Genomic DNA, 113970 nt, shown 5'->3' on the forward strand with positions numbered 1-113970 from the left:
TTCTCGGCGGCGAGCAGGGGCTTGGTCATGAGGCCGAACACGGCGCTCTTGCGATTGCCGGGCGGCAGTGCCACGGCGGTGTAGAGGTTGACCGGCTCGCTCCACTGGCCGCGCACGGTCACGGTGAGGCGGCCGCCGGCGGCGGTGCCGATGACGGCGAGCGCCAGACAGCCAGCGAGGTCGACGGGGGTCTGGGTCTCCTCGGCGACCCCGGCCGCCATCGCGCCGAGCCAGTCGGGCAGCGTCTCCACGGGGAAGACGGGAAGCTGTCCGCGCGGGTTGAGCGGGACCGGCTCGTCCCACACCGGTCCGGCGACGTCCTCGGCGGTCATCTCCTCGAACCCGGCCCACAGGTCCGGCTCGTGCGCGCTCATGCGACGTCCTTCCGATCGGTCAGGGCCCACGGGCCGGTCAGGGAGGTCGGGTGCGGGTCAGAACCGGAAAGGACGCCTTCGGCGACGACCTTTCGCGCGCTCCTGCCCGGGGCGGCCGGGGCCGGTTCGGCGGGGCGGGGGTGGTGGGTCATCGGGCACCGGCCAGGGCGTTGCGGGTGCTGCGGCGGATGCCGTCACGGATGCTGGACGCGGTGCGGGAGGGGGCCAGGCCCTTGGCGAGCGCGGCCTCGGTGAGCCGGTCGGTGACCTCCTGCTCGGCGAGGGTTCCGGCGGCGACGAGGCGTCCGAGCGCGTAGGCGGCCCGGTAGAGGGTGAGGTTGTGCTCGCCGTCCGGGGCGGCGGCCAGCTTGGCCAGCTCCCCGTCCAGCGCGGCGGCGGCGTAGCGGTCCGCGCGTCCGATCCGGGCCCGCACCGCGGCCACCGACATGGGGGCGGGTGCGGGCGGCGGGGTCAGCAGGTCACCGAGCCACGTGGGGAGGGGGATCGGGTCCACCGCGTTGAGGACCTCGTACGGTCGACGGTGGACCACGCTGCCGGCGGCCACCACGTACCCGCCCCAGGCGCGCGTGTCGACCTTCCACCCCAGACGCCCTGCGCTCCCACGGAGCCGCTTTCCCTCAGGCGCGGTGAAGTACAGGTGCAGCCCGCCGCGCCCGGTGCGCACGGTGTACGTGTCGGCCGGGACCGGATGTCCCGCGCGCTCGCAGACGGCCGCGAACACCTCGATCCCGTCTCGGAATCCCGCCCACTCCGACGGTGCCGGCTTGTCGGTGGCCTTCGGCAGGTCCAGGTCGACCACGACCAGCCCGGCCGGGCCGGTGGCCAGGCCCACGTTGTACGGCTTGTGGGCCCAGGCGGCCTGGATCCGGTCCCGGTCGGTGGTGGCCCGCTCCTCCGGGGTGCGGTGCCCGGCCGCGCACCGGCCGGTGCCGGGGCAGCGCTCCTCGGCGTGCCCGGCGGGCCGCTTGTCCCCGGGCCGGAGCGGGAAGACGGGCCAGCCGCGTTCGGCAGCGCTGGCCGCGTGGGCGAGCAGGTCCGCAGGCGACGGCCGGGCGCCGTCTCGCCGGATGGGGGTCGGTTGGGTCATGCTGGATGTCTCCAGTTCGTGAGTGGGCTGGATGTGAGGGCGGCCCCGGACTTTGGCGAGACGGGGGCCGCCCTTGTTGCTGTCACGCGGCGAACAGGCCGCGCTGCCCCGACTCGACGTCGATGTTGCGGACGGCGGGCGGCGGGGAGTCGGTGGGGACCGGGGTCAGGACGGGGGCGCGCTGGCCGGTGACGGGGCCGTCGTTGTGGAAGCGCCAGGTGCCGACGTCGTGCTGCGGCCGGTCCTTGGACGGCGGGGTGTAGCGGCGGGCCTCGGCCGGGTGGGCCGCGTTCCAGTCCTCCGCGCACACCTTGTGGACCGCCTCACCCGCGTGGGACCGCAGCGGGGTCGGCCTGCCGCACAGACAGCAGGGCAGGTCCCGCGCAGGGTCGAAGTGGCGGGCGTCGCCCCAGTCGAGAAGGGGGACCATGGCCGGTCAGAACGGCGGTTCGTCGCTGTACGCGCGGCAGTGGGGCAGGCGCGGGAGGGGGATCAGGGCCCAGCGGGTGTCCTCGTCCCAGCAGGGGCAGGGGGCCCACTCGGTGCCGGCGTACTCGCCGGACGAGTCCCCGTAGTCGTAGGCGTGGCCGCCCTCTCCCTCGCATTCGAGGCAGTCGGGGCGGGGGGTGTCGGCCAGGATCAGGGCCCGGCGGGGCCAGGTGGCCACGGTGAGGCGCAGTCGGGGCACGTGGGGGCTCCTCAGGGGTGGTTGATGGTGCCGTGGGCGCGGCCGAACAGTCCGGTCGCGGTGATGTTCTGCGTGATGTGCGTCGTCGACCCGCCCCCGCCCCCACCGCCACTGGCGCCGGTCGCTGCTCGGCGGGCGGTGCGGAGGAGGAGGGGGACGGCGGTGACGGCGGCGACGACGAGGGCGGCGGCGGACCACAGGGCGTGGCTCATGGCGATGAGTCCCGGGGCGGCGTAGGAGAGTCCGATGCCGGCGGCGGCGATCCCGCCGCCGACGGTGGGGGCGAGCAGGGCGGTGGTCTTGGCCCACGCGGGGATCGGCTGCGCGGCCGGGGCCGGCGCGGGTACCGGGGTGGTGGGGTGGGTGTAGGCGAGGGTACGGAGCCCGTTGGGGAGGGTGACCCAGTCGACGCCGGGCGGGATCTCGGCCGGGAGGATCACCGGCCGCCGCACCGTCGCGGGGCGGTCGTGCGGGGTGCTGTAGGGGGTGGTGGGGGTGATCTCGTACGGGGTGTCGGCGTGCACAATGCGGTCCCTTCAACGACGGCGGCCGGCCCCCTCGTGCGGGGGTCCGGCCGGTGCCTTGCTTGTCGTGTCGCTTGTCGTCTGTCTTGTTGTGTGGCTTGTCGCTTGTCTTGTCTTGTCGCTTGTCGCCTTGCAGGTCACAAGCCGTTTTGGGCCCTCAGCAAGCCGCCTGGGGCCCTTCCCGGCGGGGGTAGGCGACAGGCGACAAGCCGTCCTGTCCCGGGGGTGTTGTCAGTGGTCTCCGGTAGCGTCCAGGGCTTTGAGCCGGACGGAGATCGTGAGGGACTCGCGGCTATGGGGGGTGGGTATGGAAGGGCCCCGGCAGCCAACTCGGGACTGGAATGAAGACTCCGTGACCCCACCCCCCACCTCACTCCTTACGCCCCTTCGGGCGGGGCGTGACGGTGGTGGACGTAGCGGGCCTTGGTGCCCGTCCCGACGCGGACGGCGGTGCCGTCGTCGGTCCAGGTCTTAAGCCAGCCGACCACCGTCTGCCGGGACGTGCCGTGCTTCTCGGCCAGCGCCCGGGCGATCGCGGACGCCCCGGTGCCTTCCGGCCCGGCGGCCAGGAGCAGGGCGAGGGCGGCGGTGCGGGCGGCGTTGTCCTCGTCGCGCAGCGCGGACAGGTTCAGCCCGCCGCCCGTGGGCGTCTGCTCGGCCGACGGCTCGGTCGGGTCCGGTTCGGGGGCGGTGGCGAACTGGGCGTCGATCTGCTCGCGGAACTCCCGGGCCAACCGGTCCGCCTCCGACTCGGCCACTGGTTCCGTGGCACGCAGCGCGGACAGGTTCAGCCCGCCCCCGGCCGGGGACGTCTCGGCCGGGGCCGACGCGGTGGGGGTGTGGTCGTGGATCCAGGCGGTGCGGGCCGCGTCCCAGCGGCGGGCGTAGTCCGGCCCGGCCGCCTTGGCGGAGATGGCGTCCAGGGCGGGGTGGCGGTCGGAGGTGGCGGCGACGATGTCGCGGATCTGGTTGGGCAGGATCCGCCACGACTTGAACAGACCCGCCGGTGATTCGGGGGTGCCGATGAACCCGGAGCCCTTGTAGGGGGCCTGGTCCACGCGCAGCCCGCGAGAGCCGGGGAACTGCTTGCCCAGGTCCATGCCCTCGGTCTCCCCGCCGGTCAGCGCGACGCGGACCTTGGCCTCCCGGCGGATCATCAGGTTGCCCAGCACCGCGCCGGTGGCGCCGAGCGCGGTCAGGACGGTGCGGATGCCCATGGCGCGGGCGATCCGGATCACCTCCAGAATCTTCCCGGCCAGGACCTTGGAGGGGCGGTCCATGCCCGCGAGGATCTCCGCGCCCTCGTCGATGACGATCTCGATCTGCGGGATCTGCGCCGAGATGGGCAGCAGGTCGGTGTTCGCCTTCGCCATCAGGTCCTGGTAGGCCATCTTGCGGTGCTTGGCGATCCGCACCGCCGCGTCCAGCATGAGGGCGGCCTCCTCGTGGGTGGAGGCCAGCCAGTCCACCCCCGGGCGCATGCCCTGGCCGGTGCCGGTGAGGGCGGGGCGGACCCAGGGCAGGCCGGCGGACCCGGCGTTCAGGTCGATCACCCAGGTCAGCACGTCGGTGGTCCGGGCGAACCCGGCCAGGATCGTGTGGACCATGTTCGTCTTGCCCGACCCGGTCGGCCCGACCACCAGCGCGCACTGCTCGCGCAGGTAGACCGGCACCGGCCGGCCGTCGGTCCGCAGCCCCCACGGGATCCCGGTGAGCAGGGACAGCGGGCCGTAGTCGGTGGGGTAGGTGACCTCCTCGGCCAGCACGTTGACGGTGGTCACGTCGATCAGGACGCGGCCCTGGTCGATGCCCTGCGAGGCGGTCGCGGTGCAGCCGTGCGGCAGGCGGGCGTCGGCCGACAGCCGGGCGGACTCCCGGGCGATGCGGTCGTAGGTGGTGCCGCCCGGGGGGAGTTCGGCGTCGATGGTGAACCCGGTGCCGGTCGGCCACATCTCCACCGCCAGGACCCGGATGGTCAGGCCGCACACCCGCTGGATGCGGTCGACCCACTCGGCGGCGATCGCCCGCCGCTCGGCGGACAGTTCGCGGGCGACCTGCCGTTCGGCCGCCGCGAGGGCCTCCAGTTCGCGGGCCTCTTCGTGCAGGAGGGTGGAGCGGGCGGCGGCCCCGATGCCGACCCCGAGGGTGGCCAGCGAGCCGATCGCGGTCCAGGTGAGGGGGCCCGTGGTGATGGCCCAGGTGGTCCATCCGGCGCCGAGGAGCCAGGAGGCGGCGCGCATGGCGATGGTGCGGGCGGCCAGGCGTTCGCGGAGGCTGGTGACGGTGTGGCCGATGGCGCCGGCGGCGCCGGCGGCCAGGGCCCACCCGGCGGGCATGCCAATGGCGGCGCCGGTGGTGGCCAGGGCGAGGGCTCCGGTGGTGGCGGACAGGGCGCCGGTCACGGGTCCGTGACCGGCCGCCCAGTCCCACACCGGCCCCGTGCTGTGGGCGGTGGTGGGTGTCATGGTCAGACGTTCCATCCCTTCTCGGCCTCGGGCCCGTTGCGCGGGTCCTCGTGGCGGGCGATGTCCTGCTCGTGGGCCTGGCGGAACAGCGGGCCCATGTCCTCGGCGACCGCGACCGCGGACATGAGGGCGCCGAAGATGTCGTTGAAGCCGTCGGCGACCTCCTTCTCCAGCGGGAACTCGGAGTCGGCGCGCTCGGCCAGGATCTTCATCACGTTCGCCACCGACGTCAGGGCGGCCGGGAGCCCTTCGACCATGGCGAGGATCTCCATGGCGTTCTCGGGGTCGTAGCTGTTGGCGGCGGCTTCCATCTCCGCCGCGTACTCCTCGAACCGGAAACCCGACACGATCTCTCCCTCGGTGTTCTCGCTGGTGGGTGTGCTGGGGACGTGGCCGGCCGGACGCTGGGCCGTGTCCCCGATGTGCTCGCCGTCCTGCTCGGCCGCCTGGTCGGCGGCGGCCTCCTCGTTCTCGCGCTGCTCGCGGATGGCCTCGTCCCGGTCCTCGCGTTCGGCGAGGGCCGTCTTGAGCAGGCGGGCGTAGAGGCGGCGGCCGGGGTGCTGCAGCCACGCCCACCCGAGCTTGCGGCCGAGCGGGGTGGTGACCATCCCGAGGAGGCCGAGCGCTCCGGCGAGCAGGGCGGCGAGCAGGCGGCGGCCCTGGAACCGGGCGGCCGACTTCCACAGCGCCTTGCGGGCCTTCGCCCGGGCGGGGGCCTTGCGGACCTCGGAGCGCTGCTCGGCGACCTTCCCGGCCGCCGAGGTGTCCCGGGCCTTCCGCAGCCGCTCGACGGCGGCGCCTCGGGCGGCTCCGGCCCGGCCGGCAGCCTTCCCGGCCGACCGGCCCAGCGGCCCCTTCTTCGCCGCGGCCGTGGTGCGGGCGTCGGTCTTGGCGGCCCGGCGGGCGTCGGCGAGCTGACGGCGGGCCGCCGTCGTCTCCGCCCGCCGCCCCGCCTTCGACGGCGACGCCGTCCGGGCCTGCTCCCGCAGTGCCCTGACCTGCCCGACCCGTCCCCGCGGCTTCACCGGAGACGAGGAACCGGACGGCGACGCGCCGGCCCCGGCCGCACGCGTCCCGGCACTCTTCGCCAGGCCCGGCTTCCGGCCGGTGGTGCCCGACGGTGTGCTCGCGGACCGCAGCGCACCGGACTGGGGGCGGGCCGAGTACCTGCCGGGTGCGGGGGACTTGGCCCCGGTCGCCTTTCCCTTTGCGCTCTTTCCGCCGGCGGTCGTGCCGCGCCGGGGCTGGGCCGGGACACCGCCCAGCCCGCGACGCGAGCCTCCGGCCGACCTGCCCGCCAAGGTGGTGCTGTTCGTGCCCGCCTTGGCCTGCCGGGCCTGCTTCGCGGTGGCCTTGCCGGTGCGGGCGGTGGTGGCGCCCAGGACGACGGCGCCGGTCACGGCGACCGCCGCCGCGATGGGTCCGCCGACCAGCGCGGCCCCGGCCAGCAGCGTCACCGTGGCGTTCGCGCCGGTCAGAGCGAGGGGGACGACCGGCCAGCCGCCCGCCGTGTGCTCCACGCCCTTCTCGGGGCTGGGGATTTCCGGTACGGGGCCGGGGGACGGCTCGGCCGGGGGAACCGCTTCAGGGGTGGTGAGGATCGGTTCGGTGCTGAGGTCCGTCACCGGTCCACCCCCGTCCCGGTCAGCTCGTTGGGCTCCAGGGCGAAGTACACGACGATGGAGCCCTCCATCGACGGGTACTGGCGGACCGCGTCGAGCCGGAGCCGGTTGAGGATGTCGAACCGGGTGTCCCACGGGGCCGGGGTGTAGGTGCCGGAGATCGTGCAGGCGCTCATCTGACGGTTCTGCAGGGACAGCACGTACATGTGCGTGCCCTGCGCGGTGTTGCTCTCCACGAGGAAACCTCCAGGTCAAGCAGCGAGTTGAGGGGCGTCCGCGCACGGGACGCACATGCCGAGCGACGGCGGGATGCGGTATCCGGCGTCCCGCCCGCAGGCGGGGCAGATCCGGCGGGCGGCGTTCGCCTTGGCCAGGGCCGCCCGCTTGGCGGGGGTCATCGGACGGACCGGGCGGGCCCGGTCGATGCGGTAGAGGAACGCGACCAGCGGTTCACGCCGGCGGCGGGGGCGTTCGAGCTGGGCCACCACCGGCTGACCGGCCGGCCGCAGCCCCATCGCCCGCAGCTGCCGGAACGTCGCCAGCCCCTCCGGTGCCAGCCGCCAGCGGTAGACGGGCAGGCTTCCCATCAGCCGAGCCGGTGATAGGAGGCCCGGCAGGTGGTGGCGTGCTCGTTCGCCGCGCGGCGGGTGAAGGGCAGGCTGTCCGCCAGGTCGGTGTGGTCGCCGCAGCCGTGGCAGTGCCAGTGCGAGCCGTGGTAGGCCCGGGTGCCGGTGACCTCGACGGCGGCGCCGGTCTGGTTGTGGAACCGGATCAGCAGGTTGGCGGGCTCGGGCGGGTTGGTGTTCGGTGAGAGCTTCACTGGGACGCTCCTTCCAGAGCCGGGGTGGTGTCGCGGAGTTCCTGGTAGCGGGTGGAGACCCAGCCGACCGACCAGCCGCACAGCTCGGCGGCCTGCCGCACCGGCACCCCGGCGGCGAACGCCGCGGCTACCGTCCGGCGGGCCTGGTCCTCGCCCTGCTTCTCCTGGGCGGGGCCGGCGGCGAGGAGCGCGGCGCGTTCCCGCTCGGCCCGCTCCTCCCGCTCGCGCTGTTCACGCAGCCGAGCCGCCTCGCGCTCCTGACGCTCCCGCTGGGCGCGTGCGGCGACCTCGCGTTCAAGGCGTTCACGCTCCAGGCGCTGCTGTTCACGCTCGCGCTCACGGCGTTCACGAGCCTCCCGCTCCGCCCGCTCGGCGGCCTGGGCCCGCTCCCGCTCCTCCCGTCGGACGCGCTCCTCCCGCTCGGCCTGTTCACGGACCAGCGCGGCCTCGTGCTCGCGCTGTTCACGCGCCATCCGGGCCTCGAACTCCCGCGCCTCCCGCTCCCGCTTGGCGGCCGCCTCGGCGCGCTCGGCGGCGGCCTGCTCCCGCGCCACCCGCTCGGCCCGTTCACGGTCCTGGATGGCCGTGAGCGCGCGGGTGATGGCCGCACGGTAGGCCAGACCGGTCTCGGCCGTGACGATCAGCAGCAGCGGCGCCACCGCGTGCACCGCCACGCCGACCAGGTCTTTCCTCAGGGCGGAGTCGGCGACGTTCAGGGCCAGGGTCATGCCGCCGGTCATCCAGCGCAGCACCACCGGCCACCGCCCGCCATGCCCACCCAAACGGGCCAGAACCGAGTCCAGCCGGACCACGATGACGACCGCGGCGTCCACGACGAGGGGCAGGATCGGGGCGGTCCAGCGCCAGTCGGCGGGGGTGTGGGCCCGCATCAGTGGGGTGACGGTGAGGACGGAGAAGAGCATCGCCCCGGCCACGATCAGCCAGGTGCCGACCGACAGGGCGCGCTCGGCTGAACGGATCTGAACGCCGTTCACGACACCGCCCCCGAACCCGCCAGTACCGGCTCGGCGGCCGGGAGTTTCGCGTAGCCGGTCAGCTCCAGGTCGGCTCCGGCGAAGGCGGCGTGAACGTTCAGGACGCCGGTCCGGCCGGCGCCCTGAACGTGGTGAACGACCGAGGAGGGGGCGATGTTCAGGGCCTCGCGCCACGCCTCGAACCCGGCGAGGTCGTCGTGGAACGTCAGCTCCAGCCGCTCCGGGTAGAGCGTCGAGACCCCCACGCGCGGCGCCGGCAGGTGCGCGAACTCCGCCGCGAGCAGCCGCAGCGCCAGCAGCGGGCCGGACAGGTCCGCCAGCGTCCGGGCCCTCACGCGGCACCGCCCGCCCGCAGCGCGACGGCGCGGTTGGTCAGGTCCCGGCGCTCGGCCAGGACCCGGTTGCGGGCCCGGCGGATCCGCCGCTCGTCCAGCCCCGTGGCCAGCCGGTCCAGCGTCTTGATCTCCGCGTCGAGCAGGTCGACCTCCGCCAGGATCAGCGGCATCTCCAGCTCGACCGCGTCCAGCTCCGCCGCCGACGGCTCACCGTCGAACGCCAGCGCCCCGCTGGTGGCGGGGAGTGTGATGATGGACTTCATTGGGTGTGTTCCTTCCAGTCAGGAACGGCCCGAACCGAGGCCCCGGTGTTCCAGCACCGGGGCCTCTCGCCGTTTGGAACCATCCGGCTCCCCCCGACCCCGCCCGTACGGCACCCCGCGAACGGGGCCCGGACGGGCGGAGGAGGCAACCGGCCGCAACCGTCGGGCGGCTGCGGTAGTCAGGTGACGCGGTGGGCATGGCCTGCCCCGCCGGTCCAGCGGGGCGGCGCCCAGGGTCTTAATTGCTTCACGTCGGCCTCCAGAGGCGGACATGGTGCGTGGCATAGGTCGCGATCTCTGCCCTTGTCTCACCGCACGTACGGATCACTTGTCCGCCCCGCAAGGGCGGCCTGGGAGAAGGTGCTTGCTGCTCGTGCGGCAGGGCCTACGGCTTGTCGCAGGTGCCTGGATTGATTCGTCCTCTGTTCAGTTCTCAAGGCGCAGCCGCTTCCTTCAAAGCCGTTTCACGGGCCTCTCCGGGCTGTGGTGCTCAGGCAGCACGGCTCACCGGGCCGAAGCCCACTGAGGTACATGTATTACCTGTTCCTCATCATGAAGATCAGGATTCGCACCGTCAAGTCCCTTGGGGTTTTGGCGTTCGCGAGTCCGTCCCGCCCGATGTGCCAAGCGTGGCTTGATCAGGGCAGACGCTGGACTTCGGAGATGTACGGCTCCGAGACGACTCGCTACGGTGAAAGTCGTCCCAAGTCGTCCCAGCGGGGGAGAGCACGACATGGCTAATGAGCGGCTGCGCGGTGCGATCATCGAGAGCGGCCTGACGCTCGAACAAGTCGCCGAGCGGCTTGGGGTGTCGGCGAAGACGGTGGAGCGCTGGATCAACGAGCCCAAGCGGCAGCCTTACCGCCGGTTCAAGTACGCCGCGGCCTCGCTCCTGCAATGCGAGATGTCCTACCTATGGCCGGAGGAGCGGACGTCCGCCGAGGTCACAGAGGCGGGAAACGCAGAGTTGGTGAAGCTGTACCCTCATCGCTCCGTCGTGCCTAACCGGCTCTGGCCGCAGCTCTACGCCGGGGCCACTCGGCACTTCGACGTGCTGGTCTACTCGGGCTTCTGGCTCACCGAGGACGCCGCCTTCCATCAAGTAGTCAAAGAGAAGTCGGCCGCCGGCGTCCCGGTCCGGTTCATGCTCGGCGACCCCGAGTCTGCCGCAGTCGCCACGCGCGGGGCGGACGAAGGGATCGGCGGCGCCATGGCGAGCAAGATCCGAAACGCACTGGTCAACTACGCGCCGTTGTTCGGGCTCCCCGGGGTGGAGTTCCGACTCCACGCCACGACGCTCTACAACTCGATCTACCGGGCCGACGACGGGATGCTCGCGAACGGGCACCTGTACGGTGTGGGCGCGTACATGGCCCCGGTCCTGCACATCCAGCGCATCCCTGGTGGTGAACTGTTCGACGCCTACGCTGAGAGCGTCGAACGGGTCTGGGAGACGGCACGGCCGATCTCCTCGCCTACTGATCTGGGAGGTTCCAGCGCATGAGCCGGATCGACTACTTCCGCGACCCTGGGGCCCCGAAGGCCAACTCGGTGGTGCCCTCGGTCACGGCCGTCGTCTGTGACGATGCCGGGAGGCTCCTGGTCATCCACAAGACCGATAACGACCTGTGGGCGCTTCCCGGCGGCGGCCACGACATCGGCGAGCGGATTGCCGACACCGTCGTGCGTGAGGTGGAGGAGGAGACCGGGATCAAGGTGGTGGTGGACGGGATCGTCGGGCTCTACACCGACCCCGAGCACGTGCTCGCGTACGACGACGGCGAGGTGCGGCAGCAGTTCTCGATCTGCTTCCGGGCCCACTCGGTCGGTGGATCACTTCGCACGAGCAGCGAATCGAAAGAGGTCCGCTGGATGGCTCCGGCGGACCTCGACGACTTGGACATTCACCCGTCCATGAGGCTGAGGATCCAGCACGGCCTGGACGAGTCGCGGCGCGAGCCCTACATCGGCTGAGCGCCGGCAGCGGCGGCGGCCATGCGCCCCTCCACGCGCTCGTTGGCGGCGTGGATCTCTGGTGCCGCCCGCTGGATGAACCGGCCCACGATCGTGTCCGGGCCGTACCGCTGCACGATCTCGTCCAGGCGGGCCGTCGGCGTCGTGTGCTCGCCGGTCGGGGTCGTCGTCATGTCGGACACGATGAGCGCGTCCACCAGCTCGGGCTGCTCCAACTCGAACTCCGTCTCCAGCTCGTGCCGGAGCCCCCGCTCCTCAGCCTCCAGGAGCGCGCAGGAGTGATGGGCGACGAGCCGGACAACCCGTTCGTCGGCGCCCTCTTGGTCGCGGAGGAACCGGGCCCCGTCGAGCGGGTGGAAACCGGTGGTGGCGATGGAGGGGGAGTAGCCGATGTCGTGCAGGACAGCCGCGGCCTCCAGCAACTCGGCATCCCGCCCCAGGATCGGGCTCAAGGAACGTGCCCGCTTGGCGACCCCAAGGGAGTGCGCCCAGCGACGCGGCAACGGCTCGGACAGCAGCGATTCGGAGAGCGAGTATGCCCAGTCGGTAAGCCCCATGGTCGCCAAGGCTACGACTCCTCCAGCTTCGCTGGGAGGGCGCGCACAGTACGGCCTTTGCCATGGACAGTGGTAAGCAGGCCAGCACCCTCCATCTGCGCGAGTGCGCGACGTACCGCCGTACGTGAGGCACCGAAGCGCTTGCACAACTTCGCTTCGGAGAGGTAGGCATCACCCACGTTCAGCTCGGCCTCCGTGATGAGGTCCGTTAGGCGATCGACCAGCGGCCTGTGGGGCACGTGCGTCACCTGCCAACCGGCGCCGGGGACAGACGTGATGAGCTTCTCGGCCTCCAGGGCCTTGAGTGCGCGTCGGATGGTGTTGCGCGAGACGCTGTACGTTTGCATGAGAGTGGCTTCGGACGGGAGGGAGTCCCCATCCATGCCTTTCTCTACCCCCTTCCGCAGCGCCTCAGCGATGAGCAGATAGGTTCCGCGCGGGCTGGCCTCCGGCACGGCACCTCCTTCCGGGAACGTCGACTGGAGCCAGGGTCGCACGCGATGTACTGGCAGAGGGTGATAGATCCCTCCCTAGACCTCTGATGCGCCCCCAGGCGACAGCTGACGCTGCACTGGTGCGGGTCAGCCGCCTCGTGCCTCTCTTCTGCACGGTGGTTCGGCGCATGATTGCGAGCGGCCCCAACAGCGCCTCGAAGGAGCCCCAGTCCTACTAGGGTTGTCCGCGTATGAAGCACAGAAGTGACCGTGCGCTATATCGGCAGGACGCGATCGGACGGGGTGGGCGCCTTCTATGACTACGCTACTGGAGTTGCACCAGATGCGGTCAGCTCTGACACAGGCGTACCAAGGGCTGATCGACGAAAGCGACCTAAAGCGCAACTCTGAGAAGGAGCGCGAACGCGCCTTCTTGTCACGGGCGGTGGCGGCCACAGCAATTCGGCGGGCGACCGGATGGGATCTGGCGCAGTGTGCAGCGGCAGTGATCGATGGAAGCGACGACAATGGGATTGACGCAGTAGCAGTTGCAGACGGTTCCCAGGTTTGGTTGGTCCAAGCGAAGTGGAGCGAAAAAGGTACGGCAGGGTTCCACACTGACGCTGCCCGAGCTTTGATCGATGGCCTCCGGTTGCTAGAAAATAGACGTTTCGGTGCATTCAATAAAAAGTTGCAGCCGTTCGCAGCCCTCCTCGACTCAGCCCTAGGTGACCCTAACCTCAAAATTAATCTTGTCATTGCGCTTACAGGGAAAGACCCGCTCCACTCTCACACAACAGCGATTCTTGACCGTGCCAGGGAAGATCATTACGGCCATGGGCCGATGTTGAGTTATGAACTCCTAACAACTACTGAGCTTCTGCAGCAGCTACGCGATGACCGCCTGCCCGACCCAGTGGATATCACGCTGCGAATGACGAAATGGCTTAGGCGGGATCTGCCGTTCCCGTCATACCAGGGGAGTCTATGGGCCAGAGACGTCGGCGAGATGTACCAAAGTCACGGCACTCGGCTCTTCTCAAAGAATATTCGGCAGTCGCTAGGGCTCACTCGGATTAACGTTGGCATTGAGAAGACACTGATGGAAGAGCCAGATAACTTCTGGTACTTCAATAATGGAATCACCATTTTGTGTGACCAGGTTGAGCCCTTCTATCCAGGGCGCCGTCATCCGGACCACCCCGTAGACCTGAAACTGACTCACGCCACTGTGGTAAATGGTGCACAAACCGTTACATCCATTCACCGGGCCATGCGGGAGATGCCGGAAACGGTAGCAGATGCCGATGTTGCCGTGCGAGTTATCGCACTAGGTGACGACTATGCCGAATACGCCTCTCGGATCGCCGAAACCACAAATACTCAGAATGCTGTATACCGTCGAGACTTCATCTCGCTGGATGAAAAGCAGGCCTGGATTCGCCAGGACTTCGACCTGACTCTAGGTAAAGCCTATGTGTATAAGCGTGGCGAAATAGATCCTGCTCCAGACTCGGGATGCTCGGTCGTGCAGGCAGCCCTGGCCCTCGCGTGCGCCTGCAGGACACCGGCCCTTGCCGCGCGAGCTAAGCGTGACACCGAACTGCTCTGGGAACCGGGCCCCCAGGGGGCGTATCAACAGCTTTTCGGGGAAGTTCCGAGCGCACTCCGCATCTGGCGGAGTGTGAGAATTCTGTTCGAAACTGGGAGTTTCCTCCACGCGTTGCGTGATCGCCTGGAGGGGCGAACGCAGAACGTGGTTCGACATGGCGACATGTTGATCACTCATCTAGTCTTTCAGCTTCTCGACCTCTCGGAAATTGAGGAGCTTTCATTCCCTATCGACTCCACCCTGGCGGCCATACCGGAGTTGGTTGAAGCCATCTTGCCTTCGCTGGTGTATCAAGTTGATATCACCTTTGGTCGAAACGCATTCCTGATGAGTACTTTTACCGACGAGGGACGGTGTGGACTGCTCGCCAAACTGGTGGCGAAAGATGTGTGTGGTGGAGCTGCTATGCCGCAACTTCAATACCGTGAAGAACCGGAGTGGCCAAAGCGGCATCGGAGGCCGAACAGTGTTCACACTCTTGTAAATGCTCGCGTGATTAAAGATGGAACACCCCTCACGTATGTTCCGAGAGGCACCCTGGAGAAGCTAGCAACAGATCGATGGCTTACCGGTGATAAGCGCAGGGCTGAGGCACGTTGGCAGAACCATCGCACGAGACCAATTATCTGGTCGTACGACGGTCTCGCCTATTCACCCAGTGGTCTCGTCATCCGCATATGGGAACTCGCTGGCTGGGGAGAAGCGCCGGTTGCCGTTCAAGGAACAGTGCGCTGGCAAGTAGACGGCACACGAACGCTCGACGAACTCGCGAAGGAGTGGCTCATACTGCAGGAGGAGGAAGCTTGATTAATGACTCTGTCTCGCAGTTGCGCCGGCATGCCCACGTCGCCCCCCTCTGGATAAGTGGTGACGCCTGAAGAAAGCCGAAGGATAGGTCAGTGCCCTGCCCTACGGCAGTCGAGACGACCAAGTGTCTTCTAAATTCTTGACTGGCAGGTCTGAGGCCTGCCGAGGGATGGAGACCTATCCAAATGGCCATATTCAACCAGAATCGTGCTGTCAGGCGCCGGTGTGACGGGTAGCGTCGCACCGGCGGGCGGCTTGGTAGCTGGATGCAGGCGCCCGGCGGATGGGCTCTGCGGGCTGTCAGTGTGCTGTCGTAGCCTCGTGTGGTTGATCTCCTCGACCCAACGGGGGTGGGTATGGCGACGTGGCTTCTGGCGTGCAACCAGGAGATGTTCGAGCTCGACAGGTACCGGCAGGATGGGCACAGCCTCAGGTCCTGGAGTGTCGGAAGGTACCTGAAGGAGCTGGCCGCCGGCGACCAGTTCGTTATGTGGGTCACGGGCCCTCGCGGGGGGCTTGTTGGCCGCGGGCGCATCACCGGGGTGCCGACGCAGCAGCCGAGCGCCCCGGATGAGTACTGGCAGCAGGACCCTGGAACGCGCTGGTACGCGCCGCTGGTCATGGATGAGTGGCTTGCGCAGCCGATACCGCGGCAGCGATTTAAGGAGGACGCGCGCTTCGGGGAGCGGTCGCCTCTGAGCACCCTGTTTGTCTCGAACCCGCACCGGGTGACGGAGGAGCAGTGGAGCGCCTTCGAGGAGGCCTTCAGTGACGGACAGGCCGTGGACGCCACCCCCGCCTGGCACCTCCTGCCCGGCCAGACCATCAAGCGCAAGGAGCTGCACGACCGCTACGGCGGCAGCCGCCAGGGCGGCATGAGTAAGTGCGCCAAGTCGAACAACGTGCTGCTGTTCAGCGACCCCAAGACGGGGCACCAGCACGGCTACTTCGACAAGTGGGCTGAGGACGGCACGTTCCACTACACGGGCGATGGACAGACCGGGCCGCAGACCTTCGACAGCTTGGGCAACGCGTCCACTCGCGACCACGTGAAGCTCGGGCTCGCCTTGCGGCTCTTCGAGGGGTCGCGCGGCATCGTTCGGTATGTCGGCGAGTTCGCTGTGGACCCGGAGCAGCCGTACTCCTGGGGCGAGGCACCGGAGACAGGTGGCGGCCCGCTCAGGCCTGTCATCCAGTTCCATCTGGCGCCGGTCGGTCGCTCTACTCAGCCGGCGAGCGTTCCGGTCGGTTGTGGATATCGCGAGGCAGACGAGTTGGTCGCGCCGTCGCCTGCTCAGCTCAGCCCTTCTGACTCGGATCTCGTCGGGAGGAACCTCAAGGCGCACCGCAAGCTGCAGAACGACTTGGCCAAGGCTGCTGCCGCGCGTGGACTGGATGTGTTCTCGCCAGGTGTCGCGGACCCCGACTTCGACCTCGGATGGCGTCTAACTGCTGACGAGCTGACGGTGTGCGAGGTGAAGTCGCTGACGCCAGCTAACGAAACACGTCAACTGCGGGCGGGGATCGGGCAACTGCTCGACTACCACGACAGGCTCAGGAACAGGGCTGCTTCCGTAAGAGCCGTTCTGTGGGTGGAGCGGGAGCCGTCGGACTCTCGATGGGTCGCCCTGTGCGAGCGAGTCGGGATCACCCTTGCTTGGCCCGGTCGTGAGGACGACGTGCTCGTGTGAACCCCTGCCAGCACGAGAATCACCAGTTGCGTGTCCTATTTGAACCGGACAAGGCTGGGCCGTCTGTGGGCCGTCCTGGGGCCGCCGTCAGTAGCCACGGACACCCAACAACAACCATATGGGAGACGATCTCAAGTGCTCGTTTCAGCTGTAGCTGAGGTGCCCTCGGTGTCTCGCCACTTCCTGCGCAACAAGAAGCAGGAGTGGGAGGAGTACCGCTCCGAGGTCACCGCCTTCGAGCTCCGCAAGAACCTGCCGGTGCTGTAGGGGCGGGAGCCCCGCGGGAAACCCGTTGCCCGGGGCCCGGCGGGCGGTCCAGACTGCCGCGGTGAAGATCCAATCCGTCGCCACCGCGCGGCTCGTGCTGCATCCGTTGGGCGAGGCCGAGGCCGGGCGCATCGTCGCCCGGCAGTCCGGGGACGGGGACCGCTGGGGGGAGGGGTACCCCGGGGACGGGGACGTCCGGGCCGCCACCGGCTTCCTGCGCGGCCTCGCCGAGCGGGGGGACCCGGGGGCGTTCCGGCTCTACGAGATACGGCTCGACGGCCTCGCCGTCGGCGGCATCGGCTTCCACGGGCCGCCGGACGAGCTCGGCGTGGCGACCGTCGGGTACGGGCTGACGCCCGGGGCGCGGGGGAACGGATACGCCTCCGAGGCGCTGCGGGCGCTCCTCGAAGTGGCCCGGACGGCCGGCGTCGCCGGGGTGAAGGGCGACGCCGACCTGGACAACCCGGCCTCGCACCGGGTGATGGAGGCGGCCGGGATGCGGTGCGTGGCGGAGGACGAGCAGCTCCGCCACTTCTACCTGGGGTTCTGACCGGATCCGCTCCGGTACCGGCCCGTCCCCGGCGGACGGCACCGCGGGGCGTTGCCCCCCTGCTGACGGGCGGACAGTTCTCGGACGTCACCGCGCAGGAGACGTACCGCGGGTCCGGCGCCGACCCCGCTCCGGCCGAGGCCCTCGCCACCGGGCGCCTCGCGCTCGGCCCGGCCGGTAGCGGTACGAGACCCTCGTGTGCCCCGGACTCCTCGACGGCGTCCCGGTGCTGACGTTCACCGGCCCCCGGCCGATGCCCGGCGACGGGCGGGCTGCGGGCGCCCTCCGTCTCCTACCTGCGACACCTGGCGGCCGGGCCGGGCCGGACCGGGGCCCGGCCGCACGTCGGGGTCGCCGCCTGTCCGGCGGCGTGCCCCGGAGCCGCCGGGCGCGGACGGTCCGGGCCGGGGCCCGGCTCAACGCTCCGACAGCTCCGACGGGGCCTCCTGGACGACCCAGCCGTTGCCGTCCGGATCCTCGAAGGTCATGAACGAGTTCCAGCTGTCGCCCTTGCCGTCCTCCCAGCCCGTCGCGCCGACGTGCATCACCGGCGAGACCTCGACGCCCCGGCCCGTGAGCTCCGCCCGCGCCGCCTCGATGTCCGTGACGCAGAGCTGGAGGCCGTGCAGGCTGCCCGGGCCCATCTGCCGGGCACCGGGCATCGGCGGCATGCCGCTCAGCATCGCGATCGAGCAGCGCGAGCCGGGCGGCGTCGCCTGGATGATGCGCGTGCCGGGCGCCACCTCGTCGTCCAGGTCGATCGTGAAGCCGCACTTCGCGCCGTAGAACTCCTTCGCCCGGTCCATGTCGGTGACGGGGACGGGGACGACTTCCAGGGTCAGGTTCATGGGACCACGGTCCCGTACGGTCCCGCCCCGTGCACCCGGAACCGCCGGAAGCGCCGGGGCCGGGTTCCGGGCCCCGGCGGCGCCGGTGCGGCCGGTCGGGTCAGGGCCCCGCCGGGGTCCAGTGGAGGCGGCCGTCCAGGCCGATGGCCGCCACCCCGTCCGTCCCCGCGTCCGGCGCGCCGGAGAAGAGGAACTTCTCCAGCGTCCACACCGGACGCACTCCGGCCCGGCCGTGCGGCGCCGTCGCCAGGAAGCCGGTGCGGGACCGGACCGCGAGCAGGCCGTCGCCGCCGCTCACCGGGCCGAAGCCCGCGACGCCGGTGCCGGGCAGTTCGGTGACCGGGGAGACCGGACCCGTACCGGAGAAGTCGGCGCTCCGCAGGTCCCCGGAGGAGGGCTTGCGGAACCAGAGCCGTACGCCGTCGCCGCCCGGCGCCGCGCTCGCGCTCAGCGCCAGGGTCGTCGGCGGCAGCCCGGTCGGCGCGGGCCCGGTCAGCGGCCCGCCGGGGCTCCGCCCGGCCCAGGCGAGGACGGTGCGCGGGGTGCTGGCGAAGACGTGGCCCCGGCCGTCCGCGCCCGTCGCCGCCACCGGATCGCCGTACACCTCCGTGCCGCCCAGGGACCGCCACGGGCCCCAACCGCCGTCGGGCCGCTGCTCACGGACCGTCAGCCGGTGGCGACTGTCGCGCAGGACCAGGGTGGCCCGGCCGTCGGGGGCCACGGTCACGGCGGGCGCGCTGATGTCCGAGGTGCCCTCGGCGTCGCTCCGCTCGGGCGTGCCGAGCGAGAGCCAGGGGCCGAAGCCGGCGCCCGGCGCGACCTGGACGGTGGTGACCACCTCGCGCCGGTAGGCGGCCGGGTCGTCGCCGAGCGTCGTGCGGGTGCCGAAGACGGCGATGCGGCCGTCGGGCAGGGTCACGGAGGTGATCCCGCTGTCGAGGCCGGCGCCGGGCAGCAGTTCCGGGCCCTGCCAGGCCACGGCGTCCGCCGGCTTCCGCCAGGCCGCGAGGCGCCCGTCGAGGACGGAGAAGGCGTGCAGCCCGCCGTTCGGGTCGCGCTGGACCCAGGAGGTGGAGGTGCCCCGGGCGTACCGGACGGTCTGGGTCCAGCCGCGCCCGGCGGGTCGCGCGGCCACCTTCAGGTCGCCGCAGCCGGCGTCGGGGCCGCAGTCGTGGATCCCGTCCAGCCAGGCGTACGTCTTCAGGGTCCGCAGCTTCGCGTCGGCGGTCTCGGGGTCGAGGGTGTGCGGCAGGACGGTGGTCGGGTAGCCGAGGTAGTTCTGCACGCCGACGTGGGGGTGGCCGGGCACTTCCGCGTACCGGGCGAGCGCGGTCTGCACGAACCGCGCCCCGTACAGGTGGTCCTGGTGGTCCCGGAACTTCCCGCTCTTCGGGTACGTGCCGGGGCTCGGGTCCTGCATCCGGACGAAGGTCGGCCGGAACCGCTCCAGGAGCCCGGTCACCGTGGCCACGACCTGCTCCTTCGTGTAGGCGAAGTCGGAGGTGACGGGGGTGCCGGCGGAGCGCTGTGACTCGAGGGTGGTGATGCGGCCGTTCCAGAGGCCGTGGAGGCTGTGCGGCCGGTCGCCGTTGGTGGCGCCGGCCTCGCGTATCTGGAGCCACACCAGCTTGATCTGCGGCTGGGCGCGCAGGGTGTCCAGCTCGGCCAGTCCGCCGCCGGCCGTGGGTATCGCGGTCCGGTCCCAGGGGCTGGTCCGGCTGCCCGTCGCCATCTCGGCGTAGGCGGCGCGTATGCCGTTCTGCCGGGCCTCGGCGTAGCCCGCCTTGTCGGGGGCGGCGGCCTTGGCGTCGCGGGGACGGGCGTTGACCCCGTCGGACTCGCCGGCGGTGAGGTAGACGGCGGTGAGGGGGCTGCCGGAGCGGAGGGACTGGGAGACGTCCGGGTTCATGAAGAACAGGTCGTCGTCCGGGTGGGCCACGATCTGCATCACGGAGACCTGCGCACGGGCGTCCCGGACGGGCTTCACGGGCTGCCCTGGCGTGTCGTTCCTCCGGGGCCCCGCGGTCCTCGCCCCCTTCCCGGCCTTCCCGCGCGCCTTCGCCGGCAGGACCTTCAGGGGCGCGTGCGCCGTCGGGTCCTCCGCCGCCTGTGGCGCCCCCGACACCGTGAGGAGCCCGACGAAGGCGCCGCCCACCAGGGCGGCCGTCACCACCGTCGCGGCGGTCCTGCGACGGGACGGGAGGGGGAGGGAGCGGCGGCGGGGGCGGCTGACGGACATGTCTCGGTGGCGTGCTTTCCCATGAGGTCGGACGAGCGGGGCGGTCCTGCGGAAGGCAAGACGAACTTTCAAGGAATACGGTTCATCGAGTCCGAAAAGCCACCGATGTGCGAGACATCACGTGTGACCCACTGTGAACCGCGGGCCCGGACGCCCGTGCCCCCCGCTCCGGATAGGCTCGATGTCCCGGGTTCGTCCCCGGGGTCGGACCTGCTCGGAGGGAGCGGCGGTATGACGGTGCCGGGACGCAGGAGCAGCACGTTCTCACGTCTGCTGCGGCACGGGTTCACCGACCCCTCGGGAGCCGAACGGCTCCTCGACGTGCCCGAGCTGTCCGCGCTGCGCGGCGACCCCGTCCTCCTCGACGCCCTCGGCGCGACCGCCGACCCCGACCTCGCCCTGCGCGGCCTGGTCCGCCTCGTCGAGGCGCAGGCCGAGACGGAGCGGCAGACCCTCACCACCACGCTGCTCTCCGCCAAGCCGTTCCGGGACCGGCTCCTCGGAGTGCTCGGCGCCTCCGAGGCGCTCGCCGACCACCTGGCCCGGCACCCCCGCGACTGGGAGACCCTCGTCACGTACGAGGCGGCCGACCTGCACCCGGGGGTCGCCGAGTTCGAGCAGGGGCTCGCCGAGGCCACCGACCCGGTGTCGCTGCGGGTCGCCTACCGCCGCTGCCTGCTCGCCATAGCGGCCCGTGACGTGTGCGGCACCACCGACGTCGCCCAGACCGCCGCCGAGCTCGCGGACCTGGCGACGGCGACCCTGCGCGCCGCGCTCGCCGTCGCCCGTACGGCCGCACCCGCCGACGCCGCCCTGTGCCGGCTCGCGGTGATCGCGATGGGCAAGTGCGGCGGCCACGAGCTGAACTACGTCTCCGACGTGGACGTGATCTTCGTCGGGGAGCCCGCCGAGGGCGCCGACGAGGGGAAGGCGATCCAGGCCGCGACCCGACTCGCCTCCCATCTGATGCGGATCTGCTCGGAGACCACCGTCGAGGGCACCATCTGGCCGGTCGACGCCAATCTGCGCCCCGAGGGCCGCAACGGCCCCCTCGTGCGCACCCTCTCCTCCCACCTCGCCTACTACCAGCGGTGGGCGAAGACCTGGGAGTTCCAGGCACTGCTCAAGGCGCGCGCGGTGGCCGGCGACCCCGAGCTGGGCGCCCAGTACATCGACGCCGTCTCGCCGCTGGTCTGGCAGGCCGCCGAGCGCGAGAACTTCGTCCCCGACGTGCAGAAGATGCGCCGCCGCGTCGTCGACAACATCCCGGTCGCACAGGTCGAGCGCGAGCTCAAGCTCGGCCCCGGCGGCCTCAGGGACGTCGAGTTCGCCGTCCAGCTCCTCCAGTTGGTGCACGGCCGCAGCGACGCCACCCTGCACAGCGGCACCACCCTCGACGCGCTCGCCGCGCTGGCCGCCGGCGGCTACGTCGGCCGCGCCGACGCCTCCCAGCTCGACGAGGCGTACCGCTTCCTGCGGGCGATGGAGCACCGCATCCAGCTCCACCGGCTGCGCCGCACCCACCTCGTCCCCGAGGACGAGGCCGACCTGCGCCGCCTCGGCCGCTCCCTCGGGCTGCGCACCGACCCGGTCGCCGCGCTCAACAAGGAGTGGAAGCGGCACGCGGCCGTCGTCCGGCGCCTGCACGAGAAGCTCTTCTACCGGCCGTTGCTCGACGCGGTCGCGCAGCTCGCCCCCGGCGAGATCCGGCTCAGTCCGAAGGCGGCCGGGCAGCGGCTCGAAGCGCTCGGGTACGCGGACCCCGCCGCCGCCCTGCGCCACCTGGAGGCGCTGGCCTCCGGGGTGACCCGGAAGGCGGCGATCCAGCGGACGCTGCTCCCGGTGCTGCTCGGCTGGTTCGCGGACTCCGCCGACCCGGACGCCGGGCTCCTCGGCTTCCGCAAGGTCTCCGACGCCCTTGGCAAGACCCCCTGGTACCTGCGGCTGCTCCGCGACGAGGGCGCCGCCGCCGAGAACCTCGCCCGGGTCCTTTCCGCCGGGCGCCTCGCCCCTGACCTGCTGCTCCGCGCCCCCGAGGCCGTCGCGCTCCTCGGCGACCCGGAGGGCCTGAAGCCGCGCGACCGGGACCACCTGGAGCAGGAGGTCCTGGCGGCGGTGCGCCGCGCGGACGGCGCCGAGCAGGCGGTCGCGGTGGCCCGCGGGGTGCGCCGAAGGGAGCTGTTCCGCACCGCGGCGGCCGATCTCATCGGCTCGTACGGCACGGAGGACAGCCCCCGCGAACCCGACCCGGGCGCGCTCGTCGACCGGGTGGGGGAGGCCGTCACCGACCTCAACGCGGCGACGATCGCGGGCGCCCTGCGGGCCGCCGTGCGCGCCGAGTGGGGCGAGGAGCTGCCGACCCGGTTCGCGGTGATCGGCATGGGCCGCTTCGGCGGCCACGAGCTCGGGTACGGCTCCGACGCCGACGTGCTGTTCGTGCACGAGCCGCGTGAGGGCGTCGACGAGCAGGAGGCGGCCCGGGCCGCGAACCGGGTGGTCACCGAGATGCGCCGACTGCTCCAACTGCCCACGTCCGACCCGCCGTTGCTGATCGACGCGGATCTGCGCCCGGAGGGCAAGAGCGGCCCCCTGGTGCGCAGTCTGAAGTCGTACGAGGCCTACTACCGCCGCTGGTCGCTCGTCTGGGAGAGCCAGGCGCTGCTGCGCGCCGCGCCGATGGCGGGAGACCTGGACCTGGCGGACCGCTTCATCGAGCTCGTCGACCCGCTGCGCTATCCGGCGGAGGGCCTCGGCGAGGACGCGGTCCGCGAGATCCGCCGCCTCAAGGCCCGGATGGAGTCCGAGCGGCTGCCGCGCGGCGCCGACCCGACGCTCCACGCCAAGCTCGGGCGCGGCGGCCTCAGCGACGTCGAGTGGACGGTCCAGCTGCTCCAGATGCGGCACGGCTGGGCCGAACCGGGCCTGCGGACGACCCGTACCCGCGAGGCCCTGGCCGCCGCCCACGCGGCGGGCCTGATCCCGACGGAGGAGGCGCAGACCCTCGACGAGGCTTGGGTCCTCGCCACCCGCGTGCGCAACGCGGTGATGCTGGTCCGCGGCCGTCCCGGCGACACCTTCCCGTCGGAGCCGCGCGAACTCGCTGCGGTGGGGCGGTACCTGGGGTACGAGTCGGGCCACGTCGGCGAGATGGTCGACGACTACCGCCGGATCACCCGCCGCGCCAGGGCCGTCGTCGAGGAGCTGTTCTACGGAGCGTAGGGGGTGTCCTGCCGGTCAGGCCGGGCTCGCGGCGACCGGCAGGACACCCCCTGGAGCCCTTCGTGCACCCGGAGCAACAGGCCCTGGAGCAGGGCCCGTTCCTCCGGGGCCAGTGGTGCGAGCACCTCGTCCTGCACGGCGCGCGCCTCGGCGTCGAGCTCCGCGAGGAGCGTCCGCCCGGCGGGGGTGAGCGACACGGAGACGCGCCTGCGGTCCTCGGGGTCGCGCGCCCGCTCGACGTATCCGCCGGCGGACAGCTGCTCGATCACCTTCGCCATGTCGCTCGGGTCCACGCCGAGCCGCGAGGCGAGGTCGCGCTGGGCGTGCGGGCCGAAGTCGGAGAGGGCGGCGAGGACCGCCATGTCCCAGAGGCGCAGGCCGCGTTCGGACAGGCGCCGCGCGAGGCGGCCCCGGGCGGTCCTGCCGATCCTGGAGAGCAGATAGGTGCTCAGGTCGAGCAGGGCGGGCGGGGTGGAGCGCGCGGAGGACATGACCGAAGTCTAAGGTTCGCTCCTATAGTGGGTGCGGACCCACCATTCTTCGAGGAGCCCGCCGTGCACGCCCCGTACCCCCGCCTGCTCGTCACCCGCTTCGCCGAATGCTTCCGCTTCTACGCGGCCGTCCTGCCCCCGCTGACCGGCGCGGTCCTCGACAAGGGCGGCCCGGACGGGCCGTACGCCGGCTGGGAGGTGGACGGCCGGGGCGTCCTGGTGCTGTTCGACCGCGCCGCGATGGCCTCCGTCCTCGGCACCGAAGACCTGCCGGCCCGTCCGGAGCCGGCCCAGGACGCCGAGATGCTCGTGCTGCGGGTGGACGACGTCGACGGGGCCCTCGCCCTCTGCCTGGGGTCCGGCGGCGTCCCCGCCCTCGGCGCGGCCGACCGCCCGGAGTGGGGCCCCGGTCTGCGCACCGCCCATCTCCGGGACCCGGAGGGGCGGTTGATCGAGCTCCAGTCCTACAGCTGATCTGTGTCGAGCAGCGTCCGGATGTGGGCCAGATAGCCGGCGAGGGCCAGTTCGAAGGCCTGGTCGGCGCGGCCCTCGGAGACCGCGTCGAGGGCGCGGGCCAGCTGGGGGGTGGCCGTCTCGTCGGCCAGCTCCCACATCATCCCGGGCGCCGCCATGTCGAGCGCCGAGCCGAGCACCAGGTTCTCCAGGCCGATGATCACCGGCATCACGCCCGTCAGCGGGAAGCCCGCGTCCAGGAGGTGGGCGACGGCCTTCTCGTACTGCTGGAGCACCTTGGGCGCGCGCACCGGCGAGGCGGTGAGCAGCGGGATCGTGCGCGGATGGGCGGCGAAGGCGGCGCGGTACGAGCGGGCCCACGCGGCCATGGCCGCGTCCCAGGGCGTCAGTTCGAAGGCGGCGTCGTCGATGGCGTCGCAGACCCGCTCGCGCAGCAGCTCCACGATGCCGTCCCGGCCGTCCACATGGTGGTACACCGAGGCCGTCTGCGCCCCGAGCCGGCGGGCGATCTGCGGCACGCTGAACTCGCCCTGCTCATCCACGAGTTCGAGCGCGGTGGTGGTGATGCGCTCCCGGTCGAGGAGGGGTGTGCGCGGCCGGCCCATGAAGGTCTTCCCCCAGTTCAGGTCTTCCCGAATCGTCGGGGACGAGGCTACATTGCGCCAACCGAAAGGCTTTAGGTTTCCTGCTCCCGTCGCAGAAGGGCCTCCCCACCCCATGTCGTCCAGCGCCTCCGACAAGCCGCCCGGGCTCCGCACCGGCACGCTCACCACCGCCGACATCTCCTTCTTCGTCGTGTCCGCCGCCGCCCCGCTCACCGTCATGGCAGGCGTCGCCCCCGTCGCCCTCGTCCTCGGCGGCATCGGCGCCCCGGCCGGATACCTCCTCGCCGGCCTCACCCTCGCCGTCTTCGCCGTCGGCTTCACCGCGATGAGCCGCCACGTCCGCAGCGCCGGCGCCTTCTACGCGTACGTCGCCCAGGGCCTCGGCACACCCCTCGGCATCGCCGCCGCCCTCGTCGCCATGGTCGGCTACAACGGCATGGAGATCGGCGTCTACGGACTCCTCGGCTCGGCCACCGCCGACACCGCCCACGCCCTGTGGGGCGTCGACCCGCCCTGGCTGCCGATCGCCCTCGCCGGACTGCTGCTCATCTGGTACGGCGGCTACCGCTCCATCGACTTCGGTGCCAAGGTCCTCGGCGTGCTGCTCGTCGCCGAGACCGGCATCCTCGTGCTCCTCGCCGCCGGAGTCCTGATCAAGGGCGGCGCCGACGGGATCTCGCTCGGCTCCTTCGCCCCCGGCAACGTGCTCGTTCCCGGCACCGCCGCCGTGCTCGCCTTCGCCTTCTCCGCCTTCACCGGCTTCGAGTCGACCGTCATCTACCGCCGCGAGGCCCGCGACCCGGCCCGCACCGTCCCCCGCGCCACCTACATCGCGGTCGGCTTCCTCGGGCTCTTCTACGCCTTCGTCGTCTGGACCGTCATCCAGGCCTTCGGCGACGACCAGGTCGTCGAGGCCGCCGCGGGCGACACCGGCGGACTCTTCTTCACCGCCATCACCACCTACGTCGGCGGCTGGGCCGCCGACCTGATGCACGTCTTCATCGTGACCAGCATCCTCGCCTCCCTCCTCGCCTTCCACAACGCGATCAACCGCTACGGCCTCGCGCTCGCCGAAGAAGGCGTCCTGCCCGCCGCGCTCGGCCGCGTCCACCCGCGCCACCGCTCCCCGTACCTCGCCGGCGTCGCCCAGACCGTGCTCGGCGCCGTCATCGTGCTCGGCTTCGCCGCCGCCGGCGCCGACCCGTACACCCAGCTGCTGCTCTGGGTGAACACCCCCGGCATGCTCGGCCTCATGGCGCTGATGCTGCTCGCCGCCCTCGCCGTCGTCCGCTACTTCCGGCGCGTCCCGCACCAGGAGGGCGCCCTGCGCACCCTCGTCGCCCCGACCGCCGCCGCCGTGCTGCTGGCCGTCGCCCTCTGGCTCGTCGCCTCCAAGGTCGCCCTGTTCACCGGCGCCTCCACCGCCGTCAACGCCGTCCTCGTCGCCGTCGTCCCCGCCGTCCTCGTCCTCGGGCTCCTCCTCGCGCACCGACTGCGCCGCAGCCGCCCCGAGGTCTACGCCCGCTTCGCCGCAGAGCCGCCCACCGAAGGAGCCGACCCCCAGTGCCCGCACCCGACCTCCTCCTCGTCAACGCCCGCGTCCGCACCCCCGAGCCCTCCCGGCACACCGCTGTCGCCGTCCACGACGGACTGATCACCGCCCTCGGCTCCGACGCCGAGGCCCGCACCTGGGCCGGACCCGGCACCGAGACGGTCGACCTCGCCGGCGCCACCCTCACCCCCGGCCTCACCGACGCCCACAGCCACCCCGTCTGGGGCCTGGAGATGGCCGCCGGCACCGACCTCTCGGCCGTCACCGACCTCGAAGGACTGCGCGCCGCCCTCCGCCGCGCCGAACGCCGCGACGGCTGGGTGCTCGGCTTCGGCCTCGACCACAACGTCTTCGGCGGCCGCCCCGTCCACCACGACCTCGTCGCGGACGCCCTCGACGGCGCCCCCGCCCACCTGCGCCTCTACGACGGACACTCCGTCCTCGTCAGCGCGGCCGCCCTCGGGGCCGCCGGCATCCGGGGCCCCCGCTCCTTCGCCCAGCACTCCGAGATCGTCTGCGACGCCGACGGCCGCCCCACCGGGCACCTCGTCGAGCACGCCGCCATGGACCTGATGACCCCGGTCCTGCCCGCCCAGCCGTACGCCGAGCGCCGCGACCGGCTCGTCGAGCTGCTCGGCGCCATGGCCGCCACCGGCCTCACCGCCGCCCACGTCATGGACCTCGGCGGACACGACGTCCCCGGACTCCTCGCCGGCATCGAGGAGGACGGCGACCTGCCGGTCCGCCTCCGCCTCGCCCCCTGGTGCATGCCCGGCGCCGGCCCCGAGGAGCTCGACGGACTCGTACGCCTCCAGGAGCGGGCCGGACGCCTGTGGGCGATCGGCGGCGTGAAGTTCTTCATGGACGGCACCGTCGAGGGCGGCACCGCCTGGCTGGAGCACGCCGACTGCCACGGCCGGGGCACCGACGCCTTCTGGCCCGACCCGGCCGCCTACTCCGCCGCCGTGCGCCACCTCCACCGGGCCGGCGTCGGCACCGCCACCCACGCCATCGGCGACGCCGCCGTCCGGCACGTCCTCGACACCGTCGAAGGCCTCGGCACGGGAGGGCCCCGCCACCGGATCGAGCACATCGAGACCGTCCCCGACGACCAGCTCGGCCGCTTCGCCGCACTCGGCGTCGTCGCCTCGATGCAGCCCCCGCACACCGCGTACACCCGCGCCGACCACACCGACGAATGGTCGAAGCGGCTCGGCGGGGAGCGGGCCGCCCGCGCCTGGCGCTTCCGGGACCTGCGGGACGCCGGGGCGCACCTCGCGCTCGGCTCCGACTGGCCCATCGCCCACTACGACGCCCGTCAGGTCCTCGCCACCGCCCGCGCCCCGCGCGGCGCGGCCGCCGCCCGGCACGGGCTCACCGGTCCGATGGCCCTGGAGGGGATGACCACGCACGCGGCGTTCGCGGCGGGGGAGGAGGCGGTCGCGGGCCGGATCGCCCCGGGCCGCCGGGCCGACCTCACCGCCTTCGCCGTGGACCCGGTGGAGGCGCCGGCGGACGAGCTCGCCGAGGCCCCGGTCCGGCTGACGGTCGTCGGGGGAGGGATCACGTACAGGAACTGAGCGGGGACCGGGTCACTTGGCGGAGCTGACCGGCTCCGCGCCGTCCTTCTCGCGGTCCGTCCCCGTCACCGGGGGCGGACCGCCCCGCCGCGGGGTCGACGCCGCCGGCTCCACCAGCTTCGGCAGGCGGTGGGGGCGGGAGCCGTACCAGAAGTAGGAGACGGCGAAGCCGAAGGACAGGCAGATCATGCCGCCGACCGCGTCCAGCCAGAAGTGGTTGGCGGTGGCGACGATGACGACGAGGGTCGCCGCCGGGTAGAGCAGGCCGAGGATCCTCGCCCAGGGCGCCCGGGCGAGCAGGAAGACGGTCAGACCGCACCAGAGCGACCAGCCGATGTGCATCGACGGCATCGCCGCGTACTGGTTCGACACGTGCTTGAGGTTGCCCGAGGCCATCGAGCCCCAGGTGTGGTGGACGAGCACCGTGTCGACGAAGTCCTGGCCGTTCATGAGCCGGGGCGGTGCGAGCGGATACAGGTAGTAACCGACCAGGGCCACACCGGTGGTCGCGAACAGGACCGTGCGGAACGCCGCGTAACGGCCCGGATGCCCTCGGTACAGCCACACCAGCACACCGATGGTCACGACGAAGTGCAGCGTGGCGTAGTAGTAGTTCATCGAGACGATCAGCCACGTCACCGAGTTCACGGCGTGGTTGACGGCGTGCTCGAAGGCGAGGCCGAGGGAGCCCTCGGTCCGCCAGATCCAGTCGGCGTTCCGGAGCGCCTCGGCCTTCTGCTCCGGCACCGCGTTGCGGATGAGCGAGTACGTCCAGTAGCTCACCGCGATGAGCAGGATCTCGAACCAGATGCTGGGGCGCCGGGGCGAGCGCGCGCGCAGCCGCGCGAGCCTTCCCTCGTCGGCCACGATGGGTGACGACGGGGTCGTCCGGCTGTCCAAGCTCTTCACGGTCGTTTCACCCATAGCGAGAGAGTCTGCCAGATCCCGCCCCCCGACCGATCATCCCTCGGTCGGGTTCCGGGTGCACCCGCTCCCCCTCAGGAAGGAGTGCGCGCGGACGCCGGAGCCGACGCGGTGGAGCCGCGAACCACCAGCTCGGGCATGAAGACGAACTCGGAGTGCGGGGCCGGGGTGCCCCCCACCTCCTCCAGGAGCGCGCGGACCGCGGCCTGCCCCATCGCCTGTACCGGCTGCCGGATCGTGGTGAGCGGCGGGTCGGTGAACGCTATGAGCGGAGAGTCGTCGAAACCGACGACCGAGACGTCCCGGGGGACGTCCAGACCCTGCTGCCGGGCGGCCCGGATCGCGCCGAGCGCCATCATGTCGCTCGCGCAGACGATCGCCGTGCAGCCGCGGGAGACCAGCGCCCCGGCCGCGGCCTGGCCGCCCTCCAGGGTGTAGAGGGAGTGCTGGATCAGCTCCTCGGACTCCTCGGGGGAGAGGCCGAACCGCTCCGCCATGCCCTGCTGGAAGCCCTCTATCTTGCGCAGCACCGGCACGAACCGCTTCGGCCCGACGGCGAGGCCGATGCGGGTGTGCCCGAGGGAGGCCAGGTGCGTCACGGCCAGTCGCATCGCCGCCCGGTCGTCGGGGGAGACGAAGGGGGCCTGCACCTTCGGGGAGAAGCCGTTGAGGAGGACGTAGGGGACGCCCTTGCCGCGCAGCTGGTCGTAGCGCGTCATGTCGGCGGTGGTGTCGGCGTGCAGGCCGGAGACGAAGATGATGCCGGCGACGCCGCGCTCCACCAGCATGTCGGTGAGCTCGTCCTCGGTGGACCCGCCGGGGGTCTGGGTGGCGAGGACCGGGGTGTACCCCTGCCGGGTCAGGGCCTGCCCGATGACCTGGGCCAGGGCGGGGAAGATCGGATTGTCCAGCTCGGGGGTGATGAGACCGACGAGTCCCGCGCTGCGCCGGCGCAGACGCACGGGCCGCTCGTAGCCGAGCACGTCGAGCGCGGCAAGGACGGACTCGCGGGTGGCGTTGGCCACCCCCGCCTTGCCGTTGAGCACGCGGCTGACTGTGGCCTCACTGACCCCCGCCTGGGCTGCGATGTCGGAGAGCCGCGCGGTCATGAGAACGGACTGTACCGGTCACGGGGCGTGTTGCCCACCGTCGCTCCGCAGTCGGCCCGAACGCCGTCCTGCTGCAAGGCCTTGCAGTCCCCGCCGGCGCCTTGCGGGGGCTTTCGGGCGGAAAGGGGGCCCGTTCTCCCCTGTCAAGCGATCCTTCGGCAACCTTCGGGACACGTGAATGTAACGATCGCCGGACCTTGCAGAAAGTTCTCGCAAGGTCTTTCGGCTCGTTTTCATCCCTGTTACGTTCCTGGCAACCCGGAGCGCCGCGAGGGAGCGGTCGCATGAGGAAGGTTCCAGCCCCTCGTCACCCCCGGGATCATCGAAGGAGTTCACATGCGGCGTGGCATAGCGGCTACCGCGCTGGTCGCGGCCCTGGGCGTGACCCTGGCGGCGTGCGGCGGCAGCGACAGCGGTTCCAACGGCGGCTCGAAGGGCTCGGGCGAGCTCTCCGGCACCGTGACCTGGTGGGACACCTCCACGGTCGGCTCCGAGGACAAGGTCTTCAAGAAGGTCGCCGAGGACTTCACCAAGGCGCACCCCAAGGTCACCGTCAAGTACGTGAACGTGCCCTTCGGCGAGGCCCAGAACAAGTTCAAGAACGCCGCGCAGTCCGGCTCCGGCGCGCCCGACGTCATCCGCTCCGAGGTCGCCTGGACCCCCGAGTTCGCCGACCTCGGCTACCTCGCCCCGCTGGACGGCACCCCGGCCCTCAAGGACCAGGACGACTTCCTCAAGCAGGCCGCCGCCTCCACCAAGTACAACGGCAAGACCTACGCCGTCCCGCAGGTCATCGACTCCATGGGCATCTTCTACAACAAGAAGATCTTCAAGGACGCCGGCGTCACGGTTCCCAAGACCATCGACGAGCTCAAGTCCGTCTCCGCCAAGATCAAGCAGAAGACCGGCAAGACCGGCCTGTACCTGCGCGGCGACGACGCCTACTGGTTCCTCTCCTTCCTGTACGGCGAGGGCGGCGACCTGGTCGACGCCGACAACAAGAAGATCACCGTCGACAACCCGGCCGGCGTGAAGGCCTTCAAGGTCGTCAAGGACCTGGTCGACTCCGGCGCGGCCAAGACGGACGCGACCGACGGCTGGAACAACATGCAGACCGCCTTCAAGGAAGGCAAGGTCGCCATGATGATCAACGGCCCCTGGGCCGTCGCCGACACCTACGCGGGCAAGGAGTTCGCCGACAAGGCCAACCTGGGCATCGCCCCGGTCCCGGCCGGCTCGGGCGGCCAGGGCGCCCCGCAGGGCGGCCACAACCTCGCCGTCTACGCCGGTTCCAAGAACCTCGACGCCTCCTACGCCTTCGCCGAGTACATGACCTCGGCCGAGACCCAGGCGAAGGTCTCGAAGGAGCTCAGCCTGCTCCCCACGCGCGAGTCGGTCTACATCAAGCCGGACGTCGCGACCAACGAGATGATCTCCTTCTTCAAGCCGGTCGTCGACAAGGCCGTCGAGCGCCCCTGGATCCCGGAGACCGGCAGCCTCTTCGCGCCGCTCGTCACCGAGTACACCAAGGTCCTGACCGGCCAGACCACTCCGGAGACGGGAGCCAAGACGGTGGGCGACGGCTACCGCAAGCTCCTGAAGGACTGGAAGTAACAGGAAGGCAGGCCGGCTGATGGCCGTGGACACCACCGGCCAGTCGGTGGCGAAGGCCGCGGGCGACGTCGTCGCCCGCGGCCGGAGCCGCGGAACTGGCAGTCACCGGGGCGCGGCGAAGCGCTCCCTCTCCACCCACTGGTACGCCTGGGCGATGGTCGCCCCGGTGACGATCGTGATCGCCGTGATCATCGGCTACCCGCTGGTCCGCGGCGTCTACCTGTCGCTGACCGACGCCAACGAGCGGAACGTCGCGCGGTCGATCGGTGTCAACGAGATCCCGGCCACCTACGAGTTCGTCGGTCTGGACAACTACACCGACGCGATCACGGGGGGCCAGTTCCTCGGGACGCTCGGCTGGACGGTCGTCTGGACCGTGTCCTGCGTGGCGCTGACCTTCGCCCTCGGCCTCGGCCTCGCCAACATCCTCAACCGCAGGATCGTCGGCCGCTCCGCCTACCGGCTGATGCTGATCCTGCCCTGGGCCGTGCCCGGCTTCGTCTCCGTCTTCGCCTGGCGCTTCCTCTACAACCAGGACAACGGCCTGCTCAACAAGGTCCTCGCGGGCGGCGGCATCGACGCCGTCCCGTGGCTCAACGACCCGACCTGGGCCAAGCTCTCGGTCATCGCGACCAACGTCTGGCTCGGCGTCCCGTTCATGATGGTCGCCCTCCTCGGCGGACTCCAGTCCATCCCCGGCGAGCTGTACGAGGCCGCCGAGATGGACGGCGCGAGCGCCTGGCAGCGCTTCCGGCACATCACCATGCCGGGGCTCCGGTCCGTCAGCACCACCGTGATCCTGCTGAGCACCATCTGGACCTTCAACATGTTCCCGGTGATCTTCCTGCTCACCCGCGGCGGGCCCGGCGAGGCCACCCAGATCCTCGTCACCCAGGCCTACAAGTTCTCCTTCGAGGTCAGCCCGCGCGACTTCGCCCAGTCGTCCACGTGGGGCGTGCTCATCCTGGTCCTCCTGATGGTCTTCGCCGCGTTCTACCAGCGCGTCCTCCGCAAGCAGGGAGAAGTCTGGTGACCACCACGACCCCCGCCCCCCAGACCCCGAACGCCCCGATCCGGGGCCGCCGCTCCCCGCTCGCCTCGGTCGGTCTGCACGTCACGCTGATCGTCGCCTCCGTGATCGCCGTCTTCCCGGTGCTGTGGGTCCTGCTGACCTCGCTGAAGCCGGCGAAGTTCGCGACCACCACGGACTTCTTCAGGGAGACGACGCTCGAGAACTACACGAACCTGCTGGACGACACCCCGTTCCTCACCTGGTTCGGCAACTCGCTGCTCGTCGCCGGTCTCACCACCGTCCTCGGCGTCTTCGTCTCCGCCACCACGGGCTACGCCGTCAGCCGCTTCCGGTTCCCCGGCAAGCGCGGCCTGATGTGGACGCTGCTCATCACCCAGATGTTCCCGGTCGCCGTCCTGATCGTGCCGATCTACAACATCATGGCGACGATGGGCCTGCTCAACCAGCCGGTCGGCCTGGTCATCACGTACCTGACCATCGCCGTCCCGTTCTGCGCGTGGATGATGAAGGGCTTCTTCGACACCATCCCGCGCGAGATCGACGAGTCCGGCTACGTCGACGGCCTCACCCCGTTCGGCACCTTCTGGCGGCTCATCCTGCCGCTCGCCAAGCCGGGCATCGCGGTCACCGCCTTCTACTCCTTCATCACCGCCTGGGGCGAGGTCGCCTACGCCTCCGCCTTCATGGTCGGCGACGAGAACCTCACGCTCGCCGGCGGACTCCAGAAGTTCGTCAACCAGTACGGCGCCCAGTGGGGCCCGATGTCCGCGGCCTCCGTGCTCATCGCCGTCCCCGCCGCCCTGGTGTTCCTCTTCGCCCAGCGGCACCTGGTCACCGGCATGTCCGCCGGCGCCGTCAAGGGCTGACGGTTGAACGCCCCACCTGTACGCCCCTCCTTACCTCCCAGGGAAGACATGACCCAGCATCTCGCCACCCCGGCCGACGCCCCCACCACCGGCACGCACACGGGCTGGTGGAGAGACGCCGTGATCTACCAGGTCTACCCGCGCAGCTTCGCCGACGGGAACGGCGACGGCATGGGGGACCTGGAGGGCGTCCGCAGCCGGCTGCCGTACCTCAGGGAACTCGGCGTCGACGCCGTCTGGCTCTCCCCGTTCTACGCCTCGCCGCAGGCCGACGCAGGCTACGACGTCGCCGACTACCGGGCCATCGACCCCATGTTCGGTTCGCTCCTCGACGCCGACGCGATGATCCGCGAGGCCCACGAACTGGGCCTGCGCATCATCGTCGACCTGGTCCCCAACCACTCCTCCGACCAGCACGAGTGGTTCCAGCGCGCCCTGCGCGAGGGCCCCGGCTCGGTGCTCCGCGAGCGCTACCACTTCCGCCCCGGCAAGGGGAGGAACGGCGAACTCCCGCCCAACGACTGGGAGTCCATCTTCGGCGGCCCCGCCTGGACCCGTACGGAGAACCCGGACGGCACCCCCGGAGACTGGTACCTCCACCTCTTCGCCCCGGAGCAGCCCGACTTCAACTGGGAGCACCCGGCCGTCCGCGACGAGTTCCGCTCCATCCTGCGCTTCTGGCTCGACATGGGCGTCGACGGCTTCCGCGTCGACGTCGCCCACGGCCTGGTCAAGGCCGCGGGCCTGCCCGACATCGGCGCCCACGACCAGCTGAAGCTGCTCGGCAACGACGTCATGCCCTTCTTCGACCAGGACGGCGTCCACGAGATCTACCGCTCCTGGCGGCAGATCCTCGCCGAGTACGACGGGGAGCGCATCCTCGTCGCCGAGGCCTGGACCCCGACCGTCGACCGCACCGCGAACTACGTGCGCCCCGACGAGATGCACCAGGCCTTCAACTTCCAGTACCTGGGCACCCACTGGGACGCCGCCGAGCTCCGCGCCGTCATCGACGCCTCGCTCGACGCGATGCGCCCGGTCGGCGCCCCCACCACCTGGGTGCTGTCCAACCACGACGTCACCCGGCACACCACCCGCTTCGCCAACCCGGCGGGCCTCGGCACCCAGCTCCGCGAGGCCGGCGACCGCGGGCTCGGCCTGCGCCGCGCCCGCGCCGCGACCCTGCTCATGCTGGCCCTGCCCGGATCCGCCTACGTCTACCAGGGCGAGGAGCTCGGCCTGCCGGACGTCACCGACCTGCCCGACGAGGTCCGGCAGGACCCGTCGTTCTGGCGGGCCAGCGGCCAGGACGGCTTCCGCGACGGCTGCCGGGTGCCGATCCCGTGGACCGTCGAGGGCTCCTCGTACGGCTTCGGCGACGGCGGCTCCTGGCTGCCGCAGCCCGCGACCTGGAGCGCACTGAGCGTCGAGGCGCAGACCGGCGACCCCGGCTCCACCCTGGAGCTGTACCGCAGCGCGCTCGCCGTCCGGCGCGAGCGCCCCGAACTCGGTGCGGGCGAGTCCGTCGAGTGGCTGGAGGCGCCCGAGGGCGTGCTCTCCTTCCGCCGCGACGGGTTCGTCTGCACCGCCAACACCACCGGCCGGGCCATCACCGTCCCGCTGCCCGGCCGGTATCTCCTCTCCAGCGGGGAGGTGGGCGGCCCCGCCGCGGAGGGGACGGTGGAACTGCCCGCCGACACCACCGTCTGGTGGGCGGCGTGACGATCCCCCTGCCGCGGGGCGCCGGGAACGGCGCCCCGCGGCTCGCGGACATCGCCGCCCAGTCCGGGGTCAGCGAGGCCACCGTCAGCCGGGTCCTCAACGGCAAGGCGGGGGTGGCCGGCGCGACCCGGCACAAGGTCCTCGCGGCGCTCGACGTGCTCGGCTACGAGCGTCCCGTACGGCTCAAACGCCGCAGCGCGGGCCTCGTCGGGCTCGTCGTGCCCGAGCTGACCAACCCGATCTTCCCGGCCTTCGCGCAGGTCGTCGAGCAGGTCCTCGCCGGGCACGGCTACACCCCGGTCCTCTGCACCCAGATGCCCGGCGGTGCCACCGAGGACGAGCTCGTCGACCAGCTCGTCGAGCGCGGGGTGGCCGGCATCGTGTTCCTCTCCGGGCTGCACGCGGACGCCACCGCCGACCCCGCGCGCTACGCCCGGCTGACCGAGCGCGGCGTCCCGTACGTCCTCATCAACGGCTACAACGAGCACGTCGACGCCAACTTCGTCTCCCCGGACGACCGGGCCGCGGCCAGGATGGCCGTCCGGCACCTGGTCGAGCTGGGCCACGAGCGGATCGGCCTCGCCATCGGCCCCACCCGGTACGTGCCCTCGCGCCGCAAGGCCGAGGGCTTCACCGCCGAGCTGTACGAACTCCTCGGCGTCGACCGGGCCGAGGCCGAACGGTTCATCAGACCCACGCTCTTCGGCGTCGAGGGCGGGCACGCCGCCGCCGACATCCTGCTGGGCGAGGGCTGCACCGGCATCGTCTGCGGCTCCGACCTGATGGCACTCGGCGTGATCCGCGCGGTCCGCGCCCGGGGCCTGGACGTGCCCCGGGACGTCTCCGTCGTCGGCTTCGACGACTCGCCGCTCATCGCCTTCACCAGTCCGCCGCTCTCCACCGTGCGCCAGCCCGTGCAGGCCATGGCGACGGCGGCCGTCGGCGCGCTCCTGGAGGAGATCGAGGGGAACCCGGTGCAGCGCACGGAGTTCGTCTTCCAGCCGGAGCTGGTGGTGCGCGGTTCCACGGCGCAGCCGCCCGGCCGGCTCCCGCACGTCCTTTCGTAACAAGTCATGCCGGGGCGTCCGGAGGGTTGACCGGGCGCCGGGGCACTCATACGGTCACGGCTGAAAACGGTTGCTGAACTTTTCGGCAACTTCTTGCGACAGTGAAGTCAGCAGGAGGAGACATGGCCAGAAAGACCGTGGCAGCTGCACTCGCCCTCGTGGCGGGAGCCGCTGCGGCCGTCACGGGCAACGCCCCGGCGCAGGCCGCCCCGCCCGGCGAGAAGGACGTCACCGCGGTGATGTTCGAGTGGAACTTCGCCTCGGTCGCCCGCGAGTGCACCGACCGCCTCGGCCCCGCCGGATACGGATACGTCCAGGTGTCCCCGCCCCAGGAACACCTCCAGGGCGGCCAGTGGTGGACCTCGTACCAGCCGGTCAGCTACAAGATCGCCGGACGTCTCGGCGACCGCACCGCCTTCAAGAACATGGTCGACACCTGCCACGCCGCGGGCGTGAAGGTCGTCGCCGACTCCGTCGTCAACCACATGGCGAACGGATCGGGCACGGGAACGGGCGGGACCCCGTTCTCCAAGTACGACTACCCCGGCCTCTACTCGGGCGCCGACATGGACGACTGCCGGGCCACGATCTCCAACTACCAGGACCGGGCGAACGTCCAGAACTGCGAACTGGTCCAGCTCCCCGACCTCGACACCGGCGAGGACCACGTCCGCGGCACGATAGCCGGCTACCTCAACGACCTCCTGTCGCTCGGTGTCGACGGCTTCCGCATCGACGCCGCCAAGCACATGCCGGCCGCCGACCTCGCGAACATCAAGTCCCGGCTGACGAATCCTTCCGTCTACTGGAAGCAGGAGGCCATCCACGGCGCCGGCGAGGCCGTCTCCCCGAGCGAGTACCTCGGCAACGGCGACGTCCAGGAGTTCCGCTACGCCCGCGACCTCAAGCGGGTCCTGCAGAACGAGAAGCTCGCCTACCTCAAGAACTTCGGCGAGGCCTGGGGCTACATGCCCTCCGGCCAGTCCGGCGTCTTCGTCGACAACCACGACACCGAGCGCCAGGGCGACACCCTCACCTACAAGGACGGCGCGAACTACACCCTCGCCTCCGTCTTCATGCTCGCCTGGCCCTACGGCTCCCCGGACGTCCACTCCGGCTACGAGTGGACCGACAAGGACGCGGGCCCGCCGAACAACGGCCGGGTGAACGCCTGCTACAGCGACGGCTGGAAGTGCCAGCACGCCTGGCGCGAGATCTCCTCCATGGTGGCCTTCCGCAACACCGCCCGCGGGCAGGCCGTCACCAACTGGTGGGACAACGGCGGCAACGCGATCGCGTTCGGCCGCGGCTCCAAGGCCTACGTGGCGATCAACCACGAGACCTCGGCCCTGACCCGCACCTTCCAGACCTCCCTGCCCGCCGGCGGCTACTGCGACGTCCAGTCGAACACCGCCGTCACGGTGAACGCCTCCGGCCAGTTCACGGCCACCCTCGCCGCGAACACCGCGCTCGCCCTGCACACCGGGGCCGTGAACTGCGGCACCCAGCCGGCCACCGCCGGCGCCTCCTTCAACGTGAACGCCACCACGGTCACCGGCCAGAACGTCTACGTCACCGGCAACCGCGCCGAGCTCGGCAACTGGGCCCCCGCCTCCGCCCTCAAGCTCGACCCGGCCGCGTACCCCGTCTGGACGCTGACGGTGAACCTGCCCGCCGGAACGGCCTTCGAGTACAAGTACGTCCGCAAGGACGCGGCCGGGAACGTCACCTGGGAGTCCGGCGCCAACCGCACCGCGACCGTCCCCGCCTCGGGCCGGATCGTCCTGAACGACACCTTCCGCAACTGAGCCTCCCCCTCGCAAAGGGCCGTCCCGCCGGGGCGGCCCTCTCTTCCCGTACCTCCAGGGAGCACCCCCGTGATACGCAAGAGAACGGCGGTCGCGCTGGCCGCCGCGCTGTGCGCCGCCCTCGTGCCCGCCGTCCCCGCGACGGCCACCGCCGCCGGCAGGACGCCCGCCCCGCCCTCCGACCGGTCCCTCGCGGCCCAGCCGGCCCGCCAGGACCTCACCCGCGAGCAGTTCTACTTCGTCCTGCCCGACCGGTTCGCCAACGGCGACGCCTCCAACGACCGGGGCGGGCTCACCGGCAGCCGCCTGGAGACCGGCTTCGACCCCACCGACAAGGGCTTCTACCAGGGCGGCGACCTCAAGGGCCTGACCGCGCGGCTCGACTACGTCAAGGGCCTCGGCACCACCGCGATCTGGATGGCGCCGATCTTCAAGAACCGGCCCGTCCAGGGCACCGGCAAGGACGCGTCCGCCGGCTACCACGGCTACTGGATCACCGACTTCACCCAGGTCGACCCGCACTTCGGGACCAACGAGGACCTGGAGAGGCTGATCGCCGCCGCCCACGCCAAGGGCATGAAGGTCTTCTTCGACGTCATCACCAACCACACCGCCGACACCGTCGACTACGCCGAGAAGAAGTACGGCTACCGCCCCAAGGGCGCCTACCCCTACCTCGACGCCTCCGGCCGCCCCTTCGACGACCGGACCGCGATCGGGAAGGTGGACGCGGACTCCTTCCCGTACGCGCCGACGACGACCGGCGGCAAGGTCCCGTCCTGGCTCGACGACCCCACGATGTACCACAACCGGGGCGACTCCACCTGGGTGGGGGAGTCCGCCGAGTACGGCGACTTCGTCGGCCTCGACGACCTGTGGACCGAGCGCCCCGAGGTCGTCGACGGCATGAAGAGGATCTACGAGAAGTGGGTCCGCGACTTCGACATCGACGGGTTCCGCATCGACACCGTCAAGCACGTGGACCTCGACTTCTGGACGCAGTGGGCCACCGCCCTCGACGCGTACGCGAAGAAGCGGGGCCGCGAGGACTTCTTCATGTTCGGAGAGGTGTACTCCGCCGACACCGCCGTCACCTCCCCGTACGTCACCCGGGGCCGGCTCGACGCCACCCTCGACTTCCCCTTCCAGGACGCCGCCCGCGCCTTCGCCTCCCAGGGCGCCGGCGCCGACCGCCTCGCCCGGGTCTTCGCCGAGGACTACCGCTACACCACCGACAAGGCCAACGCCTACGAGCAGGTGACCTTCCTCGGCAACCACGACATGGGCCGCATCGGCACCTTCCTCCAGCAGGACAACCCGAACGCCTCCGACGAGGAACTCGTCCGCCGCGACCGCCTCGCCAACGAGCTGATGTTCCTCTCCCGGGGCAACCCGGTGGTCTACTACGGCGACGAGCAGGGCTTCACCGGCCCCGGCGGCGACAAGGACGCCCGCCAGACCCTCTTCGCCTCGAAGACCGCCGACTACCTCGACGACGACCAGCTCGGCACCGACCGCACCCACGCCTCCGACGCGTACGACACCACGCACCCGCTCTACCGCTCGATCGCCGCCCTGTCGAAGCTCACCCGGGAGAACCCGGCCCTCCGCGACGGCGTCCAGCGCGAACGGTACGCCGAGGGCTCCGTCTACGCCTTCACCCGCACCGACCCGAAGACGCGGACCGAGTACCTGGTCGCCGTCAACGGCGCCACCACCCCGAAGACCGTGACCGTCCCCGTCGACTTCACCGGCCTGCGCACCCTGTACGGCGGCCGGGGCGCCGTCGCCGCGAAGGACGGCAAGGTCACCGTCACCGTCCCGGCCCTCTCCTCCCTCGTCCTCAAGGCCGACGCGCCGCTCCCGGCTCCCGCCGCGAAGCCCACCGTGACGCTGAAGGCCCCGGCCGCCGGCTCCACCGGCACCGTCGAGCTCTCAGCCGACGTCACCGGCGACGTACTCGACCGGGTCGTCTTCGCCGCCCAGGTCGGCGACGGCCGCTGGGAGACCCTCGGCACCGCCGACCACGCCCCCTACAAGGTCACCCAGCACGTCACCGCCCCCGCCGGCACCGCCCTGCGCTACAAGGCCGTCGTCGTGGACGGCGCGGGCCGCACCGCGAGCGCCCTCGCCGCCACCACCGCCGGCGCGCCCCCGGCCCCCGAGAAGCCGGTCGCCGTCGAGCGCCCCTACGCCGTCGTGCACTACCGGCGCGAGGACGGGGACTACGACGGCTGGAAGCTGAGGGCCGCCGACCAGGAGACCGCCTTCACCGGCCGCGACGCCTTCGGCGCCTTCGCCTGGGTCAAGGTCCCCGAGGGCGCCTCCACCGTCCCGTACACCGTCGAGAAGGACGGCACGGCCGACGGCCCGCAGCGCAGCATCAACCTCGGCCGCACCGGCGAGGTCTGGATCACGCGGGGCGCCGACGGCCAGTCCGACACGAACCCGGCCCCCGCCACCCCGGAGAGGTCCAAGGCCGTCATCCACTACCAGCGGGCCGACGGGAACCACGACGGCTGGGGCCTCCACACCTGGACCGGCGCCGCCCAGCCCACCGACTGGTCCAAGCCCCTCATGCCGGCCCGCTTCGACGCCTACGGCGCCGTCTACGAGGTCCCGCTCACCGAGGGCGCGAGCTCCCTCTCGTACATCCTCCACAAGGGCGACCAGAAGGACCTGCCCACCGACCAGTCCCTCGACCTCGCCACCTACGGCCACGAGGTCTGGCTGCTCGGCGGACAGCCGAAGTACCTCCTCCCGACCGTCGGCGGCACCCCGAACCTCGACCTCGGCAAGGCCGAGGCCCAGTGGATCGACCGGAACACCGTCGTCTGGAAGGTGAAGGCCACCGACGCCACCAGCCAGCAGCTGGTGTACGCGAAGGACGGCGGGATCACCGTCACCGACGGCGCCCTGAACGCCGAGGGCCAGTGGCTCCGCCTCACCCCGTCCGCGCTGACCGACGCCCAGAAGACCGCGCACCCCCACCTCGAGGACTACCCGGCCTTCACCGTCGACCCGCGCGACGCCGACCGCGTACGGGACTCCCTGCGCGGCCAGCTCGTCGCCACCCAGCGCGCCGCCAACGGCGCCCTGCTCGCCGCCACCGGCGTCCAGACCGCCGGCGTCCTCGACGACCTGTACGCGGCGAAGGCCACGAAGGCCGCCCTCGGCCCCGTCTTCCGCGGCGGACGCCCCACCCTCTCCCTGTGGGCCCCCACCGCCCGGACCGTCTCCCTCGAACTCGACGGGAGGACCGTGCCCATGCGGCGCGACCCCGCCTCCGGCGTCTGGTCCGTCACCGGCCCCCGGACCTGGACGGGCAAGCCGTACCGGTACGTCGTGAAGGTCTGGGCCCCGAGCGCGCGGAAGGTCGTCGAGAACCGGGTCACCGACCCCTACTCCACCGCCCTCACCACCGACTCCGCCCGCAGCCTCGTCGTCGACCTCGCCGACCCGAAGCTCGCCCCCACCGGCTGGAGGACCCTGAGGAAGCCCGCCGCCGTGCCGCTGCGGGACGCCCAGATCCAGGAGTTCCACATCCGGGACTTCTCGATCGCCGACCCCACGGCGAAGGCCGACCACCGGGGCACCTACCTCGCCTTCACCGACCGGGACAGCAAGGGAGCGCGGCACCTCCGCGACCTCGCCGCCTCCGGCACCTCCTACGTCCACCTGCTCCCGGCCTTCGACCTCGGCACCGTCCCCGAGAAGAAGTCCGACCAGGCCGCCCCCGCCTGCGACCTGAAGGTCTACGCCCCCGACTCCGAGGAGCAGCAGGCCTGCGTCACCGCCGCAGCGGCCAAGGACGCCTACAACTGGGGCTACGACCCCCTGCACTACACCGTCCCCGAGGGCTCCTACGCCACCGACCCCGAAGGCACCCGCCGCACGGTCGAGTTCCGGCAGATGGTCCAGGCCCTCAACGGCGACGGACTGCGCACCGTCATGGACGTCGTCTACAACCACACCGTCGCCGCCGGACAGTCCGACAAGTCCGTCCTCGACCGGATCGTCCCCGGGTACTACCAGCGCCTCCAGGCCGACGGCTCCGTCGCCACCTCCACCTGCTGCGCCAACACCGCGCCCGAGAACGCCATGATGGGCAAGCTCGTCGTCGACTCGGTCGTCACCTGGGCCAGGGAGTACAAGGTCGACGGTTTCCGCTTCGACCTCATGGGCCACCACCCGAAGGCCAACATCCTCGCCGTCCGCAAGGCGCTGGACGGGCTGACCGCGGAGAAGGACGGCGTCGACGGGAAGGCGATCGTCCTCTACGGCGAGGGCTGGAACTTCGGCGAGGTCGCCGACGACGCCCGCTTCGTCCAGGCCACCCAGAAGAACATGGCCGGCACCGGCGTCGCCACCTTCTCCGACCGGGCCCGCGACGCCGTGCGCGGCGGCGGCCCCTTCGACGAGGACCCCGGCGTCCAGGGCTTCGCCTCCGGCCTCTACACCGACCCCAACGCGTCGAAGGCCAACGGCACCCCGGCCGAGCAGAAGGCCCGCCTCCTGCACTACCAGGACCTCATCAAGGTCGGCCTGAGCGGCAACCTCGCCGAGTTCGCCTTCACCGACACCTCCGGGCGCGCGGTCAAGGGCTCCGAGGTGGACTACAACGGCGCCCCCGCCGGATACGCCGCCGCCCCCGGCGACGCCCTCGCCTACACCGACGCCCACGACAACGAGTCCCTGTACGACGCGCTCGCCTTCAAGCTGCCGGCGGACACCTCCCCGGCCGACCGCGCCCGCATGCAGGTCCTCGCCATGGCGACGGCCACCCTCTCCCAGGGCCCGGCCCTCTCCCAGGCCGGCTCGGACCTGCTGCGCTCCAAGTCCCTGGACCGCAACTCCTTCGACAGCGGCGACTGGTTCAACGCCATCCACTGGGACTGCCGCGACGGCAACGGCTTCGGCCGGGGCCTGCCGCCGGCCGCCGACAACAAGGCCAAGTGGTCCCACGCCAAGCCGCTGCTCGTCGACCCGGCCCTGACCGTCGGCTGCGAGCAGATCGACGGAGCCTCCGCCGCCTACCGGGACCTGCAGAGGATCCGCACCACCGAGCCGGTGTTCTCCCTGGCCACGGCGGACCGCGTCCAGCAGGCCCTGTCCTTCCCGCTCTCCGGCCGCGACGAGACCCCGGGCGTCATCACCATGCGCCTCGGCGACCTGGTGGTCGTCCTCAACGCGACCCCGAGCGGCACCTCGCAGAAGGTCGCCGACCTGGCCGGGAAGGGCTACCGCCTGCACCCGGTCCAGGCCGGCGGCTCCGACGCCGTGGTGAGGACGGCCGCGTACGAGTCGGCCACGGGCACCTTCACGGTCCCGGCGCGGACGGTCGCGGTCTTCAAGGCGAGCTGATCACGGGCCCGGTCCTGGAGGCGGGCCGACCACGACCCCCGCCTCCAGGACCGGCCGATCGCAGGGCCGATCCTCAGGACCGGCCGAACGCGGGCCCTGGCGCGGCCGCCGTCACGCCAGGGCCTTCTCCATCAGCCGCACCGCGTACCGGCGGCCGTCCGCCCCGACCTTCTCCAGGCGCGGGGCGGCGTCCGTGTACCCGGCCTCCTCGTAGTACGGCCCCAGGGCCGGGTTCCGCGCCTCGCAGTCCAGCCGGGCCAGCGTCCGGCCCGAGGCCGCGATCCGCTCCTCCGCGTGCGCGAGGAGCGTCCGCCCCGCGCCGGCGGGCGCCGTCTCCCGGTCGGTCATCAGCCGGTGCACGTACCCGGCCACCGGCGGCTGCGGCCCCCAGACCTCCCGGTCCTCCCACCACAGCTCGTACGCCCCCACGGCCCGCCCCGCCCGCTCGGCGATCCAGACCTCGCCCTCGGCGATCCGCGCGCGGAAGTGCTCGGGGCCCCGCGCCCCCGGCTTCCACTGCTCGATCCCGCTGCGCACCATCCAGTGCGCCACCCCGTCGAACAACCCCGCCAGAAGGTCGAGATCGCGCTCGTCCGCCTGCCGGAAGGTCACTTGTGTATCCACGGCCCCCACCGTAAAGGTGTGGCCGGACATCCGACATCCCCGCTCTTCCGGCCAGGAGTGACCCCATGCCGCAGATCACCGTCGACTACTCCGCGCCCCTCGACCGGCGCGGCTTCGCGCTCGCCCTGCACCCGCTCGTCGTGGCGACGGTCGACGCGGAGACCGACGCCTGCAAGACCCGGTTCCGGGAGGTCGAGGAGCTGGTCGTCGGCGACGGCGCGACCGACGACGTCCTCGTGCACGTCGAGATCGCCCTGCTGCCCGGCCGCACGGACGAGGCCAAGGCGCGGCTCTCGGAGGCCGTCCTCGCCCTGCTGCCCGCACACCTCAAGGCCGGCGAGGGCGTCAGACTCTCCGTCGAGGTCCGCGACCTCGACGCGTCCTACCGCAAGGGCTGATCGGGCACGACGAGCGTGGCCCGCGGCACCAGCGCGACGAGGCGGCCCACCAGGTCCCCGAAGGGCCCGTCGGCCGGCTCGTCGGCGAGGATCCGGACCAGGACCTCCGCCATCTCCGCGTCGTGCGCGGCGCTCACCGCGGCCAGCGCGGCGAAGTCGTGCACGAGCTGGAGCTCCAGCTCCGCGCGCGGGATCCGTCGGCCGTCCAGCCACAGCAGCGCCGTCGACTCGGCGAGCGACACCCAGGAGCGGACGACCAGTTCGAGCCGGGCGGTGGGCTCCTCGACCGCCAGATGGGCCAGGATCTGCTCGTACGCGGCCTGCCGGACCTCGTCGATCATCGCGTTCGTCGTGGACGAGCCCACCGCGGGCCCGCCGCGCATCAGCGCCGCGAAGCCCGGCCCGTGCTCGTCCACGAAGTCGAAGAACCGGCCCATCACCCGCAGCAGCCGCGCCCCGAGCGGCCCGTGCGGCGGCTCCACGAAACGGGCCGCCAGCTCGTCCGCCGCCCGCCGCAGCGCCGCCTCGTAGAGGCTCTGCTTGCCGGGGAAGTAGTGGTAGACCAGCGGTCGCGAGATGCCCGCGGCCGCGGCGATCTCGTCGATGGACACGTCGTCGGGAGAGCGGTGGCCGAAGAGTTCGAGGGCCACCCCGATCAACTGCTGCTTGCGCTCCTCGACGCCCATCCTGCGGCGCACCCCGGTCGTCATACGAACAGCCTAACCGCGTCCGTTACGCTCCTGCCCCATGAGCGCTTCCGACCAGGACACCCCGACTGCCGAGGCCCCGGAGGCCGACGAGCCCAGGAAGGCCGAGCCCGGGAAGGGCGAGCCCAACGAGGTCGACGGGCCGGGGAAGGCCGAAGAGGCCCAGGAGGGCCCGGAGTCCCCCGAAGTCCGTGAGGAGTCCTCGGAGTCGGAGGAACCGGAGGAGCCCGGGGGGGCCGGGGAGCCGGACCGGTCCTCGGAGGCCGTCGGAGACGCCGCGCACGGTGGGGGACTCACCCCGAAGCAGGCGCGGCGGTTGCGCGTCGCCGCCGCGTCCGTGCTCCTGGTCGCCCTGGCCGTGGTGCTCGTCATCCGGCTCGCGAGCCGCACGTCCGTCCTGGTCGTCGGCGTGTACGGGCTCGCCATGATCCTCTGCGGGATCGTGATCGAACTCTCCCGCAACGGCCGCACCCGCCTCGGCACCTGGCTCCTGGCGGCCGGCCTCCTCACCGCCCTGGCCCTGGACTGGCTGGTCCTGCCGTAAGGGACTAGAGGTCCAGGACGAGCCGCTTCCCCGCGCAGCGCGAGACGCAGATCAGCATCGAGTCGCCCCGCTCGTCGTCGGTGAGCAGCTCGTCGCGGTGGTCGATCTCGCCCTCGATCACCCGCTGCCGGCAGGTCCCGCAGAAGCCCTGCCGGCAGGAGTACGTGAGACCGGGCAGCTCCTCGCGGACCGCCGACAGGAGCGACTGGTCGGCGGCGACCGTCAACGTGCGCCCGGAGCGCCGCAGTTCGACCTCGAAGGCGGTGCCGCCGACCGTCTCCGCGGCCGTGAAGCGCTCCAGGCGCGGCGTCCTGCCCTCCGGCATCGCCGCGCCCACCGCGTCCATCAGACCGTCGGGCCCGCAGCAGTAGACGGCCGTCCCCTCGGCCAGGTCCGCGAGGAACTCCAGCGCGGGGAAGCCGGATTCGTCCTCGGCGACGACGGTCACCCGGTCGCCGCCCAGCGCCTCGACCTCCGTCAGGTACGGCATGGTGGCCCGGCTCCGCCCGCAGTACACGAGCCGCCAGTCCGCCCCGGCCGTCTCGGCGGCCCGGAGCATCGGCAGGACCGGGGTGATGCCGATGCCGCCGGCGACGAAGACGTACGCGGGGGAGTCGACCAGTGGGAAGCGGTTGCGGGGGCCCCGGATCTCGATCTCCACGCCCTCGTGGAGCCGCTCGTGCACCTCGTGCGAACCGCCCCGGCCGTCCTCGACGAGGCGGGTGGCCACCGTGTACGTCGACGGGTCGCCGGGGTCTCCGCAGAGTGAGTACTGCCGGACGAGCCCGGAGGGCAGGACGAGGTCGATGTGGGCACCGGGCTGCCAGGCGGGCAGGCCGTCCCCCCGCAGGCGGAGTTCGACGACTCCCTCGGCGGGCGTGGTGCGTCCGGTGACGAGGACCTTGCGCGGGACGGTGCTGCCCCGGCCGTGGCCGGAGACGGGCACGTCGAGGGCGGGCATCGGCCAGAGCGGAGCGGTGCTCATCCGGCTGCGGACGGCGCGGCGGACGAGCAGCGCGGCCCCGGCGGCCAGGGCGACGGTGGTGAACCGGGGCATCAACGGCCTCCGTTGGCGCCGGGGGAGGAGGCCAGGTAGGCCATGGCCTGCGCGGTGTCGCCCTCCTGGGAGGGGTGGTAGGCGCGGCTGAGGTAGCGCGGTACGGAGCGCAGCATGGCCGGGGTGGAGGGCAGCACGCCCTGCCGTCCCTTGCGGACGAAGTCCGTGAGGGAGACCTTCGGGTCGAGCAGGCCGGGGTCGTTCTCCATGAAGAAGCGGATCCCCCGCTGCCAGAGGAAGGCCAGCGCGGAGAAGGCGAGCGCCCAGGTGCGGGCGCGGCGCCGGTAGCCGCCGTCGAGGTGCGTGAAGAGGTCGAAGGCGACCGCGCGGTGCTCGACCTCCTCCGCCCCGTGCCAGCGCAGCAGGTCCAGCATGGTCGGGTCGGCGCCGACCCGGTCGAGCGCGTCGGCGTTGAGGACCCAGTCGCCGAGGAAGGCGGTGTAGTGCTCGATGGCGGCGATCAGCGCGACCCGCTCCATCAGCCACCAGCGGCGCGGCCGGCCGGGCGGCAGGGTGCGGTCGCCGAGGAGCTTCTCGAAGAACCAGTCGACCTGCGCGGTGTACGGGGTGGGGTCGAGGCCCAGCTTCCGCAGGTGGGGGAGGACGTCGTCGTGGGCCTGGGAGTGGACGGCCTCCTGGCCGATGAAGCCGATGACGTCCTCGCGCAGCCGGTCGTCGGTGACGTACGGCAGCGCCTGCTTGTAGACGTGGACGAACCAGCGCTCGCCGGCCGGCAGCAGCAGGTGCAGCACGTTGATCGTGTGGGTGGTGAAGGGGTCGCCCGGTACCCAGTGGAGCGGTGTCTGCTCCCAGTCGAAGGAGACCTTGCGGGCCTTGAGCTCGACGTGCTCCGACGCCACCGGTGCAGGCTGCGTATTAGACATGATGTCAATGTACTGAGGGGTAGGGCGTGGCAACAGGCCCGTGCGCCGTCTTTTCGCTCCCGTCGCCCCGGGTCACCGCAGGGCCGGCCGCCGCGTGCCGTCCCCCAGGGTGCCGTCCAGGTCCGCCCGCGCGCCCGCCGTCGCCCGGACCGCCAGGAGCGGTCCGGCCGAGCGGCCCTTCACCCCGCCCGAGACCTCCAGGGACGTGAAGTCCGGGCTGCCCGCCGCCAGGACGAACCAGCCGCCGCCCGGCGCCTTCCACAGCACGCCCGCGAGGACCCGGGGATCCCGCACCCCGCAGGCCGGCGAGCCCTCGGAGCGGGCCGCGAGCGCGGCCGGGACCTCGGGCGAGGGCACCAGGAACTGGGCGAGGACCCGACTGCCCGTGCCCCGCCAGGTCTCCGCGCGCGTGCACACCCAGGTGCCGTGTCCGGCACCCCCCGGCAGCGACTGCCGTGCGAAGCGCCAGGCGTTCACCGACCGCACCCCGTGTGCCCGCACCGCCGCCAACTGGCACGCCGTCCGCGCCCAGGTCTCCCGCGCCTCCGCCCCCGTCGCGTCCACGGGCGCGGCGGGCGGCCCCCACAGCAGCCGGGCCGGGACCGGTTCGCCCAGGTCGGCGAGGAGCCGCGTCCCCGAACCGTCCCGCACCTGGAGGGCGTTCCAGCGGGTGCAGCCGCCGGTTCCCGCGCGGCTCGGCACGGGATCGGTCACCCCGTCGGCGTCCCGCACCAGCGGCCGGGGCTCCTTCGTGGGCGCGAGGAGGTCCCGCACGGCCGTCCCGCGCACCCACGGGGCCGTCAGATAGCGGACGTTGCCCGCCGCGCGGGAGACGACCAGCGCCGCCGGACCGACCGGCTCGGCCGCGTCCGTCCGCGCGAAGTCCAGCGCGGCCCCCGCCGCCCCTTCGACCGGCTCCGCGTACCGCACGGCCCGCAGCCCGTCGTGGAAGAACACCACCCGCAGGGCGTCGACCCGCCCCGCGAACAGCAGCTGCGGCGGCCCCATCGGCGGCCCGACGGGCGTCCCGGGCGTCGCGGAGGACCGCACGGAGCGGCCGGGCCGGGCCCACACGGCGAGCGCCCGCCGCAGCAGCGCGCTGTCGCCGGTCAGACCGCCGCGCGCGGGCCACACCGAGAGGTCCTGCCGCGTCGACCCCGGCCAGACCGCCGGATCCACCCGCTTGACCGCACCGGGGTCGAGGGCGGCCTCGGCGGCGGGGTTGCGGGCGTACGAGGGCGCGGCAGCACCGTTTCTGCCCCAGCCGTCCCCGGGCAGCCCGAGCAGCGTCCCGCACACCGTGAGCGCCACGACGGCGACGAACGCGGCCCGGGCGTGCTGCCGCCGCCGCACCAGATCGGTCGGCCGCGCCTGCAGGGCGCACGGATCGAACTCGTCGGACTCCAGCAGGGCGGCACCACCGGAACGCCGGGGGAGGCCGGCCGCACCCGGGGCACGGGGCGGCCCGGAGGCGGGGTCCCCCGTCACGTCCCGGGCGTCCGCGGCCCGGGCGTCGGCGTCCAGCGCGTCGGCCTCCGCCAGGGCCGCCGCCGGGTCCTCGACGCCCGCCGCCGCCAGGACGCGCAGGACCTCCGGGTCGCCCTGGCGCTCCAGGCCGCGGAGCACGTACGCCGCCCGGCCGGGACCGGAGAGCCGGGACAGCCGCTGGTCCAGGGCGAGCTCGTCGGCGCCGCCCACCCGGGGGAAGAGCCGGAGCCCCCACACGTGCGGGAGCAGCGGCGGGAACTGCGCCCGGCGCGGCAGCGCGAGGCGCCGGAGCGGCAGCCCGGCGATCAGCGCCTGCCGCAGCACCTCGCCCCGCACGTACGCGTACCCCGGATCCACCGCGTCCTCGTCCCGCCGCGGACCGGGCACCGCCGGGCCCGGGACCCGGCGGCGGGGCAGCGACCGCTGGACGAGGGCGTGCGCGGTCAGCACCCGGCGGTTGCGGCCGAGCGCCGGCGGCAGGACCAGATAGGCGATGCGGACGAGCCGCGGATACCGCTCGACGAGCGCGGCCTCGGCCTGTGCGACGTCGACGGGGCCCACGGGCGAAGGAACGAGATCCTGGGTGCTCACGTTCAGCAGAACGAGCGATTCTTCCGATGGTCACCCCGGGCCCGCAGGGGGGGCGGTTCAGGCCGCCGGGACCGTCAGGCGCTCGCGGATCAGCTCCGTCACCGCGTCCGGGACGCCGAGGCCCTCCCGTACGTACTTCTCCATCGAACCGTGCCGGACCGCCACTTCTTCGAGCCCCGCGTCCAGGTACTCCGGCAGGACCCCGATCAGTTCGAGCGCGAGCTCCGGGTCGCCGCCCTGGGCCGTGAAGCCCTCGATCATGGGCGCGAACGCCAGCCGCACCGCCGGGTTGACCGCCAGGTACTCGGCCCGCACGGTCTGCTCGTCCGCACCGAGCAGGGACAGGACGACCGTCGCCGCCCAGCCCGTGCGGTCCTTGCCCGCCGAGCAGTGGAACAGCAGCGGCCCCGCGCCCGGCGCGCCCAGCTCGTCGAGCAGGGCGCGGTAGGAGGCGCGGGCGGAGTCGCTGGAGACGAAGGTCCGGTAGGTCCGGGCGAAGGCCGCCCGCACCCGGCCGCCGCCGAGGTGCTCCTCGGCGAGCGCCGGATCGGCGAGCAGGTCCTTCAGGCGCGCGGCGGGCGGCAGTCCGCTGCCGGCCAGGTAGTCGGCGAGGACGTCCGCGACCAGCAGCCGGGCGCCGGGCGGCAGCCGGTCGGGCCGGTCGCGGCGCTCGGTCTCCGTCCGGAAGTCGACGACGGTACGGATGCCGAGCCCGGCCACGGCGGGCTCGGCGGGGTCGAGCCGGTCGAGCAGCGCGGAGCGCAGGACGAGGCCGGGCCGGACCGAACGCCCGTCCCCCAGCGGCAGGCCGCCGAGATCACGGAGGTTGGCGACGGAGGCGGCGGGGATGGCGGGCATGGCGTCGACTCCTCCGATTCGTGCGCTTTCCTGTCGAACGGTAATGGATCGCCCCGAACGAGGCAGTCCCACACGAACGCGCCACGTCCCGCGTGCTGAGCGGCCGCTCCACCGGGACGGCGCCCACCGGGCCCCTGTGGCGGGCGGCCGTTCCGCCAGGGCGTTGCCCCCGTCCACCCCGCTGCGGGCTGCGCCCCCCTGTTGCGGGCAATCGTCCCGCCCAGCGGGACGATTGCCCACACGGCGGGTGGCGGGGGGGCACCGTCCGGCGGGCGCGCGGCCCGCGCCGGTGTGCCGTCTACCCCTTCGGGAGCGCCGCCAGGACCTCCGCCTCCCGTTCCGGGGAGAGGCCGGAGCCCTGTCGGTCCGGGCGTCGGGGCGCGACGCCGCCGAGGGACTCCAGCCACGCCCAGGTGTCCGCGACCGTCTCCTCCACGGGACGGCAGCGCAGCCCGGCCGCGAGCGCCCGGGAGACGTCGGCGGTGTGCATCGCGTCGTACGTCTCGCCCGGCGGCAGCCACACCGGGAGCTCCGTCCAGGGCGCCGCCCCGGCCGCGAGGAGCGCCTCCGGCTCCGTCCAGCGCAGCTCGGCGTCGGACCCGGTCACCCGGACGCAGGCGTCGAGCAGCCCGCCCATGGTGGTGTGCCCGGACGGCGAGACGAGGTTGTACGGCCCCGAGAGCCCGGCGGCCACCGCGTCCAGCGTCCATGCGGCGAGGTCGCGGACGTCGACGTACTGGACCGGCAGCGCCCGCGGCCCGGGGGCGATGACGGAGCCGCCGCGCGCGATCCGGCCCAGCCACCAGGGGAGCCGGCCCACGTTCTCGTACGGGCCGAGGATCAGGCCCGCCCGGACGAGCAGCGTCCGGTCGGGCCCGAAGGCGGCGGTGGCGGCGAGCTCGCCGCCCCGCTTGGACTCCGGGTAGGGCACGTCCCCGTCGTCCGGGGAGCCCTCCACCAGCGGGCCGTCCTCCGCGAGCCCGGCGGCGGGCGGCCAGGCGTGCACGGAACGGCTCGACACGTACGCGTACCGCCCCACCCGGTCCGCGAGCAGCCGGGCCGCGTCCCGGACCGCCGAGGGCGCGGCCGACCAGGTGTCCACGACGGCGTCCCAGGAACCGGTGGCGAGCGCGGCGAGGCCGTCGGGGGCCGTGCGGTCCCCGATCAGCGACACGGCCCCCGCCGGGGCCGGGTGCCGGCCCCGGTGGAAGACCGTCACCTCCCAGCCCCGTGCGAGCGCGTCCTCGACGACCGCGCGGCCGACGAACTCCGTACCTCCGAGCATCAGCAGTCTCATGGTCCGAGCCTGCCCGGCGGGCCCGGCCGGGACCGGGGAGTTCCGCTCCCGGAGGATTCCGCCAGCGGAGGAACAGGGGTCCCGGCGGTCGGGTCGGACGGTCCGGTCAGGGGGTGTACTTGTAGCCGACCCGCCGCACCGTCTGGATCGTGTGGCGGTGCTCGGCGCCCAGCTTGCGGCGCAGCCGGGCCACGTGCACGTCGACCGTCCGGCCGTCGCCCACGTGCCCGTACCCCCACACCGTCGTGACCAACTGGTCGCGCGTGTGCACCCGGTGAGGATGTGCCACCAGGTGGGCGAGCAGCTCGAATTCGAGGTACGTCAGGTCGAGCGCCTCCCCGTCGACGAGGGCGATCCGCTGGACGCCGTCGATGGTCACCGGCCCCTGCTCCTCCGCGGTGACGGGAGCCGGGACCGGAGCGGGGGCGGCGGGCAGGTGCGGCTGCTGGTCGGCCGGGACGAGGACGAGGTACCCGACCATCGGCGGTCGCCCCGGCAGCGTCGGCAGCGCGTGCTGGGGCGCGGGCAGCAGGGTGGCGCCGGGCGGCAGGAAGTCCGCCACCTGGGAGAGGTCGACGACCTCGTTGGGGTCGACGGCGCGCAGTCGGTGCCGGCCGGGACGGACGGCGGCGAGGGGAGCGGCCTGGAGGGGGGCGGTCTGGGTGTGGGCCATGGCAAGTCAGCTCTTTCGCGCGGGGAACGGACGGAGGGGTCTCGTACGTCGTGCGCGTGGGCCGAAGGCCGGGATCGGACCGTACCGATCGGGGCGTTAGAGGGCCGACGCGTTCCTCACGCGTCGACAGCACCGGTCGAAGTCGTGGTGCTGACGGGAAGGCCAGAACGGCTCGAGGTCGTGGCGACCCGTCGCGGTGTCGTTCTGCATGATGGCCATATCCCTATTAAACCAGGAGGGAAACGAGCTGAGCACCCCCTGTCACGTCACACCCCTCGACCGGCCGGAAACCGACGGCGGCCCGTCGACCGCCCGCACCCTCAACCCGTCAGCCGTCTGCGCCAGTCCAGCCCCGTGACCAGGACCGTCTGCTCCGGGTCCCCGTCCCACCGCACGCTCAGCCCCTGCCCGCGCAGAGCCCCGGCCACCTCCTCGCCGACCGCCGCGGCCGTCTCCGCCGAGCCGTCGAACCCGCCGTACAGCAGGCGCAGCGGCCCGCCGTTCGCCGCGCCCTCGGTGCACCAGGTGGGAAAGAACACGAACCCGCGCGCCCGGTCCGCGCCCTCCTCCGCGCCGATCTCCGCCGTGCCGCAGGACCGGCAGCACGTGAAGTGCTCGCGGGCGACGATTCCGGCCGCGTCCAGCTCGGCGAAGGCGGCGGTGACGCGCTCCGGGTCGGTCGTGCCCTCCCAGCCGGCCGTCTCCCCGACCCGTTCCAGCCACAGCCGGTCGACCAGCGCCTCGGCCTGCTCCAGGGACACCGGGTGCACCGTCGGGTCGAACACGTCCTCCTGGGCGGTCCGGGTCAGCCGCTCCCGGTCGTCGTAGCCGCAGACGAGCAGCGAACGCACCCGTTGCTCGAGTCCCTTCCGTATCTCCTCGGGGAGTTCGGGGACGGCCGGGCCGGGTGGGAAGCCCGTGTTCTTCCAGGGCGCCCCGGCGTCCCGGCCGGCCTCGCCGCGCGCCCAGGCCGTCAGGACCTCCGCGACCCGCTCCGGAGCGTCGAGCCGTGTCTCGAAGTGCCGTTCGGGCGCGCCGGCCCGGTGCTCCAGCCGGAAGTCCCCGCCGGCGGCGTGCCACACCTGGGCGTAGACGGACGGCAGGTCCGGTATCCGCTGCAGGACCAGGAAGCGGTCCCGCTTGGCGCCGATGCGCCGTACGAGCCCGGACAGGTCCTCCTCGGACGGCCGGACGTGCTTCTCCCCGTTCTCGGTCTCCACCGTGATGTCGAGCACGGCCCCACTGTCGCAGGCGGCACCGACAACGCGGCAGGGGCGCCCGCCGTGCGAAACGGCGGGCGCCCCTGTCCGGACGTGCGCAGGATCAGACCTGGCCGGCCTTCTCCAGGGCCTCGCAGCAGGTGTCCACGATGAGGCGGGTCACCACGTACGGGTCCACGTTCGCGTTCGGGCGGCGGTCCTCGATGTAGCCCTTCCGGTCCTGCTCGACCTGCCACGGGATGCGGACCGAGGCGCCGCGGTCCGAGACGCCGTAGGAGTACTCGTCCCACGGGGCGGTCTCGTGCAGGCCCGTCAGGCGCTCGTCGATGCCGGCGCCGTAGTTCTTGACGTGGTCGAGCGGCTTCGAGCCCTCGCCGAGCGCCTCGCACGCGGTGATGATCGCGTCGTAGCCCTCGCGCATCGCCTTGGTGGAGAAGTTGGTGTGCGCGCCCGCGCCGTTCCAGTCGCCCTTCACCGGCTTCGGGTCGAGCGTCGCGGAGACGTTGAAGTCCTCGGCCGTGCGGTAGAGCAGCCAGCGGGCGACCCACAGCTGGTCCGAGACCTCGAGCGGGGACAGCGGGCCGACCTGGAACTCCCACTGGCCGGGCATGACCTCGGCGTTGATGCCGGAGATGCCGAGACCGGCCTTGAGGCAGTTCTCCAGGTGCGCCTCGACGATCGGGCGGCCGTGGATCTCGTCCACGCCGACGCCGCAGTAGTAGCCGCCCTGCGGGGCCGGGAAGCCGTTCACCGGGAAGCCGAGCGGGCGGGTGCCCTCGAAGAAGGTGTACTCCTGCTCGATGCCGAAGATCGACTCCTGAGCGGCGTAGCGCCCGGCCACCTCGGCCAGCGCGGCGCGGGTGTTGGACTCGTGCGGCGTCATGTCCGTGTTGAGGACCTCGCACAGCACCAGGACGTCGTTGCCGCCGCGGATCGGGTCCGGGCAGGAGAAGACCGGCTTGAGGACGCGGTCCGAGGCGTGGCCCTTGGCCTGGTTCGTGCTGGAGCCGTCGAAGCCCCAGATCGGCAGCTCCTCCAGGGCGAGGCCCTCACCCGCGATGATCTTCGTCTTGGAGCGGAGCTTCGCGGTCGGCTCGGTGCCGTCGATCCAGATGTACTCAGCCTTGAAGGTCACGGGTCTCATCCTTTGGCGTGCTGCTGCGGGAGGCCGCCGCGGCTCGCGGCACTGCGAGAAGCTGCGGTCACCGCGCCGGCTGCGCGGTGTGTGTTCGACCGCAGCTTGGCAACACGGGATTTCCCGGCGGTTGCCCGTTTGTGAACCCCGTGTTACTCAGCTTTCCCGATCCTCGCGCAGCCGCCGTGCCACGACGTGGGCGTCGAGGAGCCCGCCGAGGCCCGCACCCCGCACCCGCCGGACCAGCTCGGTGTACGAGGTCCCGAGCGCCTCCGCGGTCCGGCCGAGGTGCCAGTCGCAGTCCGCGAGCCGGTTCAGGAGGTACCCCTTCCGGATCTGGTTCTCGGAGAGCCGGAAGGTCTTCAGATAGGCCGCCCGCCCCTTCCGGTCGGTGATCACCTCGCCGATGTGCTGCTCCCGCCCGCCCCGTTCGAACGGCGGAAGGAACCGGTACAGGCCGAACCGGTCCATCCGGTGGACCCGCTCGAAGGAGTACGGCGTCTCCAGCAGGTCGCGCGCCATCAGCCCGTCGTGCGCCGCCGCCCAGGACCGCTCCTGCTCCCGCGCCGCCGCCCGCAGGTCGGCGAGGCCGCGGATGCCGCCGGCGGCGTCCCGGATCCGCGCCGTGAACTCGGGCACCGGGGCGCCGTAGTGGGCGTACTGGTGGACCGGCTCCCCGTACAGGTCCTCGACCAGCGTCGGGTGCAGCAGCCGGTAGTCGTCCGGATGCGGCACCACGAACGCCGCCGCCAGCGCGTCCGCCACGTACAGGAGCAGCCCGCACTGGCCCGGATGCAGTTCGAAGACCCGCAGCGCCTCCGCGAGCCCCGGCACCGCCCACCCCGCGTACGCCGCCTCCGCGCGCGGCGGGAGACCGCGCCGCAGAGCCTCCCGGGACCAGTCGTCCCAGACCGTGGACGGCCCCCCGAAGTGCAGCGCGAGGTACCCCTCCAGGGCCAGGTGCAGCGGCAGGAACCGCAGCCGCCGCTCGGCGCGCCCGTCCTTGCCGCGCCGGCGCTTGGCCATCCGGTGGATCCGCCGCACGGGCACGCACCCCGGCACCGCCTCGCCGCCGAGCCGCGACCCGTACACGGCGGACTCCGCCCCCGCGCCCGTCCAGTCGGCGACGAAACCGTGCGGGACGTACGAGGTGTACGAGGTGCGGTCGCCGAGCTCGACGGAGGCCCCGCCCCACCCCGCGTACACCTCCCGGCGCAGCCGCAGCCCCGGCACCGGCTCGTCCCGCACGAGCGGCACGAGCCGCACCCCGCCCCACACCTGCGCGGGCCGCGCGTCGAGCCCGGTCAGATCGATCCGGGTCACCCCTCCGCCCCCTTCAGGAACAGCTCCACCCTCCGGTCCAGATAGGCCCGCAGCTCCGCGAAGCCCGTCCGCCCCTCCGCGAACTGCGCGACCTCCACCAGGGCCGCCAGGTCCTCCGCGTCCCGGATCCCGGCCGTCGGCACGCTCGGGGCGAGCCGGCGCACGTCGAAGTCCTCGGCGTCGTATACGGGGTTGAGGTGCACCACACTCGTCCGCCGCTCCGGATCGAGCCGTGCGCGCCACACCCGCAGCACCTCGCCCGCGAGCCCCGGCGGGGCGTTGTCCCAGCCGTCCGAGACGATCACCAGACGCCCGGGGCGGGTCTCCAGGGCGTCCAGGATCCGCAGGCCCAGCGGGGTCGGCCCGTGGGGACGGACGAGCAGGGGATCGTCCCGGCCCGACGTCCACAGCGGGGCGTACGCCCCCGGGGACGCCAGGGCCTCCAGGAGGAAGTGGCAGCCGAGGGCCACGGCGAGCGGGCGGCGCCGCTTCACCGCCGAACCGGAGGAGGAGAAACTGTCGTCGAGGACGGCCGCCACCCGCCCCCAGCTCCCGGCGTACGGCCCCGCCGCGCGCCGGGCGGCCGCGCGCAGCGCGTCCGTCAGCTCGGCCCGGCGCGCCACCCGCTCGCCGAACGGCAGCGCGAGGACGTACAGGGCGAGCCGGGTGAGCGGCATGACGGACAGATCGGCCGCCCGGTCCGCGCGCAGCCGTTCGAGACGGGTCATCCGGGGCGCGATCCGTTCCAGGAACACCGCGCGGGGCACCCCGTGCTTCGCGGCGAAGCCCTCGGCGACCGTGAACGGCAGCTCGTACAGCGCGTTCTGCTCGTAGTGCGCCCGGCGGTGCGCGTCGAGCGTGGCGTTCTCGTACCGGGTGCGGCGGCCCGGCGCGAAGAGGAAGTCGCCCGTCTCGGCGTCGGCCGGCCGCCCGTGGACGTGCCGGAGGGCGGCCTTCAGGCCGGTCCGGTACTTCACCGCGTCCAGCGCGGGATCGGGGCGGGCCGCGAGCCACGCGCGCACGATCGCGCGCGTGCGGCGGTTGTTGACCCCGGCGGCGCGGAGCGCGCCGAACAGGCGGTAGACCCGCTGCGGCGGCAGCAGGGCGAGACGGGCGGCGATCAGTCGGCCCTCGTTCTCCTCCGCCTCCCTCGGGGTGCGGAGCAGGTGCTCGACGACGAGCGCGGCGTTGTGGTCGTTGATGTCGAGTGCCAGGGCGGCGGCGTACACGGGCCGGTAGTTGACGCGCACGTACGCGTGGAGGAACGCGAGCGAGAGGCGCTGCTCGGCGGCGGAGGAGCGGAACTCGCGCTGCCCGGTGGCGGTCACGGCGGCGTTGACGAAGAGGAGCACGTCCTCGGCCGCGACGAGCTCGGACACGGGGCTCTCCTTCCGACGCACGGGCGCCGGCCGGGGAATGAGGGCGCGAACAGCGAAGACGTTGCTTCATAGGCAGGTTCCGGAAGTCGCACCGGAGTCCCGCGGCCGGCGCGGGAACGCTAGCACCGGGTGGGGGGAGGTCCGCCAGCGGATTAGGAGGCGGGGCGGGTGCGCGGGCGGGCCGCGGGGCCGCCGTCGGACGACGGCCGACGGGACCCCGGCCGCGCCACGGGCCACGGGCCACGGGCCACCGCCCGCCCGCCGGGGGCGCTGTCGGTGCCGCCCGGCAGACTGGGGGGCATGGCGAAGCACCCGGGCGCGAAGCCCCGCATCGGACTCCTCGGCACCGGCCCGTGGGCCGCGCACACGCACGCGCCCGCGCTCGCCGGGCATCCGGGCGTCGAGTTCAGCGGGGTGTGGGGCAGACGCCCGGACGCGGCCGCCGCGCTCGCCGCCGCGTCCGGCACCCGGGCGTACGAGGACGTGGACGCCCTCCTCGCCGCGAGCGACGCCGTCGCCCTGGCCCTCCCGCCCGACGTCCAGGCGCCCCTCGCGGCGCGGGCGGCGGCGGCCGGCTGCCACGTCCTGCTCGACAAGCCGGTCGCGACGACGCCGGCGCTCGCCCGCGAGGTGTCCGGGGCCGTGGAGGCGGCCGGGGTCGCCTCGGTGGTCTTCTGCACCCTGCGGTTCGCGGAGCCGACGGCCCGCTGGATCGACGAGCAGGCGGCGGCGGGCGGCTGGTTCCTGGGCGAGGCCCACTGGCTGGGCTCGCTCTACGGCCCCGGCTCCGTCAGCGCGTACGCGGCCTCGCCGTGGCGGCGGGAGAAGGGCGGCCTCTGGGACGTCGGCCCGCACGTCCTCTCCGTCTACCTGCCGGTCCTCGGCGACGTCACCGGCGTCACCGCCGTCCCGGGCCCCGACGACACCCACCACCTGGTGCTGCGGCACGGCTCGGGGGCGAGCAGCACGGCCACGCTCACCCTGAGCGCGCCGCCGGAGGCGGCGGGGGCGGCCCTCACCCTGCACGGCACCCGGGGCCGGGCCGACATGCCCCGCTGGGGCGGCGCGGTGGAGGCCTTCGCCGCGGCCGTGGACGCCCTCGTCACCGCGGCCCGCACCGGCACCCCCCACCCCTGCGACGCCCGCTTCGGCCTGCGCGTCACGGAGATCCTGGCGGAGGCGGAGCGCCGGGCCGCCCGGGACTGACGGCGGCGCCGGGGTCCGGACGCGGTCCGTTCCCGGGCGCCACGGGCCTCTCGGTCAGCGGGAGAGCGCGTCCCGTACGGCCTCCTCGGTGCGGCCGACGACGGCCGTGCCGTCCTCCGCCGTGATGATGGGCCGCTGGATCAGCTCGGGATGGGCGGAGAGCGCCTCGATCCACCGGTCCCGGGCGGCCTCGTCCCGGGGCCACTCCTTCACGCCGAGTTCCGCGGCGACGTCCTCGCCGGTCCGCGTGATGTCCCAGGGTTCGAGCCCGAGCCGGTCGAGCACCGCCCGGATCTCCTCGGGCGAGGGGACGTCCTCAAGGTAGCGGCGGACGGTGTAGTCGGCGCCCTCCGCGTCGAGGAGGGTGAGGGCGCTGCGGCACTTGGAACAGGCGGGATTGATCCAGATCTCCATGGCCCGTACGGTACCCCCCACGCTCCCCTGGAACACCCCCTAAACCCCACCTGGCCAGGGGCGATTGTCAGTGGGGGTCTCTAAAATGGGGGGTGAAGGTGAGGGTCCCGAGGAGGGCCCGCACCCACCGTTCGCCAGGAGGTAGCCCATGGCTCTCGCCGTGATCCGGACGCCGTCCACCGAACCCTGGAAGCCGCTCGAGAAGAAGCCGCTTCCCGCGGGCCGCCCCCGCGAGTGGTACGTGTCCCACAACCGCCGTCTGAAGGCCATGCGCCTCGCGATCGCCCTGCTCGACGCCGGCGTCTACATCCCGTCGAAGGCGACGAACGCGACGATAAGCGCGACGGCCGCCGACATCGGCATCCGCCCGCCCTCCGACACCACCTGCCGCATGGTCCGCACCCTGATCCGCTACGGCCGCTGACACCGAAGACACCACCGACACCGAAGACGTCGAAGGCACCGACACCGAGGACGGTGCCGCCCGGACCGGCCGGGCGGCGCCGTCCTCGGGTCCCGCCCGCTACCAGGCCACCGGCAGCCTTTCGGGGAGCCGCTTCATGAAGTTGGTGCGCCACACCAGCTGCTCGACCGGCACCGCGAGCCGCAGCCCCGGCAGCCGGTCGAGGAGCGTTTCCAGGGCGATCTCGGCGTGCCGCTTGCCGAGCGCCGTCGCCGGGCAGTAGTGCCGCCCGCCGCCGAAGGAGAGGTGATCGGCGGCGTTCTCCCGGTCCGGTCGGAAGACCAGCGGGTCCGGGAAGCGCTCGGGATCGTGGTTCGCGGCCTCCACGAGCACCAGGACCAGGTCACCGGCCCGCACCTCGACCCCGCCGAGCCGCACGTCCTCCAGGGCGAGGCGCGGCAGCCCGTCGCCGATCGACAGGTTCACCCGCAGCAGCTCGTCCATGGCCCCGGCGACGCCCCGCGTGCCGTCGGCGGTCAGCGCCTCCCGGACGTCCGGCCGGGTCAGCACCGACACCAGCGCCATCGTCAGGAACCCGGCGGTGGAGATCACCCCGGCCCCGAACAGCGTCACGCCCACCGTCGCCAGCATCTCGTCCGTCAGATGCGCGTAGTCGGGGTCCTCGCGCAGCGCCGCGAGCTCCGCCATCAGCCCGCCCGTCGCCGGATCGTCCAGGCGCTCGGTCATGTAGGCGATGTCCCGGTCCCAGTTGAGCCGGGCCGCCTCGATCTCGCGCGGCGCGTTCATGAAGGCCACGTCCAGACTGCGCAGCAGCCGCGGCCCGTCCTCCTCCGGGATGCCCAGCATCCGGCAGTGCAGCCCCGCCGAGTACGGATCGGCGTAGCCGCCCCGCAGCTCTCCGGGCGCCCCTTCGGCGACCAGTGCGTCCACCAGGGCCCCGGCCCGCGCCCGCAGCCACTCCTCCAGGCCGGGCGCCTTCGGGTTGATCGCCTTCATGACGGCCTTGCGCAGCCCGGCCCCGGTGATGTTGCCCATGTTGTTCACCACGTGCGGCGGGATCGTCAGCGCGTACTGCCTCGGTGCCCCCGGCGCCGAGGTGTCCTTCAGGCTGAACCGCGGGTCCTCCAGGACGTGCCGGCACAGCTCGTACGAGGAGACCAGCCAGGCCTCGGCCCCGGCGATCGTGCGGACCTTCCGGACCGGCTCGGCGCGCAGCGCGTCGATCTCGGCGGGCAGCCGGGTCCCGTCCCAGTCGAAGGGGAAGGCGGGCAGGGTCTCGACGGCGACGCTCATCGCGTGCCTCCTTCGACAGTGGTCCCGGTGGTCGTTCCGGCGGGCGTGAGGATGCCGTGGCCCTGGTTGCGCGAGGCCCGGAGCCCGGACCCCCGCCCGTACAGCAGATCGGCCAGGGGCAGTGCCTGGTGGTAGCAGTTGAGCGAGGACGGCACCCCGAGGATCGCGGGCGTGTCCAGGAAGAGCGGTACCTCGGCGCAGATGTACGCCCGGCACACCTCCCGCTGCCGCTCGTCGATCACCTGCCCCGGCGCCAGCTTCCCGGCCAGGAAGATCCCGGTCAGCGCGTCGCAGGTCTCCCTCACCACCGGGTCGGCCGCCACGGTGTCGAGCACCGTGCGGTGCAGCTCGCGGTAGGCCGGGACGTCCCGGAACTCCGACATCCCGCGGGCCCGTACCCGTACCCCCGTGGGATCGGCCTCCGCCACGGCCGCCCCGACTTTCGCCCGCACCCCCCGCAGGTTCTTGACGGCCTTCCGCCGCGCCTCGTCGGCCCCGTACCCCAGAGCCTCGTACATGTCGGCGACGTGCAGATCGGTGTAGACGAGATCGACCTGATCGAAGTGGTCCAAGCCCCAGCGCGTCAGCTCGCGCAGCCGCTGGGCGGTGAAATAACTGTTTCCCGGGGAGACGCCGATGACCACGTGCGCGCCCTCGTCGGCGATGACGCGGCAGTGATCGGTGTACGGCTGGAGTCGGAGCGTCTCGGCAGGGGCGAAAGCCGCCTGAGTCACGTAGGCAGTCCTCATCGCGCCAGCTAGTCCCAGCGGAGCCCTGTGCTCCGGGTGTGGCGGCGGCGACGACGACAAGCTATCGACCCGTCGCGGAGAGTGAACCCCCTACCCGTAGGTACGGGGGAGAGTTCGTCAGTTGTTCACGTATCCGTGATCTTGGCCGGAAAGCGGCGAGGCCCGCCGCCCCCTCGAAGGGGACGACGGGCCTCGCCGGACAGCGGTTCCGGCTCAGAGGTCGAAGTAGAGCTCGAACTCGTGCGGGTGCGGGCGCAGCTGGATCGGGGCGATCTCGTTGGTGCGCTTGTAGTCGATCCAGGTCTCGATCAGGTCCGAGGTGAAGACGCCGCCGGCCTGGAGGTACTCGTTGTCCTCCTCCAGGGCGGTGAGGACGGCCTCGAGGTTGGTCGGGACCTGCGGGACGTTGGCGTGCTCCTCGGGAGCCAGCTCGTACAGGTCCTTGTCGATCGGCTCCATCGGCTCGATCTTGTTCTTGACGCCGTCGAGGCCCGCGAGGAGCAGCGCCGAGAAGGCGAGGTACGGGTTCGAGGACGGGTCCGGCGCGCGGAACTCGACGCGCTTGGCCTTCGGGTTCGAGCCCGTGATCGGGATGCGCATGGCGGCGGAGCGGTTGCGCTGCGAGTACACCATGTTGACCGGGGCCTCGAAGCCCGGCACCAGGCGGTGGTACGAGTTCACCGTCGGGTTGGTGAAGGCGAGCAGCGACGGGGCGTGCTTGAGGATGCCGCCGATGTAGTAGCGGGCGGTGTCCGAGAGGCCCGCGTAACCCGTCTCGTCGTAGAACAGCGGCTCGCCGTTCGACCACAGCGACTGGTGGACGTGCATGCCCGAGCCGTTGTCGCCGAAGATCGGCTTCGGCATGAAGGTCGCGGTCTTGCCGTTCCGCCAGGCGACGTTCTTGATGATGTACTTGAACAGCATCAGGTCGTCGGCCGAGGCGAGCAGGGTGTTGAACTTGTAGTTGATCTCGGCCTGGCCGGCGGTGCCGACCTCGTGGTGCTGGCGCTCGACCTGGAGGCCGACGTTCTCCAGCTCCAGGGACATCTCCGAGCGCAGGTCGGCGAAGTGGTCGACCGGCGGGGCCGGGAAGTAGCCGCCCTTGTAGCGGACCTTGTAGCCGCGGTTGTTCTCCACCGCACCGGTGTTCCAGGCGCCGGCCTCGGAGTCGATGTGGTAGAAGCCCTGGTTCGCCGAGGTCTCGAAGCGCACCGAGTCGAAGACGTAGAACTCGGCCTCGGGGCCGAAGTAGGCGGTGTCGGCGATGCCGGTGGAGGCCAGGTACGTCTCGGCCTTCTTCGCGATGTTCCGCGGGTCGCGGCTGTAGGCCTCGCCCGTGATCGGGTCGTGGATGAAGAAGTTGATGTTCAGCGTCTTGTCGCGGCGGAAGGGGTCCACGCGGGCCGTCGACAGGTCGGCGCGGAGCGACATGTCGGACTCGTGGATGGCCTGGAAACCGCGGATCGACGAGCCGTCGAAGGCGAGCTCCTCCGCCGGGTCGAAGGCCGTCGCCGGGATCGTGAAGTGCTGCATCACACCCGGAAGGTCGCAGAACCGGACGTCGACCATCTTGACGTCGTTGTCCTTGATGAACTTCTGGACCTCGTCGGCGTTCTGGAACCCGTTGTTCTGGGACATCCAACTCCTCCTACTCCCGGCCCGGGGAGGGGCGGGGTTGCAGCTCGTTCGTGCGGCCAGTGCGGTGGCACACGCTGGACCCGACCATAGGCAGACGGGATTTCTCAAGCATGACCCATTTGTTTCGTCGAAGTTAACCGGGCCGAGTGCCGCTCCGCCTCCCCGGCGCCGTACGCCCCCCGCGCCGAAGTGATCGAAAACGGGCACAGTACCGTGGTCGGGTGGACAACAGGCAAGCACTCGGATCTTGGCTCTCCGGCCCCCGCGCGGCGGCCGAGGACGCAGGCGTCGACTTCGGCTACCGCGGCGAGCAGCTCGGGCTGCCCGAGGCCGGCCCCGGCTCGATCGCCCGCCCCGGGCGGCGCCTCGGTGCCCTCGCCGTCGACTGGGCCCTCTGCATCCTGATCGCATACGGCTTGATCACCGACGGCTACGGCCAGGCGACGGGGAACTGGGCCCTGCTCATCCTGTTCGCCCTGAGCGTCCTGACGGTCGGCACCGTCGGCTCGACGCCCGGCAAGCGCCTCTTCGGCCTGCGCGTCGTCTCCGTGCGCGGCGGGCGCCTCGGCCCGTTCCGGGTCGTGCTCCGCTCCCTGCTCGTCTGTCTCGCGATCCCGGCCCTCATCTGGGACCGCGACGGCCGCGGCCTCCACGACCGCCTCTCCGGCGCCGTCCAGGTCCGGATCTGAGGCACGGGGCACGAAGGGCACGAGGCACGGAAAGGGCCCCGGACCGTGCGGTCCGGGGCCCTTCTCGTCAGGTCGGGGGTCAGCGCATCTTTCCGCCGCGCGGCATCCGCATGCCCTTCGGCATGGGCCCCTTCGGCAGCGGCATGTTGCTCATCAGGTCGCCCATCGCCCGCAGCCGGTCGTTGGCCGCGGTCACCTGCGGGCCGGTGAGCACGCGGGGCATCTTGAGCATGGTCGTGCGGATCTTCTTCAGGGGCACCTGGCCCTCGCCGTCGCCGACGATGAGGTCGTGCACCGGCACGTCCACCACGACGCGGCTCATCCGCTTCTTCTCGGCCGCGAGCAGGGTCTTGACCCGGTTCGGGTTGCCCTCGGCCACCAGTACGATGCCGGCCCGGCCGACCGCGCGGTGCACGACGTCCTGGCTGCGGTTCATCGCGACCGCGGGGGTCGTCGTCCAGCCGCGCCCGACGTTCTGCAGCACCGCCGCCGCCGCGCCCGGCTGGCCCTCCATCTGCCCGAAGGCCGCCCGCTCGGCGCGCCGCCCGAAGACGATGGCCGCGGCCAGGAGGCCCAGGACGAAGCCCAGGATGCCCAGGTAGACCGGGTGACCGATGAGGAAGCCGATCGCGAGGAGGACACCGAGTACGCCGATGCCCACGCCCGCGACGACCAGACCGACCTTCGGGTCGGCCTTCCGGGTCATCTGGTACGTGAGGGCGATCTGCTTCAGTCGCCCGGGGTTCGCAGCGTCAGCGCTGCCCGTGTTTGCCTTCCTCGCCATGTCCAGAAGTTTACGTGGCCCGGGAAGCCCGGCCCGACGCGGCCTCCAACACGTGCTGGGCCTCCACCCGGTCCTTGGCGCGGCGACGGTCCTCCAGGACGGAGTTCCAGGCGTTCCGTCGTGCGGTGCGCTGGCCGGCGCCCAGGAGCAGGGCCTCCACGGCCCTCAGGGCGTCGGTGACGGACGGGATCGCGGTGACGCGCACGTGCGTCGATGCGGCCGGCATGGCGGGGTCCTCCCTCGATTGCGGGTGAGACGAGGCGGGGGTGTGAGCGGGGGGTGGCGGTGAGTGAAACCAGGCTCACAGATCGGTGTTACCAGGGCGTGACCCGGTGGTCAAACACTGATGAAACGTTGATGCGGCCATGTGGAGGACCCGCCGGACGCCGACGCGGCCCGTGCGGCCCCCTGAGCTGCGGGGGCGTACGGGCCGCGTCGGATCCGGTCACTACCGGCCGGTAACCACTTGTGCGGAGATTCACACGGGCTCGGGGCGGGCTCAGACCGCCTGGGTGGCGTTGTCGACCGCGCCGCGCTTCTCGATCGCCTGCTGGTACAGCCGGCCCGCGCGGTACGAGGAGCGGACCAGCGGGCCCGACATCACGCCGGAGAAGCCGATCTCGTCGGCCTCCTCCTTCAGCTCCACGAACTCCTGCGGCTTGACCCAGCGCTCCACGGGGTGGTGCCGGACCGAGGGGCGCAGGTACTGCGTGATCGTGATGAGCTCGCAGCCCGCGTCGTGCAGCTGCTGGAGCGCCTCGCTGATCTCCTCGCGGGTCTCGCCCATGCCGAGGATCAGGTTCGACTTCGTGACCAGACCGTAGTCACGGGCCTGGGTGATGACGTCCAGGGAGCGCTCGTAGCGGAAGCCCGGACGGATCCGCTTGAAGATCCGCGGGACGGTCTCGACGTTGTGCGCGAAGACCTCGGGGCGCGAGTCGAAGACCTCCTTGAGGAGCTCCGGCACCGCGTTGAAGTCGGGGGCGAGCAGCTCGACCTTGGTGCGGCCCTCGGCGCGGTCCGCCGTCTGCCGGTGGATCTGGCGCACGGTCTCCGCGTACAGCCAGGCGCCGCCGTCCTCCAGGTCGTCGCGCGCGACGCCCGTGATGGTGGCGTAGTTCAGGTCCATCGTGACGACCGACTCGCCCACGCGGCGCGGCTCGTCGCGGTCCAGCGCCTCGGGCTTGCCCGTGTCGATCTGGCAGAAGTCGCAGCGCCGGGTGCACTGGTCACCGCCGATGAGGAAGGTCGCCTCGCGGTCCTCCCAGCACTCGAAGATGTTGGGACAGCCCGCCTCCTGGCAGACCGTGTGCAGGCCCTCGCTCTTCACGAGGCCCTGCATCTTCGTGTACTCGGGACCCATCTTCGCGCGGGTCTTGATCCACTCGGGCTTGCGCTCGATGGGGGTCTGGGCGTTCCGGACCTCCAGGCGCAGCATCTTGCGTCCGTCGGGGGCGACTGCGGACACATCGGCTCCTGTAGCTTCGATTCTTCGGCGCACACCAGGGTACGCCCGTTGGTTCCCTGTCTTGCTCTACCTACGGGCAACCCGTGGCCAGAGCTCGGCATTCCTCAGGCCGGGGCCCGCTCCGTCTCGCGCGCGCCTTCGCCCGCGCTCTCGCGCTCGATGAGCCGCGGCTTCGGCTCCGCGTTCTCCAGCACGTCCCGCAGGTGCTTCTCCACGACCGGGAGCACCTCCTCGATCGTGACGTCCCGGCCGAGCTCGTCGGCGAGCGAGGCCACGCCCGCGTCCCGGATGCCGCACGGGATGATCCGGTCGAACCAGGTGTTGTCCGGGTTCACGTTGAACGCGAAGCCGTGCATGGTGACGCCCTTGGCCACCCGGATGCCGATCGCGGCGAGCTTCCGGTCCTCGCGGCGCTGGCCGGCGTTGGACGGGGCGTACCCGGGGCCGTTCAGGCGCGGGTCGAACTCCTCGTCCGTCAGCCGGGGGTCGAAGTCCAGGGAGAGCCCGCCGATCGACGGCCGCCGCTCCACCGGGTCACCGAGGACCCAGACTCCGCTGCGCCCCTCGACCCGGGACGTCTCCACGCCGAACTCGGCGGCCGTACGGATCAGGGCCTCCTCCAGACGGCGCACGTGCGCGACGACGTCCACCGGGCGGGGCAGCTTCATGATCGGATAGCCGACCAGCTGGCCCGGGCCGTGCCAGGTGATCTTGCCGCCCCGGTCCACGTCCACCACCGGCGTGCCGTCCAGCGGCCGCTCGTTCTCCTGCGTGCGCCGGCCGGCCGTGTAGACCGGCGTGTGCTCCAGCAGCAGACAGGTGTCGTCGATCTCGTCGGCGAACCGCGCGGCGTGCACGTCGCGCTGCTTGTCCCAGGCCACCTGGTAGTCGACGGCTTCCTCGCCGAACCCAAGGCGGACGAATCGCAGCTCACTCACGGCCATGCCTCCTCCTGGGTGCCGGGAGCCGGGAGCCGGGGATCATCCCGGGCCGGCGCGGCACCATGCGTCATTCGCACCCATGCCACTGTACGGCGGCGCCGGGGACGCCCCTCCGGCAGGTGGACGGGGGCGCCTACGTCAGCGGTGCCGTCAATCCTCACACGATCGGATGAATGTGGGGCGAAGGCGGCGGTACGGGCCGTGGAGACCGCTAAATTCACGCCGTTCCATGAGGGTCCGACGGGACTGCCGCCCGGGCCCGGAAGGCAGGAGACCGCACAGCTGATGACGGAACGACCACCGCAGCGCATCCCGAACCGCCAGCTCGCCGCGCTCATCGCCGAAGCCGGGTTCTCCAACGCGGGGCTCGCCAGACGGGTCGACCAGCTCGGTCTGGAACACGGGCTCGACCTGCGGTACGACAAGACCTCCGTGACCCGCTGGCTCCGCGGTCAGCAACCGCGCGGCACCACCCCCGCCCTCATCGCCGAGGTCTTCACCCGTCGCCTCGGCCGCCGTCTCTCCGCCCAGGACCTCGGCCTCGACGCCTGCGCGCCCGTCTACGCGGGCCTGGAGTTCGCCGCCACCCCCGAGGAGGCCGTCGACATCGTCAGCGGCCTGTGGCGCAAGGACTCCGGCAGCCACGCGGAACTCCGCAAGATCGCCTTCACCCCGGCCGGCCTCGTCGTCCCCAGCCGCGACTGGCTGATCGGCCGCGCCGACGACCGGGTCGCCCGCGGCGAGCCCGGCTCCGCCGCCCGCCCGCCGGGCGCCCCCGTCGGAGCCGCGCAGGACCCCCGGGTCCCGCACCAGGGCCGCTTCTCCGTCCCCCGCCAGCGCGGCACGGACAGGGCCCCCGGCCAGCGGGTCTCCAGCGGCGACATCGCCGCCCTCCGCTCCGTCGGCGAACTCTTCCGCACCCTCGACCACGCCTACGGCGGCGGCCACGCCCGCCAGGCCCTCGTCCGCTACCTGGAGCACGAGGCCGAGCCCATGCTGCGCGGCACGTACGGGGAGTCCACCGGCCGCCGGCTCTTCGCCGCCGCCGCCGACCTCACCCGGCTCGCCGGCTGGACCTCGTACGACATCGCCGCCCACGGCCTCGCCCAGCGCTACTTCGTCCAGGCGCTGCGCCTCGCCCAGGCGGCCGGGGACCGGGCCTACGGCTCGTACGTGCTCCTCACCATGAGCTGCCAGGCCGTCTACCTCGGCCACGGCCGCGAGGCCGTCCAGCTCGCCCGGGTCGCCCAGCAGGGCGTCGGCCCCGCCGCCCCGCCCGTCGTCCAGGCGATGCTGCACGCCATCGAGGCGCGCGGGCACGCCGTCCTCGGCGAGGCGCGGGCCTGCAACGCCTCCCTGGTCCGCGCCGAGCGGGCCCTCGAAGCGGCCCGGCCCGGCGACGAGGTGCCGTACTGGGCCCGCCACTTCGACGAGGCGCAGCTCGCCGACGAGCTCGGGCACTGCCACCGGGACCTCCAGCAGTACCGGACCGCCGCGCAGCACGCCGAGCGCGCGCTCCAGCTCCGCGCGCCCGGCTTCGCCCGCAGCCGCCTGTTCTGCCGGGTCGTCCTCGCCACCTCGCGCCTGGCCCTCGGCGAACTCGACCAGGCGTGCGCGCTGGGCGCGGAGGCGGCGCAGCAGGCCTCGGAGATGCGGTCGGCGCGGGCGCTCGAATACGTCCGCGACTTCGAGCGCCGGCTGGAGCCGTACCGCGACGCGGCCGCCGCCCGCACCTACCGGGACCGCGTCGCGGCGATCGGCTAGCCGCCCGGCCCCCAGGGGGTGCCCTGCCGGTCCGGCCCGGCCGGCAGGACGCCCCTACGCGGCCAGCGGGACCTCCGCCCCGGCCCGGTGGTCCTCGCGGACGCCGAAGTCCGCGAGGAGGGACAGGGCGGCGCGGCGCGCGGAGGTGAGGGCGGCCCGCGGGGTGCCGGTGCCGCGGTGGTCGCCGCAGACGTACAGACCGGCCAGGATCCGCACCGTGCGCTGCGGGTCGTACGGCGGCGGCATCGCCGGGACCGCCTCCGGGTCGTGGTGCAGTCCGAGCAGTTCCCAGTCGTCCGTCGAGCAGGCGTAGAGCGTGGCCAGGTGCTTGCGGACCCGGCGCTCCAGGTCGTCCGGCGGCGGCCCCAGGACCGTGGAGCTGACCAGCACCCGCCCCGCCGGGGCGCGCGAGGGGTCCACCGAGCTCATCACGGCCGTGTGCGCGACCGGGCCGCCCGGATCGGACTCGAGCAGCAGCGCACGCTCGCCGAGCGGGGGAGGCGAGGGTGCGGTGTGGTGCAGCACCGTGACCGTGCGGAAGTCCGGGACCCGCAGTCCGGGCAGCAGCTCGGCCGCCGCCCGGCCCCCGGTCGCCAGGACGACCGCGCGGCAGCGGAACACCCCGTGGTCGGCGGTCGTCACGCGGTCGATCGACACCTCCGTCACGCGCACCCCGGTGCGCACCGTGCCCGGCGGCAGCCCCGCCGCCAGCAGGGCCGGGACCGTCCCCGCGCCGCCCTCCGGCACGCACAGCCCGCCCAGCGCGAAGGCGCGCAGCGCGAGGTCGGCGCATCGGCTGGAGGTGCTCAGGTCGGGGTCGCCGAGCAGGGCGCCGAGCAGCGGGCGCAGGAAGCCCTGCACGGTACGGGCGGGCAGCCGGGCGTTCAGCGCGTCGAGCGCGGTCCGTTCCGGGCGGGCGAGCAGCCGGGGGACCGGCGTCGCCGCGAGCCGGGCGAGGGCCGCGCCGAGGCGGGCCTGGTCCAGTGACCGGGGGGCGCTCGCGAGGGCGCGCGCCATGGTGAGCGCGCCCCCCACGCCCCAGCGGCCGGCCGGGCCGGCCGGTCCCGCGCCCCGTACCCCCCGGACGTGGGCCCCCTCCACCGCCCTGACGTACCGTCCGTCCTGGTGGACCAGGACTCCGGCCGAGAACGGACGCAGCGTCAGGGCGGCCAGGCCCGGCGTGCCGCGCAGCTCCGAGGCGGAGGCGCCGGGCAACTGCCCGAGCCGGTCCAGCCGGAAGCCGTCCACGACCTCGGTGTCCATCCGCCCGCCCGTCCGCGAAGCGGCCTCGAGGACCGTGACGGTCAGCCCGGCACCGGTCAGCCGGTGGGCCGCGGCCAGGCCCGCCGTTCCGGCTCCGACGACGACGACGTCCGTGTGGCGTGCGCTACTGAGCACGTGCCCCTCCCCAGGTCGGCGTGACTGGTGGGAGGCTCATGCCCCCAACAGACCGACGGAATGCCCGAGTTCGGTTCCATCTCGGGGGTCGATCCTAGGAGCCGCGTCGCGACGGTGCCCCCCGTGCGTCCGGAGGGACCGGAGCACGGGGTCGCACGGCTCGGCGGGGCCGGGGGTTTCGGGTGCGGGGACGTCCGCGAGGCGCGGCCCGACCGCCGCCCGGAACCGTGGCCGACGGGGCGTCGAGCGTCCCGTCGGCCCGGTGGATCGACCTCCGGCGAGGAGGGGGCCGGAGTCAGGCGGCGCGGATCGACTCGTCGATCGTCGGGAACGCGAAGTCGAAGCCGGTCTCCAGCAGGCGGCCGGGCAGGACGCGCTGGCTGCCCAGGACGTCGGCGGCGAAGTCGCCGAGGGCCACGCGGAGCGCGGCGGCCGGGACCGGGAAGGGGGTCGGGCGGCGCAGCACGCGGCCCATCGCGGCGGTCACCTCGCGGTTGGTGACCGGGTCCGGGGCGGTCAGGTTCACCGGGCCGGACAGGGACCCCGTGTCGAGGACGTGGCGCAGCGCGGCCACCTCGTCGTGCAGCGAGATGAAGCTCCAGTACTGCCGGCCGTCGCCCAGCCTGCCGCCGAGTCCCGCGCGGAAGACGGGGAAGAGCCGCCCCCAGGCGCCGCCCTCGCGGGCGACCACCAGGCCCGTACGGGCGTAGGCGACCCGGATGCCGGCCTCCTCGGCGGGGGCGGCCGCCGCCTCCCACTCCACGCACACCGAGGGCAGGAAGCCCGTGCCGGCGGGGGCGCTCTCGTCCACCGCGCGCGTGCCGGTGTCCCCGTACCAGCCGAGCGCCGTGCCGCAGACCAGCGTCTCCGGCGGGTCGGCGAGCGAGGCGAGCGCCTGGGAGATCGCCGTCGTGCCGAGGACCCGGCTGTCCCGGATCTCCTTCTTGTACGCCTCGCTCCAGCGGCGCTCACCGACGCCGGCGCCCGCCAGGTGCACGACGGCGTCGACGCCGACGAGCCCGGCGGCGTCCACGTACAGCCGCTTCGGGTCCCATTCGACCTCGTCGGCGGTGCGGGCGGGGCGGCGGACGAGGCGGAGGACGTCGTGGCCGTCGGCGCGCAGGGAGCGGACCAGGGCCGAGCCGATGAGGCCGGAGGCGCCGGTGACGGCGACGCGCTTGCGAGTGGCGGAACGCTGCATGCCCACCATCCTGCCCTCCCCGACCGGCGCGTGGCACAGTGACCGTCATGATCGTGCCGGAGACGCAGATACGCACCGCCGTGCAGGACGACGACGCCGCGCTCGCGGAGCTCGACCGGAGCACCTGGTCGACGCTCCACGCCGTGCTGCCGGTCCCGGCGCCGGGCGCGCCCTTCTTCGACGCGAGCCATCCGCCCGGGGACCACCTCGTGGCGGTGCGCGGCGGAGCGGTCGTCGGTTTCGTCCGGGTGGTGCCGCCGACCCCGCTCGCCGCCACCGCCCACGTCCGCCAGATCCAGGGCCTCGCCGTCGCCGGGTCCGCCCGGGGCGAGGGCGTCGCGCGGGCGCTGCTGCGGGCCGCCGTGGACCGGGCCCGGGAGGAGGGGGCCGTACGGATCACCCTGCGGGTCCTCGGTCACAACGCGCCGGCCCGCGCGCTCTACGCCTCCGAGGGCTTCGTGGTCGAGGGCGTGCTGCCGGGGGAGCTGTTCCTCGACGGGGCGTACGTGGACGACGTGCTCATGGGCCGGTCGCTCCTGGGCTGAGGGGCCCCGTCACGCGTCCCGCAACAGCCGCATGCCGCCCATCAGTTCGCGCAGGCAGCGGACCGCGAGCGCGGCCGGCGCGCCCTCTCCGCGCTCCGGGGCGTCCGTCTCCGCCCAGCTCTCCAGGGCGATCCGGATGGCGTCGGTGGCCGCCGCCGCCGCGAGCCGCACCTCCAGCGGGTCGGCCTCCGGCCCGGCGAGCCCGGCGACGACCTCGCGCAGCCGCTCCTCGGACTCCTGGTTGACCCGGTACCAGACGGCCCGGAGGGCGGGGTCCTCCGCGGCGGCCCGCAGCAGCCCGCGCGTCCAGCGCAGTCCCTCCGCGTCCGCGTCGGTCGCCGGGGTGAGCGACGCGGCGATCGAGCGCTCCAGGGCCTCGGGCACGCCGGCGCCCGGTTCCGTCGCGGCGAGGAGTTCCCGCCAGCGGTCGGCGCCGCCCGCGAGGAGCGGGGCGACGGCGTCCTGCTTGGAACGGAAGTAGCGGTAGAAGGTGCGCAGGGCGACGCCGGCCCGCCGGGCGATCTCCTCGGCCGTGGTGCCGTCGGGGCCGCGCTCGGTGAAGAGCTCGGCGGCGGCGCGGGCGATGTCGAGCTGGGTGGCGGCCTTGCGGCGCTCCGTCAGCGAGGGGGTGGGGGGCGCGGCGTCCTCGGGCTTGGTGCTCACCCACGAAGCGTACGCCTGCGCCTGCCGTGGATGCATGACGTGCAGGTATGGCAAAACGTGCCACTTCGGCGTACGGTGGCGGCATTCCCGGAAAGCTTGACATCGAGAGGTTGTCGTCATGAACCAGCTGACCCGTTACGAAGGCCGCCGCGCCCTCATCACCGGCGGCGGCTCCGGCATCGGCCAGGCCACCGTCCTGCGCATGCTCGCCGAGGGCGGCCGGGTCGTCGCCGCCGACATCAGCGAGGACGGCCTCGAGGACACCGCCGCCAAGGCCGGCGCCGCCGCCGACCGCCTCACCACCGTCGTCGTGAACGTCGCCGACGAGGACTCCGTACGGGCCGGCGTCGCCGCCGCAGTCGAGGCGCTCGGCGGCCTGGACGTCCTGGTCAACGCGGCCGGCATCCTGCGCTCCTCGCACACCCACGAGACGAGCCTGGACTCCTTCGAGCAGGTGATCCGGATCAACCTCACCGGCACCTTCCTCGTGATCCGCGAGGCCGTGCCGGCGCTCCTGGAGGGCAACGGCTCCGCCGTCGTCAACTTCTCCTCCACCTCCGCGCTGTTCGCCCACCCCTACATGTCCGCCTACGCGGCCAGCAAGGGCGGCATCCAGTCCATGACCCACGCGCTCGCCGCCGAGTACGCCAAGCAGGGCATCCGCTTCACCGCCGTCCAGCCCGGCTCCATCTCCTCCGGCATGACCGACGGCTCCGGCGCCTCCAAGCAGTCCGTGGGCCCCGGCCTCCCCCAGGACGCCGACTTCTCCCTCTTCATGAAGCTCGCCCCCGCCCTCGGCCAGGGCTTCGCCGGCCCCGAGACCGTCGCCGGCGTCGTCGCGATGCTCGCCTCCGAGGACGGGAAGTTCATCACCGGCACCGAGGTCCGCATCGACGGCGGAACCCACTTCTGACGGCCGCGCCGCACACGGCCGCGCCGCACGCGGCCGCGCTCCCGGCCGGAAGGCCCCGGAGCCGGCCGGTCCCACCGTCCGGGGCGCGGACCCCGCCGTCCGCGCCCCTACGTCGTGCCGAAGCGCTCCCACAGCCGGGGGAAGCGGGCCGCGAGCGCGTCGTCGTCCCCCAGGTCGAAGGGGGTGCCCAGCGGCTCCCCGCCCGGCATCGGAATGCCCAGGTCGGGGGTCTCGCCACCGGTCAGCTGCTCGTACGCCTCGTCGGCGGCGAAACCGATCTCCTCGCCGTCCCCGTCGATCTCCACGTCGAAGTCGCCGAGCAGCTCCGCCAGCGCGTCCGGGTCGTGCACGGCCCCCTCGTACACCTCCCGGCCCTGGCCGATCAGCCAGCAGCGGAACGAGTCGAAGGCCTCCTCGCCCGCCCCGTCGAAGAGGACGGCCGCCGCACCCCACAGGTCCCAGAGGTACGCGCGGTTGAAGCGGGCCTCGAAATGGCGCGCGTAGTCGAGCACCGAGTCGGGGTCGAGCCGGGTCAGCCGCTCCACGAGCAGATCGGCCTGCTCCTCGGGGTCGCCCTCGGCTTCCTCGCGGGTGGTGTCGATGAGCTCCCAGAACTCGGTCTCGTCCATCACCGCTCCAGCATCGTGGCTCGCGGAGTCCGACGCACCCGGAAAGCCCGAAAAGAAACCCGACAGAAGATGTCGTGATTTCCTGACAGTCTGACGTTCATGACAACCGAGAACACACCCCTGCGCGGACGGATCTGCCTGGTCGCCGGGGCCACCCGGGGCGCCGGGCGGGCCATCGCCGTCCAGCTCGGCACCCTCGGCGCCACCGTGTACGTCACCGGCCGCACCACCCGCGACGGGGTCAGCGAGGTCGGCCGCGCCACGGAGACCATCGAGGAGACCGCCGAACTGGTGACGGCCGCCGGCGGCGAGGGGGTCGCCGTCCCCACCGACCACCTGGACCCCGACCGGGTCCGCGCCCTCGTCGACCGGATCGACCGCGAGCGGGGCCGGCTCGACGTCCTCGTCAACGACGTGTGGGGCGGCGAGCACCTCATCGGCCCCTCCTTCGGCAAGAAGACCTGGGAGCTCGACCTCGCCGACGGCCTCAGGATGCTCGAACTCGGCGTGCGGACCCACGCCATCACCTCGCACCTCGCCGTCCCCCTGCTGATCCGCAACCCCGGCGGACTCGTCGTCGAGGTCACCGACGGCACCGCCGCGTACAACAGCACCCACTTCCGCGAGAACCTCTACTACGACCTCGCCAAGAACGCCCCGATCCGGATGGCCTTCGGCCTGGCGAAGGAACTGGAGGAGTACGGCGGCACCGCCGTCGTCGTCACCCCCGGCTGGCTCAGGTCGGAGCAGATGCTCGCCGGCTTCGGCGTCACCGAGGAGAACTGGCGCGACGCCACCGGGAAGATCCCCGACTTCGGCGTCTCCGAGTCACCGGTCTACGTCGGCCGGGCCGTCGCCGCCCTCGCCGCCGACCCCGACCGGCACCGCTGGACCGGGCGGTCCCTCTCCAGCGCCCAGCTGGCCGGCGAGTACGGCTTCACCGACGCCGACGGCTCCCGCCCGGACGCCTGGGGCTTCATCGGCGCGAGCGAGACCGGCACGCCGGACGTGGCCGACTACCGGTAGAGCTCCGCCAGGCCCCGGGCCGCCTCCGCGAACCGCTCCCGGAGCGCGGCCGGGGCCAGCACCTCCACCTCCGGGCCGAGCCCGAGCAGCTGGCCGAAGGCGACCTCCTCGTTCTCCACCCGGAGGACGACCCGCACCCGGCCGTCCTCGGAGGTCCCCGCCGCCAGCGCCTCCTCGGCCGCCGCGCGGTCCGTGACGTGCGGCAGCCGGCGGGCGCCCGCCCCGGAGAGCCGCACGACCACCTCCGTACGGAGCAGGGAGCGGGCGAACTCCGCCGACCGCTCCTCCCAGAAGACCGACAGGTCGAAGTCCGGGTCCCGGTCGAACCGCGCCCCGCCCACGGCCACCGCCGTGAACCGGTCCACCCGGTACGTGCGGAACGAGGAACCCGAGCGCGCGCACACGTACCAGACGCCCGCCTTCAGGACGAGGCCGTACGGCTGGAGCTCCCGCTCCACCTCGACGCCGTCCCCGCGCCGGTACCGGGCCGACACCCACCGGTCGTCCCAGACCGCCTCCGCCACCGGCGCCAGCGAGGCCGGCGTCTCCGGCTCCTGGTACCAGCCCGGCGCGTCCAGGAGGAAGCGCCGCGCCGCCGACTCGTGCGCGTCCCGCAGCGAGGGCAGCAGCGCCGCCGACACCTTCAGCCGGGCCGCCGAGGCGGCGTCCTCGAGGCCCATGTCCCGCAGCGCGCCCGGCAGCCCGGACAGGAACAGCGCCTCCGCCTCGCCGCGCCCGAGCCCCGTCAGCCGGGTCCGGTACCCGCCGACCAGCCGGTACCCGCCGGTCCGGCCCCGGTCCGCGTACACCGGCACCCCCGCCTCCGACAGGGCGAGCGCGTCCCGGGTGATCGTCCGCTCCGACACCTCCAGCTCGGCGGCGAGCTGGGCGGCGGTCATGGACGGCCGGTTCTGGAGGAGCAGGACCATTTTGATGAGGCGGGCGGCACGCATGCCCACCAGACTGCCGCACGCACGCCGAGGGGCCGCCTCCGCATGTGCGTGCGGAGGCGGCCCCTCGGACGGATCGGAGCCCTTACAGGCCGTAGCGCTCGCGCGCCTCCTTCACGGCCGTCGCCCGGACCTCGCCGCGGCGGGCCAGCTGGGCCAGGGCCGCGACGACGATCGACTGGGCGTCGACGCCGAAGTGGCGGCGGGCCGCGTCGCGGGTGTCCGAGAGGCCGAAGCCGTCGGCGCCCAGCGAGGTGTAGTCCTGCTCGACCCACTGCGCGATCTGGTCCGGGACCTGGCGCATGTAGTCGGAGACCGCGAGGACCGGGGAGTCGACGCCCTCCAGGGCCTTGCGGAGGTACGGCACCTGCTCCTCGCCGCGCAGGAGGGCCGCGTCGGCCTCCAGCGCGTCGCGGCGCAGCTCGGTCCAGGAGGTGGCGGACCACACGTCGGCGCCCACGCCCCACTCGGCGGCGAGCAGCTTCTGCGCCTCCAGGGCCCAGTGGATGGCCGTGCCGGAGGAGAGCAGCTGGATGCGCGGGGCGTTCGCGGGCAGCTCCAGGCCGGCCGACTCCGCCGTGTTGAAGCGGTAGAGGCCCTTGACGATGCCCTCGTCGACGCCGGACGGCTTGGCCGGCTGCGGCATCGGCTCGTTGTAGACGGTGAGGTAGTAGAAGACGTTCTGGTCCTCGCCCTCGGCGGCCTCGCCGTACATCCGGCGCAGACCCTCCTTGACGATGACCGCGACCTCGTAGGCGAACGCCGGGTCGTACGTCAGGGCGGCCGGGTTCGTGGCCGCGATGACGGGGGAGTGGCCGTCGGCGTGCTGGAGGCCCTCACCGGTCAGGGTGGTGCGGCCGGCGGTGGCGCCGACGAGGAAGCCGCGGCCGAGCTGGTCGCCGAGCTGCCACATCTGGTCGGCGGTCCGCTGCCAGCCGAACATCGAGTAGAAGATGTAGAACGGGATCATCGCCTCACCGTGCGTGGAGTACGCGGTGGACGCGGCGATGAAGTCGGCCATCGAGCCGGCCTCGGTGATGCCCTCGTTCAGGATCTGGCCGTTGACGGCCTCCTTGTAGTACATCAGCTGGTCGCGGTCGACCGGCTCGTACGTCTGGCCCTTCGGGGAGTAGATGCCGAGCGACGGGAACAGCGACTCCATGCCGAAGGTGCGGGCCTCGTCCGGGACGATCGGGACCCAGCGCCTGCCGGTCTCCTTGTCACGGATCAGGTCCTTGATGAGGCGCACGAACGCCATCGTCGTGGCCATCGACTGCGAGCCGGAGCCCTTGTCGAACGCGGTGAACGCCTTCTCGGCCGGGGCCGGCAGCGGGGCGAGCGGGTGCGTGCGGCGGGCCGGGGCCGGGCCGCCGAGGGCCGCGCGGCGCTCCTGGAGGTAGCGGACCTCGGGGGAGTCGGCGCCGGGGTGGCCGTAGGGCACCTGGCCGTCGACGAACTGCGCGTCCGAGATGGGCAGTTCAAGAAGGTCACGCATGTTCTTGAACTCGTCCGTCGTCAGCTTCTTCATCTGGTGGTTCGCGTTCTTCGACGCGAAGCCCTCACCCAGGGTGAAGCCCTTGACGGTCTGCGCCAGGATGACCGTCGGCGCGCCCTTGAACTCCAGGGCGGCCTTGTACGCGGCGTACACCTTGCGCGGCTCGTGACCACCGCGGGAGAGGTGGAAGCACTCGAGGATCTTGTCGTCGCTCAGCAGCTGCGCCATCGCGACGAGCGCCGGGTCCTTGCCGAAGAAGTCCTGGCGGATGTAGGCGGCGTCGCGGGTCTGGTACGTCTGGACCTGCGCGTCCGGCACCTCGCGGAGGCGGCGGACGAGGGCGCCGGTGGTGTCGAGCGCGAACAGCTCGTCCCAGGCGTTGCCCCACAGCGACTTCACGACGTTCCAGCCGGCGCCGCGGAACTGGGCCTCCAGCTCCTGCACGATCTTGAAGTTGGCGCGGACCGGGCCGTCGAGGCGCTGCAGGTTGCAGTTGATGACGAAGGTCAGGTTGTCCAGACCCTCGCGGGCCGCCAGGGCGAGGGCCGCGGTCGACTCGGGCTCGTCCATCTCGCCGTCGCCGAGGAACGCCCACACGTGCGAGGCGGAGACGTCCTTGATGGAGCGGTTGGTCAGGTAGCGGTTGAAGCGCGCCTGGTAGATCGCGGAGAGCGGGCCCAGACCCATGGAGACGGTGGGGAACTCCCACAGCCAGGGGAGGCGGCGCGGGTGCGGGTAGGAGGGCAGGCCGTTGCCGCCGGACTCCTGCCGGAAGTTGTCGAGGTGGGCCTCGTTCAGGCGCCCGTCGAGGAAGGCGCGGGCGTAGATGCCGGGGGAGGCGTGGCCCTGGATGTAGAGCTGGTCGCCGGAACCGTCGGCTTCCTTGCCCTTGAAGAAGTGGTTGAAGCCGGTCTCGTAGAGCCAGGCCGCGGAGGCGAAGGTGGCGATGTGGCCGCCGACGCCGTGCTTGGAGCCGCGGGTGACCATCGCGGCCGCGTTCCAGCGGTTCCACGCGGTGATCTTCCGCTCCATCTCCTCGTCGCCGCCGAACTCGGTGACCGAGGGCTCGGCGGAGGTGGGGATGGTGTTGACGTAGTCCGTCTCCAGGAGCTTGGGGAGGGCCAGGCCCGCGCCCTCGGCGTGCTGGAGGGTACGGCGCATCAGGTAGGCGGCCCGGTGGGGGCCGGCGGCCTTGGTGACGGCGTCCAGGGAGGCCGCCCACTCGGCGGTCTCCTCGGTGTCACGGTCCGGGAGCTGGTCGAGCTCGCTCGGAATCTTGCCTACGGGATCGGTCATGATCGCCGCCTTCCGGACAGATGGGGGTGGAGATAAGGGGGCCTTGTCTGGCAGGACAGGGCGAAGGGCCGGGTGACGGCCCGCCGAAGACTGTAAACCGGCGATCGATGATCGATCAAAGGGTTGAAGCGGAAAACCTCTTCAGATCGAGAAAGTCGGCACAGGGTGCCGCGAAAACGGGCACCCGGTGCCTTGTTTTCGCGGTGTTCCCGCAGGTGGGAGGAGCTGTCTGAGAAGGGGAGCGCACGAATGAGCGGAGCCCCGCCGGACGACGGGGCTCCGCTCGGGGCTCGTACGGATCAGGCGCGCGGCGCGCAGCCCAGGACGTGCGCCTTCACCAGGGCGCCGATGTTCGGGTCGCCCCGCCGGAAGGCCTCCACCAGCTCCTGGTGCTCCTCCGCGTACGACTTCTGGACCGTGCCCAGCCAGCGGATCGACAGGGCCGTGAAGACCTCGATGCCGAGCGTCTCCCAGGTGTGCAGCAGGACCCCGTTCCCGGCCGCCTTCACCAGCTCCCGGTGGAAGGCCACCGTGTGCCGGACCTGCGCCGTCCCGTCCGAGGTCGCGTCCGCCTCGTACAGGGCCGCCACGTGCGGCTCCAGGGCCGAGCAGTCCGCCGCGAGCCGCCTGGCCGCCAGCTCGGCCGCGATCTGCTCCAGACCCGCGCGGACGGGGTAGCTCTCCTCCAGGTCGGCCGCGGTGAGGTTGCGGACCCGGACGCCCTTGTTGGGCGCCGACTCGATCAGCCGCAGCGACTCCAGCTCGCGCAGCGCCTCGCGGACGGGCGTCTGGGAGACCTCGAGCTCGGTCGCGATCCGGCGCTCCACGATGCGCTCGCCCGGCTTCCAGCGGCCGCTGACGATCCCCTCCACGATGTGCTCGCGGATCTGCTCGCGCAGCGAGTGGACGACGGGGACGGTCATGAAGCGGCTCCTCGGGGAGTGTTGACCCTTAGACAATACGGCGGCGCCCCCGCCCGGAAACACTTCCGGACGGGGGCGCCGCAGGTGAGGCTCGTTACGTTGCGCCTCGGGCGACGGGTCAGAGGCCGAGGTCGACCTCGAACTCGCCGGCCTCCAGGATCGCCTTGACGGCCGTCAGGTAGCGGGCCGCGTCGGCACCGTCCACCAGGCGGTGGTCGTAGGACAGCGTCAGGTAGGTCATGTCGCGGACGCCGATGACGGTGCCCTCGGCGGTCTCGATGACGGCCGGACGCTTGACCGTGGCACCGATGCCCAGGATGGCGACCTGGTTCGGCGGCACGATGATCGTGTCGAACAGCGCACCGCGCGAACCGGTGTTGCTGATGGTGAAGGTCGCACCGGACAGCTCGTCCGGCGTGATCTTGCTGGCACGGACCTTGCCGGCCAGGTCGGCGGTGGCCTTCGAGATGCCGGCGATGTTGAGGTCGCCCGCACCCTTGATGACCGGGGTCATCAGGCCCTTCTCGGAGTCCACGGCGATGCCGATGTTCTCCGAGTCGAAGTACGTGATCGTGCCCTCGTCCTCGTTGATCCGGGCGTTGATGACCGGGTGGGCCTTCAACGCCTGGGCCGCCGCCTTCACGAAGAACGGCATCGGGGAGAGCTTGACGCCCTCACGGGCGGCGAACGCGTCCTTCGCCCGGGCGCGCAGCTTCATCAGCTTGGTGATGTCGACCTCGACGACCGAGGACAGCTGGGCCTGGCCGTGCAGCGCCTTCATCATGTTGTCGCCGATGACCTTGCGCATGCGGGTCATCTTGACGGTCTGACCGCGCAGCGGGGAGGCCTCCAGGGCGGGGGCCTTCGGCGCGGCGGCATGGCCTGCGGAGGCCGGAGCGGCAGCGGCGGCCTTCTTGGCCTCGGCGGCCGCGAGGACGTCCTGCTTGCGGATGCGACCGCCGACGCCGGAGCCCTTGACGGCCGCCAGGTCGACACCGTTCTCGGTGGCGAGCTTGCGGACCAGCGGGGTCACGTACGCGCCGTCCTCGGCCGGAGCCGGGGCGGCGGCCGGGGCGGCCGGAACCGGGGTGACCACGGCCGGGGCGATCGACGGGGCGGCGGCGGCCGGAGCCGGAGCAGCGGCCGGCGCGGCCGGCGCGGGGGCCGGAGCCGGAGCAGCCGGAGCCGGAGCCGGAGCAGCCGGAGCCGGGGCAGCCGGAGCCGGGGCGGCGGCGGGGGCCGGGGCCTCGGCGGCGGGAGCCGGAGCGGCCGGGGCCGGGGCGGCCGCCGGAGCGGCACCCGCGGCGCCGATGACGGCCAGCTTGGCGCCGACCTCGGCGGTCTCGTCCTCGCCGACGACGATCTCCAGGAGAACGCCGGAGGCGGGGGCGGGGATCTCGGTGTCGACCTTGTCCGTGGAGACCTCGAGCAGCGGCTCGTCGGCCTCGACGGACTCGCCGACCGACTTCAGCCAGCGGGTGACGGTGCCCTCGGTGACGGACTCGCCGAGCGCCGGCAGGACGACGTCGGTGCCCTGGGCGGAACCGCCGCCGTCGGTCGCCTCGGCCGTCGGAGCCGGGGCCGGCTCCTGGACCTCGGTGGACGGGACGGCCTGCGGGGCCTCGGGGGCGGCCGGGGCCTCGGCGGCCGGAGCCGGGGCGGCCTCGGCGGGGGCCGGAGCGGCCTCGGCGGCGGGGGCCGGGGCGGCCTCGGGGGCGCCCGAGCCGTCGTCGATGACGGCCAGCTCGGCGCCGACCTCGACCGTCTCGTCCTCGGCGACCTTGATGGAGGCCAGGATGCCCGAGGCGGGGGCGGGGATCTCGGTGTCGACCTTGTCGGTCGAGACCTCGAGCAGCGGCTCGTCGGCCTCGACGCGCTCGCCCTCGGCCTTGAGCCAGCGGGTGACGGTGCCCTCGGTGACGCTCTCGCCGAGCGCCGGCAGGGTTACGGAAACCGACATGGTTTCAGTTGCTCCTAACGAATTGCGGAAAGTGGTCGTCGCGCCCTGTGATGACGTGAGCGTCAGTCGTGGGAGTGCAGGGGCTTGCCGGCCAGGGCCAGGTGGGCCTCGCCGAGCGCCTCGTTCTGCGTCGGGTGGGCGTGGATGAGCTGCGCGACCTCGGCCGGCAGCGCCTCCCAGTTGTAGATCAGCTGCGCTTCGCCGACCTGCTCGCCCATGCGGTCACCGACCATGTGGACGCCGACCACGGCACCGTCCTTGACCTGGACGAGCTTGATCTCGCCCGCGGTCTTGAGGATCTTGCTCTTGCCGTTGCCCGCGAGGTTGTACTTCAGGGCGACGACCTTGTCCGCGCCGTAGATCTCCTTGGCCTTGGCCTCGGTGATGCCGACGGAGGCGACCTCGGGGTGGCAGTACGTCACCCGCGGCACGCCGTCGTAGTCGATCGGCACGGGCTTCAGGCCCGCGAGCCGCTCCGCGACGAGGATGCCCTCGGCGAAGCCGACGTGCGCGAGCTGGAGCGTCGGGACGAGGTCGCCCACGGCCGAGATCGTCGGCACGTTGGTGCGCATGTACTCGTCGACCAGGACGTAGCCGCGGTCCATCGCGACGCCCTGCTCCTCGTAACCGAGACCGGCGGAGACCGGGCCGCGGCCGATGGCGACCAGGAGGACCTCGGCCTCGAAGGTCTTGCCGTCGGCGAGGGTGACCTTGACGCCGTTGTCGGTGTACTCGGCGGACTGGAAGAAGGTGCCGAGGTTGAACTTGATGCCGCGCTTGCGGAACGCGCGCTCAAGAAGCTTCGAGCTGTTCTCGTCCTCGACCGGGACGAGGTGCTTCAGGCCCTCGATGACCGTGACGTCGGTGCCGAAGGACTTCCACGCCGAGGCGAACTCGACGCCGATGACGCCGCCGCCGAGGATGATCGCGGACTCCGGGACCCGGTCCAGCGTCAGCGCGTGGTCCGAGGAGATGATCCGGTTGCCGTCGATCTCCAGGCCGGGCAGGGACTTCGGCACGGAACCGGTGGCCAGGAGGACGTGACGACCCTCGACGCGACGGCCGTCCACGTCGACGGAGGTCGGGGAGGACAGGTGCCCGGTGCCCTCGATGTAGGTCACCTTGCGGGAGGCGACGAGACCCTGCAGGCCCTTGTACAGGCCCGAGATCACGTCGTCCTTGTACTTGTGCACGGCCTTGATGTCGATGCCCTCGAAGGAGGCCTTGACACCGAACTGCTCCGCCTCGCGCGCCTGGTCGGCGACCTCGCCGGCGTGGAGCAGGGCCTTCGTCGGGATGCAGCCGTTGTGCAGGCAGGTGCCGCCGAGCTTGTTCTTCTCGATCAGTGCGACGTCCAGGCCCAGCTGCGCTCCGCGCAGCGCCGCGGCGTAACCGCCGCTACCGCCGCCGAGGATCACTAGGTCGAAAACGGTGCTGGCGTCGTTCGCCACGTCACGTCCTCCATGCATGTGCGCTCGTCGCCGGTCGTCGACGACCTGGCGGCGGCTGGTGTCCGGCCGCTTTATTTCGGCCCTGTGGTGGGGGCCCTGTCCTGCCGAGAACCCATCTTCGCACTTGTTGACGGACGACGGGACGCGGGGCCGTGCTCCGGGACGGCCGATCGTCCGTCCGGAGGGGGCACGAGAGCGTACGAACCTACGGATTTCGTCGCGAGCGAACAGCCGTCGGGAACGGGAAAGGCCCCGGAGCCGAAGCTCTCGGGGCCTCCCGCCACGCCCGCGGTGCTCAGAGCTCGCCGGCCGCCGTGCGCTCGGCCAGCTTCACCAGGGTGCGGACCGAGGAGCCGGTGCCGCCCTTCGGGGTGTAGCCGTACGGGGCGCCCTCGTGGAAGGCCGGGCCCGCGATGTCCAGGTGGGCCCAGGTGATGCCCTCGCCCACGAACTCCTGCAGGAAGAGGCCGGCGATCAGGCCGCCGCCCATCCGGACGCCCATGTTCGCCATGTCGGCGGTGGGGGAGTCCATGGTCTTGCGCAGGTCCGCGGGGAGCGGCATCGGCCAGGACTGCTCGCCGACCTCCTCCGCGATCTCGTGGATCGCGGTCCGGTAGTCGTCGTCGTTGGCCATGATGCCGAAGGTGCGGTCGCCGAGCGCCAGGACCATGGCGCCGGTCAGGGTCGCCACGTCGACGATGGCGTCCGGGTGCTCCTCGGAGGCGCGGGTGATCGCGTCGGCGAGGACGAGCCGGCCCTCGGCGTCGGTGTTCAGGACCTCGACGGTCCTGCCGCTGTACATGCGCAGCACGTCACCCGGGCGGGTGGCGGAGCCGGACGGCATGTTCTCCGCGAGGGCGAGCCAGCCGGTGACGTTGACCTCCAGGCCGAGGCGGGCCGCGGCGACGACGGCGGAGAACACGGCGGCGGCGCCGCTCATGTCGCACTTCATCGTCTCGTTGTGGCCGGCCGGCTTCAGGGAGATGCCGCCCGAGTCGTAGGTGATGCCCTTGCCGACGAGGGCGAGGGTCTTCTCCGCCTTCGGGTGGGTGTAGGCGATCCGGACCAGGCGCGGCGGGTTCACGGAGCCGACGCCGACACCGAGGATGCCGCCGAAGCCGCCCTTGGCGAGCGCCTTCTCGTCGAGGACCTGGACCTTGAGGCCGTGCTCCTTGCCGGCGGCCTGGGCGACGGCGGCGAAGGCGGCCGGGGTCAGGTCGTTCGGCGGCTGGTTGATCAGGTCGCGGGCGCGGTTGATCTCCTCGGCGACGGCCTGGGCGCGCTCGGCGGCGGCCTTGTGGCCCTTGTCGCGCGGCTTGGCGCCGAGCAGGACCACCTCGGCGAGGGGCCCCTTCGCGTCCTTGTCCGCCTTCGCGTCCGGGGCCGCCTTGTACGCGGTGTAGGCGTACGCGCCGAGCAGGGCGCCCTCCGCGACGGCGGAGGCGTCCTCGGCGGTGACGATCGGCAGCGCGAACGCGGCCTTCTTCGAGCCGGTCAGGGTGCGGGCGGCGGTGCCGGCGGCGCGGCGCAGGATCTCCGCGTCGAAGGACTCGCCGTCCTCGGGGGCCGCGCCGAGGCCGACGGCCAGGACGACGGGGGCCTTGAGACCGGCGGGGGCGGGCAGCTTCGTCGCCTCACCTTCGGCACCCGAGGCGCCCAGGGTCTCCAGGACGGCGGCGAGCCGGCCGTCGAAGGCCTTGTCGACGGCCTCGGCGCCCGGGGCGACGACCAGCGCCTTCCCGGACTTCGCGACGCCGACGACGAGGGCGTCGGCGCGCAGCGTCGCCGCGCCGGCAGTGCTGAGAGTGAGAGCAGTCACGGTGGTGAAATCTCGCTTCCATTGAGTTCTGTGGCGGTCGAGGGATGGGCCGACCGTGCCCGCCGCATCGTATTTCGGCCCGGAGAGCGCCGGGAACGAGCCTACGCTCGCTCACCAGGTTCGATCACGGCGACGCTGATTCACTCATCCGTGGTGTCTCTTTCATGTTTACCCTTTCGGCCTCGGTCGCCCGGTCACACTCGCCTCATTCACGCAAGGACGACACACCGTCCTTCGCCTCATCTGCGACATCTCCACGGGGCCCGCCGGTTCGGGCGGGGCCCGTCGAGGGGGGACATCCGCATGGACTCCGACCGAATCCGTACGCCCAGAAACGCGCCCCGCACCGCCCGCACCGCGTCCCGCGCGGGCGGGATCGCGCCCCGGACGGGCAGGATCGCGGTCCTCGCCGCCGCCGCGCTGCTCGCCACCGTCGTCCCCTCCGCGCAGGCGGTCGCCGAGACGGCGCCCCGCGTGGACCTCACCGTCCTCGTCGTCGACGACGGCGGCAGCGCGGTCGGGGCGATCACCGCCGAGCTCGAGGGCTCCGGCGTCCCGTACCGCAGGATCGACCTCGACGACCCGAACCGGCCCGTCGTGGACGCGGCCTTCCTCAGCGAACCCTCCGACAGCGCGACCGGACGGCCCCGGGCCAGGTACCAGGGCGTCGTCCTGCCCCACGAGAGCGCCTTCGGTCCCGACTCCGCCGAGCAGGCCGCCCTCCAGGCGTACGAGCGGACCTTCGGCATCCCGCAGGTCGACGCCTTCACCTGGTCGCACCCCGGCGTCGGCCTCGACTACACCGACCGGGGCGGCTGGTCCGGCGTCCTCGACGGGACCACCGCCGGCGTCACCGCCGCGGGACGGGCGGGCCCCTTCGGGTACCTCGCCGGGGCGCTCGCCTTCGAGGACAACGAACCCGCGACCGGTGAGAGTTACGGCTACGCCGGCCGCCCCCGGGCCGGTTACACCAGCTACCTCGACGTGCCCGTCGACGGCGGCCGGGCCAGCCTCGTCGGCGAGTACGCCGTCGACGGGCGCCGCGAACTCGTCGTCACCTTCGCCTACAACCGGTACCAGCGGCAGTTCCGCGCCCTCGCCCGCGGCATCGTCGACTGGCTCACCCAGGGCGTCCACCTCGGGCAGAGCCGCAACTACCTCTCCGTCCACGTCGACGACGTCTTCGCCCCCGACGCCCGCTGGGACCCCGCGCTGAACTGCACCCCCGGCGACTTCGACTGCGTCGGCGGCGACGGGGAGGGCGCGAACCCGATCCGCATGACGGCCGCCGACGCCCAGTACGCCGCCGCCTGGCAGAAGTCCTCCGGCCTCACGCTCGACATGGTCTACAACGGCGGCCAGGGCGAACAGTGGAAGACCGAGCACGGCGGCACCGACCCGCTCACCGCCCGGCTCGTCGCCGACCGCGCCCAGTACCGGTGGATCAACCACACCTACACCCACCCCTTCCTCGGCTGCGTCCAGGACAACACCGTCGTCCCCTGGCGGTGCGCCACCGACACCGCCGGCAACACCCTCTGGACCAGCCGCTCCGAACTCTCCGGCCAGATCCGGAACAACCACGACTGGGCCGTCGGCAAGGGCATCCCCGTCGACCGCTCCGAACTCGTCACCGGCGAGCACTCCGGCCTCAGGACCCTGCCCCAGCAGCCCGCCGACAACCCCAACCTCGCCGGCGCCCTCGCCGACAACGGCGTCAAGTGGACCGCGAGCGACGACTCCCGCGAGCCCGAGCAGCGCGCCGTGGGGAACGGCGCCGCGAAGACCGTGCCCCGCCACCCGATGAACGTGTACTACAACGTGGGCACCGCCGCCGAGATGACCGACGAGTACAACTGGATCTACACCTCCCGCACCGACGGCGGCAGCGGCGTCTGCGAGTCCGACCCGGCCTCCACGTGCCTGCCCGCCCCGCTCCCCACGGCCACCGGCTACGCCGACCACATCGTGCCGCAGGAGGCCCGCACCGCCCTCTCCCACGTCCTCGGGAACGACCCCCGGCCGCACTACGTGCACCAGTCCAACCTCGCCGAGGAGCGCCTCCTCTACCCCGTCCTCGACCGCGTGCTCGCCGACTACCGGGCCCTGTTCGCGGCGAACGCGCCCCTGGTGAACCCGGCCCAGAGGGACGTCGGCACCGAACTGGACCGCCGCGCCGCCTGGGACCGGGCCGTCGCCGCCGGAAAGGTCACCGCCTACCGCGTCGGCACCACGATCACCGTCAAGGCGCCCTCCGGCGTCACCGTGCCCGTCACCGCCCCCGAGGGCACCCGCAAGCGGCTCCTCCTCGGCACCACCGCCTTCGGGACGCCCTACGCGGGCACCCGCTCCGCCTGGACCGCGCCCGAACCGCTCCAGACCGCCGTCACACTCACGCTCCCGACCGCCTGACCAGCACGTCCTGGGGGGACTCGCTCATGCCGAGCAGTGGCCGTCACGTCACCATGCTCACCGAAGGCACCTACCCGCATGTCCACGGCGGCGTCAGCACCTGGTGCGACCAGCTCGTCCGCGGCATGCCGGAGGTCGACTTCGAGATCCTCGCCCTCACCGGCAGCGGCCGCGAACCCGTCGCATGGGAGCTGCCGCCCAACGTCACCCGGCACACCGCCCACCCCCTCTGGGGGCCTCCGCGGGGACCGGCCGTGCGCCGGCCCCCGCGGGGACGCGAACGCCGCCGCTTCCTCGACGCGTACGAACGCGTCCTGCTCGCCCTCCTCGACCCCGACGCGGACTGCGACTTCGGCACCGGCCTGTACGAACTCGCCGAACTCGCCCGGCAGGGGAGGCTGACCACCGCACTCCGCTCCGAGCAGGCCCTGCGCTCCCTCATGTGGATCTGGACCATGCCGCACCTGCCCACGCTCGCGGCCCGGCCCACCGTCCACGACGCGCTCACCGCCACCGACCTGCTCGAACACGCCCTGCGTCCGCTCGCCGCCCGGATAGCCGGCGGCGGCGTGGCGCACGCCGTCTCCAGCGGCCTCGCCACGCTGCCGGCGCTCGCCGCGCAGCACTTCGAAGGGGTGCCCTTCCTGCTCACCGAACACGGCATCTACCTCCGCGAGCGCTACCTCGGCTACCGCACCGAAGCGCAACGCTGGCCCGTCAAGGCCCTCATGCTCGGCTTCTACCGCGAGCTCAACACCCTCGGCTACCGCAAGGCCGACCTCATCACCCCCTGCAACCAGTACAACCGGCGCTGGGAGGAGCGCGGCGGAGCCCCCGCCGACCGCATCCGCACCGTCTACAACGGCGTCGACCCGGCCCTCTTCCCCGAGGCCGGACCCGAACCCGAGACCCCCACCCTCAGCTGGTGCGGCCGGGTCGACCCCATCAAGGACCTGGAGACCCTGATCAGGGCGTACGCGATCTCCCGCGCCGAACTCCCGGCGCTGCGGCTCCGCCTGTTCGGCCCGGTCCCGGCCGGGAACGAGGACTACCTGACCCGCCTGGAGAAACTCGCCGCCGAACTCGGCGTCGCCGACGACGTCTCCTTCGAGGGCCGGGTCTCCGACGTGCCCTCGGCCTACGCGGCCGGCAGCGTGGTCGTGCTCTCCTCCATCAGCGAGGGCTTCCCCTTCTCCCTCATCGAGGCCATGTCCTGCGGCCGCGCCACCGTCTCCACGGACGTCGGAGGCGTACGGGAGGCCGTCGGCGACACCGGGATCGTCGTCCCGCCCCGCGAACCGGCCGTCATGGCCGCCGCCGTCTCCGCGCTCCTCCGGGACGGCGCCCGCCGCGCCGAACTGGGACGCCGGGCCCGCCGACGCGTGATCGACCGGTTCACCCTGCACCGCTCGGTGGACGGCTTCCGGCAGATCTACCGCGAACTCGCGGGCGCCCGCCCGTCGCGCCCGGCCCCGGCCGTCCTCCCCCTCCGCCTGCGCATCCCCGCCCCGCGCCGCACCTCCCCGGCGCTCGTCACAGGAGGCACCCCGGCATGAGCGGCTCCCTCTGGCTGAAACCCCCGACGACGGGGGCGACCCCTCTCCCGAGGATCCCCCGCCCCCGCCGCGAGAACCCGGCGCCCCGCCCCGACGACGTCCCGTCCCCGAGCCCGCCCCGGGCGCCGGGGGCGGTCGCCGCCGAGCGGGCGGGGCGTCCGACCCCGGCCGCCCCGGCCACCGGGGGCGAGGGGGCGCGACCACCCGCCGCCGGACCACCGGCCCCCACCGCCACCGCCCCCGACGGCCGCCCCGCCGAGGCGTCGACGCCCTCCGGCCCCGCCGAGGCACCGGCGCCCACCCTCGCGCCCCCCGCCGGAGACGGCCTCGCCGCCGATCCGCTCGACGAACTCGCCGCGCGGCTCGACGGGTTCGTCGCCGCCGCCGTGCACCCGGACGAGATCGCCGCGATCCTCGAGTCCGACGGCATGACCGACGAGCACATCCGGCTCACCTACGGCCGCGCCGACTCCTTCTCCCTCGCCGAGGACCTCTACGCGCGCGTGGAGCGGCGCCACCCCGAGCCGTCGGCACCGTCCGCCGGCGTCTGGCACGGCGAGCTGTGGGGCTGCCTGCTGCGCGGGCTCGTCTTCGCGCTCCCCGGCCTCGCGTACGTCCTCGCCGCTCCGCTGCTCGTCGCGGAACACGGCCGGTTCGGGCTTCCCGCCGGGACCGTCCCGCTGCTCGCCGGGGCCGTCACCGGCTGGGTCTGGAACCAGGCCCTCTCCCACCGCGCGTACACCTGGCTCGGCCTCGGCGACCGGCCCGCCGCCGCCCGCGCGCTGCTCACCGGTGCCCCGGCCGGCGCCCTCGCGGGGACGTCCGTCGCCCTCGCGACCGCCGGGCCCGGCGAGATCCCGGCCGCCGTCTTCGCCGCCGGCCAGTCGCTCTACCTCGCCGCCGCGACCGTGCTCCTCGTCCTCGGCCGGGAACGGGCCCTGCTCTGCGCCCTGCTGCCGCTCGCCGGAGCCGTCCCCGCCTTCCGCTGGGACCTGCCCGACGCGCTGCGCGCCGGCCTGCTCCTCGCCTCGCTCGCCGCGTCCACCGCCCTCGCCGCGTCCGTCCTGCGCCCCGGAGTCCGCCGGGGTGCGGCGGGACGCGGCGGACCCCCGCGCACCGCGTCCCTCCCGTACGGCCTCTTCGGCCTCGGCAGCGGCCTGCTCGTCCTCCACGCGGGCGTGGCCGACACGCTGGTGAGCGGGGCGGGGGCGGTCATCGCGCTCACCCTCTCCATGGGCCCCGCCGAATGGCTCCTGCACCGCTTCCGGGGCGAGAGCCTCATCCGGCTGCGGACCCTCACCACCGCCCGCGCGTTCCGCCGGGCGGTCACCGGCACCCTCGTGCTCTGCCTCGGCGGCTACCTCACCGTCCTCCTCGCCCTCACCCTCGCCGCGACCCTGGCCTGGCCCGGCGCGCCGTGGCCGACGCTCCCGCGCCTGGTCACCCTGCTCCTGATCGGGACCGTGCTCTGGCTCGGGCTGCTGCTCCAGGCCTTCGGCGCGGTGCTCAGCGCCGCCACCGTCTGCCTGCTCGCGGCGGCCGCGCAGACCGTGCACCCGGCGGCGGGCCCGCTCACCGCGGGGGGAGCGGCGGCCGCGCTCGCCGCCCTGACCTGTGCCCTGCTGGTACGACCGACCACCCACCGTGCTTAGGGACGCCATGACGAACCCCTCCCTCCTGGTGCCGTACTACGAGCACCCGTCCGAACGCCCCGAGGCCTGGTCGGCGCTCGTGGGCGCGGCGCCGTCCCTGTACGGCGTCGTCCTCAACCCGGCGAGCGGCGTCGGCGAGGCCCCCGACCCGGCGTTCGCCGAGGCCGCGGGGCGGCTGCGGGCGGCCGGGGTGCGGGTCCTCGGCTACGTGGACACCGCCTACGGGCGCCGCCCGCACGCCGAGGTCGTCGCCGAACTGGTCCGCCACCGCGACTGGTACGGCGCCGACGGCGCCTTCCTGGACCAGGTGGCGACCGCACCCGCCGCCCTCGTCCACTACCGCCGCATCGCGGTCGCCGCCCGCGCCGCCGGGGCCGCGACCCTGGTCTTCAACCACGGCGCCCACCCGGATCCCGGCTACGAGGCGCAGGCGGACCTCCTCGTCACCTTCGAGGGCCCCTGGGACACGTACCGGACGCTCGACCTGCCGGTCGCCGCCCACTACTGCCACCTCGTCTACGCGGCCCCGGCGGACTTCCGCCCGGCCACCCCGGTGCACTGCGCCGTCCCGGGCACGGGCGCGCACCCCTGGGGCACCCTCCCGCACCTCCTGGAGCCCGCCCGATGAGGCACGCCCGCCCGATGGTCCTGCTCACGGCGGTCCTGCTCCTCGTCACGGCCTGCACGGCCGCCCCCGCCCCGGACTCCAAGACGACCGGCGACCGTTGGCGGCCGGCCCCCGGGCTCGCCTGGCAGTGGCAGCTCAGCGGCCGGCTCGACCCGGCCGTCGACGTCCCGGTGTACGACATCGACGGCTTCGACCACCCGGCGTCGACCGTCGCCGACCTCCACCGCCGGGGCCGCAAGGTCATCTGCTACCTCTCCACCGGCGCCTGGGAGGACTTCCGCCCCGACGCCGCCGACTTCCCGAAGGCCCTCCTCGGGAGGGGCAACGGCTGGGAGGGCGAGCGCTGGCTCGACATCCGCCGCACCGACCTCCTCGCGCCCCTCGTGGCGAAACGCCTCGACATGTGCCGGGACAAGGGCTTCGACGCCGTCGAACCCGACAACATGGACGGCTACGCGAACCGCACCGGCTTCCCCCTGACCGCCGCCGACCAGCTCCGCTACAACCGCCTCGTCGCCGGAATGGCCCACGAGCGGGGCCTCGCGGTCGGCCTCAAGAACGACCTGGACCAGATCCCGCAGCTGCTCCCGGACTTCGACTTCGCGGTCGACGAGCAGTGCGCGGAGTACGACGAGTGCGGCCGTCTCACCCCGTTCGTCGCGGCGGGCAAGGCCGTCTTCCACGTCGAGTACGAGCTGACGACGGACCAGTTCTGCCCCCGGGCCCGGAAGCTGGGCCTCAGCTCCCTGCGGAAGCGGTACGAGCTCGATGCCTGGCGCCAAGCCTGTTAGCCGGCCGACCCCAGCGTCAGCGCGATCAGGGTCGCCGTCGCCGCCGTCTCCTCCACCGCGCCGAACACGTCGCCCGTCACCCCGCCGAAGCGCCGCACGCACCGGCGGAGCAGCAGCGCCGCCGCGCCGAGGCCCGCGCCGACCGCCAGGACGTCGCGGACGGCGTCGTACGGGGAGAGCAGGAGGCCCGTCGCGGCGCCGAGGACCAGGACCAGGGCGGTCGTGAGGGTCGCGGAGCGGGTCGGGACCGTCGCGGCGACGATCGCGCCGAGGCCCTCGGGGCGGGCCGCCGGGACGCCGTGACGGGACGCGTGGGTGAGGGCGAGGCGGGCCACGGTGGCGGCGAGGGCCGCGCCGACGGTGCCGCGCTCCCAGCCCTCCCCGTACAGCTCGTACAGCGCGGCGACCTGGGCGAGCAGGACGAGGACCAGGGCGATGACGCCGAACGGGCCGATGTCCGACTGCTTCATGATGCGCAGCGCGTCCTCGGCCGGCTTGGCGCTGCCGAGGCCGTCGGCGGTGTCCGCGAGGCCGTCGAGGTGGAGGCCCCGGGTGAGCAGGGCGGGGACGGCGGTGGTGACGACGGCCGCGAGCAGCGGCCCCGAGCCGAGCAGCAGGAACGCCGCGCCGGCCGCGGCGGAGCACAGCCCGACGGCCAGCCCCGCGAGCGGGGCGCTGAGCATGCCGGCGCGCGCCGCGTCCCGGTCCCAACGGGTGATGCGGGCGGGGAACACGGTGAGGGTGCCGAAGGCGAAACGCAGGCCGTCCATCCGGGCAGGGTAATCGCCGCCTCCGAACGGTAGATTGCGCATATCTCCCATATCGGAAGCGGGTGGCATGGGTCACTGGTTCTCCCGGAACATCGTCGAGCCGGGCAAGCTCCCGACGCTGCTCGCTCTGACCTCCTTCGTCCTGACATTCCTGGTCACCCGTACCGTCACCCGGCTCATCCGGGCGGGGAAGGGACCCTTCCGGAACGTCTCCTCCGGGGGCGTCCACATCCATCACGTCGTGCCGGGCGTCGTCCTCACCGTCCTCGGCGGATTCGGCGCGGTGGCCAGTGACCGGCACGGCGTCGGCGCGGCCGTCTTTGCCGTCGTCTTCGGGATCGGCGCCGGGCTCGTCCTGGACGAGTTCGCGCTCATCCTCCACCTCGACGACGTGTACTGGACGGACGAGGGCCGCAAGAGCGTCGAGGTCGTCGTCCTCACCGCGGCCCTGGTCCTGCTGACGCTGAGCGGCTTCTCGCCGCTCGGCGTCGACGACATGACGGCGGAGGAGCGCCAGGACCGGGCGGCCTTCATCCTCACCGTCGCGCTGAACTTCCTCATCGTCCTGATCACCCTGATGAAGGGGAAGGCCCGGATGGCCGTGTTCGGGACCCTGATCCCGTTCGTGGCGATCATCGGCGCCGTCCGGCTGGCCCGCCCCGGCTCCTGGTGGTCCCGGCGCCTCTACGGCCGCCGCCACCGCGCCAGGGCCCGCTCCCGGATCCGTGCCTACCGTCACGACAAGCGCTGGACCAAGGTGCGCCGCCGCCTTCAGGACCTGATCGGCGGCTTCCAGGAGCGCGTGCCCGGCCGGGGCTCGACGCCGTCCTGACCCCGCCCCCGCCGGGCCCGGACCGCGATCAGGACGAGGACGGCGGCGATCGCCGCGATGTGCTCCTTGCCCGCCAGGTTCGCCTTGACCGCCACCTCGATCACCATCGCGAGCACCACCAGCGCGGCCGTCCACCGCGCCCCGTACCGCCAGCAGACGTAGACGGCCAGGCCCACCACGGCCGCCGAGGGGCCGGTGTCGACGACCTGCGCGTCGGAGGCGGGCAGCCCGAAGGGACCGTCCGGGCCGAGGGCGATGCCCACGCGCGCGTAGAGCGTGCCGGCCAGCGTCGCCAGATAGGCGACGGCGAGCGTCCGCCACCGCCCGAGGCAGATCTCGGCGATCCCGAACACCAGCAGGACCTGCGCGAGGGCGCCCCAGACGGGCAGGTCGAGCGCGGGCACGAACAGCGACGGCGGCGTCCGCAGCAGCGCGAGCCACAAGGGGTCCTCGGCCCGTACGGAACCGATGTCCTGGACCGGCTGGTAGCCCCAGTCCTGGTTCTGCACGAGCTGGAACAGGGCGGTCAGGCAGACGGCGGCCAGCGTCATCGGGACCGCCCTCCACCTCCTGGTGACGAGCGCCGTCCGCACGGTGGTGAACAGCGGCCCCCACTCGCGGCGGGCGACATCCCGCAGGGCTGCTCTCAACGCCCGCTCTCCAGGTGCCTGCGGTGCATCCACTTCGGCAGACCGGGGGCCTCCAGGAAGCCCTCGGCCCGCCCGGCGGCGAGGCCGATGCGCAGCAGGTCCGCACTCTTCTCGAAGAGCATGAATCGGGGCTCCCAGATCGGTCGGTACTTGGCGTTGGCGCGGTACAGCGACTCGATCTGCCACCAGCGGGAGAAGAAGCTGAGCAGTGAACGCCACGTGCGCAGCACGGGTCCCGCCCCGAGCTTCGAGCCACGTTCGAAGACGGAGCGGAACATCGCGAAGTTGAGCGAGACCTGAGTGATCCCGATCTCCCTGGCCCGCTGGAGGAGTTCGATGACCATGAACTCCATCAGGCCGTTCTCGGAGTCCCGGTCACGGCGCATCAGATCCAGCGAGAGCCCCTTCGGGCCCCAGGGGACGAAGGACAGCACGGCCCGCAGCGCACCCTGCGCGTCGGTGCACTCCAGCATCACGCAGCGGCCGTCCCGGGGATCGCCCAGCCGGCCGAGCGCCATCGAGAAACCGCGCTCGGTGGCCCCGTCCCGCCAGTCGTCCGCCTTGCGCAGCAGCTCGGCCATCTCCTCGGCGGGGATCTCCTCGTGGCGCCGGATCCGGACCTCGTACCCGGCCCGCTTGACCCGGTTGAAGGCCTGTCGGACCGTCCGCATCGCCCGGCCGTCCAGGGTGAACTCGTCGGTCTCCACGATCGCCTCGTCGCCCAGCTCCAGGGCGTCCAGGCCGTGCCGGGCGTAGATCATCCCGGCCTCCTCGCTCGCGCCCATCACCGCCGGGATCCAGCCGTGCTCGCGCGCCTCGGCGAGCCAGGGCTCGATGGCGCCCGGCCAGGCCTCCGGGTCGCCGATCGGGTCGCCGGAGGCGAGCGAGACGCCGCCGACCACCCGGTAGGCGATGGCCGCCTTCTCGCTCGGCGACCACACGACGCTCTTCTCGCGGCGCAGCGCGAAGTAGCCGAGCGAGTCGCGCTCGCCCTGCTTGTCGAGCAGGAGCCGCAGCCGCTCCTCGTCCTCCTCGGTCAGCGGGTCGACGGCACGCCGGGAGCGGAAGGCGGCGAAGAGCACCGCGAAGAGCAGCAGCGTCGACAGGACGTTGATGGTGACGTCGACCCAGCCCGGGGGGTTGATCCCGGCGAACCGGGAGTCGTCGGAGGCCAGCGTGACCAGCCGCATCAGGCCGTACTTCCAGCGTTCGAGGAAGGTGGAGTGGCCGGTGGAGTCGTTGGTGACGGTCACCAGGAGGGCGGCGAGCAGCGAGGTGACGAGCAGTCCGCCGACCGCCACCCCGGCCGCGAGCCTGGGGTTGGAGCGGTCGCCCTTCGCGTAGAACTCCTTGCGCCCGAGCAGCAGCGCGAGGACGAACGCGGCGGTGAGGCCCAGCGAGATCCAGTTCTGCGCGTGCTGCCGGATCTCCGGGAAGAGCATCACGAGGGCGAAGAGCAGCAGGAAGAGCCCGCTGAGCACCAGGTTGAGGATCCACGCGGCCCGCTTGCGGCGCCGCATGGTGATCGCCAGGAAGAGCGTGAAGACGCCCGGGGCGAAGCCGGCGGTGAGCATGTACGGGGTGAAGTAGTCGTCCTCGTTGTGGCGGCGCAGGTCGTTGCCGAACGAGACCCACACGGCGCTCAGGAAATTGATGAACGTGACGACACGCAGGTACCAGACGGCGAAGGCGGCGGCGCGCCGCGAACGGGCGGTCGTGCTCCGGGGTGCTGCATCGGCAGACAAGCGGACTTCTCCCATGAAAAGCGATCATATGGGGCAGTGCTTGCGGTATGGAGACGCCCGGGGCGGTCACGCGCGTCGCACGCGACCGCCCCGGAGGCGACCGTTCCCTTCCGTCCGCGCTCAGGCCTCCGCGGCGCCGTCGGCCTCGCCGGTGTTCGGGTCCGGACGCTCGGGCAGCTCCGCGGCGAACGCCGCAGCGGCCTGAACGAGGGGAAGTGCGAGCAATGCCCCGGTTCCCTCACCCACATGGACGCCGTGATCGAGCAGGGGGTTGAGCGCCATCCGGTCCAGGGCCTTCGCCTGCGCCGGCTCCCCGCTCACCTGGCCCGCCAGCCACCAGTCCGGCGCCCGGAACGCCGCCCGCTGCGCCACCAGCGCACAGGCCGCGCCCACCACGCCGTCCAGGATCACCGGCATCCGCCGCACCGAGGCCTGCAGCAGGAACCCGGTCATCGCCGCCAGGTCCGCCCCGCCGACCGCCGCGAGCAGCTCCAGCTGGTCGCCCAGGACCGGCCGGGCCCGCCGCAGCGCGTCCCGGATCGCCGCGCACTTGCGCATCCACGCCAGGTCGTCGATCCCGGCACCGCCCCGACCGGTCACCACCGAGGCGTCCGTCCCGCACAGCGCCGCGATCAAAGTGGCCGCCGGGGTCGTCCCGCCGACGCTCAGGTCCCCGAGCACCACCAGATCGGTGCCGGAGTCCGCCTCCTCGTCGGCGATCGCGACGCCGAGCCGGACCGCCGCCTCGGTCTCCTCGACCGTCAGCGCGTCCGCCACGTCGATCCGGCCGCTGCCGCGCCGCACCCGGTGCCGCACCACCTCGGCGGGCAGCAGCTCCGGGTCGCAGTCCAGACCGGCGTCCACGACCCGCACCGGCACGTCCATCGAGCGGGCGAGGACGGCCACCGGGCTCGCCCCGTCGAGCACCGCGCGCACCAGCTCGTGCGCCGTGCCCGCCGCGCGGCCCGACACGTCGAGCGAGGCCACCCCGTGGTCGCCCGCGAACAGCACGACCTTCGGCTGCTCGATCGCCCGCACCTCGACCGAGGCCTGCGCCGCGGACAGCCACTCGCCCAGTTCGTCCAGCCGCCCGAGCGCCCCCGGCGGCACGGTCAGCCGCTCCCTGCGCTCCTCGGCGTCACGCCGTATCCCGCCGTCGGGGCGCTCGATCAGATCGGAGAAGTCGTCCAGGTTCAAGGGTTCCGCCTAGTGACAGGTCAGCGAGGGCCATCAGCGATCGGAACCCTACCCGCGCAGTACGAGCGCCTGGCCCGCGACCACGAGGACGACCTCCTCGCACTCCTCCGCGAAGGACGCGTTCAGCCGGCCCAGCTCGTCCCGGAACCGGCGGCCCGCCGCCGTCGCCGGCACCACCCCGGAGCCGACCTCGTTCGTCACCGCCACGACCGTGCGGCGCGTCGCCCGCACCGCCGCCACCAGCTCCGCCGTCCGCTCCCGCAGCGCCGCCCGCCCGCCGTTCGCCCAGGTCTCGTCGTCCCACGCGCCCACCCGGTCCATGGCGTCCGTCAGCCACAGCGACAGACAGTCGACGAGCAGCGCCGGACCGTCCTCCACGAGCAGCGGCACGAGCTCGCAGGTCTCGGCCGTGCGCCACGAACCGGGCCGCCGCTCCCGGTGCAGCCCGACCCGCTCGGCCCACTCCGGGTCGCCCTCCCGGGTGCCGCCCGTCGCCACGTACAGCACCTCGGGGAAGGTCTCCAGGCGCCGCTCGGCCTCCACCGACTTCCCCGACCGGGCCCCGCCCGTCACCAGGGTCCGCCGGGGCACCTCCGGCAGCTCGTGGTAGTCGCCGACGTACAGCGTCGTCCCGTCCGGCACCGCCCGCGCCCCCGCCGCCGCGAGCCGCCGGTCCAGCTCGGCGCCCGTCGGCACGTCGTGGTCCAGGTGCACCGCGACCACCTCGGTGGCCGGGCCCACCGCCCCGGCCGCCCGCAGCCGGGCCAGCCCGTCGGGCCGCCCGGTCACATCGGCGACGACCATGTCGTACGGATCGCGGTGCTCGCCCGCGATCCCCGCGGGCGCGCCCCCCGGCGGCAGGTAGAGCAGCCGCTCGCCGTCGGCCGAGGTCACCTCGTACCCGGTCCCCGGGGAGTCCATCGGCACGGCCCGCACCCGGTGCCCGCTGATCAGCGTCAACTCGCGTCCGTCCGGCACCCGCCCGGCCGTCGGAAGCCCGGCGGGCACCTCGACGGCCGGCCCGTCGTGCGGATGGGTGAGCAGCACCTGCCGCACCCCCACCAGCGAATGCCCCGACCGGGCCGCGGCGAGGGCGGCCCCCGGGGTCAGGTCGAGCAGCAGCGCACCGTCCACGAGGAGCGCGGTCGCGGCCCGCGCGCGCGACCCCCGGGAGCGCGCGCACACGGCGCAGGGGCAGTCGGGACGGGGGAGGCCGAGCGGGGCGCCGGTGCCGAGCAGAGTCAGTTCCACCCTCAGATCCTCCCGCGCCGCCGCGAGGCGTGCGCGCCCGGCTACGCTGCGGGCAGGAAACCGATCATCCGGTGAGCTTCAGGAGGCTTGCATGGCATGGACGTGGCGGTTCGAGAAGTCCGACGGCACGGAGGTCGAGCCGGTGGTGACCCCCGAGGAGTTCACCACCCAGGGCGACGCGGAGAGCTGGATCGGCGAGCACTGGCGTGACCTCCTGGGCGGCGGCGCGGACCAGGTGACCCTTTCGGAGGACGGCGCGAAGATCTACGGCCCGATGCCCCTCGACGCGGAGGGCTAGAACACCGGGCGCCGAAGGGGCGCGGGGCCACCCCCCGCGCCCCGTCGCCCGCGGCACCGGTCGGGTCCTACATCTCGCCCAGGGTGACCCGCGCCTTGCGCGCCGCCCCGCCCCGCACGTACCCCACCGTCACCACGTCCCCCGGCTTCATCGAGGCCAGCGCCTCCGAGAGCGACGTGATCGTCGTGACGTCGTCGTCGCCGAGGCGCGTGATCACGTCGCCCGGCTTCAGCCCCGCCCTCCCGGCCGCCCCGTCCGCCGGCGCCTCGACCACCGCGACGCCCGCCGGTTCGTAGCCGTCGTTCAGGACCGTGCGGCCGGTGATGTCGAGGGCCGCCCGCCCCGAGTCCGTCACCCTGCCGTTCCTGACGATCTGGTCCGCGATCGTCCGCACCATCGACGCGGGGATCGCGAAACCGATGCCGGGCGCCGAGCCGCCGCCCAGCTCGGGGTCGGTCGCGGCGAGCGTGGGGATGCCGATGACCTCGCTGTCGAGGTTCACGAGGGCGCCCCCGCTGTTCCCGGGGTTGATCGCCGCCGACGTCTGGACCATGTTCCCGATGGTCGCGCCGGTGCCGCCGCCGGTCCGTCCCTCGCTGACCGTCCGGCCGGTCGCCGAGACGATGCCCTGGGTCACGCTGCCGGACAGGCCCAGCGGGGAGCCCATCGCGAGCACGATCTGCCCCATGTCGACGGTGGCGGAGTCGCCGAACTTCGCCGCCCTCACCCCCTGCGGCACGCTGTCCAGCTTGAGCACGGCGAGGTCCTGGTCGGGATACGAGAAGACGAGCCGCGCGGTCACGGGCTGCCCGCCGGTGGCCGCCGTGACCTTGAAGCCCTTCTCCTGGCCGACCACGTGCGCGTTGGTGACGACGTGCCCCTCGGCGTCGTACACGACGCCGGAGCCGAGGCTGTTCGCCGCCTCGATCTGCACGACGGACGGCAGGACGTTCCTGATGACGGCCCGGTAGTCGTCCTGGAGTTCGTTGGCGGCGAGCGGCGCCGCCGCCCGGGTGGACCGCTCCGGAGCGGACGCGCCCCCGTCGGCGGAGGTGCAACCGCCGGCCAGCGCGACGGCACAGGCCCCGGCGGTGAGGGGGAGGAGGGCACGACGGGCCCGGGCACGGGCGTGGGCACGGGAGACGTCCATGTCCGGAGTATCCGATTGCGCCCCGTCCCCGGCCCGGCGAGCGCACCCGATCAGGGGTGCGCGACCCCCCGCTCGGTCAGCCCCGCACCCCGCACAGGTGCAGCAGCGCCGCGAGCCGCCGGTACGGCTCCGTGCGCCCGGCCCGGTCCTCGGCGGCGAGCAGCCGCTCCAGCTCCTCGGCGGCGGGCAGGCCCGCGTCGGCGGGGACGTCGTCCGTGAAGACCCGCACCCCGTACCAGGCGTGCAGCGGCGCCGCGATCCCCGCGAGCGTCGCCGTGAGCGCGTCCAGCCGGTCGGCCCGCACCTTCACGCCGTTGTCGTCCGTGTAGACGTCGGAGTCGAAGGCCCCGAGCGCCCCGGACCAGTCCCCGGCGAGCCCCGGCCGCATCGCCAGGGCCTCCGCGTTCCGTACCACCAGGGACAGCAGGCCGCCGGGCGCCAGCATCCGGGCCAGGCCCGCGAGCAGCGCGTCGGGCTCGTCCGCGTACATCAGCACGCCGTGGCAGAGGACCACGTCGAAACTGCCGGGCAGGAAGTGCACCCCGGTCTCGCGCCCGTCGCCCTCGATCAGCCGGACCCGCTCACGGATCCCGGCGGGCTCCGTCGCCAGCGACTCCCGCGCCGCCTTGAGGAGCTCCGGATCGGCCTCCAGACCGGTCACGGTGTGCCCGGCCCGGGCGAGGCGCAGGGCCTGGACGCCCTGCCCCATGCCCGCGTCGAGGATCCGCAGGCGCTGGCCCACGGGATAGCGGGCGGTTATCTGCTCGTCGAGCTGACGGGCGACGATCTCCTGCCGGATGGTGTCGCGCAGCCCGCCGGGACCGGCGGGCCAGTGCGCGACGACGGGCAGCACCGGGCCGCCCGACCTCGACGTGGCCTCGCCGAACGCGCGCCCGTCGAACTCCGAGCTGTCGGCGCTCAGGGTCGCTCTCCGCGCTTGACCTGCGGCTTCGGCAGACGCAGTCGGCGCATCTGGAGCGTGCGCATCAGGCCGTACGCGATGGCACCGCGCTTCGGCTCGTTCGGGAAGCGCTCGTTCAGCTGCTTCCGCAGACGGAGCCAGATGCCGATCGAGTCGATGACGATCAGGATGATCACACCGAGCCACAGCAGCAGGGAGATGTTCTGCAGCGCCCGGTTGGCGTTGCCGAACAGCGACAGCACGAGGATCACCACGGCCATCGGCAGGAAGAACTCGGCGATCGCGAACCGCGAGTCGACGAAGTCGCGCACGAAGCGGCGCACCGGCCCCTTGTCGCGGGCGGGCAGGTAACGCTCGTCGCCACTGGCCAGCGCCTCGCGCTGCCGGGCCAGGTCCGAGCGGCGTGCGTCGCGCTGGCGCTTGGCGGCCTCCTTGCGGTCGGTCGGCACCGTCGCGGCGCGCCGGCGCTGGGACTGCGCGTCGCTCCGCTTCGGGGTCGGGCGGCCCTTGGGGGCCTCGGGGTCGCGGGGCTGCTTGGTGGAGAGGTCCGCCGTCACCTTGTCGGTGGGGGCCTTCTCGTCCTTCGAACGGCTACGGAACACAAAACCCAAGGGTACGGGGTGGCGGGCATGAACCTCGTGCGGGCCGGGAACGATCCGCTAACAGACGGCGTCTTCGGGCGTACGTACGTGAGGACGGGCGCGGTCTCCCCCGAGACCCACCTACTCCCTGCGCGGGAGGGAGCACCGCCCGCAGTCGTCCTTGGGGAGGAGCGCATCCCGCTCCGAACAGTGCGGTAATGGAGACAGGGCCCGTACTGTGGATCCTGTCGAAGAGCTGGAGCCGAAGTCCGTCAGAAGGGGGCGCGCGAAGCCCATGAGCGGTGTCATGAAGCGTATGGGGATGATCTTCCGCGCGAAGGCGAACAAGGCCCTTGACCGGGCCGAGGATCCGCGCGAGACGCTCGATTACTCCTACCAGAAGCAGTTGGAGCTGCTGCAGAAGGTGCGGCGGGGCGTCGCCGACGTCGCCACCTCCCGCAAGCGGCTCGAACTCCAGCTGAACCAGCTGCAGGGCCAGTCCGCCAAGCTGGAGGACCAGGGCCGCAAGGCGCTGGCGCTCGGCCGCGAGGACCTGGCGCGCGAGGCGCTGTCCCGGCGGGCCGCGCTCCAGCAGCAGGTCAGCGACCTGGAGGTGCAGCACCAGACGCTGCAGGGCGAGGAGGAGAAGCTCACCCTCGCCGCCCAGCGCCTCCAGGCCAAGGTGGACGCCTTCCGCACCAAGAAGGAGACCATCAAGGCGACCTACACGGCGGCCCAGGCGCAGACCCGGATCGCCGAGTCGTTCTCCGGCATCTCGGAGGAGATGAGCGACGTCGGCCTGGCGATCCAGCGGGCCGAGGACAAGACCGCCCAGCTCCAGGCGCGCGCGGGCGCGATCGACGAGCTGCTCGCCTCGGGCGCCCTGGACGACCAGTCCGGGCTCGCGAAGGACGACATCCAGGCGGAGCTGGACCGGCTGTCCGGCGGCACGGACGTCGAGCTGGAGCTCCAGCGGATGAAGGCCGAGCTGGCCGGGGGCTCCTCGGCGCAGCAGCAGGCCATCGAGGGCGGTGGCGCGGCCGCGCCGCAGGACCGCACCCAGCAGCAGTCCCACCCGCGCTTCGAGAAGTAGGCGACAGACAGGACGCGTCATGATCGTACGGATCATGGGGGAGGGCCAGTGGAAGCTGGCCGACAGCCACTTCGTCGAGCTGAACAGGCTCGACGACGAGCTGCTCGAAGAGATGCAGGCGGGGGACGAGGAAGGGTTCCGGCGCACGCTGTGCGCCCTCCTCGACGCGGTCCGGCGGCTCGGCGAGCCACTGCCGGACGCTGCGCTGGAGCCTTCGGAGCTGATCCTCCCGGCTCCGGAGGCGAGCCTGGACGAGGTCCGCGAGATGCTCTCCGAAAACGGCCTCATCCCCGGCTGACCCCTCCCGCCGAGGGGTTGCCCACCCCTCTGCGGGCTGCGCCCGCCGGTCCCCCGTTGTGGGCTGCGCCCACCCACCCCCCCGTTGTGGGCAACTGTTCCGCTGGGGCGAAGGGGATCCCCCCTGCTCGAGCGAAGCCGAGAGCTTGGGGGACCCCCTCGCCCAGCGGGATGATTGCCCACAACGGGGGCGGGCGGGGGGCACCGCCCCGCCGGGCGCGGCCCACACGGCGGGCGGGCCCACCGGGAGGCGGGAGCGCACCGCCCCACAGGGCGCCGCCCCGTACCGTTGTCTCCCGTGACCTCCACCGGCACCCTCCACGCCCGCCTCCGTGACCGGTTCCGCGCGCATCCGCTCGCCTTCGACGCGGTGATCGCCGCCGGCTCGCTCGTCGCCATGGTCGCCGGGTCGTTCACCGACCCGCACGGCAGCCCGGACGGGCCGACCTTCGGGGACCGCACCCCCGACGTGTGGAGCGTGCTCATCATGATCGCGGGCGCCGTCGCCCTGGTGTGGCGCCGGCGGAACCCCTTCGCGGTGCTCTCCTTCACCGTGGCGATCAGCCTCGTCGAGCTGGTCGACGAGAACCGGCCCGCCCCGATCGCGATGAGCGCCGTCGTCGCGCTCTACACGGTCGCCTCCCGCACCGACCGGCCCACCACCTGGCGGGTCGGCCTCGCCACGATGGCCGCGCTCACCGCCGCGGCCATGGCCTTCGGCCCGACCCCCTGGTACGCCCAGGAGAACCTCGGCGTCTTCGCCTGGACCGGGATGGCGGCGGCGGCCGGGGACGCCGTCCGCAGCCGCAGGGCCTTCGTGGACGCCATCCGGGAGCGGGCCGAGCGGGCCGAACGGACCCGCGAGGAGGAGGCCGGGCGGCGGGTCGCCGAGGAGCGGCTGCGGATCGCCCGCGACCTGCACGACGTCGTCGCCCACCACATCGCGCTGGTGAACGTGCAGGCCGGGGTCGCCGCCCACGTCATGGACAAGCGCCCCGACCAGGCCAAGGAGGCCCTCGCGCACGTCCGCGAGGCCAGCCGCTCCGCCCTGGACGAACTGCGCGCCACCGTCGGCCTGCTGCGCCAGTCCGGCGACCCGGAGGCCCCCACCGAGCCCGCCCCGGGCCTCGCGGTCCTCGACGGGCTGCTCGACAGCTTCCGCAAGGCCGGCCTCCCCGTCGCCCTGGCCCGCGCCGACGAGGGCCTGACGCTGCCGGCGACCGTCGACCTCGCCGCGTACCGGATCGTGCAGGAGGCCCTGACCAACGTGCGCAAGCACGCGGGGCCGGACGCGAAGGCCGAGGTGAGCATCGTCCGGGTGGGCCGTACGGTCGAGATCACCGTCCTCGACGACGGTGCCCCCCGGACCGTCCCGCCGCAGGCCGTCGAGCGGCCCCCGGTCGGCGGCCACGGGCTGCTCGGCATGCGCGAGCGGGTCGGCGCGCTCGGCGGCACCCTCACCGCGGCCCCCCGTTACGGCGGCGGCTTCCGCGTCCAGGCGATACTGCCGGTGACGTCCCGCACGGGGGAGGACCGCGCATGACCATTCGCGTACTGCTCGCCGACGACCAGGCCCTGCTCCGCAGCGCCTTCAAGGTCCTCGTGGACTCCGAGCCCGACATGGAGGTCGTCGGGGAGGCGCCCGACGGCGACGGGGCGGTCGCGCTGGCCCGCTCCACGCGGCCCGACGTCGTGCTGATGGACATCCGCATGCCGGGCACCGACGGCCTCGCCGCCACCCGGACGATCACGGCGGATCCCGAGCTGGCCGACGTACGGATCGTCATGCTGACCACCTTCGAGGTCGACGAGTACGTCGTGCAGTCGCTGCGCGCCGGCGCCTCCGGCTTCCTCGGCAAGGGCGCCGAGCCGGAGGAGCTGCTCGGCGCGATCCGGATCGCCCACGCCGGAGAGGCGCTGCTGTCCCCGGCCGCCACCAAGGGCCTGATCGCCTCCTTCCTCGCGCAGGGCGGCCGGGACGCGGACACCGGCGACGCGGTCGGCGGCGCCCGCACCGAGCGGCTCTCCGCGCTCACCGCCCGGGAGCGCGAGGTCCTCGTCCTCGTCGCGGGCGGCCTGTCGAACGACGAGATCGCCGAGCGGCTCGACGTCAGCCCGCTCACCGTGAAGACGCACGTCAACCGGACCATGGCCAAGCTCGGCGCCCGCGACCGGGCCCAGCTGGTGGTCACCGCCTACGAGTCCGGTCTCGTACGCCCCCGGGTGGAGTGAGCGCGTACTCCAGACGCGGTATGCGCGGCATAAGGATCTGGGCCCGGGGGCCGAGGATTTCCGGCCGGGGATGGCAGATCGTATGAGTGGGGGGCACCTCCGGCGGATCCACCGGGTCCGGGCCGGGGTCTTGGCTGCTCCCGCCTGTCGACGAGTACGCCACAGAAGAGAGACCCCATGTCCTGGCTGTCCAGATTCAGCCTCGCGCAACGGGCCCTGATCGGGCTGATGTCCATCGTCGCGATCGTGTTCGGGGCGATCGCGATCCCGCAGCTGAAGCAGCAGTTGTTCCCCTCGATCGAGCTGCCCATGGTCTCGGTCCTCGCCCCGTACCAGGGCGCCTCTCCCGATGTGGTCGAGAAGCAGGTCGTCGAGCCGCTGGAGGACAACCTCAAGGCCGTCGACGGCCTCAAGTCGGTCACCTCCACCGCCTCCGAGGGCATGGCCGTCGTCATGGCCTCCTTCGACTACGGCGACGAGTCGACGAAGCAGCTCGTCGCCGACGTCCAGCAGGCCGTGAACCGGGCCCGCGCCCAGCTGCCCGACACGGTCGACCCGCAGGTGATCGCCGGTTCGACGGACGACATGCCCACCGTCGTCCTCGCCGCCGCCTCGGACAAGGACCCGCAGGCCCTCGCCGACCAGCTGGAGCGGACCGTCGTGCCCGCCCTGGAGGACATCGCGGGCGTCGGCCAGGTCTCCGTCAGCGGCGCCCAGGACCTCCAGGTCTCCGTCACCCCGGACGAGCGGAAGCTCGCCGCGGCCGGGCTCAACACGATGAGGCTCGCCGAGGCCCTGCGCTCCGGCGGCGCCACGATGCCGGCCGGCGCCTTCGCGGAGGCCGGGAAGTCCCGCACGATCCAGGTCGGCGGCGGCTACACCTCGCTGCGGCAGATCGAGGACCTGCGCATCCCGGCGGCCGTCCCCGGCAAGGGCAGGGCGGTCCGCCTCGGCGACGTCGCCACCGTGAAGCAGGAGGAGTCCCCGCGCACCTCCCTCACGCGGACGAACGGCAAGCCCAGCCTCGCCGTGTTCGCCACCATGGACAAGGACGGCAGCGCCGTCGCGATCTCCGACGCCGTCGAGAAGAAGCTGCCCGAGCTGCGCCGCGACCTCGGCGCCGGCGCCGAGCTGACCGTGGTCTCCGACCAGGGACCGGCCGTCGCCAAGGCCGTCTCCGGCCTGACCACTGAGGGCGCGCTCGGCCTCGTCATGGCCGTCCTGGTGATCCTGGTCTTCCTCGCGTCGATCCGCTCGACCCTGGTGACCGCGGTCTCCATCCCGCTCTCGGTCGTCCTCGCCCTCATCGTGCTGTGGACCCGGGACCTCTCGCTGAACATGCTGACGCTCGGCGCGCTCACCATCGCCATCGGCCGGGTCGTCGACGACTCGATCGTGGTCCTGGAGAACGTCAAGCGGCACCTGGGCTACGGCGAGGAGCGCCAGAGCGCCATCCTCACCGCGGTCCGCGAGGTGGCGGGCGCCGTCACCTCCTCGACCCTCACCACCGTCGCCGTCTTCCTGCCGATCGGTCTGACCGGCGGCATGATCGGCGAGCTGTTCGGCTCGTTCTCGCTGACGGTCACGGCGGCCCTGCTCGCCTCGCTGCTCGTCTCCCTGACCGTGGTCCCGGTGCTCTCGTACTGGTTCCTGCGCGCCCCCAAGGGCACCCCGGAGGACCTGGCGGAGGCCCGCAGGCTGGCCGAGGAGAAGGAGGAGAAGAGCCGCCTCCAGCGCCTGTACGTCCCGGTCCTGCGGTTCGCGACCCGGCGCCGCCTCATGAGCCTGGCCCTCGCGCTCGTCGTCCTGGTCGTCACCTTCGGCATGGCCCCGTTCCTGAAGACGAACTTCTTCGACCAGGGCGAGCAGGAGGTGCTCAGCATCCAGCAGGAGCTGGAGCCCGGCACCAGCCTGAGCGCCTCCGACGAGGCCGCGAAGAAGATCGAGAAGCTCCTCGCGGACACCGAGGGCGTCAAGGACTACCAGGTCACCGTCGGCTCCTCCGGCTTCATGGCGGCCTTCGGCGGCGCCACCGGCTCCAACCAGGCCTCGTACAAGGTGAGCCTGGACGACTCCGCCTCGTACGAGAAGACGCGCGACGCCATCGAGAAGGGCCTCGACGCGCTCGACGGGGCCGGCGACACCACCATCGCCGCCGGCGACGGCTTCGGCTCCCAGGACCTGCGCGTGGTCGTCAAGGCCGCCGACCCGGAGGTCCTCAAGAAGGCCTCCGAGCAGGTCCGGGGCGCGATCGCCGGGCTGAAGGACGTCACCGACGTCCAGAGCGACCTCTCGCGGTCCGTCCCGCGGATCTCCGTGAAGGCGAACGCCAGGGCGGCCGACGCCGGCTTCGACACCACCTCGCTCGGCGCGGTCGTCGCCCAGGCCGTCCGGGGCACCCCGGCCGCCAAGGCGGTCCTCGACGACAGCGAGCGGGACGTCCTGATCACCTCGGCGCGCCCGGCCACCACCCTGGCCGCGCTCAGGGCGCTGCCGCTCGGCCCGGTGAAGCTGGGCGACGTCGCCACCGTCGAGCTGGTCCCCGGCCCGGTCTCGATGACCCGGATCGACGGGGCGCGCGCCGCGACGATCACGGCCAAGCCGGTCGGTGACAACACCGGCGCGGTGAGCGCCTCCCTGCAGTCGAAGATCAGCGCGCTCGACCTGCCGGAGGGCGCCACCGCGACCATCGGCGGCGTCTCCGAGGACCAGAACGAGGCCTTCCTCAACCTGTTCCTGGCGATGCTCGCGGCCGTCGCGATCGTCTTCATGCTCCTGGTGGCGACCTTCAGGTCGCTGGTCCAGCCGCTGATCCTGCTGGTCTCGATCCCGTTCGCGGCGACCGGTGCGATCGGCCTGCTCGTGGCCACCGGCACGGCGATGGGCGTCCCGGCGATGATCGGCATGCTGATGCTCATCGGCATCGTCGTCACCAACGCGATCGTTCTGATCGACCTGATCAACCAGTACCGGGCGCAGGGCCTGGGCGTCGTCGAAGCGGTGATCGAGGGCGGCCGGCACCGGCTCCGCCCGATCCTGATGACCGCCCTGGCGACGATCTTCGCCCTGCTGCCGATGGCCCTCGGCATCACCGGCGAGGGCGGCTTCATCGCCCAGCCGCTGGCGGTGGTGGTGATCGGCGGTCTGATCACCTCGACGCTGCTGACCCTGCTCCTCGTCCCGACGCTCTACGCGATGGTGGAGCTCCGCAAGGAGCGCCGCGCGAAGAAGAAGGCGGCGAAGCGGGCGGCGAAGTCCGGCGGGGCGCCGGTCCCGCCGCAGTCGAAGGAGGAGCCGGCCACGGTCTGACCCGCACGGGTCCTCGTACGGCACGAGGAAGGGGCGCCCCACGAGCTCGTGGGGCGCCCCTTCCGGCGTACGAACGGGAGAACCGTTACGGCAGAACCGTTACGGCAGGGCCAGCATCCGCTCCAGGGCGAGCTTGGCGAAGCTCTCCGTCTCCTTGTCGACCTGGATCTGGTTGACGAGGTTGCCCTCGGCCAGGGACTCCAGGGTCCACACCAGGTGGGGGAGGTCGATGCGGTTCATGGTCGAGCAGAAGCAGACCGTCTTGTCGAGGAAGACGATCTCCTTGTCCTGGTCGGCGAACCGGTTCGCCAGCCGCCGGACGAGGTTCAGCTCCGTGCCGATGGCCCACTTGGAACCGGCCGGGGCCGCCTCCAGGGTGTTGATGATGTACTCGGTCGAGCCCACGTAGTCCGCGGCGGCGACCACCTCGTGCCTGCACTCGGGGTGGACGAGCACGTTCACGCCCGGGACGCGCTCGCGCACGTCCTCGACCGAGTCCAGCGAGAAGCGGCCGTGCACCGAGCAGTGGCCCCGCCACAGGATCATCTTGGCGGCGCGCAGCTCCTCGACGGTGAGCCCGCCGTTCGGCTTGTGCGGGTTGTACAGCACGCAGTCGTCCAGGGACATGCCCATGTCGCGGACGGCGGTGTTGCGGCCCAGGTGCTGGTCCGGCAGGAAGAGCACCTTCGTCGTGCCGGGCTCCCCCTGCTCGAAGGCCCAGTTCAGGGCCCGCTCGGCGTTGGACGAGGTGCAGATCGTGCCCCCGTGCTTGCCGGTGAAGGCCTTGATGTCGGCCGAGGAGTTCATGTACGAGACGGGCACGACCTGCTCGGCTATGCCGGCCTCGGTCAGCACGTCCCAGCACTCGGCGACCTGCTCGGCGGTGGCCATGTCGGCCATCGAGCAGCCGGCCGCGAGGTCGGGCAGGACGACCTTCTGGTCGTCGCCGGTGAGGATGTCGGCGGACTCGGCCATGAAGTGCACACCGCAGAAGACGATGTACTCGGCCTCGGGCTTGGCGGCGGCGTCGCGCGCGAGCTTGAAGGAGTCACCGGTCACGTCGGCGAACTGGATGACCTCGTCGCGCTGGTAGTGGTGACCGAGCACGAAGACCTTGTCCCCGAGCTTCTCCTTCGCGGCGCGGGCGCGCTCCACGAGGTCCGGGTCGGAGGGCGACGGCAGATCGCCGGGACACTCCACGCCGCGCTCGCTCTTCGGGTCGGCCTCGCGACCGAGCAGGAGCAGGGCGAGCGGCGTCGGCTGGACGTCGAGTTCATGACGGGGTTGGGCCGTGGTCACGTCACGCACCCTTTCTTCGGGGAGCCTTTTCGTCGAAATGACGCTATCTATCATAACCCGCTTCGCGCCCCGGGGACGATGTCCATAGTGTCGATGTGACGAATTCGCTGTCCGCGCTCCCGGACGGGGTGTGCGAGCATGAAAGAGGGAAGACCCCACTCGGCCCGGAATGAATCCGGGGCACCGTCGGTTGCAACCGTCGGCAAGCAGTCTCCGTACACACCGGGAGAGAAGCAGATGTCCGTATCGGACGAGAAGACCACTGTCAGCGACGGCATCCTCCTGTCCGACGCCGCCGCGGCCAAGGTCAAGGCCCTCCTCGAACAGGAAGGCCGCGAGGACCTGGCCCTGCGCGTCGCCGTTCAGCCCGGCGGCTGCTCCGGCCTGCGTTACCAGCTGTTCTTCGACGAGCGCTCGCTCGACGGCGACGTCGTGAAGGACTTCGACGGCGTCAAGGTCGTGACCGACCGCATGAGCGCCCCGTACCTCGGCGGCGCGTCGATCGACTTCGTCGACACGATCGAGAAGCAGGGCTTCACCATCGACAACCCGAACGCCACGGGCTCCTGCGCCTGCGGCGACTCGTTCAGCTGAGTCTGTGCGTGCGTGAGGGCGGCGGCCCCGGGAATGCCCGGGGCCGCCGCCCTCACTCGTGTCCGGGGGCCGTCAGCGCCCCGGCACCGGCTGCCCGCTCGCCGCGTCGACCACCGGCCGCCCGCCCAGCGGACCCCGGAGCTCCACGGTCAGCGTGATCTCCTTGGCGACCGCGATGCACGCCCGCCCGGGGTCGGACTTCTCGTCGATCCGCACGGCCACCTCCTCCGGCGACTCCACCGCCTTCGCGGTGTACGTGCTGCACACCCCGCCCCAGAAGGTGACCGACAGCTTCCGGCCGTCCTCCGCCGCCCGGTACGACTCGATCCGCCGGGCCGGCGCCGTGCCCTCGTCCGGCGAGGGCTTCACCGGCGGCGCCAGGTACTCCGGGGCGACCGCCGTCTCCGTCACCGTGTACGGCGCCGCGTCCACCGGGTCCGCCGTGAACAACCACGCCGGTACGAGCACCCGCTCGCCCGCCACGTCCTGCGCGGCCAGACCGAACACCGCGCCCGTCACCGGGACCTCGGTCGGCGGAGCCGTGTCCACGGCGGACCGGCAGGGCGCGGCCGGGTCGGTCCTCCCGCTCCCGTCGACCGGCGCGGGGCCGACCTTCCCGCTCCCGTCGACCGGCGCGGTGCCGCCCCCGCCGCTTCCCTCGACCCCGGCCGGCGGGTCCGTCGCACAGCCGCCGATGCCGACCGGGCCGGTGCCCTTCGCGTCCTCGTTCAGCTCCGCGAGCGCCTTCGCCGCCCCGATCACCGGGTACGTGTCACCCTTCACCGGCTCCTTCAGCGTCCCGCTCCCGGCCACCGCCCGGCCGTCCGGACCGATCTGGAGCCCCGTCGACCAGCCGTGGGTCGGCAGCCCGTCCACCACCGGATCGGCGTTGACCACCCGTACCGAACCGTTGATCACCTGGGTCGCCGTCACCTTCGCGTCGTCCTGGCCCAGGGCCTTCAGGACGGGGGCGGCCGCCGCCTTCGCCGCCGCCTCGCTCACCGGCGAACCGCCGCGCGGGGGCCGCGCCTCTCCCGGCGGGGGGCACGCCCTGCCCTTGAGGCAGGCGTCGCCGACCGGGCCGCCGTCGTACCAGGAGTACGTCCAGTTCCCCGGGGCCGCCTTCGCCACGTCCAGGCGCGGACCCCGACCGTCCTTCTCCGGCCGGATCGTCCAGACGTCCCCGACCGCCACGGGCCGGCCCTCGATCCCGAGCACCTCGGCCAGCCTGGTCACCTCCGCCGAGGTGACCAGGCCCTCGGGCCGGTGGACCGCGGCCGAGGAGGGCCCTTGGGGGAGTGGGCCCTTGGACTTGTAGACCGTCCCGTGCGCGCCGCCGCTCGGATCCGGCTCACCGGGGGCGATCCCGGGACCGCCGTCCGTTCCGCCGCCCGCAACGCCGCCACCGGCCTCCAGGGCCAGGGGCGGCGGCGACCCGGCCGCGTCGGCGGCCTTCCCGGCCGCCCCGGCCGGCGTGGCCCCGCCGGACGCCGTGGCGGCCAGATAGACGCCACCGCCCCCGGCGAGCAGGACACCCGCCGCCACCGAGGCGGCCAGGACGTTCCGCCGCCTCCGCACGTTCTCCGTACCGCTCACCGCAACGCTCCCTCGTCTCGACCGGACGCCGATGGGACGGAGCGGACGCGCGGACGGTTCCGTCCGTCAGCCGCCGTACTCGACGGTGGCGTCGATCAGCCGGGCCGAGGCCGCCGGAACGACGACCCCGTGGATCGACGCGGGGGAGACCCGAACGGGGTCCGGGCCGTCCGGAGCCACCCAGTGGGGAGCCATCCGGGCGCCGTCCCCGCGCAGCTGGGCGAGGCTCAACTCGGACTCGTGACGCTCACGGGGAGCGGGGTACGTGGTCATGGGCGCACCGTATGCACCGCACCGCCCCGGGGAAAAGCCCTACTCTGGGGTAGTTTCCACTGTTCGGCAGGACGCCCCCCACCCGGTAGCGTGAACTGTCGTTCTCTCCGCCGCCCGTCACCACCTCCGTTCGAGCGCCCCGCGCGCCCCTACTGAATTCCGCAGGAGCACCCAGCCGTGCGTATCGCAGTCACCGGCTCCATCGCCACCGACCACCTGATGACCTTCCCCGGCCGGTTCGCCGACCAGCTCGTGGCCGACCAGCTCCACACGGTGTCCCTCTCCTTCCTCGTCGACAACCTGGACGTCCGCCGGGGAGGCGTCGCCGCCAACATCTGCTTCGGCATGGGGCAGCTCGGCAGCCGCCCCCTCCTGGTCGGCGCGGCCGGCTTCGACTTCGACGAGTACCGCGCCTGGCTCGACCGGCACGGCGTCGACACCGACTCGGTGCGCATCTCCGAGGTCCTGCACACCGCCCGCTTCGTCTGCACCACCGACAAGGACCACAACCAGATCGGCTCCTTCTACACCGGCGCGATGAGCGAGGCCCGGCTGATCGAGCTCAAGGCCGTCGCCGACCGCGTGGGGGGCCTCGACCTGGTCCTCATCGGCGCCGACGACCCCGAGGCGATGCTCCGCCACACGGAGGAGTGCCGGACCCGGTCCATCCCCTTCGCCGCCGACTTCTCGCAGCAGATCGCGCGCATGGACGGCGAGGAGATCCGCACCCTCCTCGACGGCGCCACCTACCTCTTCTCCAACGAGTACGAGAAGGGCCTCATCGAGTCCAAGACCGGCTGGACCGAGGCGGAGATCCTCTCCCGCGTCGGCCACCGCGTCACCACGCTCGGCTCGCGCGGCGTGCGCATCGAGCGGGTCGGCGAGACCCCCATCGAGGTCGGCTGCCCCGAGGAGACGGCCAAGGTCGACCCCACCGGCGTCGGCGACGCCTTCCGCGCGGGCTTCCTCACGGGCCTGTCCTGGGGCGTCGGGCTGGAGCGGGCGGCGCAGGTCGGCTGCATGCTGGCGACGCTGGTGATCGAGACGCTGGGGACGCAGGAGTACACGCTGCGGCGGGCGAACTTCATGGAGCGGTTCACGAAGGCGTACGGCGAAGAGGCGGCCACGGAGGTCCAGTCCCACCTCCTCTGACCCCACCCCCGCCGGGTGCGGGCCCCCGCCCGGGGGCCCGCACCCGGCGGGGCGCGCCGGGGCGCCGTCCCGGCGGGTTACGAGACCCGGCGACCACATGGCGGGCTACGAGACCCGGCGGACCACGTACGCCGTCCCGCCCCCCGCCCCCGCCGACTCCCCCACGTACTCCTGCCCCCGCATCTCGCACCACGCCGGAATGTCCAGCCGCGCCGCCGCGTCGTCCGAGAGCACCGTCACCGTCCCGCCCACCGGCACGTCGCCGATGACCT

Annotated in this window: 102 protein-coding genes and 1 pseudogene (1 of these 103 only partly in view); 40 read left to right on the forward strand and 63 right to left on the reverse strand. The window is 72.7% G+C overall.

Annotation, left to right across the window (positions count from 1 at the left end; translation table 11 throughout):
• The 13 genes from ACZ66Z_RS14360 to ACZ66Z_RS14420 all read right to left on the reverse strand — a co-directional run.
• Positions 1–374: DUF3987 domain-containing protein (locus ACZ66Z_RS14360; RefSeq protein ID WP_469934280.1), on the reverse strand; the 374-nt coding region annotated here is incomplete at its 3' end.
• Positions 375–522: 148 nt separating this feature from the next.
• Positions 523–1482, reverse strand: a complete 960-nt coding sequence (locus ACZ66Z_RS14365; RefSeq protein ID WP_469934281.1) for a bifunctional DNA primase/polymerase — start codon at positions 1480–1482, stop codon at positions 523–525.
• Between the two features lie 82 nt (positions 1483–1564).
• Positions 1565–1912 (reverse strand): hypothetical protein, encoded by a 348-nt coding sequence (locus ACZ66Z_RS14370; protein WP_469934282.1) that lies wholly within the window; start codon positions 1910–1912, stop codon positions 1565–1567.
• A gap of 6 nt (positions 1913–1918) precedes the next feature.
• Positions 1919–2170, reverse strand: coding sequence for a hypothetical protein (locus tag ACZ66Z_RS14375; protein WP_469934283.1), 252 nt, complete (start codon positions 2168–2170; stop codon positions 1919–1921).
• Positions 2171–2181: 11 nt separating this feature from the next.
• Entirely contained in the window at positions 2182–2694 is a 513-nt protein-coding gene (locus ACZ66Z_RS14380; protein WP_469934284.1) for a hypothetical protein, read from the reverse strand.
• A 377-nt stretch (positions 2695–3071) separates the two neighbouring features.
• Positions 3072–5159 carry a hypothetical protein gene (locus ACZ66Z_RS14385; protein ID WP_469934285.1) on the reverse strand — a complete coding sequence of 696 codons (2088 nt, stop codon included), beginning with the start codon at positions 5157–5159 and terminating at the stop codon, positions 3072–3074.
• A gap of 2 nt (positions 5160–5161) precedes the next feature.
• Complete coding sequence (locus tag ACZ66Z_RS14390) at positions 5162–6784, reverse strand: hypothetical protein (protein WP_469934286.1); 1623 nt, start codon at positions 6782–6784, stop codon at positions 5162–5164.
• On the reverse strand, positions 6781–7017 hold the full coding sequence (locus ACZ66Z_RS14395) for a hypothetical protein (RefSeq protein WP_469934287.1): 237 nt from the start codon (positions 7015–7017) through the stop codon (positions 6781–6783). The genes ACZ66Z_RS14390 and ACZ66Z_RS14395 overlap by 4 nt, the downstream gene beginning before the upstream one ends.
• 15 nt (positions 7018–7032) lie before the next feature.
• Complete coding sequence (locus ACZ66Z_RS14400) at positions 7033–7368, reverse strand: RRQRL motif-containing zinc-binding protein (RefSeq protein ID WP_469934288.1); 336 nt, start codon at positions 7366–7368, stop codon at positions 7033–7035.
• Positions 7368–7601, reverse strand: coding sequence for a hypothetical protein (locus tag ACZ66Z_RS14405; RefSeq protein WP_469934289.1), 234 nt, complete (start codon positions 7599–7601; stop codon positions 7368–7370). Before ACZ66Z_RS14405 ends, ACZ66Z_RS14400 begins: the two co-directional genes overlap by 1 nt.
• Positions 7598–8596, reverse strand: coding sequence for a DUF2637 domain-containing protein (locus ACZ66Z_RS14410; RefSeq protein WP_469934290.1), 999 nt, complete (start codon positions 8594–8596; stop codon positions 7598–7600). The genes ACZ66Z_RS14405 and ACZ66Z_RS14410 overlap by 4 nt, the downstream gene beginning before the upstream one ends.
• On the reverse strand, positions 8593–8931 hold the full coding sequence (locus tag ACZ66Z_RS14415) for a hypothetical protein (RefSeq protein WP_469934291.1): 339 nt from the start codon (positions 8929–8931) through the stop codon (positions 8593–8595). Before ACZ66Z_RS14415 ends, ACZ66Z_RS14410 begins: the two co-directional genes overlap by 4 nt.
• Positions 8928–9194 (reverse strand): DUF6284 family protein, encoded by a 267-nt coding sequence (locus ACZ66Z_RS14420; RefSeq protein WP_469934292.1) that lies wholly within the window; start codon positions 9192–9194, stop codon positions 8928–8930. Before ACZ66Z_RS14420 ends, ACZ66Z_RS14415 begins: the two co-directional genes overlap by 4 nt.
• A 733-nt stretch (positions 9195–9927) precedes the next feature.
• Between ACZ66Z_RS14420 and ACZ66Z_RS14425 the strand changes: the two genes are divergently transcribed.
• Both ACZ66Z_RS14425 and ACZ66Z_RS14430 read left to right on the forward strand, forming a co-directional pair.
• Complete coding sequence (locus ACZ66Z_RS14425; RefSeq protein ID WP_469934293.1) at positions 9928–10698, forward strand: helix-turn-helix domain-containing protein; 771 nt, start codon at positions 9928–9930, stop codon at positions 10696–10698.
• Positions 10695–11168: an NUDIX hydrolase gene (locus tag ACZ66Z_RS14430; protein ID WP_469934294.1), complete on the forward strand. Its 474-nt coding sequence runs from the start codon at positions 10695–10697 to the stop codon at positions 11166–11168. Before ACZ66Z_RS14425 ends, ACZ66Z_RS14430 begins: the two co-directional genes overlap by 4 nt.
• Here the strand turns inward: ACZ66Z_RS14430 and ACZ66Z_RS14435 are convergent.
• Both ACZ66Z_RS14435 and ACZ66Z_RS14440 read right to left on the reverse strand, forming a co-directional pair.
• Positions 11156–11725: an HD domain-containing protein gene (locus ACZ66Z_RS14435; protein ID WP_469934295.1), complete on the reverse strand. Its 570-nt coding sequence runs from the start codon at positions 11723–11725 to the stop codon at positions 11156–11158. The two genes, ACZ66Z_RS14430 and ACZ66Z_RS14435, sit on opposite strands and share 13 nt — an antisense overlap.
• A gap of 11 nt (positions 11726–11736) precedes the next feature.
• Entirely contained in the window at positions 11737–12180 is a 444-nt protein-coding gene (locus tag ACZ66Z_RS14440; RefSeq protein ID WP_469934296.1) for a GntR family transcriptional regulator, read from the reverse strand.
• A 322-nt stretch (positions 12181–12502) separates the two neighbouring features.
• Here ACZ66Z_RS14440 and ACZ66Z_RS14445 point away from each other — a divergent pair, with 322 nt between their 5' ends.
• The 4 genes and pseudogenes from ACZ66Z_RS14445 (at position 12503) to ACZ66Z_RS14460 (ending at position 17086) form a co-directional block, all read left to right on the forward strand.
• The gene (locus ACZ66Z_RS14445; RefSeq protein WP_469934554.1) at positions 12503–14578 is read left to right on the forward strand and encodes an AIPR family protein; all 2076 of its coding nucleotides are present in this window, start codon (positions 12503–12505) and stop codon (positions 14576–14578) included.
• A 389-nt stretch (positions 14579–14967) separates the two neighbouring features.
• Positions 14968–16269 (forward strand): SRA domain-containing endonuclease, encoded by a 1302-nt coding sequence (locus ACZ66Z_RS14450; protein WP_469934297.1) that lies wholly within the window; start codon positions 14968–14970, stop codon positions 16267–16269.
• A 180-nt stretch (positions 16270–16449) separates the two neighbouring features.
• Positions 16450–16536 (forward strand): annotated as a pseudogene (locus tag ACZ66Z_RS14455) (glutamine synthetase); the annotation flags it as partial.
• A gap of 61 nt (positions 16537–16597) precedes the next feature.
• Positions 16598–17086 carry a GNAT family N-acetyltransferase gene (locus tag ACZ66Z_RS14460; RefSeq protein WP_469934298.1) on the forward strand — a complete coding sequence of 163 codons (489 nt, stop codon included), beginning with the start codon at positions 16598–16600 and terminating at the stop codon, positions 17084–17086.
• A gap of 416 nt (positions 17087–17502) precedes the next feature.
• Here ACZ66Z_RS14460 and ACZ66Z_RS14465 read toward each other — a convergent pair whose 3' ends face one another.
• Both ACZ66Z_RS14465 and ACZ66Z_RS14470 read right to left on the reverse strand, forming a co-directional pair.
• Positions 17503–17934, reverse strand: a complete 432-nt coding sequence (locus tag ACZ66Z_RS14465; RefSeq protein ID WP_469934299.1) for a VOC family protein — start codon at positions 17932–17934, stop codon at positions 17503–17505.
• Between the two features lie 100 nt (positions 17935–18034).
• Positions 18035–20173 (reverse strand): PIG-L family deacetylase, encoded by a 2139-nt coding sequence (locus ACZ66Z_RS14470; protein ID WP_469934300.1) that lies wholly within the window; start codon positions 20171–20173, stop codon positions 18035–18037.
• A gap of 231 nt (positions 20174–20404) precedes the next feature.
• Here ACZ66Z_RS14470 and ACZ66Z_RS14475 point away from each other — a divergent pair, with 231 nt between their 5' ends.
• Positions 20405–23392: a bifunctional [glutamine synthetase] adenylyltransferase/[glutamine synthetase]-adenylyl-L-tyrosine phosphorylase gene (locus ACZ66Z_RS14475; RefSeq protein ID WP_469934301.1), complete on the forward strand. Its 2988-nt coding sequence runs from the start codon at positions 20405–20407 to the stop codon at positions 23390–23392.
• Here the strand turns inward: ACZ66Z_RS14475 and ACZ66Z_RS14480 are convergent.
• Positions 23380–23883, reverse strand: coding sequence for a MarR family winged helix-turn-helix transcriptional regulator (locus tag ACZ66Z_RS14480; RefSeq protein WP_469934302.1), 504 nt, complete (start codon positions 23881–23883; stop codon positions 23380–23382). The genes ACZ66Z_RS14475 and ACZ66Z_RS14480 overlap by 13 nt on opposite strands.
• Before the next feature lie 63 nt (positions 23884–23946).
• On the opposite strand from ACZ66Z_RS14480, the gene ACZ66Z_RS14485 reads away from it, so the two are divergent.
• Positions 23947–24357 (forward strand): VOC family protein, encoded by a 411-nt coding sequence (locus ACZ66Z_RS14485; protein ID WP_469934303.1) that lies wholly within the window; start codon positions 23947–23949, stop codon positions 24355–24357.
• On the opposite strand, the gene ACZ66Z_RS14490 is transcribed toward ACZ66Z_RS14485, so the two are convergent.
• Complete coding sequence (locus ACZ66Z_RS14490; RefSeq protein WP_469934304.1) at positions 24348–24962, reverse strand: TetR/AcrR family transcriptional regulator; 615 nt, start codon at positions 24960–24962, stop codon at positions 24348–24350. The two genes, ACZ66Z_RS14485 and ACZ66Z_RS14490, sit on opposite strands and share 10 nt — an antisense overlap.
• Before the next feature lie 112 nt (positions 24963–25074).
• Here ACZ66Z_RS14490 and ACZ66Z_RS14495 point away from each other — a divergent pair, with 112 nt between their 5' ends.
• Together ACZ66Z_RS14495 and ACZ66Z_RS14500 are read left to right on the forward strand one after the other, a co-directional pair.
• Entirely contained in the window at positions 25075–26616 is a 1542-nt protein-coding gene (locus ACZ66Z_RS14495; protein ID WP_469934305.1) for an APC family permease, read from the forward strand.
• Positions 26526–28094 carry an amidohydrolase gene (locus ACZ66Z_RS14500; RefSeq protein ID WP_469934306.1) on the forward strand — a complete coding sequence of 523 codons (1569 nt, stop codon included), beginning with the start codon at positions 26526–26528 and terminating at the stop codon, positions 28092–28094. Before ACZ66Z_RS14495 ends, ACZ66Z_RS14500 begins: the two co-directional genes overlap by 91 nt.
• A 12-nt stretch (positions 28095–28106) precedes the next feature.
• Here the strand turns inward: ACZ66Z_RS14500 and ACZ66Z_RS14505 are convergent, their stop codons facing one another.
• Entirely contained in the window at positions 28107–29018 is a 912-nt protein-coding gene (locus ACZ66Z_RS14505) for a phosphatase PAP2 family protein (RefSeq protein ID WP_469934307.1), read from the reverse strand.
• Between the two features lie 74 nt (positions 29019–29092).
• Complete coding sequence (locus ACZ66Z_RS14510) at positions 29093–30127, reverse strand: LacI family DNA-binding transcriptional regulator (protein WP_469934308.1); 1035 nt, start codon at positions 30125–30127, stop codon at positions 29093–29095.
• A gap of 336 nt (positions 30128–30463) precedes the next feature.
• On the opposite strand from ACZ66Z_RS14510, the gene ACZ66Z_RS14515 reads away from it, so the two are divergent.
• The 7 genes from ACZ66Z_RS14515 to pulA all read left to right on the forward strand — a co-directional run bounded on the left by ACZ66Z_RS14515 (position 30464) and on the right by pulA (position 43601).
• On the forward strand, positions 30464–31741 hold the full coding sequence (locus ACZ66Z_RS14515; protein ID WP_469934309.1) for an extracellular solute-binding protein: 1278 nt from the start codon (positions 30464–30466) through the stop codon (positions 31739–31741).
• 19 nt (positions 31742–31760) lie between these two features.
• Complete coding sequence (locus tag ACZ66Z_RS14520; RefSeq protein ID WP_469934310.1) at positions 31761–32774, forward strand: carbohydrate ABC transporter permease; 1014 nt, start codon at positions 31761–31763, stop codon at positions 32772–32774.
• A complete protein-coding gene (locus tag ACZ66Z_RS14525) occupies positions 32768–33640 on the forward strand; it encodes a sugar ABC transporter permease (RefSeq protein WP_469934555.1) in 873 nt (290 codons plus the stop codon). The genes ACZ66Z_RS14520 and ACZ66Z_RS14525 overlap by 7 nt, the downstream gene beginning before the upstream one ends.
• Before the next feature lie 48 nt (positions 33641–33688).
• Positions 33689–35362, forward strand: a complete 1674-nt coding sequence (locus ACZ66Z_RS14530) for a glycoside hydrolase family 13 protein (protein WP_469934311.1) — start codon at positions 33689–33691, stop codon at positions 35360–35362.
• The gene (locus tag ACZ66Z_RS14535) at positions 35350–36429 is read left to right on the forward strand and encodes a LacI family DNA-binding transcriptional regulator (RefSeq protein WP_469934312.1); all 1080 of its coding nucleotides are present in this window, start codon (positions 35350–35352) and stop codon (positions 36427–36429) included. Before ACZ66Z_RS14530 ends, ACZ66Z_RS14535 begins: the two co-directional genes overlap by 13 nt.
• Before the next feature lie 122 nt (positions 36430–36551).
• On the forward strand, positions 36552–38237 hold the full coding sequence (locus ACZ66Z_RS14540) for a carbohydrate-binding module family 20 domain-containing protein (protein ID WP_469934313.1): 1686 nt from the start codon (positions 36552–36554) through the stop codon (positions 38235–38237).
• Positions 38238–38306: 69 nt separating this feature from the next.
• Entirely contained in the window at positions 38307–43601 is a 5295-nt protein-coding gene (pulA, locus tag ACZ66Z_RS14545) for a pullulanase-type alpha-1,6-glucosidase (RefSeq protein ID WP_469934314.1), read from the forward strand.
• A gap of 111 nt (positions 43602–43712) precedes the next feature.
• Here the strand turns inward: pulA and ACZ66Z_RS14550 are convergent, their stop codons facing one another.
• The gene (locus ACZ66Z_RS14550) at positions 43713–44225 is read right to left on the reverse strand and encodes a GNAT family N-acetyltransferase (protein WP_469934315.1); all 513 of its coding nucleotides are present in this window, start codon (positions 44223–44225) and stop codon (positions 43713–43715) included.
• A 65-nt stretch (positions 44226–44290) separates the two neighbouring features.
• Between ACZ66Z_RS14550 and ACZ66Z_RS14555 the strand changes: the two genes are divergently transcribed.
• Positions 44291–44623 carry a 5-carboxymethyl-2-hydroxymuconate Delta-isomerase gene (locus ACZ66Z_RS14555; RefSeq protein ID WP_469934316.1) on the forward strand — a complete coding sequence of 111 codons (333 nt, stop codon included), beginning with the start codon at positions 44291–44293 and terminating at the stop codon, positions 44621–44623.
• Here ACZ66Z_RS14555 and ACZ66Z_RS14560 read toward each other — a convergent pair.
• Positions 44608–45333, reverse strand: a complete 726-nt coding sequence (locus tag ACZ66Z_RS14560) for a TetR/AcrR family transcriptional regulator (RefSeq protein WP_469934317.1) — start codon at positions 45331–45333, stop codon at positions 44608–44610. The genes ACZ66Z_RS14555 and ACZ66Z_RS14560 overlap by 16 nt on opposite strands.
• 37 nt (positions 45334–45370) lie before the next feature.
• Here ACZ66Z_RS14560 and ACZ66Z_RS14565 point away from each other — a divergent pair, with 37 nt between their 5' ends.
• Positions 45371–45874: a hypothetical protein gene (locus ACZ66Z_RS14565; protein WP_469934318.1), complete on the forward strand. Its 504-nt coding sequence runs from the start codon at positions 45371–45373 to the stop codon at positions 45872–45874.
• 4 nt (positions 45875–45878) lie between these two features.
• Here ACZ66Z_RS14565 and ACZ66Z_RS14570 read toward each other — a convergent pair whose 3' ends face one another.
• From ACZ66Z_RS14570 to ACZ66Z_RS14615, 10 genes are all read right to left on the reverse strand, one after another.
• Positions 45879–46931 (reverse strand): PDR/VanB family oxidoreductase, encoded by a 1053-nt coding sequence (locus tag ACZ66Z_RS14570; protein WP_469934319.1) that lies wholly within the window; start codon positions 46929–46931, stop codon positions 45879–45881.
• On the reverse strand, positions 46931–47815 hold the full coding sequence (locus ACZ66Z_RS14575) for a metal-dependent hydrolase (RefSeq protein ID WP_469934320.1): 885 nt from the start codon (positions 47813–47815) through the stop codon (positions 46931–46933). Before ACZ66Z_RS14575 ends, ACZ66Z_RS14570 begins: the two co-directional genes overlap by 1 nt.
• Positions 47816–47887: 72 nt before the next feature.
• Positions 47888–49894, reverse strand: a complete 2007-nt coding sequence (locus ACZ66Z_RS14580; RefSeq protein ID WP_469934321.1) for a hypothetical protein — start codon at positions 49892–49894, stop codon at positions 47888–47890.
• A 57-nt stretch (positions 49895–49951) separates the two neighbouring features.
• The gene (locus ACZ66Z_RS14585) at positions 49952–50752 is read right to left on the reverse strand and encodes a tyrosine-protein phosphatase (protein WP_469934322.1); all 801 of its coding nucleotides are present in this window, start codon (positions 50750–50752) and stop codon (positions 49952–49954) included.
• Positions 50753–51050: 298 nt separating this feature from the next.
• On the reverse strand, positions 51051–52049 hold the full coding sequence (locus ACZ66Z_RS14590; protein ID WP_469934323.1) for an NAD-dependent epimerase/dehydratase family protein: 999 nt from the start codon (positions 52047–52049) through the stop codon (positions 51051–51053).
• A 106-nt stretch (positions 52050–52155) separates the two neighbouring features.
• Positions 52156–52722 (reverse strand): winged helix-turn-helix domain-containing protein, encoded by a 567-nt coding sequence (locus tag ACZ66Z_RS14595; protein WP_469934324.1) that lies wholly within the window; start codon positions 52720–52722, stop codon positions 52156–52158.
• A gap of 320 nt (positions 52723–53042) precedes the next feature.
• Complete coding sequence (locus ACZ66Z_RS14600) at positions 53043–53957, reverse strand: DUF6891 domain-containing protein (protein WP_469934325.1); 915 nt, start codon at positions 53955–53957, stop codon at positions 53043–53045.
• An 88-nt stretch (positions 53958–54045) separates the two neighbouring features.
• Positions 54046–55077 (reverse strand): glutamine synthetase, encoded by a 1032-nt coding sequence (gene glnII, locus ACZ66Z_RS14605; protein WP_469934326.1) that lies wholly within the window; start codon positions 55075–55077, stop codon positions 54046–54048.
• Between the two features lie 156 nt (positions 55078–55233).
• Positions 55234–56400, reverse strand: coding sequence for an ARPP-2 domain-containing protein (locus ACZ66Z_RS14610; RefSeq protein ID WP_469934327.1), 1167 nt, complete (start codon positions 56398–56400; stop codon positions 55234–55236).
• The gene (locus tag ACZ66Z_RS14615; protein WP_469934328.1) at positions 56397–57779 is read right to left on the reverse strand and encodes a hypothetical protein; all 1383 of its coding nucleotides are present in this window, start codon (positions 57777–57779) and stop codon (positions 56397–56399) included. The genes ACZ66Z_RS14610 and ACZ66Z_RS14615 overlap by 4 nt, the downstream gene beginning before the upstream one ends.
• A 300-nt stretch (positions 57780–58079) precedes the next feature.
• On the opposite strand from ACZ66Z_RS14615, the gene ACZ66Z_RS14620 reads away from it, so the two are divergent.
• Positions 58080–58985, forward strand: coding sequence for a Gfo/Idh/MocA family protein (locus tag ACZ66Z_RS14620; RefSeq protein ID WP_469934329.1), 906 nt, complete (start codon positions 58080–58082; stop codon positions 58983–58985).
• A gap of 54 nt (positions 58986–59039) precedes the next feature.
• Here the strand turns inward: ACZ66Z_RS14620 and ACZ66Z_RS14625 are convergent, their stop codons facing one another.
• A complete protein-coding gene (locus ACZ66Z_RS14625; RefSeq protein WP_469934330.1) occupies positions 59040–59399 on the reverse strand; it encodes an ArsC/Spx/MgsR family protein in 360 nt (119 codons plus the stop codon).
• Positions 59400–59547: 148 nt separating this feature from the next.
• Here ACZ66Z_RS14625 and ACZ66Z_RS14630 point away from each other — a divergent pair, with 148 nt between their 5' ends.
• Positions 59548–59823 (forward strand): hypothetical protein, encoded by a 276-nt coding sequence (locus ACZ66Z_RS14630; protein ID WP_469934331.1) that lies wholly within the window; start codon positions 59548–59550, stop codon positions 59821–59823.
• Between the two features lie 99 nt (positions 59824–59922).
• On the opposite strand, the gene ACZ66Z_RS14635 is transcribed toward ACZ66Z_RS14630, so the two are convergent.
• From ACZ66Z_RS14635 to glnA, 3 genes are all read right to left on the reverse strand, one after another.
• Positions 59923–61116: a cytochrome P450 gene (locus ACZ66Z_RS14635; protein WP_469934332.1), complete on the reverse strand. Its 1194-nt coding sequence runs from the start codon at positions 61114–61116 to the stop codon at positions 59923–59925.
• Positions 61113–61850: a cyclodityrosine synthase gene (locus ACZ66Z_RS14640; protein WP_469934333.1), complete on the reverse strand. Its 738-nt coding sequence runs from the start codon at positions 61848–61850 to the stop codon at positions 61113–61115. The genes ACZ66Z_RS14635 and ACZ66Z_RS14640 overlap by 4 nt, the downstream gene beginning before the upstream one ends.
• Before the next feature lie 228 nt (positions 61851–62078).
• Positions 62079–63503, reverse strand: a complete 1425-nt coding sequence (gene glnA / locus ACZ66Z_RS14645; protein WP_469934334.1) for a type I glutamate--ammonia ligase — start codon at positions 63501–63503, stop codon at positions 62079–62081.
• A gap of 221 nt (positions 63504–63724) precedes the next feature.
• Between glnA and ACZ66Z_RS14650 the strand changes: the two genes are divergently transcribed.
• The gene (locus ACZ66Z_RS14650) at positions 63725–64192 is read left to right on the forward strand and encodes an RDD family protein (protein ID WP_469934335.1); all 468 of its coding nucleotides are present in this window, start codon (positions 63725–63727) and stop codon (positions 64190–64192) included.
• A gap of 79 nt (positions 64193–64271) precedes the next feature.
• On the opposite strand, the gene ACZ66Z_RS14655 is transcribed toward ACZ66Z_RS14650, so the two are convergent.
• The 4 genes from ACZ66Z_RS14655 to lipB form a co-directional block, all read right to left on the reverse strand.
• Positions 64272–64976, reverse strand: coding sequence for a DUF4191 domain-containing protein (locus tag ACZ66Z_RS14655; protein WP_469934336.1), 705 nt, complete (start codon positions 64974–64976; stop codon positions 64272–64274).
• Positions 64977–64986: 10 nt separating this feature from the next.
• Positions 64987–65202: an SCO2195 family GlnR-regulated protein gene (locus ACZ66Z_RS14660; RefSeq protein WP_469934337.1), complete on the reverse strand. Its 216-nt coding sequence runs from the start codon at positions 65200–65202 to the stop codon at positions 64987–64989.
• A 273-nt stretch (positions 65203–65475) separates the two neighbouring features.
• Positions 65476–66444 (reverse strand): lipoyl synthase, encoded by a 969-nt coding sequence (lipA, locus tag ACZ66Z_RS14665; protein WP_469934338.1) that lies wholly within the window; start codon positions 66442–66444, stop codon positions 65476–65478.
• Positions 66445–66548: 104 nt separating this feature from the next.
• Positions 66549–67382, reverse strand: coding sequence for a lipoyl(octanoyl) transferase LipB (lipB, locus tag ACZ66Z_RS14670; RefSeq protein ID WP_469934339.1), 834 nt, complete (start codon positions 67380–67382; stop codon positions 66549–66551).
• A 288-nt stretch (positions 67383–67670) separates the two neighbouring features.
• Here lipB and ACZ66Z_RS14675 point away from each other — a divergent pair, with 288 nt between their 5' ends.
• Positions 67671–69149, forward strand: coding sequence for a regulator (locus tag ACZ66Z_RS14675; RefSeq protein ID WP_469934340.1), 1479 nt, complete (start codon positions 67671–67673; stop codon positions 69147–69149).
• Between the two features lie 54 nt (positions 69150–69203).
• Here ACZ66Z_RS14675 and ACZ66Z_RS14680 read toward each other — a convergent pair whose 3' ends face one another.
• Both ACZ66Z_RS14680 and ACZ66Z_RS14685 read right to left on the reverse strand, forming a co-directional pair.
• Positions 69204–70547 carry an NAD(P)/FAD-dependent oxidoreductase gene (locus ACZ66Z_RS14680; RefSeq protein ID WP_469934341.1) on the reverse strand — a complete coding sequence of 448 codons (1344 nt, stop codon included), beginning with the start codon at positions 70545–70547 and terminating at the stop codon, positions 69204–69206.
• Positions 70548–70842: 295 nt separating this feature from the next.
• A complete protein-coding gene (locus ACZ66Z_RS14685) occupies positions 70843–71757 on the reverse strand; it encodes a TIGR01777 family oxidoreductase (RefSeq protein WP_469934342.1) in 915 nt (304 codons plus the stop codon).
• Positions 71758–71795: 38 nt separating this feature from the next.
• Between ACZ66Z_RS14685 and ACZ66Z_RS14690 the strand changes: the two genes are divergently transcribed.
• On the forward strand, positions 71796–72293 hold the full coding sequence (locus ACZ66Z_RS14690) for a GNAT family N-acetyltransferase (RefSeq protein WP_469934343.1): 498 nt from the start codon (positions 71796–71798) through the stop codon (positions 72291–72293).
• Positions 72294–72302: 9 nt separating this feature from the next.
• Here the strand turns inward: ACZ66Z_RS14690 and ACZ66Z_RS14695 are convergent, their stop codons facing one another.
• A complete protein-coding gene (locus tag ACZ66Z_RS14695) occupies positions 72303–72956 on the reverse strand; it encodes a TetR family transcriptional regulator (RefSeq protein ID WP_469934344.1) in 654 nt (217 codons plus the stop codon).
• Positions 72957–73074: 118 nt separating this feature from the next.
• On the opposite strand from ACZ66Z_RS14695, the gene ACZ66Z_RS14700 reads away from it, so the two are divergent.
• Entirely contained in the window at positions 73075–73869 is a 795-nt protein-coding gene (locus tag ACZ66Z_RS14700; protein ID WP_469934345.1) for an SDR family NAD(P)-dependent oxidoreductase, read from the forward strand.
• A gap of 107 nt (positions 73870–73976) precedes the next feature.
• Here the strand turns inward: ACZ66Z_RS14700 and ACZ66Z_RS14705 are convergent, their stop codons facing one another.
• Complete coding sequence (locus tag ACZ66Z_RS14705) at positions 73977–74498, reverse strand: DUF4240 domain-containing protein (protein WP_469934346.1); 522 nt, start codon at positions 74496–74498, stop codon at positions 73977–73979.
• Between the two features lie 99 nt (positions 74499–74597).
• Between ACZ66Z_RS14705 and ACZ66Z_RS14710 the strand changes: the two genes are divergently transcribed.
• Positions 74598–75524 carry an SDR family oxidoreductase gene (locus ACZ66Z_RS14710; protein WP_469934347.1) on the forward strand — a complete coding sequence of 309 codons (927 nt, stop codon included), beginning with the start codon at positions 74598–74600 and terminating at the stop codon, positions 75522–75524.
• Here ACZ66Z_RS14710 and ACZ66Z_RS14715 read toward each other — a convergent pair.
• From ACZ66Z_RS14715 to ACZ66Z_RS14740, 6 genes are all read right to left on the reverse strand, one after another.
• Positions 75515–76477, reverse strand: a complete 963-nt coding sequence (locus ACZ66Z_RS14715) for a helix-turn-helix transcriptional regulator (protein WP_469934348.1) — start codon at positions 76475–76477, stop codon at positions 75515–75517. The genes ACZ66Z_RS14710 and ACZ66Z_RS14715 overlap by 10 nt on opposite strands.
• 82 nt (positions 76478–76559) lie before the next feature.
• A complete protein-coding gene (gene aceE, locus ACZ66Z_RS14720) occupies positions 76560–79265 on the reverse strand; it encodes a pyruvate dehydrogenase (acetyl-transferring), homodimeric type (RefSeq protein WP_469934349.1) in 2706 nt (901 codons plus the stop codon).
• 299 nt (positions 79266–79564) lie between these two features.
• Positions 79565–80188: a GntR family transcriptional regulator gene (locus tag ACZ66Z_RS14725; protein WP_073806834.1), complete on the reverse strand. Its 624-nt coding sequence runs from the start codon at positions 80186–80188 to the stop codon at positions 79565–79567.
• 118 nt (positions 80189–80306) lie between these two features.
• Positions 80307–82148, reverse strand: coding sequence for a 2-oxoglutarate dehydrogenase, E2 component, dihydrolipoamide succinyltransferase (gene sucB, locus ACZ66Z_RS14730; RefSeq protein ID WP_469934350.1), 1842 nt, complete (start codon positions 82146–82148; stop codon positions 80307–80309).
• A gap of 62 nt (positions 82149–82210) precedes the next feature.
• Positions 82211–83599: a dihydrolipoyl dehydrogenase gene (gene lpdA, locus ACZ66Z_RS14735; protein ID WP_030691860.1), complete on the reverse strand. Its 1389-nt coding sequence runs from the start codon at positions 83597–83599 to the stop codon at positions 82211–82213.
• 295 nt (positions 83600–83894) lie between these two features.
• On the reverse strand, positions 83895–85418 hold the full coding sequence (locus ACZ66Z_RS14740) for a leucyl aminopeptidase (protein ID WP_469934351.1): 1524 nt from the start codon (positions 85416–85418) through the stop codon (positions 83895–83897).
• Between the two features lie 303 nt (positions 85419–85721).
• On the opposite strand from ACZ66Z_RS14740, the gene ACZ66Z_RS14745 reads away from it, so the two are divergent.
• From ACZ66Z_RS14745 to ACZ66Z_RS14765, 5 genes are read left to right on the forward strand one after another with little or no spacing between them, the layout of a single operon-like run.
• Positions 85722–87830 (forward strand): hypothetical protein, encoded by a 2109-nt coding sequence (locus ACZ66Z_RS14745; protein WP_469934352.1) that lies wholly within the window; start codon positions 85722–85724, stop codon positions 87828–87830.
• 26 nt (positions 87831–87856) lie between these two features.
• Positions 87857–89386, forward strand: a complete 1530-nt coding sequence (gene pelF, locus ACZ66Z_RS14750; RefSeq protein ID WP_469934353.1) for a GT4 family glycosyltransferase PelF — start codon at positions 87857–87859, stop codon at positions 89384–89386.
• Positions 89383–91038: a hypothetical protein gene (locus tag ACZ66Z_RS14755; RefSeq protein WP_469934354.1), complete on the forward strand. Its 1656-nt coding sequence runs from the start codon at positions 89383–89385 to the stop codon at positions 91036–91038. Before pelF ends, ACZ66Z_RS14755 begins: the two co-directional genes overlap by 4 nt.
• 7 nt (positions 91039–91045) lie before the next feature.
• Positions 91046–91666 carry a spherulation-specific family 4 protein gene (locus tag ACZ66Z_RS14760; protein ID WP_469934355.1) on the forward strand — a complete coding sequence of 207 codons (621 nt, stop codon included), beginning with the start codon at positions 91046–91048 and terminating at the stop codon, positions 91664–91666.
• Entirely contained in the window at positions 91663–92457 is a 795-nt protein-coding gene (locus tag ACZ66Z_RS14765) for an endo alpha-1,4 polygalactosaminidase (protein WP_469934356.1), read from the forward strand. The genes ACZ66Z_RS14760 and ACZ66Z_RS14765 overlap by 4 nt, the downstream gene beginning before the upstream one ends.
• On the opposite strand, the gene cobS is transcribed toward ACZ66Z_RS14765, so the two are convergent.
• Positions 92454–93227 carry an adenosylcobinamide-GDP ribazoletransferase gene (gene cobS, locus ACZ66Z_RS14770; RefSeq protein ID WP_469934357.1) on the reverse strand — a complete coding sequence of 258 codons (774 nt, stop codon included), beginning with the start codon at positions 93225–93227 and terminating at the stop codon, positions 92454–92456. The genes ACZ66Z_RS14765 and cobS overlap by 4 nt on opposite strands.
• Positions 93228–93294: 67 nt before the next feature.
• Between cobS and ACZ66Z_RS14775 the strand changes: the two genes are divergently transcribed.
• Positions 93295–94059: a hypothetical protein gene (locus ACZ66Z_RS14775; protein WP_469934358.1), complete on the forward strand. Its 765-nt coding sequence runs from the start codon at positions 93295–93297 to the stop codon at positions 94057–94059.
• On the opposite strand, the gene ACZ66Z_RS14780 is transcribed toward ACZ66Z_RS14775, so the two are convergent.
• From ACZ66Z_RS14780 to ACZ66Z_RS14795, 4 genes are all read right to left on the reverse strand, one after another.
• Positions 93999–94709, reverse strand: coding sequence for a hypothetical protein (locus tag ACZ66Z_RS14780; protein WP_469934359.1), 711 nt, complete (start codon positions 94707–94709; stop codon positions 93999–94001). The two genes, ACZ66Z_RS14775 and ACZ66Z_RS14780, sit on opposite strands and share 61 nt — an antisense overlap.
• On the reverse strand, positions 94706–96469 hold the full coding sequence (locus ACZ66Z_RS14785) for a phosphatidylglycerol lysyltransferase domain-containing protein (protein ID WP_469934360.1): 1764 nt from the start codon (positions 96467–96469) through the stop codon (positions 94706–94708). The genes ACZ66Z_RS14780 and ACZ66Z_RS14785 overlap by 4 nt, the downstream gene beginning before the upstream one ends.
• A gap of 105 nt (positions 96470–96574) precedes the next feature.
• On the reverse strand, positions 96575–97651 hold the full coding sequence (gene cobT, locus ACZ66Z_RS14790; RefSeq protein ID WP_469934361.1) for a nicotinate-nucleotide--dimethylbenzimidazole phosphoribosyltransferase: 1077 nt from the start codon (positions 97649–97651) through the stop codon (positions 96575–96577).
• Between the two features lie 48 nt (positions 97652–97699).
• Positions 97700–98902: a bifunctional adenosylcobinamide kinase/adenosylcobinamide-phosphate guanylyltransferase gene (locus ACZ66Z_RS14795; protein WP_469934362.1), complete on the reverse strand. Its 1203-nt coding sequence runs from the start codon at positions 98900–98902 to the stop codon at positions 97700–97702.
• A 91-nt stretch (positions 98903–98993) separates the two neighbouring features.
• On the opposite strand from ACZ66Z_RS14795, the gene ACZ66Z_RS14800 reads away from it, so the two are divergent.
• Positions 98994–99200 (forward strand): hypothetical protein, encoded by a 207-nt coding sequence (locus ACZ66Z_RS14800; RefSeq protein WP_024758380.1) that lies wholly within the window; start codon positions 98994–98996, stop codon positions 99198–99200.
• 67 nt (positions 99201–99267) lie between these two features.
• Here ACZ66Z_RS14800 and ACZ66Z_RS14805 read toward each other — a convergent pair whose 3' ends face one another.
• From ACZ66Z_RS14805 to ACZ66Z_RS14815, 3 genes are all read right to left on the reverse strand, one after another.
• The gene (locus ACZ66Z_RS14805; protein ID WP_469934363.1) at positions 99268–100350 is read right to left on the reverse strand and encodes a S1C family serine protease; all 1083 of its coding nucleotides are present in this window, start codon (positions 100348–100350) and stop codon (positions 99268–99270) included.
• 76 nt (positions 100351–100426) lie between these two features.
• Positions 100427–101203, reverse strand: coding sequence for a class I SAM-dependent methyltransferase (locus tag ACZ66Z_RS14810; protein WP_469934364.1), 777 nt, complete (start codon positions 101201–101203; stop codon positions 100427–100429).
• A 65-nt stretch (positions 101204–101268) separates the two neighbouring features.
• Positions 101269–101874 (reverse strand): DUF3043 domain-containing protein, encoded by a 606-nt coding sequence (locus ACZ66Z_RS14815; protein WP_469934365.1) that lies wholly within the window; start codon positions 101872–101874, stop codon positions 101269–101271.
• Positions 101875–102148: 274 nt separating this feature from the next.
• Between ACZ66Z_RS14815 and ACZ66Z_RS14820 the strand changes: the two genes are divergently transcribed.
• The 5 genes from ACZ66Z_RS14820 to ACZ66Z_RS14840 all read left to right on the forward strand — a co-directional run bounded on the left by ACZ66Z_RS14820 (position 102149) and on the right by ACZ66Z_RS14840 (position 108784).
• Positions 102149–102946, forward strand: coding sequence for a PspA/IM30 family protein (locus ACZ66Z_RS14820; RefSeq protein WP_469934366.1), 798 nt, complete (start codon positions 102149–102151; stop codon positions 102944–102946).
• A 19-nt stretch (positions 102947–102965) separates the two neighbouring features.
• On the forward strand, positions 102966–103244 hold the full coding sequence (gene pspAA / locus ACZ66Z_RS14825) for a PspA-associated protein PspAA (RefSeq protein WP_469934367.1): 279 nt from the start codon (positions 102966–102968) through the stop codon (positions 103242–103244).
• Positions 103245–103541: 297 nt separating this feature from the next.
• Positions 103542–104786, forward strand: coding sequence for a sensor histidine kinase (locus ACZ66Z_RS14830; protein WP_469934368.1), 1245 nt, complete (start codon positions 103542–103544; stop codon positions 104784–104786).
• The gene (locus tag ACZ66Z_RS14835) at positions 104783–105475 is read left to right on the forward strand and encodes a response regulator (protein WP_469934369.1); all 693 of its coding nucleotides are present in this window, start codon (positions 104783–104785) and stop codon (positions 105473–105475) included. The genes ACZ66Z_RS14830 and ACZ66Z_RS14835 overlap by 4 nt, the downstream gene beginning before the upstream one ends.
• 177 nt (positions 105476–105652) lie before the next feature.
• The gene (locus ACZ66Z_RS14840; RefSeq protein ID WP_469934370.1) at positions 105653–108784 is read left to right on the forward strand and encodes an efflux RND transporter permease subunit; all 3132 of its coding nucleotides are present in this window, start codon (positions 105653–105655) and stop codon (positions 108782–108784) included.
• Positions 108785–108883: 99 nt separating this feature from the next.
• Here the strand turns inward: ACZ66Z_RS14840 and nadA are convergent, their stop codons facing one another.
• Positions 108884–110092, reverse strand: coding sequence for a quinolinate synthase NadA (gene nadA, locus ACZ66Z_RS14845; protein WP_469934371.1), 1209 nt, complete (start codon positions 110090–110092; stop codon positions 108884–108886).
• A 228-nt stretch (positions 110093–110320) separates the two neighbouring features.
• Here nadA and ACZ66Z_RS14850 point away from each other — a divergent pair, with 228 nt between their 5' ends.
• Positions 110321–110677 (forward strand): iron-sulfur cluster assembly accessory protein, encoded by a 357-nt coding sequence (locus tag ACZ66Z_RS14850; RefSeq protein WP_073806813.1) that lies wholly within the window; start codon positions 110321–110323, stop codon positions 110675–110677.
• A gap of 72 nt (positions 110678–110749) precedes the next feature.
• Here ACZ66Z_RS14850 and ACZ66Z_RS14855 read toward each other — a convergent pair whose 3' ends face one another.
• Positions 110750–112273, reverse strand: a complete 1524-nt coding sequence (locus ACZ66Z_RS14855) for a hypothetical protein (protein ID WP_469934372.1) — start codon at positions 112271–112273, stop codon at positions 110750–110752.
• A gap of 66 nt (positions 112274–112339) precedes the next feature.
• The gene (locus ACZ66Z_RS14860) at positions 112340–112546 is read right to left on the reverse strand and encodes a hypothetical protein (protein WP_469934373.1); all 207 of its coding nucleotides are present in this window, start codon (positions 112544–112546) and stop codon (positions 112340–112342) included.
• Positions 112547–112723: 177 nt separating this feature from the next.
• Here ACZ66Z_RS14860 and ACZ66Z_RS14865 point away from each other — a divergent pair, with 177 nt between their 5' ends.
• The gene (locus ACZ66Z_RS14865; protein WP_469934374.1) at positions 112724–113698 is read left to right on the forward strand and encodes a carbohydrate kinase family protein; all 975 of its coding nucleotides are present in this window, start codon (positions 112724–112726) and stop codon (positions 113696–113698) included.
• A gap of 105 nt (positions 113699–113803) precedes the next feature.
• On the opposite strand, the gene ACZ66Z_RS14870 is transcribed toward ACZ66Z_RS14865, so the two are convergent.
• On the reverse strand, positions 113804–113970 hold the end of the coding sequence (locus ACZ66Z_RS14870; RefSeq protein ID WP_469934375.1) for an aminotransferase class V-fold PLP-dependent enzyme. The gene runs 1219 nt beyond the window's last position; the window shows 167 of its 1386 coding nt (coding positions 1220–1386); its start codon lies beyond the right edge, outside the window — the gene reads right to left on this strand; its stop codon occupies positions 113804–113806.

This window comes from Streptomyces sp. NPDC107498 (assembly GCF_055582805.1).

Coding starts and splice junctions, on each gene's coding strand:
- ACZ66Z_RS14365 (WP_469934281.1), bottom strand. CDS start 1,482: ATGACCCAACCGACCCCCATCCGGCGAGACGGCGCCCGGCCGTCGCCT.
- ACZ66Z_RS14370 (WP_469934282.1), bottom strand. CDS start 1,912: ATGGTCCCCCTTCTCGACTGGGGCGACGCCCGCCACTTCGACCCTGCG.
- ACZ66Z_RS14385 (WP_469934285.1), bottom strand. CDS start 5,159: ATGACACCCACCACCGCCCACAGCACGGGGCCGGTGTGGGACTGGGCG.
- ACZ66Z_RS14400 (WP_469934288.1), bottom strand. CDS start 7,368: ATGGGAAGCCTGCCCGTCTACCGCTGGCGGCTGGCACCGGAGGGGCTG.
- ACZ66Z_RS14420 (WP_469934292.1), bottom strand. CDS start 9,194: ATGAAGTCCATCATCACACTCCCCGCCACCAGCGGGGCGCTGGCGTTC.
- ACZ66Z_RS14425 (WP_469934293.1), top strand. CDS start 9,928: ATGGCTAATGAGCGGCTGCGCGGTGCGATCATCGAGAGCGGCCTGACG.
- ACZ66Z_RS14430 (WP_469934294.1), top strand. CDS start 10,695: ATGAGCCGGATCGACTACTTCCGCGACCCTGGGGCCCCGAAGGCCAAC.
- ACZ66Z_RS14435 (WP_469934295.1), bottom strand. CDS start 11,725: ATGGGGCTTACCGACTGGGCATACTCGCTCTCCGAATCGCTGCTGTCC.
- ACZ66Z_RS14445 (WP_469934554.1), top strand. CDS start 12,503: ATGCGGTCAGCTCTGACACAGGCGTACCAAGGGCTGATCGACGAAAGC.
- ACZ66Z_RS14450 (WP_469934297.1), top strand. CDS start 14,968: ATGTTCGAGCTCGACAGGTACCGGCAGGATGGGCACAGCCTCAGGTCC.
- ACZ66Z_RS14465 (WP_469934299.1), bottom strand. CDS start 17,934: ATGAACCTGACCCTGGAAGTCGTCCCCGTCCCCGTCACCGACATGGAC.
- ACZ66Z_RS14470 (WP_469934300.1), bottom strand. CDS start 20,173: ATGTCCGTCAGCCGCCCCCGCCGCCGCTCCCTCCCCCTCCCGTCCCGT.
- ACZ66Z_RS14475 (WP_469934301.1), top strand. CDS start 20,405: ATGACGGTGCCGGGACGCAGGAGCAGCACGTTCTCACGTCTGCTGCGG.
- ACZ66Z_RS14480 (WP_469934302.1), bottom strand. CDS start 23,883: ATGTCCTCCGCGCGCTCCACCCCGCCCGCCCTGCTCGACCTGAGCACC.
- ACZ66Z_RS14490 (WP_469934304.1), bottom strand. CDS start 24,962: ATGGGCCGGCCGCGCACACCCCTCCTCGACCGGGAGCGCATCACCACC.
- ACZ66Z_RS14495 (WP_469934305.1), top strand. CDS start 25,075: ATGTCGTCCAGCGCCTCCGACAAGCCGCCCGGGCTCCGCACCGGCACG.
- ACZ66Z_RS14505 (WP_469934307.1), bottom strand. CDS start 29,018: ATGGGTGAAACGACCGTGAAGAGCTTGGACAGCCGGACGACCCCGTCG.
- ACZ66Z_RS14510 (WP_469934308.1), bottom strand. CDS start 30,127: ATGACCGCGCGGCTCTCCGACATCGCAGCCCAGGCGGGGGTCAGTGAG.
- ACZ66Z_RS14515 (WP_469934309.1), top strand. CDS start 30,464: ATGCGGCGTGGCATAGCGGCTACCGCGCTGGTCGCGGCCCTGGGCGTG.
- ACZ66Z_RS14520 (WP_469934310.1), top strand. CDS start 31,761: ATGGCCGTGGACACCACCGGCCAGTCGGTGGCGAAGGCCGCGGGCGAC.
- ACZ66Z_RS14530 (WP_469934311.1), top strand. CDS start 33,689: ATGACCCAGCATCTCGCCACCCCGGCCGACGCCCCCACCACCGGCACG.
- ACZ66Z_RS14540 (WP_469934313.1), top strand. CDS start 36,552: ATGGCCAGAAAGACCGTGGCAGCTGCACTCGCCCTCGTGGCGGGAGCC.
- ACZ66Z_RS14555 (WP_469934316.1), top strand. CDS start 44,291: ATGCCGCAGATCACCGTCGACTACTCCGCGCCCCTCGACCGGCGCGGC.
- ACZ66Z_RS14560 (WP_469934317.1), bottom strand. CDS start 45,333: ATGACGACCGGGGTGCGCCGCAGGATGGGCGTCGAGGAGCGCAAGCAG.
- ACZ66Z_RS14565 (WP_469934318.1), top strand. CDS start 45,371: ATGAGCGCTTCCGACCAGGACACCCCGACTGCCGAGGCCCCGGAGGCC.
- ACZ66Z_RS14570 (WP_469934319.1), bottom strand. CDS start 46,931: ATGCCCCGGTTCACCACCGTCGCCCTGGCCGCCGGGGCCGCGCTGCTC.
- ACZ66Z_RS14575 (WP_469934320.1), bottom strand. CDS start 47,815: ATGTCTAATACGCAGCCTGCACCGGTGGCGTCGGAGCACGTCGAGCTC.
- ACZ66Z_RS14585 (WP_469934322.1), bottom strand. CDS start 50,752: ATGCCCGCCATCCCCGCCGCCTCCGTCGCCAACCTCCGTGATCTCGGC.
- ACZ66Z_RS14590 (WP_469934323.1), bottom strand. CDS start 52,049: ATGAGACTGCTGATGCTCGGAGGTACGGAGTTCGTCGGCCGCGCGGTC.
- ACZ66Z_RS14595 (WP_469934324.1), bottom strand. CDS start 52,722: ATGGCCCACACCCAGACCGCCCCCCTCCAGGCCGCTCCCCTCGCCGCC.
- ACZ66Z_RS14620 (WP_469934329.1), top strand. CDS start 58,080: ATGGCGAAGCACCCGGGCGCGAAGCCCCGCATCGGACTCCTCGGCACC.
- ACZ66Z_RS14625 (WP_469934330.1), bottom strand. CDS start 59,399: ATGGAGATCTGGATCAATCCCGCCTGTTCCAAGTGCCGCAGCGCCCTC.
- ACZ66Z_RS14630 (WP_469934331.1), top strand. CDS start 59,548: ATGGCTCTCGCCGTGATCCGGACGCCGTCCACCGAACCCTGGAAGCCG.
- ACZ66Z_RS14635 (WP_469934332.1), bottom strand. CDS start 61,116: ATGAGCGTCGCCGTCGAGACCCTGCCCGCCTTCCCCTTCGACTGGGAC.
- glnA (WP_469934334.1), bottom strand. CDS start 63,503: ATGTCCCAGAACAACGGGTTCCAGAACGCCGACGAGGTCCAGAAGTTC.
- ACZ66Z_RS14655 (WP_469934336.1), bottom strand. CDS start 64,976: ATGGCGAGGAAGGCAAACACGGGCAGCGCTGACGCTGCGAACCCCGGG.
- ACZ66Z_RS14660 (WP_469934337.1), bottom strand. CDS start 65,202: ATGCCGGCCGCATCGACGCACGTGCGCGTCACCGCGATCCCGTCCGTC.
- ACZ66Z_RS14675 (WP_469934340.1), top strand. CDS start 67,671: ATGACGGAACGACCACCGCAGCGCATCCCGAACCGCCAGCTCGCCGCG.
- ACZ66Z_RS14685 (WP_469934342.1), bottom strand. CDS start 71,757: ATGGTGGGCATGCAGCGTTCCGCCACTCGCAAGCGCGTCGCCGTCACC.
- ACZ66Z_RS14690 (WP_469934343.1), top strand. CDS start 71,796: ATGATCGTGCCGGAGACGCAGATACGCACCGCCGTGCAGGACGACGAC.
- ACZ66Z_RS14700 (WP_469934345.1), top strand. CDS start 73,075: ATGAACCAGCTGACCCGTTACGAAGGCCGCCGCGCCCTCATCACCGGC.
- ACZ66Z_RS14705 (WP_469934346.1), bottom strand. CDS start 74,498: ATGGACGAGACCGAGTTCTGGGAGCTCATCGACACCACCCGCGAGGAA.
- ACZ66Z_RS14710 (WP_469934347.1), top strand. CDS start 74,598: ATGACAACCGAGAACACACCCCTGCGCGGACGGATCTGCCTGGTCGCC.
- ACZ66Z_RS14715 (WP_469934348.1), bottom strand. CDS start 76,477: ATGCGTGCCGCCCGCCTCATCAAAATGGTCCTGCTCCTCCAGAACCGG.
- aceE (WP_469934349.1), bottom strand. CDS start 79,265: ATGACCGATCCCGTAGGCAAGATTCCGAGCGAGCTCGACCAGCTCCCG.
- ACZ66Z_RS14725 (WP_073806834.1), bottom strand. CDS start 80,188: ATGACCGTCCCCGTCGTCCACTCGCTGCGCGAGCAGATCCGCGAGCAC.
- sucB (WP_469934350.1), bottom strand. CDS start 82,148: ATGTCGGTTTCCGTAACCCTGCCGGCGCTCGGCGAGAGCGTCACCGAG.
- ACZ66Z_RS14745 (WP_469934352.1), top strand. CDS start 85,722: ATGGACTCCGACCGAATCCGTACGCCCAGAAACGCGCCCCGCACCGCC.
- pelF (WP_469934353.1), top strand. CDS start 87,857: ATGCCGAGCAGTGGCCGTCACGTCACCATGCTCACCGAAGGCACCTAC.
- ACZ66Z_RS14755 (WP_469934354.1), top strand. CDS start 89,383: ATGAGCGGCTCCCTCTGGCTGAAACCCCCGACGACGGGGGCGACCCCT.
- ACZ66Z_RS14760 (WP_469934355.1), top strand. CDS start 91,046: ATGACGAACCCCTCCCTCCTGGTGCCGTACTACGAGCACCCGTCCGAA.
- ACZ66Z_RS14765 (WP_469934356.1), top strand. CDS start 91,663: ATGAGGCACGCCCGCCCGATGGTCCTGCTCACGGCGGTCCTGCTCCTC.
- cobS (WP_469934357.1), bottom strand. CDS start 93,227: ATGGACGGCCTGCGTTTCGCCTTCGGCACCCTCACCGTGTTCCCCGCC.
- ACZ66Z_RS14775 (WP_469934358.1), top strand. CDS start 93,295: ATGGGTCACTGGTTCTCCCGGAACATCGTCGAGCCGGGCAAGCTCCCG.
- ACZ66Z_RS14785 (WP_469934360.1), bottom strand. CDS start 96,469: ATGGGAGAAGTCCGCTTGTCTGCCGATGCAGCACCCCGGAGCACGACC.
- ACZ66Z_RS14800 (WP_024758380.1), top strand. CDS start 98,994: ATGGCATGGACGTGGCGGTTCGAGAAGTCCGACGGCACGGAGGTCGAG.
- ACZ66Z_RS14805 (WP_469934363.1), bottom strand. CDS start 100,350: ATGGACGTCTCCCGTGCCCACGCCCGTGCCCGGGCCCGTCGTGCCCTC.
- ACZ66Z_RS14820 (WP_469934366.1), top strand. CDS start 102,149: ATGAGCGGTGTCATGAAGCGTATGGGGATGATCTTCCGCGCGAAGGCG.
- pspAA (WP_469934367.1), top strand. CDS start 102,966: ATGATCGTACGGATCATGGGGGAGGGCCAGTGGAAGCTGGCCGACAGC.
- ACZ66Z_RS14835 (WP_469934369.1), top strand. CDS start 104,783: ATGACCATTCGCGTACTGCTCGCCGACGACCAGGCCCTGCTCCGCAGC.
- ACZ66Z_RS14840 (WP_469934370.1), top strand. CDS start 105,653: ATGTCCTGGCTGTCCAGATTCAGCCTCGCGCAACGGGCCCTGATCGGG.
- ACZ66Z_RS14850 (WP_073806813.1), top strand. CDS start 110,321: ATGTCCGTATCGGACGAGAAGACCACTGTCAGCGACGGCATCCTCCTG.
- ACZ66Z_RS14860 (WP_469934373.1), bottom strand. CDS start 112,546: ATGACCACGTACCCCGCTCCCCGTGAGCGTCACGAGTCCGAGTTGAGC.